Source organism: Paenibacillus xylanilyticus (genome assembly GCF_009664365.1).
GTDB lineage: Bacteria > Bacillota > Bacilli > Paenibacillales > Paenibacillaceae > Paenibacillus > Paenibacillus xylanilyticus_A.
In genome coordinates this window covers 1216371-1331713 of the sequence record NZ_CP044310.1, presented here as the reverse complement: position 1 = coordinate 1331713, position 115343 = coordinate 1216371, and the positions used below count along the sequence as shown (strand labels likewise).

At 48.9% G+C, this 115343-nt stretch carries 108 protein-coding genes (2 of these 108 cut by a window edge); 42 read left to right on the top strand and 66 right to left on the bottom strand.

Features of this window, described 5'->3' with window-relative positions:
• The 18 genes from F4V51_RS05940 to F4V51_RS05855 form a co-directional block, all read right to left on the bottom strand.
• Positions 1-1469: the 5' portion of an ABC transporter substrate-binding protein gene (locus F4V51_RS05940; protein ID WP_153980581.1), read on the bottom strand. The gene continues 181 nt to the left of window position 1, outside the view; the window shows 1469 of its 1650 coding nt (coding positions 1-1469); its start codon is at positions 1467-1469; its stop codon lies off the left edge, out of view.
• An 835-nt stretch (positions 1470-2304) separates the two neighbouring features.
• Entirely contained in the window at positions 2305-3234 is a 930-nt protein-coding gene (locus tag F4V51_RS05935; RefSeq protein WP_153977264.1) for a glycoside hydrolase family 25 protein, read from the bottom strand.
• Positions 3235-3383: 149 nt separating this feature from the next.
• Entirely contained in the window at positions 3384-3629 is a 246-nt protein-coding gene (locus tag F4V51_RS05930) for a hypothetical protein (RefSeq protein ID WP_153977263.1), read from the bottom strand.
• Positions 3616-4113: a phage holin family protein gene (locus F4V51_RS05925; protein WP_153977262.1), complete on the bottom strand. Its 498-nt coding sequence runs from the start codon at positions 4111-4113 to the stop codon at positions 3616-3618. The genes F4V51_RS05930 and F4V51_RS05925 overlap by 14 nt, the downstream gene beginning before the upstream one ends.
• Before the next feature lie 269 nt (positions 4114-4382).
• Complete coding sequence (locus tag F4V51_RS05920) at positions 4383-5585, bottom strand: tail fiber protein (RefSeq protein WP_153977261.1); 1203 nt, start codon at positions 5583-5585, stop codon at positions 4383-4385.
• Positions 5585-6178 (bottom strand): YmfQ family protein, encoded by a 594-nt coding sequence (locus F4V51_RS05915; RefSeq protein WP_193723095.1) that lies wholly within the window; start codon positions 6176-6178, stop codon positions 5585-5587. Before F4V51_RS05915 ends, F4V51_RS05920 begins: the two co-directional genes overlap by 1 nt.
• Positions 6171-7310, bottom strand: a complete 1140-nt coding sequence (locus F4V51_RS05910; RefSeq protein WP_153977259.1) for a baseplate J/gp47 family protein — start codon at positions 7308-7310, stop codon at positions 6171-6173. Before F4V51_RS05910 ends, F4V51_RS05915 begins: the two co-directional genes overlap by 8 nt.
• 4 nt (positions 7311-7314) lie before the next feature.
• Positions 7315-7770, bottom strand: a complete 456-nt coding sequence (locus tag F4V51_RS05905) for a DUF2634 domain-containing protein (protein WP_153977258.1) — start codon at positions 7768-7770, stop codon at positions 7315-7317.
• Positions 7763-8173, bottom strand: a complete 411-nt coding sequence (locus tag F4V51_RS05900; protein WP_153977257.1) for a hypothetical protein — start codon at positions 8171-8173, stop codon at positions 7763-7765. Before F4V51_RS05900 ends, F4V51_RS05905 begins: the two co-directional genes overlap by 8 nt.
• On the bottom strand, positions 8166-9152 hold the full coding sequence (locus tag F4V51_RS05895) for an XkdQ/YqbQ family protein (protein ID WP_153977256.1): 987 nt from the start codon (positions 9150-9152) through the stop codon (positions 8166-8168). The genes F4V51_RS05900 and F4V51_RS05895 overlap by 8 nt, the downstream gene beginning before the upstream one ends.
• On the bottom strand, positions 9149-9778 hold the full coding sequence (locus tag F4V51_RS05890) for a LysM peptidoglycan-binding domain-containing protein (RefSeq protein WP_153980580.1): 630 nt from the start codon (positions 9776-9778) through the stop codon (positions 9149-9151). The genes F4V51_RS05895 and F4V51_RS05890 overlap by 4 nt, the downstream gene beginning before the upstream one ends.
• A 54-nt stretch (positions 9779-9832) precedes the next feature.
• On the bottom strand, positions 9833-11620 hold the full coding sequence (locus F4V51_RS05885; RefSeq protein WP_153977255.1) for a hypothetical protein: 1788 nt from the start codon (positions 11618-11620) through the stop codon (positions 9833-9835).
• Positions 11621-11803: 183 nt separating this feature from the next.
• Positions 11804-12238 (bottom strand): phage tail assembly chaperone, encoded by a 435-nt coding sequence (locus F4V51_RS05880; RefSeq protein WP_095288941.1) that lies wholly within the window; start codon positions 12236-12238, stop codon positions 11804-11806.
• Positions 12239-12402: 164 nt separating this feature from the next.
• On the bottom strand, positions 12403-12810 hold the full coding sequence (locus F4V51_RS05875) for a phage tail tube protein (RefSeq protein WP_095288940.1): 408 nt from the start codon (positions 12808-12810) through the stop codon (positions 12403-12405).
• A gap of 99 nt (positions 12811-12909) precedes the next feature.
• Positions 12910-14373, bottom strand: a complete 1464-nt coding sequence (locus F4V51_RS05870; protein ID WP_153977254.1) for a phage tail sheath family protein — start codon at positions 14371-14373, stop codon at positions 12910-12912.
• Complete coding sequence (locus F4V51_RS05865) at positions 14373-14573, bottom strand: YqzN/YkzM domain-containing protein (RefSeq protein WP_153977253.1); 201 nt, start codon at positions 14571-14573, stop codon at positions 14373-14375. Before F4V51_RS05865 ends, F4V51_RS05870 begins: the two co-directional genes overlap by 1 nt.
• A gap of 69 nt (positions 14574-14642) precedes the next feature.
• A complete protein-coding gene (locus F4V51_RS05860; RefSeq protein ID WP_153977252.1) occupies positions 14643-15554 on the bottom strand; it encodes a hypothetical protein in 912 nt (303 codons plus the stop codon).
• Between the two features lie 518 nt (positions 15555-16072).
• Positions 16073-17866 (bottom strand): DUF4127 family protein, encoded by a 1794-nt coding sequence (locus F4V51_RS05855; protein ID WP_153977251.1) that lies wholly within the window; start codon positions 17864-17866, stop codon positions 16073-16075.
• A gap of 331 nt (positions 17867-18197) precedes the next feature.
• Between F4V51_RS05855 and F4V51_RS05850 the strand changes: the two genes are divergently transcribed.
• Positions 18198-18680, top strand: a complete 483-nt coding sequence (locus tag F4V51_RS05850; protein ID WP_153977250.1) for a hypothetical protein — start codon at positions 18198-18200, stop codon at positions 18678-18680.
• Positions 18681-18791: 111 nt separating this feature from the next.
• On the opposite strand, the gene F4V51_RS05845 is transcribed toward F4V51_RS05850, so the two are convergent.
• From F4V51_RS05845 to F4V51_RS05810, 8 genes are all read right to left on the bottom strand, one after another.
• A complete protein-coding gene (locus F4V51_RS05845; protein WP_153977249.1) occupies positions 18792-19742 on the bottom strand; it encodes a hypothetical protein in 951 nt (316 codons plus the stop codon).
• A gap of 118 nt (positions 19743-19860) precedes the next feature.
• Positions 19861-20310 (bottom strand): hypothetical protein, encoded by a 450-nt coding sequence (locus F4V51_RS05840; RefSeq protein ID WP_153977248.1) that lies wholly within the window; start codon positions 20308-20310, stop codon positions 19861-19863.
• Positions 20307-20495, bottom strand: coding sequence for a VOC family protein (locus tag F4V51_RS05835; RefSeq protein WP_153977247.1), 189 nt, complete (start codon positions 20493-20495; stop codon positions 20307-20309). Before F4V51_RS05835 ends, F4V51_RS05840 begins: the two co-directional genes overlap by 4 nt.
• Before the next feature lie 18 nt (positions 20496-20513).
• On the bottom strand, positions 20514-20969 hold the full coding sequence (locus tag F4V51_RS05830) for a VOC family protein (protein WP_153977246.1): 456 nt from the start codon (positions 20967-20969) through the stop codon (positions 20514-20516).
• A 16-nt stretch (positions 20970-20985) separates the two neighbouring features.
• Positions 20986-21561, bottom strand: coding sequence for an NADPH-dependent FMN reductase (locus F4V51_RS05825; protein ID WP_127538081.1), 576 nt, complete (start codon positions 21559-21561; stop codon positions 20986-20988).
• A 182-nt stretch (positions 21562-21743) separates the two neighbouring features.
• A complete protein-coding gene (locus F4V51_RS05820; RefSeq protein WP_153977245.1) occupies positions 21744-22475 on the bottom strand; it encodes a response regulator in 732 nt (243 codons plus the stop codon).
• A gap of 19 nt (positions 22476-22494) precedes the next feature.
• Complete coding sequence (locus F4V51_RS05815) at positions 22495-24165, bottom strand: GAF domain-containing sensor histidine kinase (RefSeq protein ID WP_153977244.1); 1671 nt, start codon at positions 24163-24165, stop codon at positions 22495-22497.
• A gap of 92 nt (positions 24166-24257) precedes the next feature.
• On the bottom strand, positions 24258-24740 hold the full coding sequence (locus tag F4V51_RS05810) for an ArpU family phage packaging/lysis transcriptional regulator (RefSeq protein WP_153977243.1): 483 nt from the start codon (positions 24738-24740) through the stop codon (positions 24258-24260).
• Positions 24741-25424: 684 nt separating this feature from the next.
• On the opposite strand from F4V51_RS05810, the gene F4V51_RS05805 reads away from it, so the two are divergent.
• From F4V51_RS05805 to F4V51_RS05795, 3 genes are all read left to right on the top strand, one after another.
• A complete protein-coding gene (locus tag F4V51_RS05805) occupies positions 25425-25859 on the top strand; it encodes a helix-turn-helix domain-containing protein (RefSeq protein ID WP_153977242.1) in 435 nt (144 codons plus the stop codon).
• A 42-nt stretch (positions 25860-25901) separates the two neighbouring features.
• The gene (locus tag F4V51_RS05800; protein ID WP_153977241.1) at positions 25902-26318 is read left to right on the top strand and encodes an ImmA/IrrE family metallo-endopeptidase; all 417 of its coding nucleotides are present in this window, start codon (positions 25902-25904) and stop codon (positions 26316-26318) included.
• Positions 26319-26499: 181 nt separating this feature from the next.
• Positions 26500-28314, top strand: a complete 1815-nt coding sequence (locus F4V51_RS05795) for a 5'-nucleotidase C-terminal domain-containing protein (protein WP_153977240.1) — start codon at positions 26500-26502, stop codon at positions 28312-28314.
• A gap of 618 nt (positions 28315-28932) precedes the next feature.
• Here F4V51_RS05795 and F4V51_RS05790 read toward each other — a convergent pair.
• Positions 28933-30666 (bottom strand): proline--tRNA ligase, encoded by a 1734-nt coding sequence (locus F4V51_RS05790; protein ID WP_153977239.1) that lies wholly within the window; start codon positions 30664-30666, stop codon positions 28933-28935.
• A 535-nt stretch (positions 30667-31201) separates the two neighbouring features.
• Between F4V51_RS05790 and F4V51_RS05785 the strand changes: the two genes are divergently transcribed.
• On the top strand, positions 31202-31873 hold the full coding sequence (locus F4V51_RS05785; RefSeq protein ID WP_127538074.1) for a 3'-5' exonuclease: 672 nt from the start codon (positions 31202-31204) through the stop codon (positions 31871-31873).
• Positions 31874-31931: 58 nt separating this feature from the next.
• Here the strand turns inward: F4V51_RS05785 and F4V51_RS05780 are convergent, their stop codons facing one another.
• The 3 genes from F4V51_RS05780 to F4V51_RS28810 form a co-directional block, all read right to left on the bottom strand.
• On the bottom strand, positions 31932-32894 hold the full coding sequence (locus F4V51_RS05780) for a helix-turn-helix transcriptional regulator (protein WP_153977238.1): 963 nt from the start codon (positions 32892-32894) through the stop codon (positions 31932-31934).
• Between the two features lie 108 nt (positions 32895-33002).
• Positions 33003-33755, bottom strand: a complete 753-nt coding sequence (locus tag F4V51_RS05775; protein ID WP_153977237.1) for a hypothetical protein — start codon at positions 33753-33755, stop codon at positions 33003-33005.
• A gap of 207 nt (positions 33756-33962) precedes the next feature.
• Positions 33963-34130: a hypothetical protein gene (locus F4V51_RS28810; protein WP_167301686.1), complete on the bottom strand. Its 168-nt coding sequence runs from the start codon at positions 34128-34130 to the stop codon at positions 33963-33965.
• Positions 34131-34432: 302 nt separating this feature from the next.
• Between F4V51_RS28810 and F4V51_RS05770 the strand changes: the two genes are divergently transcribed.
• The 7 genes from F4V51_RS05770 to F4V51_RS05740 all read left to right on the top strand — a co-directional run bounded on the left by F4V51_RS05770 (position 34433) and on the right by F4V51_RS05740 (position 40104).
• Positions 34433-34891 (top strand): hypothetical protein, encoded by a 459-nt coding sequence (locus F4V51_RS05770; RefSeq protein WP_153977236.1) that lies wholly within the window; start codon positions 34433-34435, stop codon positions 34889-34891.
• Between the two features lie 18 nt (positions 34892-34909).
• Positions 34910-35614, top strand: coding sequence for an AIM24 family protein (locus F4V51_RS05765; RefSeq protein WP_153977235.1), 705 nt, complete (start codon positions 34910-34912; stop codon positions 35612-35614).
• A 348-nt stretch (positions 35615-35962) separates the two neighbouring features.
• A complete protein-coding gene (queC, locus tag F4V51_RS05760) occupies positions 35963-36643 on the top strand; it encodes a 7-cyano-7-deazaguanine synthase QueC (protein ID WP_153980579.1) in 681 nt (226 codons plus the stop codon).
• Entirely contained in the window at positions 36640-37131 is a 492-nt protein-coding gene (gene queD / locus F4V51_RS05755; protein WP_153977234.1) for a 6-carboxytetrahydropterin synthase QueD, read from the top strand. The genes queC and queD overlap by 4 nt, the downstream gene beginning before the upstream one ends.
• A complete protein-coding gene (gene queE / locus F4V51_RS05750) occupies positions 37124-37903 on the top strand; it encodes a 7-carboxy-7-deazaguanine synthase QueE (RefSeq protein ID WP_153977233.1) in 780 nt (259 codons plus the stop codon). Before queD ends, queE begins: the two co-directional genes overlap by 8 nt.
• 165 nt (positions 37904-38068) lie before the next feature.
• Positions 38069-38542, top strand: a complete 474-nt coding sequence (queF, locus tag F4V51_RS05745; protein ID WP_095289120.1) for a preQ(1) synthase — start codon at positions 38069-38071, stop codon at positions 38540-38542.
• Positions 38543-38829: 287 nt separating this feature from the next.
• Positions 38830-40104 (top strand): MFS transporter, encoded by a 1275-nt coding sequence (locus F4V51_RS05740; RefSeq protein WP_397332502.1) that lies wholly within the window; start codon positions 38830-38832, stop codon positions 40102-40104.
• A 117-nt stretch (positions 40105-40221) separates the two neighbouring features.
• Here the strand turns inward: F4V51_RS05740 and F4V51_RS05735 are convergent, their stop codons facing one another.
• Positions 40222-41067, bottom strand: coding sequence for an EcsC family protein (locus F4V51_RS05735; RefSeq protein ID WP_153977232.1), 846 nt, complete (start codon positions 41065-41067; stop codon positions 40222-40224).
• Positions 41068-41140: 73 nt separating this feature from the next.
• A complete protein-coding gene (locus F4V51_RS05730) occupies positions 41141-42010 on the bottom strand; it encodes an AraC family transcriptional regulator (RefSeq protein ID WP_153977231.1) in 870 nt (289 codons plus the stop codon).
• Positions 42011-42256: 246 nt separating this feature from the next.
• On the opposite strand from F4V51_RS05730, the gene F4V51_RS05725 reads away from it, so the two are divergent.
• Together F4V51_RS05725 and F4V51_RS05720 are read left to right on the top strand one after the other, a co-directional pair.
• Positions 42257-43939 (top strand): ABC transporter substrate-binding protein, encoded by a 1683-nt coding sequence (locus F4V51_RS05725; protein ID WP_153977230.1) that lies wholly within the window; start codon positions 42257-42259, stop codon positions 43937-43939.
• Between the two features lie 12 nt (positions 43940-43951).
• Positions 43952-45475, top strand: coding sequence for a glycoside hydrolase family 43 protein (locus F4V51_RS05720; protein ID WP_153980577.1), 1524 nt, complete (start codon positions 43952-43954; stop codon positions 45473-45475).
• Positions 45476-45618: 143 nt separating this feature from the next.
• Here F4V51_RS05720 and F4V51_RS05715 read toward each other — a convergent pair whose 3' ends face one another.
• Positions 45619-46542: an S-layer homology domain-containing protein gene (locus tag F4V51_RS05715; protein ID WP_153977229.1), complete on the bottom strand. Its 924-nt coding sequence runs from the start codon at positions 46540-46542 to the stop codon at positions 45619-45621.
• 356 nt (positions 46543-46898) lie between these two features.
• Between F4V51_RS05715 and F4V51_RS05710 the strand changes: the two genes are divergently transcribed.
• The 4 genes from F4V51_RS05710 to F4V51_RS05695 all read left to right on the top strand — a co-directional run bounded on the left by F4V51_RS05710 (position 46899) and on the right by F4V51_RS05695 (position 51961).
• The gene (locus F4V51_RS05710; RefSeq protein ID WP_153977228.1) at positions 46899-48647 is read left to right on the top strand and encodes an ABC transporter ATP-binding protein; all 1749 of its coding nucleotides are present in this window, start codon (positions 46899-46901) and stop codon (positions 48645-48647) included.
• Positions 48634-50499: an ABC transporter ATP-binding protein gene (locus F4V51_RS05705; protein WP_153977227.1), complete on the top strand. Its 1866-nt coding sequence runs from the start codon at positions 48634-48636 to the stop codon at positions 50497-50499. The genes F4V51_RS05710 and F4V51_RS05705 overlap by 14 nt, the downstream gene beginning before the upstream one ends.
• A gap of 233 nt (positions 50500-50732) precedes the next feature.
• A complete protein-coding gene (locus tag F4V51_RS05700) occupies positions 50733-51068 on the top strand; it encodes a hypothetical protein (RefSeq protein WP_153977226.1) in 336 nt (111 codons plus the stop codon).
• A gap of 119 nt (positions 51069-51187) precedes the next feature.
• A complete protein-coding gene (locus F4V51_RS05695; protein ID WP_153977225.1) occupies positions 51188-51961 on the top strand; it encodes an MBL fold metallo-hydrolase in 774 nt (257 codons plus the stop codon).
• An 81-nt stretch (positions 51962-52042) separates the two neighbouring features.
• On the opposite strand, the gene F4V51_RS05690 is transcribed toward F4V51_RS05695, so the two are convergent.
• Positions 52043-53548: an arabinosylfuranosidase ArfA gene (locus F4V51_RS05690; protein WP_153977224.1), complete on the bottom strand. Its 1506-nt coding sequence runs from the start codon at positions 53546-53548 to the stop codon at positions 52043-52045.
• A 177-nt stretch (positions 53549-53725) separates the two neighbouring features.
• Between F4V51_RS05690 and F4V51_RS05685 the strand changes: the two genes are divergently transcribed.
• Positions 53726-54634, top strand: a complete 909-nt coding sequence (locus F4V51_RS05685; protein ID WP_153977223.1) for an ArsR/SmtB family transcription factor — start codon at positions 53726-53728, stop codon at positions 54632-54634.
• A 134-nt stretch (positions 54635-54768) separates the two neighbouring features.
• Here F4V51_RS05685 and F4V51_RS05680 read toward each other — a convergent pair whose 3' ends face one another.
• From F4V51_RS05680 to F4V51_RS05670, 3 genes are all read right to left on the bottom strand, one after another.
• Entirely contained in the window at positions 54769-55560 is a 792-nt protein-coding gene (locus tag F4V51_RS05680) for a C40 family peptidase (protein WP_153977222.1), read from the bottom strand.
• A 499-nt stretch (positions 55561-56059) separates the two neighbouring features.
• On the bottom strand, positions 56060-57763 hold the full coding sequence (locus tag F4V51_RS05675) for a methyl-accepting chemotaxis protein (protein ID WP_153980576.1): 1704 nt from the start codon (positions 57761-57763) through the stop codon (positions 56060-56062).
• Between the two features lie 246 nt (positions 57764-58009).
• Positions 58010-58561: an undecaprenyl-diphosphatase gene (locus F4V51_RS05670; RefSeq protein ID WP_162009901.1), complete on the bottom strand. Its 552-nt coding sequence runs from the start codon at positions 58559-58561 to the stop codon at positions 58010-58012.
• 181 nt (positions 58562-58742) lie between these two features.
• On the opposite strand from F4V51_RS05670, the gene F4V51_RS05665 reads away from it, so the two are divergent.
• Positions 58743-59720 carry an LCP family protein gene (locus F4V51_RS05665; protein ID WP_153977221.1) on the top strand — a complete coding sequence of 326 codons (978 nt, stop codon included), beginning with the start codon at positions 58743-58745 and terminating at the stop codon, positions 59718-59720.
• Positions 59721-59841: 121 nt separating this feature from the next.
• Positions 59842-61098 (top strand): acyltransferase, encoded by a 1257-nt coding sequence (locus F4V51_RS05660; RefSeq protein ID WP_153977220.1) that lies wholly within the window; start codon positions 59842-59844, stop codon positions 61096-61098.
• A gap of 123 nt (positions 61099-61221) precedes the next feature.
• Here the strand turns inward: F4V51_RS05660 and F4V51_RS05655 are convergent, their stop codons facing one another.
• Positions 61222-61953 carry a hypothetical protein gene (locus tag F4V51_RS05655; protein ID WP_153977219.1) on the bottom strand — a complete coding sequence of 244 codons (732 nt, stop codon included), beginning with the start codon at positions 61951-61953 and terminating at the stop codon, positions 61222-61224.
• Positions 61954-62222: 269 nt separating this feature from the next.
• Between F4V51_RS05655 and F4V51_RS05650 the strand changes: the two genes are divergently transcribed.
• Positions 62223-63137, top strand: a complete 915-nt coding sequence (locus F4V51_RS05650) for a hypothetical protein (protein WP_153977218.1) — start codon at positions 62223-62225, stop codon at positions 63135-63137.
• Positions 63138-63182: 45 nt separating this feature from the next.
• Positions 63183-63425, top strand: a complete 243-nt coding sequence (locus tag F4V51_RS05645; RefSeq protein WP_095288899.1) for an NHLP leader peptide family RiPP precursor — start codon at positions 63183-63185, stop codon at positions 63423-63425.
• A gap of 81 nt (positions 63426-63506) precedes the next feature.
• Here the strand turns inward: F4V51_RS05645 and F4V51_RS05640 are convergent, their stop codons facing one another.
• Together F4V51_RS05640 and F4V51_RS05635 are read right to left on the bottom strand one after the other, a co-directional pair.
• The gene (locus F4V51_RS05640; protein WP_153977217.1) at positions 63507-65408 is read right to left on the bottom strand and encodes a sensor histidine kinase; all 1902 of its coding nucleotides are present in this window, start codon (positions 65406-65408) and stop codon (positions 63507-63509) included.
• A 202-nt stretch (positions 65409-65610) separates the two neighbouring features.
• The gene (locus F4V51_RS05635; RefSeq protein ID WP_095288897.1) at positions 65611-65892 is read right to left on the bottom strand and encodes a hypothetical protein; all 282 of its coding nucleotides are present in this window, start codon (positions 65890-65892) and stop codon (positions 65611-65613) included.
• Positions 65893-66037: 145 nt separating this feature from the next.
• Here F4V51_RS05635 and F4V51_RS28805 point away from each other — a divergent pair, with 145 nt between their 5' ends.
• From F4V51_RS28805 to F4V51_RS05625, 3 genes are all read left to right on the top strand, one after another.
• The gene (locus F4V51_RS28805) at positions 66038-66199 is read left to right on the top strand and encodes a hypothetical protein (protein ID WP_164764231.1); all 162 of its coding nucleotides are present in this window, start codon (positions 66038-66040) and stop codon (positions 66197-66199) included.
• 152 nt (positions 66200-66351) lie between these two features.
• Positions 66352-66723, top strand: coding sequence for a hypothetical protein (locus F4V51_RS28800; protein ID WP_153977216.1), 372 nt, complete (start codon positions 66352-66354; stop codon positions 66721-66723).
• Between the two features lie 44 nt (positions 66724-66767).
• Positions 66768-66947 (top strand): hypothetical protein, encoded by a 180-nt coding sequence (locus F4V51_RS05625; RefSeq protein ID WP_153977215.1) that lies wholly within the window; start codon positions 66768-66770, stop codon positions 66945-66947.
• Between the two features lie 157 nt (positions 66948-67104).
• Here F4V51_RS05625 and F4V51_RS05620 read toward each other — a convergent pair whose 3' ends face one another.
• Entirely contained in the window at positions 67105-68337 is a 1233-nt protein-coding gene (locus tag F4V51_RS05620; protein WP_153977214.1) for an MFS transporter, read from the bottom strand.
• Positions 68338-68592: 255 nt separating this feature from the next.
• Here F4V51_RS05620 and F4V51_RS05615 point away from each other — a divergent pair, with 255 nt between their 5' ends.
• The 3 genes from F4V51_RS05615 to F4V51_RS05605 all read left to right on the top strand — a co-directional run bounded on the left by F4V51_RS05615 (position 68593) and on the right by F4V51_RS05605 (position 70928).
• Positions 68593-69243, top strand: coding sequence for a peptidylprolyl isomerase (locus F4V51_RS05615; RefSeq protein WP_153977213.1), 651 nt, complete (start codon positions 68593-68595; stop codon positions 69241-69243).
• Between the two features lie 458 nt (positions 69244-69701).
• Positions 69702-69959 (top strand): YqkE family protein, encoded by a 258-nt coding sequence (locus F4V51_RS05610; protein WP_110821486.1) that lies wholly within the window; start codon positions 69702-69704, stop codon positions 69957-69959.
• Positions 69960-70133: 174 nt separating this feature from the next.
• Entirely contained in the window at positions 70134-70928 is a 795-nt protein-coding gene (locus F4V51_RS05605) for an SDR family oxidoreductase (RefSeq protein ID WP_153977212.1), read from the top strand.
• A 99-nt stretch (positions 70929-71027) separates the two neighbouring features.
• Here the strand turns inward: F4V51_RS05605 and F4V51_RS05600 are convergent, their stop codons facing one another.
• On the bottom strand, positions 71028-71789 hold the full coding sequence (locus tag F4V51_RS05600) for a YwaF family protein (protein WP_153977211.1): 762 nt from the start codon (positions 71787-71789) through the stop codon (positions 71028-71030).
• A gap of 241 nt (positions 71790-72030) precedes the next feature.
• Between F4V51_RS05600 and F4V51_RS05595 the strand changes: the two genes are divergently transcribed.
• Complete coding sequence (locus F4V51_RS05595) at positions 72031-73005, top strand: ring-cleaving dioxygenase (protein ID WP_153977210.1); 975 nt, start codon at positions 72031-72033, stop codon at positions 73003-73005.
• A gap of 113 nt (positions 73006-73118) precedes the next feature.
• On the opposite strand, the gene F4V51_RS05590 is transcribed toward F4V51_RS05595, so the two are convergent.
• The 3 genes from F4V51_RS05590 to F4V51_RS05580 form a co-directional block, all read right to left on the bottom strand.
• Positions 73119-73826: a stalk domain-containing protein gene (locus F4V51_RS05590; protein WP_153977209.1), complete on the bottom strand. Its 708-nt coding sequence runs from the start codon at positions 73824-73826 to the stop codon at positions 73119-73121.
• A gap of 237 nt (positions 73827-74063) precedes the next feature.
• A complete protein-coding gene (locus F4V51_RS05585; RefSeq protein ID WP_153977208.1) occupies positions 74064-74903 on the bottom strand; it encodes a hypothetical protein in 840 nt (279 codons plus the stop codon).
• Positions 74904-75075: 172 nt separating this feature from the next.
• On the bottom strand, positions 75076-76353 hold the full coding sequence (locus tag F4V51_RS05580) for a methyl-accepting chemotaxis protein (protein ID WP_153977207.1): 1278 nt from the start codon (positions 76351-76353) through the stop codon (positions 75076-75078).
• Positions 76354-76679: 326 nt separating this feature from the next.
• Between F4V51_RS05580 and F4V51_RS05575 the strand changes: the two genes are divergently transcribed.
• Complete coding sequence (locus F4V51_RS05575; RefSeq protein ID WP_153977206.1) at positions 76680-78104, top strand: aspartate ammonia-lyase; 1425 nt, start codon at positions 76680-76682, stop codon at positions 78102-78104.
• A 143-nt stretch (positions 78105-78247) separates the two neighbouring features.
• On the opposite strand, the gene rpoN is transcribed toward F4V51_RS05575, so the two are convergent.
• Together rpoN and pruA are read right to left on the bottom strand one after the other, a co-directional pair.
• Positions 78248-79552: an RNA polymerase factor sigma-54 gene (rpoN, locus tag F4V51_RS05570; RefSeq protein WP_153977205.1), complete on the bottom strand. Its 1305-nt coding sequence runs from the start codon at positions 79550-79552 to the stop codon at positions 78248-78250.
• A 100-nt stretch (positions 79553-79652) separates the two neighbouring features.
• Positions 79653-81200 carry an L-glutamate gamma-semialdehyde dehydrogenase gene (pruA, locus tag F4V51_RS05565; RefSeq protein WP_153977204.1) on the bottom strand — a complete coding sequence of 516 codons (1548 nt, stop codon included), beginning with the start codon at positions 81198-81200 and terminating at the stop codon, positions 79653-79655.
• Positions 81201-81410: 210 nt separating this feature from the next.
• Between pruA and F4V51_RS05560 the strand changes: the two genes are divergently transcribed.
• Positions 81411-82334 carry a proline dehydrogenase family protein gene (locus F4V51_RS05560; RefSeq protein WP_236146699.1) on the top strand — a complete coding sequence of 308 codons (924 nt, stop codon included), beginning with the start codon at positions 81411-81413 and terminating at the stop codon, positions 82332-82334.
• A gap of 517 nt (positions 82335-82851) precedes the next feature.
• Positions 82852-84534, top strand: coding sequence for a sigma-54 interaction domain-containing protein (locus tag F4V51_RS05555; RefSeq protein ID WP_153977203.1), 1683 nt, complete (start codon positions 82852-82854; stop codon positions 84532-84534).
• Between the two features lie 33 nt (positions 84535-84567).
• Here F4V51_RS05555 and F4V51_RS05550 read toward each other — a convergent pair whose 3' ends face one another.
• A complete protein-coding gene (locus F4V51_RS05550) occupies positions 84568-86643 on the bottom strand; it encodes an nSTAND1 domain-containing NTPase (RefSeq protein ID WP_153977202.1) in 2076 nt (691 codons plus the stop codon).
• A gap of 369 nt (positions 86644-87012) precedes the next feature.
• On the opposite strand from F4V51_RS05550, the gene F4V51_RS05545 reads away from it, so the two are divergent.
• Positions 87013-87294 carry a hypothetical protein gene (locus F4V51_RS05545; protein WP_153977201.1) on the top strand — a complete coding sequence of 94 codons (282 nt, stop codon included), beginning with the start codon at positions 87013-87015 and terminating at the stop codon, positions 87292-87294.
• Positions 87295-87319: 25 nt separating this feature from the next.
• Here F4V51_RS05545 and F4V51_RS05540 read toward each other — a convergent pair whose 3' ends face one another.
• Positions 87320-88990 carry a PucR family transcriptional regulator gene (locus F4V51_RS05540; RefSeq protein ID WP_153977200.1) on the bottom strand — a complete coding sequence of 557 codons (1671 nt, stop codon included), beginning with the start codon at positions 88988-88990 and terminating at the stop codon, positions 87320-87322.
• Positions 88991-89179: 189 nt separating this feature from the next.
• On the opposite strand from F4V51_RS05540, the gene ald reads away from it, so the two are divergent.
• Positions 89180-90313, top strand: a complete 1134-nt coding sequence (ald, locus tag F4V51_RS05535; protein WP_153977199.1) for an alanine dehydrogenase — start codon at positions 89180-89182, stop codon at positions 90311-90313.
• Positions 90314-90477: 164 nt separating this feature from the next.
• Here ald and F4V51_RS05530 read toward each other — a convergent pair whose 3' ends face one another.
• Positions 90478-91395: a PD-(D/E)XK nuclease family protein gene (locus F4V51_RS05530; protein ID WP_153977198.1), complete on the bottom strand. Its 918-nt coding sequence runs from the start codon at positions 91393-91395 to the stop codon at positions 90478-90480.
• A gap of 370 nt (positions 91396-91765) precedes the next feature.
• On the opposite strand from F4V51_RS05530, the gene F4V51_RS05525 reads away from it, so the two are divergent.
• A complete protein-coding gene (locus F4V51_RS05525) occupies positions 91766-92449 on the top strand; it encodes a serine/threonine-protein kinase (protein ID WP_153977197.1) in 684 nt (227 codons plus the stop codon).
• A 130-nt stretch (positions 92450-92579) separates the two neighbouring features.
• On the opposite strand, the gene F4V51_RS05520 is transcribed toward F4V51_RS05525, so the two are convergent.
• The 3 genes from F4V51_RS05520 to F4V51_RS05510 form a co-directional block, all read right to left on the bottom strand.
• On the bottom strand, positions 92580-93491 hold the full coding sequence (locus F4V51_RS05520) for an RNA polymerase sigma-70 factor (RefSeq protein WP_153977196.1): 912 nt from the start codon (positions 93489-93491) through the stop codon (positions 92580-92582).
• Between the two features lie 16 nt (positions 93492-93507).
• Complete coding sequence (locus tag F4V51_RS05515; protein WP_153977195.1) at positions 93508-94800, bottom strand: phytoene desaturase family protein; 1293 nt, start codon at positions 94798-94800, stop codon at positions 93508-93510.
• A 73-nt stretch (positions 94801-94873) separates the two neighbouring features.
• Positions 94874-95770 (bottom strand): helix-turn-helix transcriptional regulator, encoded by an 897-nt coding sequence (locus F4V51_RS05510; RefSeq protein ID WP_153977194.1) that lies wholly within the window; start codon positions 95768-95770, stop codon positions 94874-94876.
• Positions 95771-95899: 129 nt separating this feature from the next.
• On the opposite strand from F4V51_RS05510, the gene F4V51_RS05505 reads away from it, so the two are divergent.
• Complete coding sequence (locus F4V51_RS05505; RefSeq protein ID WP_153977193.1) at positions 95900-96787, top strand: sugar phosphate isomerase/epimerase family protein; 888 nt, start codon at positions 95900-95902, stop codon at positions 96785-96787.
• A gap of 12 nt (positions 96788-96799) precedes the next feature.
• Positions 96800-97852, top strand: a complete 1053-nt coding sequence (locus F4V51_RS05500; RefSeq protein ID WP_153977192.1) for a Gfo/Idh/MocA family protein — start codon at positions 96800-96802, stop codon at positions 97850-97852.
• Between the two features lie 194 nt (positions 97853-98046).
• On the opposite strand, the gene F4V51_RS05495 is transcribed toward F4V51_RS05500, so the two are convergent.
• Positions 98047-99366 carry a glycoside hydrolase family 125 protein gene (locus F4V51_RS05495; RefSeq protein ID WP_153977191.1) on the bottom strand — a complete coding sequence of 440 codons (1320 nt, stop codon included), beginning with the start codon at positions 99364-99366 and terminating at the stop codon, positions 98047-98049.
• A gap of 247 nt (positions 99367-99613) precedes the next feature.
• Between F4V51_RS05495 and F4V51_RS05490 the strand changes: the two genes are divergently transcribed.
• A complete protein-coding gene (locus F4V51_RS05490; protein ID WP_162009900.1) occupies positions 99614-100666 on the top strand; it encodes a LacI family DNA-binding transcriptional regulator in 1053 nt (350 codons plus the stop codon).
• A gap of 125 nt (positions 100667-100791) precedes the next feature.
• Here F4V51_RS05490 and F4V51_RS05485 read toward each other — a convergent pair whose 3' ends face one another.
• From F4V51_RS05485 to F4V51_RS05475, 3 genes are all read right to left on the bottom strand, one after another.
• Positions 100792-102417: a DUF4179 domain-containing protein gene (locus F4V51_RS05485; RefSeq protein WP_153977189.1), complete on the bottom strand. Its 1626-nt coding sequence runs from the start codon at positions 102415-102417 to the stop codon at positions 100792-100794.
• The gene (locus F4V51_RS05480; RefSeq protein WP_153977188.1) at positions 102398-102970 is read right to left on the bottom strand and encodes an RNA polymerase sigma factor; all 573 of its coding nucleotides are present in this window, start codon (positions 102968-102970) and stop codon (positions 102398-102400) included. Before F4V51_RS05480 ends, F4V51_RS05485 begins: the two co-directional genes overlap by 20 nt.
• A 145-nt stretch (positions 102971-103115) precedes the next feature.
• Positions 103116-103622 (bottom strand): mismatch-specific DNA-glycosylase, encoded by a 507-nt coding sequence (locus F4V51_RS05475; RefSeq protein ID WP_153977187.1) that lies wholly within the window; start codon positions 103620-103622, stop codon positions 103116-103118.
• A gap of 93 nt (positions 103623-103715) precedes the next feature.
• Between F4V51_RS05475 and F4V51_RS05470 the strand changes: the two genes are divergently transcribed.
• Entirely contained in the window at positions 103716-104636 is a 921-nt protein-coding gene (locus tag F4V51_RS05470) for an AEC family transporter (protein ID WP_095288865.1), read from the top strand.
• Positions 104637-104749: 113 nt separating this feature from the next.
• Here F4V51_RS05470 and F4V51_RS05465 read toward each other — a convergent pair whose 3' ends face one another.
• From F4V51_RS05465 to F4V51_RS05450, 4 genes are all read right to left on the bottom strand, one after another.
• Positions 104750-105001 (bottom strand): RNA-binding protein, encoded by a 252-nt coding sequence (locus F4V51_RS05465; protein ID WP_153977186.1) that lies wholly within the window; start codon positions 104999-105001, stop codon positions 104750-104752.
• A gap of 242 nt (positions 105002-105243) precedes the next feature.
• Positions 105244-107925, bottom strand: coding sequence for a polynucleotide kinase-phosphatase (locus F4V51_RS05460; protein WP_153977185.1), 2682 nt, complete (start codon positions 107923-107925; stop codon positions 105244-105246).
• A complete protein-coding gene (locus F4V51_RS05455) occupies positions 107915-109360 on the bottom strand; it encodes a 3' terminal RNA ribose 2'-O-methyltransferase Hen1 (protein ID WP_153977184.1) in 1446 nt (481 codons plus the stop codon). Before F4V51_RS05455 ends, F4V51_RS05460 begins: the two co-directional genes overlap by 11 nt.
• A gap of 3 nt (positions 109361-109363) precedes the next feature.
• Positions 109364-110191 (bottom strand): nucleotidyltransferase domain-containing protein, encoded by an 828-nt coding sequence (locus F4V51_RS05450; protein WP_153977183.1) that lies wholly within the window; start codon positions 110189-110191, stop codon positions 109364-109366.
• A 235-nt stretch (positions 110192-110426) separates the two neighbouring features.
• Here F4V51_RS05450 and F4V51_RS05445 point away from each other — a divergent pair, with 235 nt between their 5' ends.
• Together F4V51_RS05445 and F4V51_RS05440 are read left to right on the top strand one after the other, a co-directional pair.
• Entirely contained in the window at positions 110427-111782 is a 1356-nt protein-coding gene (locus F4V51_RS05445; RefSeq protein WP_153977182.1) for a helix-turn-helix transcriptional regulator, read from the top strand.
• Positions 111730-112578, top strand: coding sequence for a WYL domain-containing protein (locus F4V51_RS05440; RefSeq protein WP_153977181.1), 849 nt, complete (start codon positions 111730-111732; stop codon positions 112576-112578). The genes F4V51_RS05445 and F4V51_RS05440 overlap by 53 nt, the downstream gene beginning before the upstream one ends.
• Before the next feature lie 45 nt (positions 112579-112623).
• Here F4V51_RS05440 and F4V51_RS05435 read toward each other — a convergent pair whose 3' ends face one another.
• From F4V51_RS05435 to F4V51_RS05415, 5 genes are all read right to left on the bottom strand, one after another.
• The gene (locus F4V51_RS05435) at positions 112624-113112 is read right to left on the bottom strand and encodes an LURP-one-related/scramblase family protein (protein ID WP_153977180.1); all 489 of its coding nucleotides are present in this window, start codon (positions 113110-113112) and stop codon (positions 112624-112626) included.
• 176 nt (positions 113113-113288) lie between these two features.
• Positions 113289-114029: a hypothetical protein gene (locus F4V51_RS05430; RefSeq protein ID WP_153977179.1), complete on the bottom strand. Its 741-nt coding sequence runs from the start codon at positions 114027-114029 to the stop codon at positions 113289-113291.
• On the bottom strand, positions 114026-114724 hold the full coding sequence (locus tag F4V51_RS05425) for an ABC transporter ATP-binding protein (protein ID WP_153977178.1): 699 nt from the start codon (positions 114722-114724) through the stop codon (positions 114026-114028). Before F4V51_RS05425 ends, F4V51_RS05430 begins: the two co-directional genes overlap by 4 nt.
• On the bottom strand, positions 114717-115133 hold the full coding sequence (locus F4V51_RS05420) for a GntR family transcriptional regulator (protein ID WP_095288855.1): 417 nt from the start codon (positions 115131-115133) through the stop codon (positions 114717-114719). The genes F4V51_RS05425 and F4V51_RS05420 overlap by 8 nt, the downstream gene beginning before the upstream one ends.
• A gap of 202 nt (positions 115134-115335) precedes the next feature.
• Positions 115336-115343 carry the end of an aldo/keto reductase gene (locus F4V51_RS05415; RefSeq protein ID WP_153977177.1) on the bottom strand. It continues 862 nt past the right edge of the window, so 8 of the gene's 870 nt are visible here — the last part of the coding sequence; the start codon falls outside the window, past its right edge; its stop codon occupies positions 115336-115338.

Sequence of the window (115343 nt, the reverse complement as noted above, 5' to 3'; positions counted from 1 at the left end):
TTCTGCGCTTCGGTCAGCAGCACATGCAGCTCTTCGTTTACATAGAAGCTGCGGTTGTTGCCCGGGATGGCGTCTTTATCCAGCAGCGTGTACAGGAAGTTATCCGGGTCGCCGTTGTCTCCGGTCCAGCCGAGCATGTAGATGTCGTCCTTCTCTCCGGCTTTTGCATCATCGAGATATGTCGCCCACTCCGGCGATTCGATGTTGACGGTCACTCCGATTTTCTCAAAATCAGCTTGGATCGCTTCGGCCACCTTCTTGCCGTCAGGCATGTAAGGACGGGACACCGGCATGGCATAGAACGTCACTGGGTCTGGCAATCCGTCCGGGAAGCCGGCTTCGGCCAGCAATGCTTTTGCTTTTTCTAAATCATATGGGTAGTCCTCAATGGCATCGTTGTAACCCCACAGGGTTGGCGGCATCGGGTTCACGGCAGGCTGAGCCTGTCCGGCAAAAAACGCATCAATAATGCCCTGCTTGTTCACCGCGTGGTTGAGGGCTTGTCTTACTTTTACATCGTCAAAGGGTTTCTTCTTGAAGTTAAAGCCGATATACGCCACATTGAACGGTGGACGCTCGATCTTTTGCAGCTCACTGTTACCTTCGAGAATGGACAGATCGTCCGGGTTCAAGTCCTCCATGACATCAATCTCGCCATTTTGCAGGGCATTGAAGCGTGCCGTGTTGTCCGGAATCGAACGAACAATGACTTTGTTCAGCTTCGGTAAGCCCTCTTTCCAGTAATTCGGATTTTTCTCCAGGGTAATGGAGTCGTTCCTCTTCCACTCTACGAATACAAATGGACCTGTGCCCACGGGCTCGCTTTTGAAATTCTCTTTTTTCTCCTGAATGGCTGTTGGACTGGCAATACCGAATGGGGTCATCGCGATATTTTGCAGGAAAGGCGCCTGCGGCTGGTTCAGCGTGAACTCAACAGTCGTCTCATCAATCGCCTTCACTTCCTTGATGACACGACCATCCTCTGGCCCAAACATGGAATCGTAATAGTCGAAGGAATCCCCTTCAAATTTATATTCACTCGCCGGATCACTCCAACGGTTGAAGTTAAACACAACAGCATCGGCATTGAAATCTGTTCCATCATGGAACTTCACACCAGACTTCAGCTTAAACGTGTACTTCAGGCCATCCGCCGAAATCTCCCAGCTCTCTGCCAGACCAGGAACGACCTCCGTCTCGCCTTCCTTGTAATCCAGCAATGAGTCGAAGACCTGGTGCCCAATCTTCAGCGACTCCCCGTCTGTCACAATTGCAGGGTCCAATGCCACCGAATCCCCGCCGCGGCCCATGATCATCGTATCTTGCGCTTCCGTCACTTCGGCTGGCGGCTCACTGCCTTCCGCCGGAGCAGGCGAATTTCCAGCCCCCTCATTGCTGGAGCAGCCTGACAACACCAAGACGGTGCTCAAAGCCAGAGTCACAAAACCGGACATCCATTTCTTTCTCATTCGCATACGTACAACACCCTTCCCTGTCTCATAATGTGTGTAATGCTGGCGTGAAAAAACTTCAATGATAGCCATTGGTTCGGTGCTTGCTTGTATCAATGAAAGGCTTTAAGTGCCTGTGATACCTGTAATTACGATCGTATTAGGATAAGATGGATTACTATTCGTTTTTACGGTTTTATGGACCCAGATAGAATTTATGTGAATTTAAAATAATACCTTATAGAAAAGAAGTTAGTTCGGCTCAGTTGCGCAATATTTGAACTTAGGTCAATTAGCAACAGCATTCTACTTTTTGGATGGAAATGAAAATTGTTAGAAGACAAAAAAGACAAGAGAATTGCATCACGACAAGGTAGTAAAATATCGCTCGTTTTAGATACATATTTTTTTGTTTGCTCATGAAGTTTGGCATTGACCATTGGAAGGGTTAGGCAGCATCTAACAATTGTTAAAAGCTAAATGGATGTAGAACATCGTGTTCTCTTATGAAGGTAGTGGTATGAAGCTGCGAGTATGAGTGTGTATGTTTGATAATGTAGGGATTGGACAACAGGGAGATATTACAATAACTTATCATGTTAAGGCTCTGTCATGGTGAGGAGATTTATGTAAATAAACAGTGGTTGAAAACAATTTCGTGTAACTTACTTTACATCACATTCATCAATTAGACAAGAGTTTTGCGGACATAAGTCTTCAACTTTATTAACGCGTTAATTTTAATTACATAAAATACAAAAAAGGAACACCATTCGACATGATAATGCCGATGTGTCCCCTCTTAATCCCGCTCTGGCAACTTCCATTATAGCTTTATTATGTCGGTGTTAACTCACTTCTTAAACAAACCTCTGCGATACATGACCGTAATAAAACGGTAAAAATCATAACTCGCCCCATTGTCGATGCTGAACAGCGGATTTTTGGTGTCATACGCCAGGGCCGCATCCACGGCTGCTTTGGCCCACACCGGAACTTCCATCTGCTGACGTGCCTGCAGTTTATCTACCTGAGCCTTCAGCGCATCAAATGCTGCTTTCTCTTCGGCTGTCATCGGTTCGCCCCCTTTCGGTGGTTCGGTCGGCTTCACAGGCTCGGATGGTTCAGGCGGCTTCGGCGTGGCTGCTGCATATCTGGTCCGCAGCTCCGCTGCCGATCCTTCGAACTCATTCATGTCCACGTTGCCGCTAATTCCATTCACTTTGCCCGAATCTGTATACTGCCAGAACGTCCAACGTTTCCAGGCTGGCTGATCATCCGGTACACGTGTGCTGCTGTACCTCGCAACCCACAGATCATACGTGCCAAGTGAAGGTTCAAAATTGCCCGCAAATGAATTGCCCGTATATATGATTGGTTTTACACCCGTTAGACGCTGCAGTTCAGTTAAAAAGGCTTTGGCTACCGTGTTGATCTGTGCTTTGCTCAGATTGCCCGGGTTGTTCTCGTAGTCCATGACCGGCGGCAACTGCAGTGCCTTCGCGCCTCCGACTTTATTTAGCGTACTCGCATAATGCGCCGCTTCGGCCTTGGCCCCATCCGTGGACGTTGCCCGGAAGAAGTGGTACGTTCCGACCAGCATGCCTGCCGTCAGTGCGCCGCTTACATTTTTCTGAAAGTTCGGATCGGTATACGTCTGCCCCTCGGTTGCCTTGATGAACACAAACGTCATGCCGCTTGCCTTCACTTTGGCCCAGTCGATATTGCCCTGGTAGCGAGAGACGTCAATGCCCTGCGTGTTGCCTGAGCTTCTGGTTTGCATGTTTCTCACACCCTTTATGCGGCAATTGCCGTTTGTATATAGTTAATGCCAAGGATCCTGGGATTGCTTGTGTGCGTGTCCCTTGTTGATGGTAAAAGCCAAGTAGCCAAGTTCAGTTGATTATATATTAACCCACCAAGGAAAACATACTAAGTCGGCACGTGACCGTTCCAGATCCGGATCGTCCTTCCGATCGCTGTTGTCTCCAAATTTTCTTGATTTATTTTCTCAAAGGTTTGAAATTCGGAGACAAAGGCGACCGCTATCGCTTCTTCAGAATCGATTCCGTCTCTTCCACTACCTGTTGCCATTAGCACATACTTTTGACTCAGAAGCGCTCTGTCTGTTGTCACAGAGTACATTGGAATGAATGTTGAATCCTTACTTCGTGTCATCCCTAATCTGTTCATCCACGTCCTTATGATCTGATGGTGCAATAGATTCTCTGGAATTGGGAGTATAGTTACCGGGAATCCCCCCGTCCCCTCCCTTGCCCTTGAGCACTTCAATGGCCTGCCGGATCGCAGGTGGAATCGGTGCTCCCAGTTTGCCCCCATTTTCAATAATGGATAACAGCTCATTCGCGATATAAAAAAAGGCGACCGCATCCCTGAACAAATGTCCGTCTCCCAGAACACCGTCCACCAGATGAGCCACCGATACCATTGCAAATATAAATACCTTTCGCGCGATGCCAAACATCCCGACATTGCTTTCGAGCTTGCCACTCGCCCCCGCTGCCGCGATACCGGTTAGGTAGTCGAGGATGACGAAAACGAGCAATACCCCAAGCACGCCTGACCAGCCGCCGAAGAAGTAGGTTGCTGAGCTGCTTAACAGGGCGATAAAAGACTTCCATATAGTGTCCCATTTTTCCATGCTTTCACCTCCTTAAACAAGGATTACGAGCTTTCGTTCACTCCATTACAAAAATTCACTTCCGAACATATTAAGTCCCTCAAATTCTATTGTGCAGTACCATACCATATGTCTTTTTTTCACATACATCAGAGATATACAGGGGGTTACAGTGACATCCTGTAACCCACGTGTTGTAAATCAAAAGGGGATTTATAGAGAGAGGTGTGATGTTGTGGGCAGATACTGTATATACGCACACTCATTGTTGTCATCCTTATCTCATTCACCTAAACGGATACAATATTCCCATAAAAACTATAGTTGCAGTTGGATGTCCCCGTTCCCGCTACCATTAACCCTATCCGAATTTGCATTGTAGTATTAGCATTGAAATTTGCAGGCTTTTCATTAGTGTAGTGCTGGTAAGTAAGGCTGCCCGTCAATTTTTGAGAACGAGAAACCCCTGCAACCAAATCTAACTGAGCAGAGTGTAACTTGGTTGAGTTTAATTCACCGTTGCCGCTATAAGCAGCCACGGTAAAAGCCCACATAACCCCGTTTCCATCCATCAAAACCAAGGCTACTCGCTTATTGTTGTCTGTATTGGTAGCGTAAAAAAAATCCGAACTGGCTTGTATTGATATAAGTTTTGTCCCTGCCGGGATTGTCGCCACCACTGGACCGTATGCACCCACAGGTCCGCCAGGCAATGATAAACCTCCCGCTGGTAATGATATCGGTAAATATTGATAATAACCTTGTTCGATCCCGTTTATTTTTGATACCAGTGTTGCCCATGGATCGGATGTGGATGCACTGCCACCCTTGGCGTTAATGGCACCCACTATGCCATTCTTAGCATCAACGCCAGATTGAAAAACATCAAGGCTCCAAGGTTGCCAAATATTATTTTCCCGCGTCCTCTGGTAAAGAGTCTGAGTGCCACCGTTAAGCCGACTTGCCCTTTGAATTACATAACCCGATCCATTTGAATGACACTGTACATCAATGTACCACCATTCATCTACATTCGCTGGGATTGGAGCATTAGTTAAACTATTTCCGTTATATTGACCATTGGCCACCAATGAGTTAAGGTCTGTACCGGAAACCAACTGACTTTTACCATCATCAGCCGTAAGTTTATGTTTCTGCCATGTCTTTGTATCAATATAAGATTTAGCATTTGCTGTCGCATCTGTAGTAGCTACATTAATAGCCGCCACCCTCGCATCCCTTACCGCCCTCTCCGTCGCTGCCACCGTCTCCGACGTCCCATCCGTCTTGCTCGATAACTGCACCTTCCCCTTCTGCGTCAAAGACGCATCGGGAATATCCATCTTGCTCACCGCTTCACGAAGCGTATCCAAATCGCCCAGTGTCGCGACACCTGCATCTATCTTTTCAAAAATCCCATTAATACTCTCCCGGTTTACGTTCTCGTTGCCCAAGGGGAGAGGCAATTTCAGTCGATCCGTTTCTTGTGGCATTACGCCCACACCTCCAGTTCATTCCACGTCAGGGACGCGGCATCAAGTTCATCCCAAGTTACCTGTTTTCCATCCATGTCGTCCCACACCAGATAGCGATACTCATACTCCACGGCCATGTGGGCCGGTTTTAGTTCATCAATCGCACGTTTAAGATCATCAATATTTGGCGGGATACCCATCGTATCCACAAAGCTCACCGTAAAACTCCACGCCTCCGGTTGAAACGTGACATCCACCTTGCCTCCGGCATACGCCTCAGCTACATTCGCCACCAGTCTTCCGGAAAATGTCCCGGCACCGCGCAGCTTTGACTCCACCACGGCACGTCGTTGCTCCACGGGTTTGAGTCGATCCGTCTCAAGGCCAAGTTCCTGCTCCCAGAAATCCAATCCCCACGTCGCCGTACGGACGAAAAATTGATCCAATGTCTCATCCAGCGCCTGATACAGCAGATCCATCTCGGTACCTTTGGACTGCATATCCGCCTGCATAACGCGCGAAGTCTCATAATAACTCGGCAAATACGAGAACAGTTCTTTCCCCTTCGGGCTTGAGATTGTAGAATCCACAACCCCCGGCGGACTACTCATGGACATCCACCGTCCCCAGCACCGCCACCTGACTCGCAGTCATCTCAATATTTTGGTCGCTCACACCGTTTACGGTCAGCTCCGAATAGTCGATGATGGGCGGAATGTCCAGCAAAATCGCAGCAATGCGGGTGTATCGCACGAGCGGATCATCAAATGCCAACTGTTTCAGATATGCAGTTACCCCGCGTTCGATTAATGCTCGGACATCCGCCAAGGTTGCATCACTGGCCAGCGTCAGCTTCACCTCAATGTTCATGGGCACTTCCTCGGCTGGCATGACCGACACCACCGGACCTGCCGGTGCAACGCCTTCACCTTGACCATCCTGCGTCGGGTCCACATACTTCTGCACGGCCGCCACCAGATCGCTGCCTGCCGCACGTTTGTCCGTATCCAGCAGATACAATCCTACCGTGCCCGGACCCTTCCATAACGGAATTACACGTGTTGCGCCAACACCAGGCACTTCACTGGCCCATTGCACATACTGTGCCTTGTTGCCGCTTGTCCCCTGGTTGCGGACTTTGGCATAAAAGCGTTCCAGCAGCGCCGTGTCCGCCTCAATATCCGCACCGCCTTTGATAACGTCCGTGTTCACCACAGACGTCACGCCACTTACCGGTGTAGACAGCACGGTCACAGTGCCAGTCGGCACATTGCTTTCTTTTCCGGCAACGAGCGCTCGCACACCAACTACTCCGAATCCATCTTCTCCAAGCTCTACGCTCCCAACAGTCTCGTATTCCAGCGAAGCTTCACCAGATACTTCATCCGCGAGCGTCGCTACAACTGTACCAGCCGGCACCGCTTTCCCCGGTGTACCCGTGAACCTCACCGTGCCTTGTGCCGCCACCGCGGCCCGCCGCGTAATACCATGCTCTCCCGCACGCAGATCCAGCTCTTCCGAACGAAAATTCGGGTCACTGCTCGCAGCTGTACTGGCAAAACCACGCCGAAGCAGCTCCTGCGCCCACAGCGCCGCCTCAGACAGCATAAACGCAACCGGAGCTTCCGCGTCCCACAGAAACGATCCCTCCGACTTATCCAGATCCGCGGGTAGACGATCCAGCATGCGCTGCATAATCTGTTCCTCCGTCTGGTCCTCCAAATAACGCGGAATCTCAGCCATCCCGTCAGATCACCTCACTTTCTAGAATAAACATCTCTTCCTGTACACTCGCCACCCGGCACGAGAACATGCACTGCTCTAGGTTCCAATCAAACGTGAACTGGTCTACCGAATCCGTGCGTGGATCAGCCAGCAGCGTCTCCGTCACCATCCGGGTAATCTCACTTTCCATCACACCCCGGCTGTCACCCTGACCCACCAGCTCTTCCAGCTCCGAGCCATAGTTCCGGGAGTAAATTACATTTCTGTACCGCGGCGTCTTCACCGCCTTGATGCACCACTGCACCCAGGCTTCCTGCGGACCTGCCGCAGCCACTTTGCCACTTGGGGTCAGTACAAAATCCCCTGCATCATAATCGAATCGCCAGCTCCGCCCAAAGCGAACCTCTTCCGAAGCCGCACCCGACAGGTCCTCTTCATCTCCCCAGACCACACCCGTTTCCGGGAACAAACTAGGCATTCGCACTCACCACCTTACACAGCACCACAATGTCGTTACCACCATTTACCCGCATCGCCAGCACACGGTCCCCAGCCTTCAACCCTTTCCCCAGAGACCATACCGCTTCTTCCACTTCCTCTTCTTGCAAAAGAAACCTTCCCGTGCTCGTCGTTCCGCCATTCGCCACGTCAGGTATCCCGGAGATCGCGCCAACAGCCTCGCGCTCCGGCAACCCAAGCGTGCCCGGCAGCTCGGCCACGAGATAGTCCTGCACTTCGTGCTTGAAATCATCCAGCTTCACGCCGGACGAGGTCATCGTACCCAGCACCGCGCCCATGCCGCTCACGGCCTGACGGGTATGCGTACTCATCGCGCCCCGCATGACTTCGGCAAAATGCCCATACGGATCTTCCTTATTCAAGGTAATACCTCCTTTTCACCAGCTCCGCCGTGCCCAGCTCCAGCGTCATCGTACCTGGCCCAGCCGATAGATCTCGACTGACGGACATGACGATCAGCTTTAAGCCTTTGAGCAGCACCGCATCTCCGGCGCGAATCGTGTTGACATCTGGCGCGGAAACGGTAAAGGTCTCCTGGATGCCTGTCAGACGACTCTTCGCAAGCTTCTTGGCAGCCGCCACCGTTTTGACCTGATCGTCCTCGATCAGCTTTTGCAAGGTGCCCAGTTCCTCCACACCATCCTGCTCAATCGCCAGCACTTTCGATGGAACTTCCTTGCCGCTGCTGGATTCCGATGCAGCCATGACTTTAACTTTGGTGACTGCACCCTCAAGCGTACGCATCTGGGACAGATCGATTAGCCGATCCAGCTCGTACACCTTCGCATTGCTGCCTACCTTGAACAGCTGCAGCCCGCCAGGCGTCATTCGAGGATGATACATGTCTCCCCCAGACTTGGTGGTTTCCTTCAGATCCGCAAACATCATCGAAAAGATCGTCTGCGACCGATACACCGCTTTGCCCAGCTTTGTTTTGGTGTCTGGCAGTGTTCCATATGGAATCTTCCACTCCTTGGCGTACGTTTTGAGCCGCTGCGTGGCCGTCTGGTCTTTGGGCAGGAGGAACTCATCTTCCGATTTCTCCAGATAGATCATCCGGTCGTACACCGTGAGAGACAGCCGCTTGGTGCCGCTGTTCGAGCTTTCCACCTCCCAGATGACCGCAGGATGCAGCAGATGAACCATGGATTTTTCGCCAAAAGGAACCCCACTGATTCGCACCGCCATCCCCGGTGATATCGCAGGCAACCCGGAAGATGCCGACACCGCCAGCCGGATGCTCGCCTGATAGGCAATCTGATCGAGCGAATCCTTCAGCGTAATCGTCTCCACCAGCTTGGTAAGGTCATATTTGTCGTCCACGATAACCTTGTAGGTCATGGCATCACCAGCTTTTGTCCGGGCTTGATCCGGTTCGGATCACTGCCGATGGTTTTCACATTGAGCTTGTATATCTCGTTCCATTTGGAACTGCTGCCCAGCTCAAGCTTTGCAATTTTGGAGAGAGAATCGCCAGATTTGACGGTGTAGGTCTTGCTGCTCTTTTTCAGATCGGTACGAGAACCTGACTTGCTGCCTGATGTTGCCGCGCCGACCTTCTCCACTTTGGAATCCCGCCAGGTGCGCAGTGTAATGTCAAAATAAATGTCCCCACTCTCACCGCCCCGGAAGGTCGTATTGTGCGAGATCAGATACACCGGCACGTTCACCCCTGTGTTGGAAATGATGAAACGAAGTGGTTTTTTGGATACGAGAAACGTATTCAGTATATTCATCGTCACCCGCGGATCAGGTACAGGCTCGTACATGCAGTAGGACGCGTCATATTCTTTTGGAAAAAAAGAAGAGAAAGTGATCTCCTTCACCTTCTCTCCCTGTGCAAAATCAAATTCGCCATACTCAAGCATATTGATCGTTTCGTACCCTTTGGACCTTGATATCGTGAGCTCTTCCGGCTTCACCGGGAATCGAAACGATGTTGTTCCATCCTTCAGGGTAAATTCCATTCGGATTCCTTCCACATTGTCTTTAATTACACTCATAACAGGCCTCCTTTCTGCTTAGGCCATAATGGTTTTACGGTTTTCCATCGCGCGGCGGAATTCTCCCGAAATTCGCTGTCCAACTTGATGTGTGATCGCATCGTAGTCGATGGCATTTTCACGGACAGTCACCTGCACAGCCCCTTGAGGTATGTTGACGGCGATCTGGTTCGTCGTTTCGGTTTTAAAATCCTTGAGGTAACCGGCCAGACTGCTCATCTGTTCTTCTGATATTTGTACAGACATCGTAGACGATTTGCCATTCGTCTGAGCGCCGTTACCCAGCGCCATTGCTTGGGACTGCATCACACTTGTTCCCATAAGAGCGGCAGTCGTGGATTGACCACCCATGCTGTTCGCATAAGCCATAGGCCCAGTTATGGTGAGCGCAGATGGAATATATGCCGGGGGAATCGAGGGACCAGTAGGTACTGGAGTTGGGTTAGCAACGGTTGTAGCTGAGACAGTTTTTTCTTCTTTTTTGGAACCAAAACCGAAGAAATCGGATATGCCACTCACCATGCTCTTCGTTTTTTCAGAAACAAAATCGGCTGCAGTCGACAACGCTTTGCCTGCACCTTCCGTAGCGTTAGACATGAAGTTTCCAATATCTTTGGCCTTATCCCCGATCCAGCCTCCCGCCGAACTGCCGGCCCATCCACCTAATGCACCGCCAATATACGTGCCGATCCCAGGCAAAATAAAACTGCCAATGGCGCTACCAATCGCGGTACCAGCAGTTCCACCGATCATGGATCCGACTGCTCTGCCCCGCTCCTCAGGAGGTGCAGTGGCAACATTCGCTACATCGGCAAGCATGCTAATGGGTCCAAGAAGTTTACCCGCTCCCTTTGCGAGTCCCCCGCTCAGTTTGCTGAACAAACTATTGCCCGAAGACATATTGGACATTGGCGAACCTGAGGGAGCACTTGCGCTAAATCCGAAACGATTCGGATTCAGTTTTTGATCAAAGTCCACTTTCAGCTTCTTCTGTTCAGCATCAGAGATGTTGGTAATGATTTTTTTCGCAGGATCAGAAGCAGGCGTTTTTACAGTTCCAGTCGCACGTTCTTGATAGGACTTGGAACCGCTCTTGTAAGGACCTTTTTTTCCTCCCTCTGTTGCGGTCACAGTTTTAGCACTGCCACCACTTGCACTTTTGGTTTTGCCACCTTTAGCTCCGCCTTTTGAAAGTCTTCCTACCAAACTTCCGCCGGAGCAGCAGCAACATTGGGAGGCAGAGCCTTTATCTTTCTTGGATCCTCCAAACATATCTTTAACCTTGCCGAATATATCTGTTACATTATTTATTGGATCAGCGAAATCATTTAAATTTTGAAAAAATCGTCTTATTCCACTGATGTCCTCTTCTTCTTTCGCCACATTCTTTACCGTATTATTATTGCTCCCAATGTTCAGAGACAGCGAATGCCCGCTCGATGCTGGACTCAGCTTCCCCATCGCCACTTCAACCTTCTGCTTCACCTCCACCGATACCGTTCCCGAAGCCTTCACCATCTGGTTACGGAAACTGTTCAGTTTCGCTAATGCACGGTCCAATGCCGGACTTAATTGATCTTCCAGCCCAATCTTCGGTGTGATTCGCAGCCTGCTTAACCGAACAGCGGTACTATAGATGCTTTCCAGCCTGCGTCCGGTTGTTCTCAGTTCATTATTTACCTTGATTAGACTCTGATATCGCACCCTACCCAGACGTTCGGTCGAACGCTGAATCTGATCCAGATAACGCATGGTTGTACGCATTTCAGCGTTGGATTTGGATAACCCCACAATCATTTCTGCCATTCCTTTCACCTCCTGTCCAAGCTAATTATCGATTCATTTGCGAAGTCAGTGCTGCCATCTCCTCTTCCGAAAAAGCAAGCAGCAGCGAGCGTTCCCCTCGCGGTAAAGACCAAAACTCTCCGGGACGAAGATGGTGACGAACCCACATATGATACAGGAACGTGGTCATCCCGCCGGAGTGTATCAGTTTTTTAGGTCTTCAATCTCCACACCGAAGCCGGATAGCTCCAGTACCTTGTCGCCTACAGCATCCAGTTCACCCGCAAGCAGCATGCGGCGAACCGCCTGTTCTCCACCAGACAGCTTCATGCGGCCAGTGATACGGTTATCTCCCCATCCGGACAGTTCCAGACCGCGGACATTCATTTTCACCGTAGCTTCGGAGATCAGCAGTGCGTTAAAAGTTTCGGTATCTACCTTCTCTTCCGTACGTCCTTTTGTCGTTTTACGGATAGTACAGCGTTCGCGAATCTGATCCACTTTGGAGGAGGTCAGTCCACGCAGGGTCAACAGCAGATCCAGGCGCTGAATGCGCACATTCTCTTCCGGCAACCGTTCTGCTGCTTCAAACAGCTGATCCAGAATCTGTTCTTCTGACATGTTTTCATTCATACTCATAGGGCACAATCTCCTTCTCATCTCACAATTGGATAACTCATCTCAACAATTAGGGACAACAAATAGACCGAGATTCCTCAGCCCGCATGTGTGCCCCTATTTTGTTAAGTCAACTTGCTCATCTGCACGATCAGACAAATTTCATTATGGATTCTGACCTGATCTTAGTTGGCAACAATCGGATTCAACAGTTCAAATCCTTCAAACGTAAAGCCTGTTTCCTCCGGCACTTCCTCACCCGCTGTCCAGTTTGCGAGCTGAATTTTGTCCACCATGCAGCCTTTCAGCAGAACACTCTCATGTCCATACGACTCTGGATCGTCCAGCTTCGAGATGATTTGGAACTTGGTGAACCCGCGCTGGATCATGTCGGAAGTAACCTTGTAACCTGTCATTGTGCCTGTTCCTTTTTTCGCGCCATTTTTGTGAACTTTCCAGTCATTGCCGACCAGATTCAGCTCACGTTTTTCAATCTCCACACTGGCTTCCAGCTTGTTAATATTCGTCTGCCACACCCCATCCATATGCAGCTGACCATGGGTACCGAGAATAACTCTTGATGCATCCAACATGTACAATTCCTCCTTGGGATCTTTTCTAATGAAAAAAACGAATTCAACTCATAACTAAACTAAACTAAACTAAGCTCTCGCCCTGCTCTTCTACACGACTTATTGCACGTAAAATGTACCAAACAACTGCTCCATCACATCGGTCAGCTTCACATTCCACTGCAGGAATACCTGATCTGCCTCCGGTTTCAGGATCGGGGCTGCGCCATAATAGACTGGGTCAAGAATGACATCATACCCCTCAGCCTCAATCACATTGCTCTGTGCGAGCAGCGCAAGATAAGCCTTCATTGCACCGATCAGTGCCCGGCGACCCTCTTCGGTATTGTTGACTTTCCCGATATACGTATCTTCCGCAGAACGCTGCAAGTCTGTGTTAATCGCATCCATCACACGAATGGAACGGATTTTTTTCCATGCGTTATTTTGTCCGGCAGCAGGAGTCACGAGTGTATTTACACCGCGAAGCGCCTTCACCTGGCGGCCATCATGGAAGAATATAAATACGCCATTCTGTACTGCCTGCTCCTGTTCCGCACGAGTCCAGCGGCGTGTGACATCATCGAACGGTGAAGGAGCGTACGTTGTCGATTCATTCAGACGTTGTCCAGCGATGAGACCGGCGACATAAGCGGATGTTTCCGCTGAACTGTAGTACGCATCCCCCAGACGCACACCGGTACCGACATTGATCACACCTTCGTGATTCAAAGTCAGTGAACGGGCGGCCGCTTTCTGTGCAGCCGTTGCTGACGTATCCTCTGCGATGGAACCGCCAAATACAGCCATCACCGGTTTCCCCTCGCTGCGTACACGTTTCACCCACGCCGCAAAGCTTGCCAGCAAAGGCGCATCTGCCGCATGATCCAGTGCCAATACGTCGAATTGCTCGCCTTCCAGTGCACCCTGAACCGCAATATATTCCGCGTTGGTCAGGTCATCGTTACCGCTCGCACCACCTTTGAAAGCCGCACCCGACACGGTCGCAACCACACCCGTACCATCGCCAATCGCCTGAGCCGTTACCCACTCATTGCGCTCGTCCTCATTCATCTGTTTGCCTAGAGATGCTGCCGAGATATCCGCGGTCATGAGTGCATACAGCATCCGATTTCCTTCAAACAGGCGCACTTCATGCTTCGTATTATCAATTACACCCGGCTGAATGGTGACATAGAATCCGTTCGCACGATCTCCCGGATACTTGGCATCCAGCTGTAGTACGTCCGCATCGCTGCTGTCCTTCAACGTTAGACTGGCTGCTTTTGCCGTGGCACCTGCTACCCGATAGGCGAGCAGTTTCTTCGGACCACCCAGCAGAGCAAGCTTCAAAGACGTGTAGGCTGTCCCATTATCCAGCGCATGTGCGGAGAAAATACGTTCAATCGCCGCTTCGCTTCCGACTTCTACGAAGGTTCCCACTGGACCCCAGTTTGCCTTGACCGGAACGACAACCGTTCCCCGACTGCCAGCCTGAATGGCTGAAGATGCTGCCGCCTGAAAATTCATATATAAGCCCGGAAGGACCGGACGATTCGTTTGCTCCCATGTTCCGCCTGCCATTATCCCTTCACCTTCGCTTTCATAAATTGGTTGATTCTTACTTGCGTTTCCTCAATGGAAAACGTCTGCTGCGCTGCTTCGTACAGCGCACCATGCAGCACCTCTGCCTTAACGGCAAAGAGGGCTTCCGCATGATTCATCAGTTCCGCCCGCGTATATTGCGAGTCAGCCTGTTTACTTTTTTTTACGGTGCTTGCCATTGCCACTTCACCTCATCTTCGAATTACGGATACTTTTCCACCCTAGAGACGGTTCCTTGCCATTCAAGACTAATCGATTCCCTTACTGTGATGAATCTCGCGGATCAACGGTACATCCGTCGCCGGACGACGGGATCGCTGCTGCAGGGTCAGACGAATCTGCCCGTTCAGGTAAGCATCTGCCTGCAAATCAGCTGAAACCTCCTCCACCGTCAGGTACCGGGTATCCTCTGCATTTGCCAGAGCAATACGGGTCTGTACAGCCAGTTGCTCGACCAGACTTGTAACGGTATGACGGGTGACCCCTTCACCTGCAGCAACAACATGTCCCGTCCACTGCTTTCGCATCTCCAGCGCCGAAGTGCCTGCAGCAGCTGAGCTGTAACCCGTCAATCGCCACAGCACGGAAGGTGTCTCATATCCTCCGGGCCAGACGTCGCCATACACGGACCATTCGGAACCAAGCGCTGACTGTGTCCAGTCCTGAAGGGCAGCCATCCATGAATCCGATGTACCTGAAGCAGTATGGTTATTGGTGGATTCAGGAATATACATCCCGAACCGCAAACTTCGCGTCAGCATGCCTGATCCGGCGTCCACCCGGTCATAGTCGGATGATCCGAAATAGATGCAGGTAAACGCTGCACCCTTCTCGTCCTCCAGCCGTACCTGATGAAGTCCCTTTACCAGCTCCGCGGACCACATTTCCAGCCGTTCTGCTCCACCATCTTCCGGGCGAACGTACGGAGAGATTTTAATAATTCGTCGGTACCCTGCCCAAGCAGACTTGGGTATTTCTTCGGCAAAAGCAACGACCGCACAAGGCCCTGTCAGAACCTCACCCTGTGCAGGGACATCCAGCACCCGGCCTTCCCATGCCGGAACGAGTGCTGCAAGCTTTTGCTTCAGCGTCTGTCTCACAGCCACACTCATTTGGTTTGCCCCTATAAATGTAACGTTTGTTTCACTTTGAATAGACACATTCATTTCGCCCCCTTCAGCTGCACGTTTGTCATCTGTTCGCATGATGCAGCGGCCATGCGGCAGCCCAAGACTCCTCCTTGTTCTCAGTGACTGAGTAAATGATAACTACCGAGATCAATGCCGGACACGAATCACCGCATCAAAAAGACCGGCCTTCTTGGCCGGTCTGTACATAAGCGTATGAGCTTTCGGTATGTGTCCGTTTGCGATTGATCCGATAATACAATCTTACACCCTTTTCTCCCTAGCGCGGAAGGCGAATCGGATGACTTCAGTGTGGTTTAGGGAGTGTCTGCGGCGGAAAAAAGACGAGTCCACGTTTCTCACAATATAAGATGAACTGAAACATTTACACGAGAACGAAGAGTGCAGAATCAGTCTGGAGAGGCAGAGCGGTCGCGTTTATCACCGGATTTTTCCCTTTAGAGAAGGGAATCACAAAAAGCCGGGGATAAAAGTGATCGTAAGATGGTTCTGCAATCGTAGTGGTCTAGTGTAAAGTTTATAGGTTCACATTATTTCAACGTAACCTGCGGACTCAATGTAATTTCAAATGCACGTCCCCAGATGAAATCCGGATTGGCATAGTCGAGTACAGCATGGCAATATTTCGCATACAACACATCGCAGTTGCGGATTTGGTTGATTGCCACGTTACCTTGAGCAAAGGCCGTTTTGCTTGCGAGACCCGCGGTGTACGTCTGCATCAGATCCCGAAGCAGCGTCTGCAGGTGAGCATAATCTTCCTCGGAATTGAACAGCACCATATTCTGATCCGCAAGGGTAGCCACATTGGTATAGAGCGCGTTAGCCCTGGAGTATGTGCGGATATCCGCGATCGCTACAGCTTTATAGTAGTAATCTTTCAGGAACCGTTTGAACAGTAATGATCCATGCGCATCTACAGCTTCGTGAAGAGCAGAAGCGCGTTTTTCGGTGGTGACAAAAGCATATCGGGATTGTCCCATGCCTACCGCAAGGCCAATCTTGTTCCCCGGTGTATTCCAGGCGCTGTAACCAAGTACCCGGCCGGTATATGGACTGTTCAGCAGTGCTTCCGCTACATCCACATTCGCTGGTCCTTTTCCGACAAAATCAATCAGCACCGCCGGCAATCCTTGCTCACTAATGCTCGTCAGCCGTTCAACCGCGGCTTGGACCTGATCCAGCGCCGTAATCGCAATAATCTCGATATCCACACCTGGTTTTGGTCCCGGCTTTCCTGAGGGCCCGTTGGTCATGCGATCCAGTTCCGAGGACATGTCAAGCGAAGTGGCTCCCTCAGCATCTCCTGGGTAAGCCGCATCCGCTACCAGCACCCCGCCTACAATATCAATATGGCGAGCTACATTCTCGTGAACGTCCATATACTCATAGGTATTAATAATTGTGGAGCCGTGAGGGCCATAATAATTTACAGCGTAACGTGTTTTCGCGCCGCCTCGCAGCAGCTGATTCGCCATCCGCGCCACAAGGGCATGACCGAGACCGTCCGCATCCGGAAGGATGATGGCCCGTTCGGGATTTTGTCCGTCAGTTCCCCCCAGCCATTCGTTAATTCGTGCTTCAACATAGTTAATCTCGTTAATCTGAACCCCCTGTGTATTCGCATCGTCGACACCTACAGCGAGGAAATCAATGTATCCTTTGCGGGCCAACTGATCCAGAATGTACAGGTTTGTTTTGAACTTGTGCTGTCTGGTGTTGTAGTACTGCTCTTTGTTGAAGAAAGTCGTTTCACCATACTCCACACCATCTGGCGACAGGTTGTAGCCTTTAATAATGTCCTCAAAGTCGGTATAGGCCTGGCGCGGCTGCTGCATGAGTGCACGGGACTCGTTGTAGGCGTCGAGCGCAAGGCCGTCTGCAAATGAAGTGGTCGCCAGCCGCATTACCGTATCCATGACATACACCGGTTTACGCGGATATTTCTCCTTGATCACTTGAATCACATTGAGCAGACGCGTCGTTTCTTCATCATAGTTCGGGTAGGCGTCTCCTCCGTCCTCCCGAAGCTGACGACTGCCAATCAGACCGCCGTAGGCCAGCATATCAGACGAGATAATGAATCCATCGACTTGAGCAGCATGCTGCAGAATAAACGTATAAATGTTGGTCGGGATACCATACGTAGGTGCAGATGTGCCGAGCAGTGTTGTGCCTTCTGTCGTTTTTTCCGAATCGAGACGGTTTTGAATATCACCCAGGTTCGGCGTAACGATATGGATGCCTGCTGCCTTCCCTTGAACAATGACGTCATCCAAGTTAGCCGGGCGGTCATCCAGTGGAACATACAATACGGTTTTCATATCATGTAACCTCCTGTTTATTAAATTCTGTCTTACATAAGTACCCGATTAGAGCAAGCTCACCATCACCGCATCAAAAAACCGGCCCCCAGGCCGGCTGTACATTAGCGTATGTGCTATCGGCTGTGTCCCTTGCTGCTAATCCGATAATACAATCTTACACCCTTTTTCCGGCTCTGCTGACGGTGAAAGGTACGGTTTCCGTCTGATTGTGGTCGCCCTCCGGGAGGTAAAAAGTCGGTTCCAGGTAATCTCTGTTACGATCATCAAACATTATGCTTATATTGTACGTTTAGTACATATAAACAAGACCGTATAAAGGATGGATATCATGAAAACTTCGGATTGGTTCTATTTGTGGATAGCCATACCCTGTTATATGGCAGGACCCGTTATGTACACCATGACGATGTATATTCTCTACCAGGAAACGAACGTATTAACTGTCCCCCTTCTTGGATGGACTGCTGCAGCATTTTCGTCCGTTGTTATACTGTTTTATCTGCTTACAGTTATCTTTTTACGTGTACTAAAGATCTATTTCTTTTGGCTGCAAACCCTGCTCTATATGCTCTTATCCCTTATCCCCGTGTATATGACTACGGTTCTTATGGGTTCAGGAACTTCCCGGCTGCCAGAACTTTCTTTTCCGTTTACCCCTGAAGGCATCCCATTATTAGTGTTCTGGGAAAGTATCGCAGTTATGAGTTCCTGGGGTGTCTGGGCTGCTCACAAACCTTCCATTAAACGTCCCTTCCTACTCTTCTCCGGTGTCTTTCTTATCCTGTTTATCCTTGAATTCCAGCCTCGTTAAAACCAAAAAAGAGCACCGCCATTTCAGGCAGTGCTCTTCATCATTTATATGTTTGCCATCGCATAACATGTACTCTTAAATGCCCTGAGCGATTGCCTTAACATTTAATTCTTAAGCAATAATATACCGGAAATTCTCCCAGCTCTCCGGGAACGAATGACCGTTTCTAGTATGATGATAAAAGCTGAACGGAAATTTGAACACATGGCCTGCGTTCCAATCGCGGGATCGACGGTCGGTTAGCCAGTATTCCAGCTCGTGCGGCAGAGCCGTCGAACGTTCGGCAGGAACCAGCGGTAGCACGTCGACTGGAGATTGCAATGTCCACTGTCCATCTTCACGTACCGCTTCCCGGCTCAATCGAAGGGCCTTTATCATCGTCAGGAACGGTGGAATTCCTTTGTGGAACAGTGCCGGGTAACCCAGCTCATGCAAGATATTGAGTGCATGGCCGTAGGTCAGCATATGACCGATCAGATCATGATGGGACTCGGCCTGATAGATCGCTGGGAACGCTCCCAGCTCATCCAGAATCAACCGGGACAGCTGCTCCGGTCCGTCAATTCGAGGAAAATTATCCGTATCATCTATCTGCAGACTGCGGATTTCCTTAACCGTTGTGTTCAGCCACGATCTTCCCGGTATGGTTTTCTCAAACGAATCGATCAGCTCCACCATCCGTTCGATATCCTGCTCAGTGCCCCAGCCATCCAGCTCGCGGATGGCTTTCAGCGTAAGCGCACCATAGATTGCCTGGTGTCCAACCCAGTGAAGTTCTCCAATCGTACGATCCAGCGCTTCTGTGATCCGCGCCTCGGCTTCTTCCCGTTCGAGTATTTCACTACGGGCCGATTGTGGCTCCTGATCCACTCCATGCTTGCGAAGCATAGCTTTCGCCTCAGCAGTAACACTGCCCGCCGCAAGGGAAGACAGACGATTTTCCCGAACCCAGAAATAAGCGGCAATCGCGCCTGCTCCATAGTGGGCATGCCACAGGTCACCTGTACGCTCCCGACTCGAAACGATGACCCTCAGACCCTCTTCCAACAAACGTCGATCCATAACGTCATCACTCCTTCACCGAATTTAAATTCATTACACCATGTTTACATTGTGTTTACTTCTATAAAATGAATCAAATCGTGCATATATGCCCGTTTCGCTTCCCAGTTTCAATCATTTACCCAAACTGTAGTCTGCCGACACCTTGTACGACAACTTCGAGCGGGAATCGTTGGGCTTTTTGCTCCGAGAAGAACCAGATCCGTTCCCTTTTCACCACAATAAACAGACCACTCACGTCTCCTACCGGGGCAAAGGTTTCACTTATCGCTCCCCATCGGTTTAAGCCCATTTGCTCCAATTCTCCTACCGTAGTCAGTACATCTTCTGATACAAGCCCCACCTCGCATACCTGCAGCAGATCTGCCGCCGAGAAAGGACGGTCACTCTTATGATGAGTATTGTGATGAGCAATCAGCTCCAGAATGTTACCAGCAGGGTCCTCGAAATAAAGTGAATGGGAATTCCAATTCTCTGAAAAGGTTTCATCCTCTCCGTCCTGCGTACTGAGCTCTACACGTGCCGCTGCCCAGGCTTTGGCCGCCTGAAAACGGTTCTTCGGAATCATCCAGGCAAAGTGATAGAAGGGCCGTGTTCCGTCTCGCTATGGACAAATATCATTCTTGTGCAGCCGATCTGCAGTGTGAATGAGGTATCGGAGTCAGCAGCCACCTTCAGTCCGAGCGTATCCCTATAGAAATGTTTAATCTCAGCCAATCGAGCTGTGTGCAGCTTCACTTCTTCAAATAGCATCTGACTGCCTCCTCTCGATCACGCCCGTCCGTGCATCTTCTCCCATGTACTCCATGGCACCATACCCAGCTCCGGCTTCGCTTCATCCGGAAGCATGGATATGAATTCAAGAGAGTGACCATCCGGGTCCTTGAAATATACCGATACAGCCGGCATCCAGCCGAATACATACAGCTCACCGATATCATCATCAAGGAAGTTGTGCGTCTTAATCCCTTTCCCCTCCAGATAGGTGACAGCATGCTTCATGTCCTCCAGCGATACGTGAAAGGCAAAATGCTGCCGCTGCACCTGCTCCGGTTCCTTTTCCCACAGCCCAAGCATTGCATTCCCCGCTCCACCAATCCAGTAAAACGAGTTACCGCGATCCTTCTGCCCGTAAGCATGTGGCAAACCGACAATCTGTTCATAAAAGTGATGTGATCTCTCCAGATTCGTTACATTCAAATGGGTTTCAAATATGCCTTTAATCATGTTCATAACCTCTTTCTCAGCTTTCGGATGATTTCCGTGCAGATGTTAATGTCTGGGCCAGGCTCAGGAACGAACCAATCACTCGCTGAATCCGGTCCTCAATGTCCTGGCTGCCTTCATATTCCTCATATCCGTCAAAGGTTGCTTCAAACCGCCTGCGCTGCGCACCCCCAATGGAGATCCACTCTTGTGCATTAATCCCATGCAGATTGCGAACGATGGCCTGCAGCTGCAAAAGAGAACTAACGCCCACAGCTCCTCCCGCAGAGCTGATCGACAAGACCGGTTTGCCGCTAAAGTGTGCCTGGCTCAGATGATCCAGCGCATTTTTGAGCACCCCGCTGATGCTGCCGTGATACTCTGGCGTGGATAAAATAATGGCGTCCGCCGCGAGCATGCGCGAGTTGAGTTCTGCCAGGTTGTGATCCTCTGCCTGCTTCTCATCCGGTGCGTAGAATGGAACGGGTGTCTGATACAGATCAAACAGGCTCGCCTCATGACCCTGGTTGCGCATGACTTCGACCGCATATTCCCCCAAACGTGTACTGGTTGCATTCTTTCGGTTGCTTCCTGCCAATACGATGATCTTCATCTATGTCACACTCCTGCCTCTTTTTGGTTTGTATTCCATCTTCAACCTTCATCTCTTCTGCCTCTATCTTACCTTGCTTCTTCTTCCAAATCGTCAGCAGATAGACTTAACTTGCAGCACAAAAAAACTCAACCTTTCGGTTGAGTTTCTACGACTTTAGGCTGAGAAGGGGATTGAATCCATCAGACCCAGCCGTTCTTCACGGCATGGATGGCTGCTTGCGTACGATCGGCCAATCCCAATTTATCCAGCAGATGACTGACATGTGTTTTTACCGTTTTCTCTGTTATTACGAGCTGAACCGCAATCTCCTTGTTGCTGAGTCCCTGAGCAATAAGGGCCAATACCTCTTGCTCGCGGCGGGTCAGCGCATCCAGACTCGGTGAAGTTTCTTCCACTCGCAAAGGCTGCTTAAGCTTCTCATAATCCTGAACTTTCCCGTATGCTGCTGAATCTGTGTGTACCGTATCCTGCGCTTCTAACGGTATGTCAGATGAAGCCATCACATGCATTAACTGGCCAGCCGCCGCAGGATGAAGCTGGGCCTGTCCTGCATGTACATTCCTTATCGCCACGGCAAGATCCTCGGGTTCAATATCCTTCATCAGATACCCTTTGACCCCAGCCCGCACGGCAGGAATAACGTGATCCTGATCCGAAAACGACGTGAGCACAATAACGCGAATTCCAGGCAAAATCGTGCGCAGGCGTCTGGCGGTCTCGATCCCGTCCAGCACAGGCATATGCAGATCCATGAGCACCACATCGGGCTGCAGCTTCTCTGCCTGTTCAATCGCCTCCTGACCATTGGAGGCTTCACCCACCACTTTCATATCTGTCTGCGTGGACAAAAACACGTGCAGTCCCCGTCTAACCATGGCATGATCATCTGCGAGCAAAATTGTAATCGGCATGTTGTGTCTCCCCCTGACATTAACCCAATTCGGACGGGAGTGGAATAACTACCGTTACCGATGTTCCCGTACGGGATGAACTTATAAGCTCCAGCTTGCCTCCGAGCGACTGCGCCCGCTCTTTCATAATGGACAGACCCAGTGAACGGGCAGGCAGGGGCTGCTTTCTTTTGGCTCCACCTTTTCCCCGATCCTTAATAATGAACACGGCTTCGGTATCCCCTAGCTGGAGAGTAATATCTGCCGCTGTAACTTCCGCATGTTTGCGTACATTATTCAGGGCTTCCTGTCCAATTCGCCATAACCCCTCTTCTATATTGCGAGGCAGGCTGCGCATGCCGGTTCGGTTGACGACGACCTGCAGCCCCTGACTCGTACCATACTCCTGCAGTGCACTTAGCAGACCGGATTCGAGTCCGGCGGGACGAAGCTGCATGATCAGCGCTCGCATTTCCTTCAGAGCTTCTTGGGATAACGAACGGATATCTCTCATCGCTTCAGCTGCCGGATGCAGCTCTGCTGTACCGGACAACATGCTCTCTGCTCCCTTGGCGGTCAACGAAAGCGAGAACAAGATTTGATTTACTGAATCATGCAGATCCCGAGCCAGTCGGTTTCGCTCCTCCAGGCGGGTTAATTCACGGCGCTTCTCGACGAGTCTCAGACTTTCCCAAGAGGCTGTAATATGTTCTGCCAGCGCATCTATCACCTCACGGTCTGATAGAAGAGAATCCACTTCCGAACCGAGCTGGGCGACCAGCACGGCTGTTTCCCCGGGAGGGCTGAGTGGTATGGCCGCAGCCAAACCTGAAGACATAACAGAATCAGGAGGCATTGTGCCGCAAACCTGAGACAATTCTACCATCTCGGCTGCTGATAATATGTCGGCGCGATGCGATTGAATCACACGTTGTAGTAGGCGATCCGTCTCCGGAGGTATCTCGTTCACTAGCAATGAGTCTTCCAAGGTACTGGCATGCGCCTTTTGTATACTTAGAGCTCCATTTTTTTGAGCTATCAGAGCGACAAAAGGCCATTCGTAATGCTGTCCAAGCAGCTTGACCACCGTTCTGGCCATATCGTCAGCATTGCTGCACTCGTTCAGTTCCAGCCCCAGCGCTCTGCTGAACTCCCCCAGCCTGGCATACTGATCCGCTCTTCTCTGCTCGCCGCGATATAATCTCATGCGCTCCATGGCACTTCCGATTTGATAGGCTACGGCCTGCAGAAGCGCCAGCTCCCCTTCACTAAAATGCTCTTTGCCTGGTGCGGCAACGTTGAGCAATCCTATCATTTTCTCACCCGATCGCAGCGGAACCGTTGCATGATGGGTGATGTCACGCGTGTCTCCCCACTGATGCTCCGTGGCATCCTCAAGCCGTTTGCAGTTAATAATGTTGACGGCATTATCGAGTCTGCCATCCCGGAAACGGTTTACACACCAGCATGTTCCACAGCGCATGGGCTCCTTGTCTTGATGAAGCAGAGCTGGCGGCAGGTTGTAGTCCGATACACATGAATATTCTCCGCCCTCACGAATGAGAAACACCCAGCCTGTCGTAAGTCCCGTCAGCTCCAGCAGCTTGCCTACTACCGTATCCAGCATCGGGCTCAGATCATTGGATGTGTTCAGCGTCTCCGCAATGGTTTTCAGCGTGTACATTTCCTGCATTCCGGAATCTTGCGGCATGCGGATTTCTCTCCTTTATTCCATCGAAGTGTTGTTGTTTCATTATTGTATACAATCATTTCAGGAGTTTAAAGGACGAACTTCCAATCCTTTCAACCAAGCTTTTGGCGGCTCTTGCGGGATATGGAGAGCGGCTCCACATTGATCAGTCCCCGATCGGATAAGGCAAGGGCCATTTTATAGAAGGCACGAGTTCTGATTTTGGTATACGTATCCTTGCTCACAGGCGGATCGAATACATGGTTGTACACCTTGTAATCAAACACGTCATCATCCTTCAGGTACCGTTCACATACCAGTACCCGCTCCTTCTCACTCAGACGGGACACGATGTAATCAATTGTATCGCAATACGCCTGACGTGCACGCTGTACATCCACATTGTAGATGGCCGTTCTGGCAGTTGAATCCCCTGTGACATTGGTAGGCCCGTGGAAACGCTCCGTGTAACTCGCCGTGACCATGACCTCACGTTCTTCAAAGGCAATCGTTTTATAAATCCGGTATTTCTCCAGCGCGGCTTCCACAGCCGTTTGCGTTTTGCGTCGATCCAGTTCAGGCAGAAATAATTCCATATTCATTCTCCTCCTTAAGGGTTAATTTAAAATGAAACACGCTAAGCTTCACTTCTTTTATGAGTGTGTTACAGTCTGATTAGAGAATAACGGCCATTGTCCAGCTCTTTTGCGTTGCCTTTTGGAATCACTTCCGCAGGGCTCCATACCTTGAGTGTTCCAGTTTCCAGTACATATAAATCGTTCGAATTTAATGTTGTGTTCGTATTTTGTTCGTATTTCTATTTGAGGATACCACTTATTGGAGATTAGAGTAAACCTTCATTTTGGGTCATTTTGACGATAAAATAAAACCCTCACGCCTATTTTCTATACCTTTTGGCATAATTGTTTCATTTCCCTTTACCTAATGGTATATATACGTTATAGTACAGATAATTACAGATCCCTCGTATGAGCGGCATTCATCATATTAAGAAGGTACTTGAATGTTAATGTGAACATGATTTGCCCCCTAGAAGTGCGATAGTAGTGGAGGAGACGGAATCGATTCTGAAAAAGCGATAGCGTTCGCATTTATCACCGGATTTCTCCCTTTCATAAGGGATCAAGGAAATCTGGGGATAACGGCGATTGGAAGAACGATCCGTAGCCGGAACGGGGCACCAGCAGATCATAGGGCATGGAGTGTTTCTTAGTATCTATTTAATACGCTTATACGAATTGAAGGAGTTGGCATGAATTGTGGAGCAACCTTTTGGTCCTTATCTGAAACAACTGCGGGAACAGCAGAGCTATAGCATCAATCAGCTCGCCGAAGCAGCAGGAATCAGCAACTCGCAAATTTCACGCATTGAAAATGGAGTACGCGGTGTTCCAAAACCAGCCACGATTCGCAAATTGGCAGATGCCCTCTCCGTTCCCTATGCCGACATGATGAAACAGGCAGGGTATATTGAGGCAGCAAACGGAGCTCAGGATATCCCCGAATGGGCGACGTACAAAGACCGGCGTGATTTCAAGAAAATGCTTGAGGACGAAGACGATCTGATGTTTGACGGAATTCCACTGGATGACGAAGACAAAAAACGTATCAAGGATGTGCTGACCGGACTGTTCTGGGAAGCCAAACAGATGAATAAACGCAAGAAAAACGATGAACCGAACAGCCGCCAATGAGGCATGGAAAGCTGATTACAATGAAGCAGCAGGTGAGATGATATGGACGAGATGGTAACAAAGCTGATTCGAAAACACCGGACCAACTGCCCCTTCAGCATTGCCAGAGCCATTGGAATACAGATCCGTTTCACCAATCTGGGCAAGTCTACCAAAGGGCTGTATTTCCGCAAGCTCCGCCGCAGATTTATTGTCATTCACAGTGAACTTCCGCCGGAATGGCAGCGGTTTGTATGTGCTCATGAACTTGGACATGACCGATTGCACAAAGGCATTAATCGTTTCTTTTTGGAGGAACACTCCTATTTTGCTCCCGGCAAGCTCGAAAGGCAGGCCAATCGTTTTGCCATTCAATTATTGACCTCAGGAGTCATGCCGGAACCTGATGAATCCCTGGAGAAATACTGTTTACGTACAGGACTGCCGCGCGAAGCGCAGCATTTTTTTTACTCGATATAAGAACATATGTTTCATTCAAATGAGAATTAACTTTATTCCCCAGCCGCTTGATTTACATGTCACTTTCAGGTTACCTATTTTTACGTAAATCACGAGATTTCCTAATCATAGTCTGCTAAAATACAATTTGAGCTGCGCGAGAGCTCAGGCAGATCATATTTTTGGGAGGGTACAGATTCATATGAAAATCTGGAAGACTTACGTTTCACTTCTGCTAACGGCTTGCTTACTGTTTGGCAGTGTAGGAATTGCGGCCGCTGCAACGGATACAACTCCGGGCACGGGTAAACACATTACGATTCTACATACGAATGACACACACGCACGTGCAGTTGAAGCATCACCTGCAATGGGCTATGCCAAAGTGGCAGGGATTGCTGACAAATACCGCAGCGAGAATCCCAATACCCTTTTGCTTGATGCAGGAGATGCTGTGCACGGTACAACCTTTGCAACACTCGTGAACGGCGAGAGTATCGTCAAAGTCATGAATGAGATGGGCTACCAGGCGATCGTTCCGGGTAACCACGAATTCAACTACGGCTCCAAGCACCTTGTTGAGCTTGCGGACATGATGAATTTCCCAATGATTAGTGCGAACGTGAAGAAAAAAGACGGAACTCGTCTCTTTGATCCCTATCTTATTAAAGAAGTTGACGGTGTCAAAATCGGAATCATCGCTTTGACTACACCTGAAACCATGTACAAAACGAATCCAAAAAATGTTGAAGGTCTTGATATTACTGACCCAGCTGCAGAAGCCAAAATTCTGGTGAACGAAATTCGCAGCAAAGTGGATGTGGTAGTTGTTCTGGGACACCTTGGACAAGATGCTTCCAGTACAGACACTAGCTTCAAAGTGGTAAAAGAAGTTCCGGGGATTGATGTATTCATCGACGGACACAGCCACACCATTCTCCAGGATGGTCTCGTATCCGACAACGGAACATTGATTGCGAGTGCCGGAGAGTACACCAACTTCGTAGGTGTCATCGATCTGTGGGTAGACGGTGGCAAGGTAACGAAGAAACAAGCGACATTGATTGATGAAACAGAAGCCAAAGATATTAAACCGAATGAGAAAGTAGCAGCACTCGTGAACTCCATTCAAAAAGAACAAGAACCTATTCTTAAGGAAGAAGTCGCCAATACAGCAATCCTGCTTGATGGAAAACGCGAACAAGTTCGTGCTGGTGAGACTAACCTAGGTGACCTGCTCGCAGATGCCATTCGTGACGTCAGCAATGCAGATATCGCACTTACGAACGGCGGCGGTATCCGTGCTTCCATTGAAAAAGGTATCGTAACCAAAGGCGACATTATCACTGTACTTCCTTTTGGTAATCAGGTTGTAACGCTGGATGTAAAAGGCTCTGATGTTCTGGCAGCCCTTGAAAACGGCGTAGCCTCCTACCCGGAACCAAGCGGCGGTTTCCCGCAAGTATCTGGCATGACGTTCAGTATCGATACTTCAGCTGCTGAAGGCAGTCGTGTACATTCCGTGACGATTGGCGGCAAAGCTCTTGATCCGGAAGCCACGTATACACTGGCTACAAATGATTTCACAGCTGTTGGCGGTGACGAGTATACCATGTTCAACAAATACACCATCTCCGGCATGTACGGTGCAATGGACGAAGCATTGATTGAATACATGCAGAAGCTTGGCGCTGTGGACATCAAAACTGATGGCCGTATCAAGGAAGCAAAAACACCTGTAGTTGAACCGGAAGCTCCAGAGACAGAGACACCGGCTCCAGCTACACCGAAGCCAGAAACACCAAAACCGGTAACACCAAAACCAGAAACACCATCAAAACCGGCACCAAACAAACCAGCTCCTGCTAAAGTATATGTTGTAAAATCCGGAGACTCCCTGTACTCCATCTCCAAAAAATACAACACAACCTGGCAAGCGCTGCAAAAGTTGAACAGCATCAAAAATCCTCACTGGATTTATCCTGGTCAACAACTTAAACTGCCTGCTGCTTCTTAAGCAAACCAATATTCGAATAGTGTGACCTGCTCCACAGATCGATTGAATCAGAAGTAATAATAGCAGTATCGAAAAAAGGGTGTTCCTCAAGCCATTCTGGCTGAAGGAGCACCCTTTCTGCTTCTCATTTGAAAAGCAATAATTCACCTTTCGCCTGAGGGCCTTTTAGGCAAAAACGATTGAAATACCTTTGCGGCAAAAATAAATCTTCAAACCTGCTCTATCGCACACATACTCTCTGAGTCCCTAATGGTGAACTATAGAAAATATGCGCATAATTGCCACTACTGCGCGATTCGTTCGCTTTCCAGACGAACAAAATAACCAAAAATGCTTTGCATATTTGCACGTCTTTCCATACTTCAACCCCATCAGCGGGACGAGTACTTTTCAAAAAGTTAAAATGCATGATACACATTAGTAAAGAGTAGTCATTTTGTACGGCATCATGCATATGTTCCTGTTAATTCATATGTCTATAGGCCTTGTTTTCATGCTTTATTTCAAAATATCCCACAAAAATGGAATATTCCATAATATGCGGACCTATAAAATATGTCTCATTATGACACGAATTTACAGTGGACTGACATTCGGACAAATAAGATTATCTAATGACTAGAGCACTTCCTTGGCATGAGTCAATGCCTCTTCCACACTCATGCTAATCCGCTTGGTTTCCCCTTTACTGGCAAGAGTGTGGGACCCTAATTCGACATTCCGTTCTGCAGCGCCCCGGCCAACTACGATCTGCACAGGCAGACCAATGAGTTCCGCATCCTTGAACTTCACCCCGGGACGTTCATCCCGATCATCCGTCAGCACCGTGTAACCCGCATCCCCTAGCTGCTGTTCAAGTTCCAGGACAAGCTGACGCTGCTGCTCATCTTTCCAGTTTACGGGGATCAGGTGAATCTGATATGGCGCAACAGCTGCCGGCCACTTTATTCCGTCCTCTCCAGCATATTGCTCGGCAATGGCAGCCATCAGACGGGACACTCCAATACCGTAACATCCCATCACCGGAGCACACTGGCGACCATTCCGGTCCAAGAATGAAGCGTTCATGGCATCACTATATTTGGTACCCAGTTTGAAAATGTGGCCTACTTCAATGCCTTTGGTGAATACAAGCTTTGCCCCACATGAAGGGCAGTTATCCCCGTCAGCCGCAAAGCGAATTCGTTCAACTTTGTTCAAGGCAAAATCCATCCCCGGGCGAACACCCGACAAATGCGTATCAACTTCGTTGGCCCCGGTAATAGCACTTCCCATCGCAGCCACATCCGCGTCCACGATGAGTGGCAGATCCAGACCGACAGGTCCCAGGAAACCAACCTTCAAATCCGAACGTCCTGCCAGCGCTTCTTCGTCAGCCAGAATGAGTTCCTCGGCACCCAATACGTGTTTGAGCGCAATATCATTCACTTCGTGGTCCCCGCGAACAAGTACAGCAATCAGTTGACCATCCGCCTGATAGAGCAGTGTTTTGATGATATGCTCCGGTCCCTCACCGACGTAGGAACTGAGCTCGGAAATGGTACGAATGGCGGGTGTATGGATTCGGATTAGTGATGTGTCATCGGGATTGGACCGGGATTCGGCTATATTCTGCGTTGCAGTTCCCTCTGTCTGGTATCCGGCCTTCTCGAGATTCGCTGCATACCCACACTGCTTACAGGATACAATCGTATCCTCTCCCACATCAGCCAGTGCCATGAATTCGTGTGTTTCTCCCTGACCGCCGATTGTACCTGCATCTGCTTCCACACGAATATATTCCAGACCGCAGCGCTCCAAAATGTGTGAATATGCCTTATTCATCGCCTGATACGTATGATCCAGCTCTTCCCAGTCGGAAGCAAAAGAGTACGCATCCTTCATAATAAACTCGCGGCCACGCAGCAAGCCGAATCTTGGACGCCGTTCATCCCGGAACTTGGTTCCAATCTGATACAACGTGAAGGGCAATTTCCTATAGGAATTGACCTCATCACGCACAAGAGCAGTCACCACTTCCTCATGGGTTGGTCCGAGGGCGAACTCCCGATCATGGCGATCCTGCAAACGCATTAACTCAGGGCCGTACTGGCTGTATCTTCCCGATTCTTCCCACAGCTCTGCCGGCTGCATAATAGGCAGCAGTACTTCCTGACAACCGGCACGGTCCATCTCTTCACGAACGATCCGCTCGACATTGAGCAGTATACGCCGCCCCAGCGGCAAATAACTGTATATCCCTGCCGCCAGCTGGCGAATCATGCCTGAACGAAGCAGCCAGCGATGTCCCGCTGCATCCGCTTCTGCCGGCGCTTCACGTAATGTTGGAACAAGCATTTCACTTTGACGCATCCATTCCACACTCCTTATCTTCCTGATCATTTTTGCAAAATGAGTGGATAAACAGCAAAAAGACACATCCGTCAAGGGACGAATGTGTCGTGGTACCACCCTTATTTAACTGCATGGTTATGTTCATTCACACGTCTCGGGTTCCCCCGGGCATGCTGAACAAACGTCCCGTTCCCCCAATAGGCAATACGGAAAATCATACAGTCCTCTGAGGCGTAACGGGCCCAGTCCGGCGGAGGTTGCAGCCTACTGGCATTCTCTTCCGCAGCTCGCGAGGTGGGAATTACGAAGCAGCAGCAGAAACCTCTCACCAATCGGTTCCCTCTCTGATTGAAGCTGGCTGGCGCAATTATATCCTCGCTAATCGCTGTTATCATTTTTGATCACATTAGTGCATTTGCAAGCAATTGTCAACTACTGCGTTACAGGTAGATAACGGGCAGGAAGAATTCCGCAGGTGATGCTGACATCCCGCTGGCTTCCCTGTAATATAGAGAGATAGAGAACATGTATTATTGATAAAGGAGCTTGTCCTATGCCATATATTATCTATGATCTTGAATTTACGGTTAGCCGTAACGCTCGTTACTCTTCTGAAATCATCGATATCGGTGCGGTAAAAGTGACGGAAGGACCTGACGGATTATATGTATCCGACACATTTCATACTTATGTTCGTCCCTCGAATAAGTCTGTGCTGTCCACCGACACCATTCAATTTACCGGAATTACGCAAAAAGATATTGATGCTGCTCCTCTTTTTCCTGAAGCACTCCAAAACTTTATTGCCTGGATGGGAAGCGAAGTTTATTACATGTGTTCCTGGGGACCCGATGACCGCAGCAAGCTGATCTCCCATTGTCGTACACACCAGCTTGATGTTGCCTGGATCACGAATCACAATGATCTGCAGCAGCAGTGGTCGCGAACCGTTCGCAAGGAAGGCAAATTCCGTCAGCTTGGACTAGCTCAAGCACTCGAACTATGCGGTATCGAGTTCGATGGCACCCAGCACCGTGCACTCGATGACGCCATCAATACCGCCAAAGTATTTATGCATCAATTCGACCGCTTTAATCTGGAAACCAACTGTGCCGCCGATGATGAAGGCGTTGCTTCCAAGGTGGTGTATTCCAGCAGCACAGAAGACGATGTGAAAGATTCACCCTTCGGTAATCTCGCTCATCTGTTCAAAACCAATGAATAAGCTGTGTTAACTTTCCTCTTAATCATGGATGCAAAAGAACGCCTGTCCACGCTGGGCATTAGCTATACAACTGCTGCCAGCGTTGCAGGCGTTCTTTCATTACACTTCGGTATCCCTCGGGTTCAAGAATCTCTGCCTCCGGCCCATATTGACTAAGCCATCTCAAAAATTCCTGATCATCATCCAAAATGGTCTCCAGCAGTAATGTTCCTTCTGGTTCCATCGTGAGAATGGGACGTACCAGAAATTTTTGCTGCATCACATGCTCAACAGCATCGCGGGAGAAACGGATCTTGAACGCAATCCATTCTTGTTCTTGACAGGCTCCCGACTTGCGGAAATGGGATTGCAAAAGAAAGTCGTCTTTGCGGAATGTACGAGGCAGAATTCGTACTTTTTGCAGATTCTCTACTTCAAAAATCCGTAGCGCCTCCGAAAGATGACAGTATGCCAACAAATCAAAACGGTACTCACGTGGAATCAAGCAATACGGATCGAGCCGCACCACTTTCTTCATGTTTTGAGTGAGATATTCTGCCTCAATTGTGTTTTGTGACATGCCAGCTTGAAGTAAAGTTACCAGTGAACTGCTTTTCCATTCATCGCCGTCATTCTGCCAGGCAGGCAGCCCTGTTTTAAATAAACCGCCAATCTGCTCTGACCACTCTACCCGCTCCGTTTTGTTCTTCTGATTCGATGCAACCACTTTCTCATAGGCGCTCTCGAAGGCAGGCTTCAGATAAGGACGAATATCATCCATAACCTCCGCCAAATGAGCAAAAGCGTGAGCCTCCTCATCAGACCAGTTGAGCGGATACATGGCAAAATTGCTGATAAACATGTAACCTCTCCCGTGTCCCATATTGGCGATCGGAATATGCATTGCGCTGAGGGCCTCCATGTCGCGATATATCGTCCTTTCCGTTGTCTCGCATCGCTCGGCCAGCTCCCGGGCCAGTATTCCCGGTTTTGCCTGCACGAGAGTTATAATGCGCATTAATCGGATCAGTCGGTCTGTCATTTTGCCGGACCCTCCACTAAGTTGTCAAAAAAATCGATACAACTCCATCCAATTGTTAATCATGATATATAGTACATTCGACTCACTCTTTATTTTCACCTTTAAATTCTATGTAGAAACATTCATTATCATATCATTCTCAATAGTCCTTTGTTCCTGCTCACATAACATGGTTTTTTCGTGGCTATTGTACGCTCCGCCATACGTGATTCCGTAGTGGTAACGCAGCTTCTCCACAATTTCCGCTTCTTGGTAATAATCCAGATCCTGCTTTCGTGCTGCCTCAATCAGCAAGGCATCTGCATGCCTGCGAAGCAGATTGCTTCCCTCTTGCGCACGACCTCTTTCATAGGCCCGCAGGGCTTGTTTGATCAACGGCACGGTCTCGCTTAATTTAATCGTCTTCTCCACCTTCGGGTCCTCCGGCTGCCTTAACATCCCCAGGTGGCTTGTATATTGTATATACAATTGCTCACGGCGCAGCAGTACTCTCTGACTCTGCTTCACTTTGCGTGTGCTCCAGTAGGCAGAGCATATGGCTGCTTTTCCAGACACACGAGGGCCCATGGCAAATTCGAGGAGAATCTGTTTACTCTCCCCTTTGTATACATCGCCGAGCCGCAGAATATAGCCGATGTCAGTCTCCTTTGATCGGCAACCATAAATCCCTTTGAGTTCAATTCCAAATTCCGGTTTGAGCAAAAGTTCCATGTCTCTCGACACAATTTTAGGTGCTACTTTCCTAAGTCTTTTGGCAGGGGCCCCGTAACGCCATTCCACCATCATATATACGGGGTCGGCCCCCCCTGTCGGTATGGCCTCTCTGTTCCACGAATAACATACTTCAAAGACTGAGTTCACTGGTAGTCTCTCCCCCGATTTATGTGTATTATCTTATAAGTTATCAGGGTGAATGGACACTATATTGTCACGGAACATATGTTCGCATAATATTTTTACATTAAAATGTTTTTACATCCCTAAATCCGTCTAAATCCGACATAAAACGACGAAAAAGCTTGGCATTATGCCAAGCTTCCCCGCTCCATATTTATGACAAGTCCCAACTTACATGGTAGGCTGATTCATTCCCATTTCGGTCATGGATGCTGCCCATTCCGGTTCTCTCACTGGCGCGTAAGTCACGCTATCAATGATTAGTTTACGCCCGATTGGCTCTCCGTTTACGGTAATCATAATCGTCTTGGTTGGTGTCGTTTGCTCTGTTGTGTACATATATTTCTTCTCCTTTATTCACGATCTTATTCTAAAATCGGATATATTATTATTTTTTATTATTTTCGTCATTGTGAATGGAAGCACCCGGAACCGGGGTAATGATATTATGTTTAAACTGTCCGCGCGCTGCCTTGAACGTATATTACCCTGGTGCACGCTGAATTAAACAAATGATTTCTCCTGAAAATTTGCAATGCACTGAACCCAACACGTCCCTTTTGGCGTATAATGTAAGAGCCGTATTTCAACAAATGACGACGAATTCGGCAGACGAAAAACCTCACCGAAAGAAGGTGCCAATGATGCCACAATCCATGAAGGGTCATTTCATTCGGGTGTTATTCACCACATGCATTTTATTTACCGTTACGCTGACCTCTACAGTAAATGCAGCTAGTGCCAATATATTTTCTGACATATACAGCGGCTGGGAACGCGTTTCCGAGCTCCCTGGTGAAGTGAACGCCCTGCAGGAAAGCTACCAGCAGACGCTGAACCAACTCAATGAAACCTCTGCTCAATTGGGACAAGCCCAGGCCAATGTTGAAGCATTCAAGGCCCAGAATGAGCAGTTAATAGAACAGAACCAGAAGCTGACTGATATGGTGACCAAACTGCAGGAAGATCAAGATGCCAAAAATGCCACGACCAAACGAATTCAAACGATGATCATCACCGTCATTGTCCTCATATTAGGCTATTTTGTTCTGATTCGCGTGATGCGCTGGGGAATGCGTCGTCGTTCGGGCCGAGCCTAAAAGAACAGGAGCAAGCACATGCACATACACCTGAACACTGCCGAGGCTGGCGGAGCTGGACAAGTGGTAACCTTCTCGCTGGTCCAGAATGACCGGCTTCATATTTTGCATCCACAGCAAATCGTTGCCTTTCGCGGATCGTGCAGCAGCCGCAATGACAAGTTTATGAACATCTCAGGCATGGTTCGCAAAAAAAAGCTGATCAAATCCGAAATTACCGGCCCCTGCCAATTTGTGGCTGCCCTCCCTCCCGGCTTTACCATGAAGGAAGTGGAGCTCACCGAGGAAAGTGATTTGCTGTACGATTTTCGGCATCTCTTCTTTTACTCAGACGGAGTGAACATGCATACCAAGATCCAGAAGATTAAGAACATGCTGATCACTCAGGATGCTGTCAAAATGAAATTCTCAGGCAAAGGCAAAATTGGACTGTTAACCCAAGGCCAGGTCTGCCAGCAGGAATTACACCCAACCGCCCCGCTATACGTAGATGCAGGCAGCATCATAGCCTATCCCGAGAATGCCAAGCTGGAACTCACGGTGTATGGAAATAATCTCGCCAGTCAGCATATGAACTACCACTGGAAAATGACGGGACAGGGCTCGGTGCTCTTCCAGGCAGGACGGGAGAATAGCAGACTCGAACGGGACCTGAATGATGAAGGACTGTTCAAACGCATCCTTAAGGAAGTCATTCCTTTCGGCAATGTAATCATTAAATGAGCCGCCCGGTGCTCTCCGCATTTATTACACATGCGGGGTAGTCACCGGGCGATTTCGTGTTATAATGGTTCAGACAATTGAAGAAGAAAATCCATGCCTCCTGGCATGGGAGAGGTTCGCGAACTCCCTCTATAAGACTTGACCTTTTGCAGGTCATTACAAGTCTTGCGTACACCGTGTATGACGTACGTAAAAAACTAAGGACACTTTTACCGTGCTGTTTTTTTTAGCAGCGTAAGGAAAGGTGTGTTTTTTGATGGATGCCAGTTCATGAACTTCTCTGTTCTTCCGACACTCTATGCCTAGGTGCATGGATTGATCTTAAGAAGATGGAGAGGTTTTTTTATGTTGAACGAAGAAAAAGCGGTCGTCGTATTTAGCGGCGGTCAGGATAGTACCACATGTTTGTTTTGGGCCAAACAGCAATTTGCTGAAGTTGAGGTGGTGACCTTCGATTATGGACAGCGTCATAAGCTGGAGATCGAATGTGCTGCTGCAATTGCACGCGATCTGAATGTACAGCAAACCGTGCTGGACATGAGTCTGCTTAACCAGCTTGCACCTAATGCATTGACCCGTACAGATGTAGAAATTAAGCATGAAAAAGGCGAGCTGCCCAGCACATTTGTAGATGGCCGCAACCTGCTTTTCCTCAGTTTTGCCGCCATTCTGGCGAAGCAAAAAGGAGCGCGTCATCTGGTCACTGGCGTATGTGAGACAGATTTCAGCGGATATCCGGATTGCCGGGATTCATTTGTTAAATCCATGAATGTGACGCTTAATCTGTCGATGGACTACCCATTTGTCATTCATACTCCGCTGATGTGGCTGGATAAGGCCCAAACGTGGAAAATGGCTGATGACCTTGGTGCCTTCGATTATGTACGCGAGCGGACACTGACCTGCTATAACGGGGTTATTGGAGATGGATGCGGTGAATGCCCTGCATGCAAACTGCGCAAAGCAGGATTGGATCGCTACGTGGAGCAGCGCTCTGCTGGGGCATCTGTAGGAGCAGATGTACGATGAGAGAGCCAGGAACATTCCGCATAGTTGAGCATTTGCAGCGGATTGGGGAGGATATTCTTCCTTCACAGCTGCGTTATCACCGCAAACGTGTGCTGGTCAGCAAAGAGTTCACTTTCGATGCTGCGCACCACCTGCATTGTTATGAAAGCAAGTGCAAGAACTTGCACGGCCATACGTATAGAGTCGTTTTTGGCATTAGCGGTTATCCGGGCGAGACCGGATTGACGGTTGATTTTGGACACATCAAGGATATATGGAAGACAAAAATTGAAGGATACCTGGATCATCAGTATCTGAATGAGACGCTTCCCCTCATGAATACCACGGCTGAAAATATGGTCGTCTGGCTGTTCGAACAAATGGAACACGCGCTTCAGACTGAACCATATGCTGGGCTTACCGAAGGCGGCCGAACCGAATTTGTGCGCCTCTACGAGACACCAACCAGCTACGCCGAGGCTAGACGGGAGTGGATGATTGATGAGTAGTGTGCATGAAAACATGAATGCTTCTTCCTCCGTACAAAACAAAGAAGCCCGCATCCCCGTCATGGAGATTTTCGGTCCAACAGTTCAAGGCGAAGGCATGGTGATCGGACAGAAAACCATGTTTGTTCGCACCGCTGGCTGCGATTATCGCTGCTCCTGGTGCGATTCTGCATTTACCTGGGACGGCACTGGCAAGGACCAGATTCAGATGATTACACCAGAGGACGTATGGGCTGAATTGCGCCGCATTGGCGGTTCGCGATTCTCCCATGTTACCATCTCCGGGGGGAACCCTGCCCTGCTGGCTTCGCTGGGCGGGTTGGTTTCTTTGCTCCGGGAGAACGGCATCCGCACTGCGGTGGAGACGCAGGGCTCCCGCTGGCAGCCTTGGCTGGCTGACATTGACGAAGTCACCGTGTCTCCCAAGCCGCCTAGCTCGGGCATGGACACCAACTGGGACGTGCTGGATGATCTCATTAAGCGATTGTCCACAGGCCCTGCAGGACGCAGCCACAGCCTGAAAATTGTTATCTTCGATGAAGCAGATTTGGATTATGCCCGCCGCGTGCATGAACGGTATCCGGCTACCAATTTGTATTTGCAGACCGGAAACCCGGACGTCACTTCTACGGAGACGCCAGATCTGGCTTCGTCGCTGCTCGCCCGTTATGAGTGGTTGATTGATCAGGTCAGTGTATCAGATGACCTGAATGATGTCCGCGTGCTTCCACAGCTGCACACTTTGGTGTGGGGAAACAAACGCGGCGTTTGATTCGCTCCATGGATAGTTTGGGTGGAATGGGCGGCATGATGTATTTTTTTGTAAACAACTAGAGGCTTCATATTTAAAACTTGGAATCCCTATCATATATACCGGAGAGCTTCGCGCTTGAACGGAACAAGGAGAGTTAATACATTGACAAGACAACCTGATGAAATGAAAGATGTAACGCTTCTGGGTAACCAGGGCGTGAAATATACGTTCGAGTATGATCCCGGCATTTTGGAAAGCTTTGATAACAAGCATCCATACCGCGATTATTTTGTTAAATTCAACTGCCCGGAATTCACGAGCCTGTGCCCAATCACGGGTCAACCTGATTTTGCCACCATTTATATCAGCTATATTCCCGATGTGAAAATGGTAGAGAGCAAATCGCTTAAACTGTACCTGTTCAGTTTCCGCAACCATGGGGATTTCCACGAGGATTGTGTGAATATTATCATGAACGACCTGATCAAGCTGATGGATCCTCGTTATATAGAGGTTTGGGGCAAATTTACGCCGCGCGGCGGCATTTCCATCGATCCGTATACGAACTACGGCAAGCCTGGAACCAAGTATGAACAGATGGCTGAACACCGCATGATGAATCATGACATGTATCCGGAAACGATTGATAACCGTTAATTTTCCGGCACTTCTGTTCCGCTGTGCAGTATATCGAAAATAATTGAACACTTGAAAGCCGAACTCTTCACTCCGAAGAACTTCGGCTTTTATTTATGTAATCCCACAATCGCCCAAATGATCGATAGAACTTATCAAGAGCGGTTAATATATTCTATGGAATGTCATTATTTCACCTGTTCCCCTTGTCGCTTCCAACAATCTATCCTATTATGTAACAATATGCTTAGGCACACTACATTATCAGGCGCTGATCCCTCGTGACCGCGACCAAAGGAGAAAAGTACATGTCCATGCAAACTTCATTAACCAAGGACGCTGCCATGCGTTCGAAAAACCAACCCGGATTGGATGCCCAGAGCACCGTTTACCGGATCTTGATTGCCATCAGTCTGGTTCACTTGTTTAACGATTCGATCCAGTCTGTCATTCCGGCTATTTTTCCAATCCTGAAAGACTCCATGCATCTTACATACACACAGATCGGATGGATATCCTTCGCCATCAATTTTACCGCATCCATTATGCAGCCTGTTGTAGGCTGGTTTGCAGATAAGAAGCCCACGCCTTCGATATTGCCGATCGGCATGGGATTTACGTTCACCGGCATGCTTCTACTGGCGTTTGCCGACAGTTATATGGCTGTCCTGATTTCCGTTATCTTTGTCGGGCTTGGTTCGGCCGCTTTTCACCCAGAAGGTTCCCGGGTATCCCATATGGCCGCAGGGCCTCGTCGGGGTCTCGCTCAATCCATCTTCCAGGTGGGTGGCAACGCCGGACAGTCTCTTGCTCCGCTCTTGACGAGATGGATCTTCATTCCGTTTGGTTTGTTCGGTGCCATCGGATTCACCGGCATTGCAGCCATGGGGATTGCCGTACAGATCTATATTGCCCGCTGGTACGGCCGCATGCTGCAATCCGGAGGTTATCTTCGCAAACAGGCGGCTGCGCGTCGTGCTCCAAATCCCGCACTTCGCAAAAGGATAGCGGCTGCCATCACGATTCTGATTATGCTCGTCTTTGTTCGTTCATGGTATGTCGCTTCCATCGGCAGCTTCTATGCGTTTAATCTGAAGGAATTGTTCAGCCTCTCCACAGAGGATGCACAGATCTATATCTTCCTGTTCCTGGCCGCTGGCGCACTCGGCACATTCTTCGGAGGTCCACTGGCAGATCGCTTCGGCAAACGCAACATGATTTTCCTGTCGATGGCCGGAGCGGCTCCACTGGCGCTGCTGCTGCCTTATGCCAATTTGTTCTGGACCGGAGTGCTGCTGACCATTATCGGATTCATCATGCTATCCAGCTTCTCTGTGACTGTGGTTTATGCCCAAATGCTCATTCCGGGCAAAATCGGAACCGTCTCCGGGTTAATCACCGGGCTCGCATTCGGTATGGGAGGACTCGGTGCGCTTGTCCTGGGTAACTGGATCGACGTGTTCGGTGTATCTCCAGTCATGCAGATGTGCAGCTTCCTGCCGCTGATCGGCATATTCACCTTCCTGCTGCCTTCGGATAAGGTACTGAAACGCTGGGCGGATGAAAACGGCAGTGAGGAATAAACAAGGATACTGATACTGTTACTACACTTCTATAAACCTAAATAAACAGCCAAAAAGGGTTCCCGCTTCAATCTGGTATACAGATTGGCGGGAACCCTTTTATTCATTAATCGTTTATTACTTCAAGCGCTGAAGAATCAGCCTTTTTTTATATAACATTTTGCCTGCTTCGGCAACATCACTAATCGTATTTTTGTTGCTTACCGAACCAAACACCATGCCGGCAATCGGGATAAGCTGGAACAGCTTTTTCCAGCCGAATGATTCACTATAGGAATTGAACACCTCACGCCAGCCCTGCATTTGTGAAACGACCTGTACTTGCTTGTCCGGATTGTCATACTCGGCCAGTTCATCAATAATTGCCTTCTTGCCTACGATGTCGGCGGAGGAGAACTGCAGGCACTTCACAATGAATATCCGTTCCTGGGGATCGTCGGGATCATATCCGTAACATAAGGCCATCTCTTGCAGTACCTTCAGGGAAAGCCCCATCACCATCGGGATATCTGCTGCGATCGTTACAATACCGCCAATTCCTGTTGCGGCACCCTGTGCTGCGGCAAATTTGGTTCTGCTCTCCGTAATGTTGTCAGCAACGCGGTCCAACACTTCAAGCGGCAGATGTTCTACACTATGAATTTTGGCAGTCCCTTCTGCTTCGGCATCCTCTTCGAGGCGATAGGTATGATCCTTCATGGAGTGACCCGATCTCTCCGCTTCTTCCTGAAGCAGCTTGGCTACTTTCTTTTTCTGAACGAGGAATTTGCCGCCATTCTGTACATACTGCCCAACTTCGTTCAGGGCATCGCCAATTTTCTGTTTGATTGCTTTTGGCATGACTTTATCCAGCATCGCAAATGGCAAACGCCCGATTTTATCCCAGATGAATAAATCCTTCTGTTCCTTTTCCCACTTTATAATCTGCTCAAGCTCCTGATCCAATGTTTCACGTGAATCCATATATGATCCTCCTGTATGTCCGATTAATTTCTTTCAGCTATGGATTGTATACGTTGAAAAAGGATTCTGGTTACTAATCGATGTGATTTTGCCTGTATACCTTAGGGGAGACTCCATAGGCCTTTCGGAACTGACGTGTGAAGTAGTTGCTATCGTTAAACCCGCATTCATAGGAGATCTGGGTTATGGTCAGGCTGCTGTGTTTCAACAAGCCGCATGCTCTCTCCAGGCGAAGCGTCAACATATAAGCAATTGGTGTCATCTGATAATAGGAGCGAAAGATCCGATTCAGGTGCCTTACCGAGATATTGGATTTACCTGCAATCTCCTCCAGTGTCAGCGGCTCCAGGTAATGATCTTCCATATAGGATATGGCATTCGCCAAGTGCATCAGATGGTTGCCCTCCATCCCCTTTTCCTGCGTATCATAGTGCCTCGACAGGTAGACGACCAGCTCCGTGAACCGTGAGAGCAGCATCGTCTGATACCCCTGCAGCTGGCCATGATACTCTTCAATCATGACCGCAATCAGCGATTCCACATACTCCAGACTGGGAATGGGAAGCGCCAGCTTGCCAGGATAAGATTGAATATTGCGATAGTATGGTTCCAGCACGAACAGCGCCTGATACCCGTTCGATTTCTTCAGATCCGGTCCAATGGATGCAAGCATCTCCGGTCTGAACATAATATTGCAGATTTTAAAGTCATGAGGGTCCCTGTAAGCATGAGGTGTGGAGCCGTTAATGACAAAGGCATTGCCCTTTTTGATAAAATACTCCTCCGTATGTACAACATGCGTGGCATTACCGTTCAGCACGATGACGAGCTCCGAAAAATCGACGTGCTGATGCAGCTCGGTATCCTCCTCATGCCCACCGTACTGAATATAAAATGGAAACTGCAAGTCAGATGTAAACCAGTTCAAATACGTGCTGCTCAATCGTTTCTCCTCCACGATTCCGGTTGGATTGATGTCTATATCATGCTACTCCAAGACCGAAAAATCAAGGTTTCCACCGTACGCCCCCGATATAATTCATCATGTAGAGACGGCAGTGGATGACGAATTAAGGAGGTGTATACGATCAGAAACACATGATCATGATTCTGCTCTACGGGCAGTCTGATTTTTTTAAGATCAGATTTGTAAACGCATTCAAAATTACAAATATCTCAGGGGGTTAGCATGGTTAAATCGATAAGAAACATTCCCAAATGGTCCGTCGCACTCACACTCTCATTCAGCTTGCTTGCAGGATGCAGCAGTGAAGGTGCAACAAATGGCAGCTCCAGCGGTGATGAAACGGCTCCAGTAACCTTCACTTTCTTCGGTGCAGATGCCAATCCGAATTGGAGCAACATGCAGGATGAGGTCGGAAAGGAAATTACCAAACAAACCGGTGTAACCCTCAATGCGGAGTTCGCCATGTCGGATCCATCCCAGCGTTTGGCACTAATCGCAGCAAGCGGGGATTACCCGGATCTGATCAGTCCCAAAGGGGATCTCGACAAATTAATCGATGCCGGGGCCATGCTTGATCTAACCGATCTGATTGAAGAGCATGCGCCCAACCTCAAAAAACTGTTCGGGGATGAAATGAAGCGGCTTCGCTACAGCAATGATGATCCCTCCATCTACGTCATTCCAACATACTCTGCGATTGATGGGGTCAACTTCGTCGCAGGCGGCGGCTTCCAGCTGCAGCATCGAGCCGTGAAGGAAGCTGGATATCCTAAGATCAAAACGTTACAGGATTACGAGAATGTCATCCGCAATTATCTGGAGAAACATCCTACCGATGAAAATGGCAATCCAAACATCGGCATGACGCTGAATGCGGACGACTGGCACATTCAGATTACTGTAACGAACCAGGCAGCCGAAACGACCGGCAAATCAGGTGACGGTGAATACTACATCGATCCGGAAACCTATGAGGCTTCTTATCATTTCCGCATCGAAGGTGAAAAGGAATATTTCCAGTGGCTGAACCACATGTACAATACCGGTTTGCTCGATAAGGAGTCCTTTGTGCAAAAGAATGACCAGTATCTGTCCAAAGTCGCTTCTGGCCGGGTTATCGGCCTGACCGATGTGGACTGGGGCTATGCTGACGGCGAAAAGGCACTGAAAGCTGCCGGGAAAAATGACCAGACCTACGGACACTATTCTGTCATGTTATCGGATCAATACAAGGATAACCGTTATCAATCAACGGGCTTTATGGCTGGCTGGGGTCTTGGCATCACTGTAGACTGCGAAGATCCGGTCCGGGCGATCAAGTTCCTGGACTACCTTGCTTCAGAAGAAGCCCAGGTATTGAACAACTGGGGAATTGAAGGCAAGCATTATGAAGTCAAGGATGGCACCCGTGTTGTCCCCGCTGAAGTACAGGAACGTATCGTGAATGATAACATTGCGTTCAGCAGGGAATCCGGTATCGGATTTTACACGAACCTCGGTGCTCACTATGGAGATGGTGTCAAAGACTCCACCGGCAATTATTACACCAAGAACTTCCCGGAACAGATTGTGGAAAATTATACGGATGCCGATAAGGAAACTCTCAAGGCCTATGGTGCCACAACATGGATGGATTTGTTCCCGAATGAAAAGGAATTTCCATCCAAACCTTGGGGTGCCGTATGGAACATCTCTGTGCCGAGCGAGGACGAGATCAACATTATCTCAAGTAAGGTCAAGGACATCACATGGAAGCAGATCCCACAGGCCATAATGGCCAAACCGGAGGAATTTGAAGCCATCTGGAATGACTATCAGCAGATGCTGATTGACGCCGGCGTTGAGAAAATGGAACAAGGATTTACCAAGTACGTCCAGGACCGCGTTAAACTTTGGAATGAATAGGAGTAATACATGATGAAATACAGCAATCCCGTCATACCTGGCTTTTATCCTGATCCGAGTATCTGCCGGGTAGATGAAGATTATTACCTGGTAACCAGCACCTTCGAATACGCTCCAGGAGTGCCCATATTCCACAGCCGAGATCTGGTCCACTGGCGGCAGATTGGCCATGTGCTAACCTCTGACCAACAGATTGTACTGGCAAATGCATGGGTTTCCGGGGGAATCTATGCGCCAACCCTTCGGCATCATGACGGCTGGTTCTATATGATCACGACCAATGTAAGTGCAGGTGGCAACTTTTATGTACGCAGCCGTCAGCCTGAAGGCCCTTGGTCGGAACCCGTTTATGTTGATCAGAAAGGCATTGATCCCTCCCTTTTATTCGATGAAGATGGCCGGGTATACTTCCAATCTGCCTGTAACGGTGCAGAAGGTGAAGGCATCTATCAGTGCGAGATTGATATCGAAACAGGGGAACGATTAACCGACAGCCGATTAATCTGGAAAGGAACAGGAGGAGCCGCGCCTGAGGCACCCCATCTGTACAAAGTAAATGGCATGTATTATCTGATGATTGCTGAAGGAGGCACGGAATATGGACATATGGTTACCATTGCCCGCAGCAACGATCCCTATGGACCATATGAAGCTTGTCCGGCCAATCCGATCCTGTCCAATCGAAGCATGAAGACCAGCATCCATGCTACAGGGCATGCAGACCTTATCCAGATTCAGGATGGAAGCTGGTGGGCCGTCTGCCTCGGCATTCGTCCTGCTGGCTATCCGCTGCGGCATCATCTGGGACGTGAGACGTTCCTTGCTCCAGTCACTTGGACCGAAGATGGATGGCCTGTCATCGGTGATAACGGACATATGGAGCCTATCATGACTGGACCGCAGCTGCCGGAAACGCCGTGGCCATCGCCAGCAGTTCGAGAGCATTTTGACCTGCCCACACTGGGGCTGGGCTGGGTGTTCCTGCGAAATCCGGCTCCAGGCAGCTGGTCCCTAACTTCGAATCCAGGTCACTTGACCTTATGCGGGAACTCCTTCTCCCTTCATGATCAGGGGAATCCCGCATTTGTTGGGCGGCGCTTGAGTCATTTCCACTGCAGCATTGCTGCCAGTCTGGATTATGAGCCGCTGCAGGAAGAAGAAGAGGCCGGGTTAACGGTCTTCATGAATGGAAACTATCATTACGATCTGGCGATTAAGCAGATTCATGGTGAGAAGAAAGTTATTTTCCGCCGAACCGTAGGTTCATTACAAACTGAACAGGTTCACGACTGTGGAACAGGCCCCGTCAGATTAAAAATTCAGACAGATCGTAATCAATTCACGTTTTTCCTGCAGCACGACTTGGGAAAGGACATCCGGATAGGATCTGGTGAAACCCATCTGCTCTCTACCGAAGTGGCAGGCGGCTTCACGGGCATCATCATCGCCATGTACGCTCATGCTCCATGCGGAGTCGGTACACCAGCACATTTCGATTGGTTTGACTATGAACCGCAAGAGGAAACACAGGACTAATCATTAATAGCAGCCATGCAAACAAACCCAAAAACCCACCGTCCATGTTGATCTGGCCGCGGTGGGTTTTAAGTCTCTTCTAGCGATGAATTTATTCCTTACATTATCAATCTAACAAGGGTTCATTCCGTAAACAAATGCTCTTACTTGCCGGAAGGCTGTGCTTCAGCGGTATACCCGGCTGGAATATCCGTCTCTGCCGTAACTTCCGTGATCACCATCGGATACATCATGTCCGGATCTGGCTGAACGATGGAATACAGCACGATCGCACGTCCATCCTTCTCCAGTTTGACGTCATCAATCTTCAAACCGTAGCCAGGATGAGGCATTTCAGCCGTGAGCTTCACCTTGGTTGTTTTGTCATCAACCTTCGTTGTAGTTACTTCAGGTACGATGGCTTGCTGGCCTTCCCCTGGAGTCTCTGGAGCTGGCTCAGCCGATCCACCATTGCCGTGCTTATCCACAAATTCAAGTGCATTGAAGATCATGCTTGCAGCCTCCATACGGGTAAGCGACTGATCTGGACGGAAGTTGCCGTCCTTATCCAGTTCAATGATGTTCATGTTCAGCAGGTTCTGGACTGCAGATATGGCGTCCTTACCGATTTTATTTTCGTCCTTAACCAAATTATACTTCATAATAACCGGATAATTCCCGGTTGTGTTAATGCCTTCATGAAGCAAAATAACAAATTGCTCACGTGTCATCTTGCCTTGCGGATTCAACTCTACCGGGATGGACAGACCATTTTGGGTTGCAGCCTGTACAGCATCTGCATACCAGGTATCCGGACTGATTTTATTTTGCGCGGAAGCGGCAGCATATTCATTTTTCAATCCAAATGCCTTCACGATCAATTGAACCCCCTGCGGCTCGGACAACGCCTGATCCGGACGGAACAGATCCGCCGTTACACCACTGACAACCCCTTTGGATTTCAGGGAATCCACGATAGTTTTTTGCCCTTCATCGGTTACGTCCGAAAAAGCGAATACAGAAGCACCTCCTGCCGTCAGAGAAACGCAAAGCGCAAGTGTTGCAGCCAATCCTTTTTTATGTTTCATTTCCTGGCACCTCCTAAGTTTAGTAAACCCTATTTTTGACTTCTTCAATCCTACAGACGGGACACCTTCAGAAAATGTTTCAGAGAATTCGACATTAGGGTAATCTTGTGCAAAAAACTACATATCCATGTCTGCATGGCCTGGAAATTTTCACTTTCATGCCCTTCTTCCCGGCTTCGTTGACAATGATACGAATTAGCGCAAAAATAAGAAAAGAAGAAATCATTCGTTAACGGATAAATAGCAAACTGGATCGCATAAAGTAAGAGGGCACGACGCGCTAATTATAGGTGTCGGCCCTTTTCTTGCCTCCGTACCTTGCCTAACTTTCACCCTAACAAAGGAGAACCCGAGATATGTCCAAGACAGGATTACTTCGAAGCTATGTCGTCTCCAACTGGCCCGTGTATCTGACTGCTGTTGTGCTGATCATTGCCTCCAATGTCGGTCAGGCCTCTTTGCCCCGTATTCTGGGCAGTTTCACGGACCAGCTCATGCAGAATACACTTCAAATGAATACAGTCATCCGTTACAGCCTATGGCTTCTGGCCATCGCTATCGCCTACAACCTTCTCTTCGGAACAGGACAGTTCATGATTATGCGACTTGGACGCCGCTTCGAATTCATGACACGCGAACGCATTTTCGGCAAGTTTTCCGAATTGAGCGAGCACTACTTTTCCAAGCAGGGAAACGGGAAACTGCTCAGCTATGTCATGAATGACGTTACCTCCGTGCGCGAAGCCATTTCCAACGGGGTGACGATGATGACAAATGCCACATTTCTGCTGATCTCCTGTATCGTCATGATGCTGCTTAGTGGCATTCCCATGAGCCTTATTCTAATCAGTATCATTCCCTTGCTGGCCATCCCCTTTCTGGTTGTGTTCTTTGGCCCCCGCATCCGCAAGCGTTCTCGTGATGTGCAGGATGCCCTTGCAAGCATGACCGAATCTGCAGAAGAGCAGCTCGGCGGAATTCGCGTGACAAAGACGTTTGCCATTGAAGACGGTGCCCGTGCACGATTCGGCGCAACTGTAGATGCCATTAAGGAAAAACAATTGCGACTCGTGCGACTCTCTTCCCTGTTTCAAGCGCTGCTGCCACTGCTTGGGGCCATCTCGCTTGTTGTTTCCCTGCTTGTCGGAGGTATTCTGACGATGCAAAATTCCATTACACTCGGAAGCTTTGTTGCGCTGACGCTATATTTGCGGATCATTATGGGACCGCTTCAGCAGATTGGCAATGTCATTAATACCATGCAGCGATCGGGAGCGTCCCTTGAACGGGTTAACGATCTGCTGACAGAAAAACCGGATGTCCGGGAAGTCCCCGGGGCCAAAACCCTGAGTGCCGTGAATGACATCACCATTGACGAATTATCCTTCTCCTACCCCGGGAGCTCCGCTTCTGCTCTTAAGCACATCAGTCTGAAGATTGCCGCAGGACAGACCGTAGGCATTGTGGGCAAGACCGGCTCCGGCAAAAGCACCCTGGTCAAACTGCTGCTTCGTACATATGAACCGCCTGAAGGCACGATTCGTATGAATGGCACAGACATTCGGCAGCTGTCGCTGGAAAGTCTTCGTTCCCGCATTGCCTATGTCCCGCAGGATGGTTTCCTGTTCAGCACCACCATTCGAGACAATATCGCTTTCAGTGACCGAGAGGTCCCGCTGGACAACGTGGAACGTAGTGCAAGGCAGGCCATGATCTACGACAACATTATTCGCTTCCCGGATCAGTTCGACACCCTGCTCGGTGAACGTGGACTAACGTTGTCCGGCGGTCAGCGTCAGCGAACCAGCTTGGCTCGGGGATTGATCAAAAAGGCTCAGATCCTTATTCTCGACGACAGCATGAGCGCCGTTGATGCGGTAACGGAAAGTGGCATCCTGCGCAGCCTGAAGAAAATTGGCAAAGGCAAAACAACCCTGATTATCTCCCATCGCATTAGCGCCGTCCGTCATGCGGATGAAATTATTGTGCTGGATGAGGGACACATCGCTGAACAAGGCACGCACTCGCAATTAATGGCCGCTGAGGGCCTGTACGCTGCGACCTATCGTTTGCAGGAGGAGGGATTGCATCATGAAGGACCATAAGACCGGTGCCCATACCCTAGTAAGTCCCGAACCTCAGGCCTCATCCGGGAACCATGCAGGTTCGGGCACAGAGAGAGAACTCAGCAAGCGTTCATCGTTCAAAGCGATGATGAGCTACGCTAGACCTCATCGATTTGCTTTTTTGGGCATCTTTTTATGCTCCTTGCTCGGGATCTCCGCCGACCTGCTCCAGCCATATCTGGTCAAAATCGCTATTGATGACCATCTGGCAATCGGCCAGACCAGCATAGGATTTCTTGTAAAACTGGCTGCCGTCTATCTGGCACTGGCTGTAATCAGCTTTATTTTTACCTATATACAAAACAACCTGCTGCAGCATGTCGGTCAGAACATCGTCTCTCGTATTCGTAAAGATCTCTTCCGGCACATCTCCAAAATGTCGATGTCCTTCTTCGACCGCTTCCATATCGGAAGTCTGGTCACGAATGTGTCCAGCGACACGGAGACGATCAGCAGTTTCTTCACCCAGGTTCTGCTCAGTCTGATTCGGGATGGCATGATGCTGGTGCTCATTATCTTCTTCATGTTCCAGCTTGACCCGGTGCTCGCTGGTTACTCGCTGATTGTACTGCCCGTTATCGCCATTGTGGCGATCCTGTTTCGCAGCAAGCTGCGCCAGGCCTATCAAAATGCCCGTACCCATCTCTCCCGCCTGATTGCTTTTACGGCGGAGAACCTGTCCGGCATGTTTCTGATTCAGGCTTTTCACCAGGAGGAGGAACAGAAGAAACGCTTCACAGAGCAAAATAAGTTACATTTGAAGGCCAACATTACCCAGGCCCGTTCCAATGTCATCTTCAACCGGACGTTTGACATTCTGGGTAACGCCGCCCTGGTGATGATGGTATGGCTTGGCGGACGCGCCGTGCTGGGTGAATCGCTGCAGGTCGGTGTGCTTTATGCATTTATCAGCTACATCCGCCAGTTCTTCCAGCCGATCAACCAGATTACGATGCAATGGAATACGTTCCAGTCCACTACCGTATCCATGGATCGGATCTGGAACATTCTGAATACCAGACCCGAGGTCGCAGATCCAAAAGCAGAGACTGCTTCTTCACTGGACCCCCGGGACGTGATGGGACAAATTGATTTTAACGATGTGTCCTTCGGCTACCGGGCTGACCGTCCACTCATTCAGCATCTGAATCTGCACCTCTATCCAGGGGAAATGGTCGGCATTGTGGGTACAACGGGAGCTGGCAAAAGCACACTGATCTCCCTGCTCAATCGGTTCTACGATGTCAATCAGGGCAGCATTGAAATCGACGGCACGGATATCAGGCAGCTACCTCAGGCCAAGCTGCATCGTATTGTGGGGCTTATTCAGCAGGAGCCTTTTCTATTCTCAGGCTCCATTATTGACAATGTCCGCATGTTTCGGGAGGATATTACGAGAGAACAGGCAATCGAAGCCTGCCGTTTTGTCGGGGCACATGCCATGATCTCAAGACTGCCGCAGGGATACGATACTCGCCTCTCGGAACGCGGTAGCGGTCTGTCTGCCGGGGAACGTCAGTTAATCTCTTTTGCCCGCATTGTCGTATTCCAGCCCCGTATACTTATTCTCGATGAGGCAACCGCCAATCTGGATTCCCATACCGAGCAGCTGGTGCAGCAGGCCCTGGAAACGGTATCTCAGGGTCGAACCACGATTGTCATTGCACATCGCCTGTCTACTGTTATGCACGCAGACCGGATTCTGGTCATGGAACATGGCGAAATTGTTGAGGAAGGCTCGCACCAGCATCTGATCGAAGCCGAAGGCATCTACGCCGACCTGTACGCCCATGCACGGGAGACCGGTGGTGACACCGCAATTCCGGGGTAATGAATGCCCATCTGTGCCGCCTGCACCGCAGTGCGGCATGATTTATGTTTGGGGCAGATGATGATAAGGAGGATTACCTTTTGGAACATGAAACAGCTGAGTTTGATGATCAGCATTTAGGCTATCGCCGGAGTACTATGCTCTGAAAAAGCACATTATGTCTTATATTTTTACTGTTATGTGCAGCTCTACTCTGGATCAATTATGTTGAATACGCGGGGAGATTGCAGACATTGCCCTACACGATTGCTGCCATTATTGGCATGTGGCTCGTGGGTCCACTGTTTTTCATGTTTTTGTCGGGCTTAACCAGACGATCCACCGTGTTATTCTCTTGGAATGATGAAGCACTCGTAACCCAGGGAAGGACCGTTCCTTGGCATAAGATTCGTCATATCGAACTTACAGCATCCGGGGCCAGCAGTTGGATGTTATCCTCAGCTCCCCTGATCGCCCTGCATCTGAAGGACGGTAAACGGCTTTACATCCGGACTGGCCATTTACTTACCTCAAAGGAACTGCTCCGAGCCGAGATTCTGCTGCAGTTGAACCTGCGCGAGAAGAGGTAACGAGATACTTGAAGCTTACTTCTCCCATCCATTTCTTGGTTATGCGCGTTATTTACTGCAAAAACGGGTTGTATACCATATAGGAGAATATATACCTATCTTGAAGGAGTGCAGATGCAATGAAAATTCAATTGATTCGTCATGCCACCCTATGGCTTGAATATGCCGATCTGAATATCCTGGTTGATCCAATGTTGATGGATCCTGAAGAGATGCCTGCTTTTCCCAACACACCTAATGATCTACGCAATCCGAGAGCGGCCTTGCCGGAAACAGAGACCGATTACACCAATCCGGATGTGGTGATTGTTACCCATACCCACATCGATCACTGGGATGCAGCCGCGGCGGAACGGCTCCGCAAGGATGTGCCTTTATTGTGTCAGCCTGGTGATGAGAACATATTTATCGAAGCCGGTTTCACGAGTGTTCATGCGGTGGATGAGAAATATGAGTTTCATTCTGTACGTTTTGCACGAACTTCAGGCCAGCATGGCACGGGGGAAATCGCCGAGCGGATGGGCAAGGTATCCGGTTTTGTGCTTGAGGCTGATGCCGAACCCGTATCGTATATTGCCGGAGACACGATCTGGTGCGAAGAACCGGCCGAAGCCATAGAGCGATACCAACCGGAAGTAATCGTTGTCAACGCGGGGGGTGCCCGTTTTACCCAGGGTGACCCAATCACCATGGACGGACCGGATGTAGCTGCAGTGAAACGACATGCACCGGATGCACATGTCATCGCCGTTCATATGGATGCCATCAACCATTGCATGATGACCCGGTTGGATCTCGCCAGTTACCTGGCTTCCGAACAGCTGAACGGGCAGGTTCTCATTCCCCGGGATGGTGAAAGTTTCGTATTTGATTCAAAAACGGAGCTGGAGTAATACCCGTTAATCTGAATAGTAAAAAAGGATGTTCCCGTCACCTCAAGACGGAAACATCCTTTTCTTCCATTACACTTATTTTTATTGAATTTTCAAACGAATCACGTTCCAGGAAGCCTTCGCAAGACTTGCAGTAACCTGCGTGCCTGACACTTCAGCCCCGCCGCGGTTATGTGGAGCTACCCGATTCGGCTGTGCAGCCGTATTCACGGCTTTGAGGTCATCACTTTCCAGTACGATATGCTCCAGAAGGCTGCATTGTCCGAAGCTGCGCAGATCGACTTCAAGCTGAAGAGAATCTTCCAGGTGACGGTTCACGGCAAATACAGTTACTTCACCCTGCTCTTCATTATGCACCGCAATTCCTTCCAGGTACGGCACGTCCGTAATTTGCTTCGTATCGTACTTCGCTGATTGAATCAATGGCACAAGTGCTGTTCCACGTCCAAAGACGGAAGCGTGCATAAACGGATAGAAAATGGTCTGTCTCCAGGCAGCACCACCTGTGTCCGTCATGATCGGCGCGATAACGTTAACCAATTGTGCGAGGCAGGCCATCTTCACGCGATCCGCATGCTTAAGCATGCTAATCAGCATACATCCCACAAGCAGCGCATCTTCATGGTTGTATACATCCTCCAGCTGTGGAGGTGCAATCTGCCACGGATCCAGCTTCCTGTCACTTTCATTGGAATGGTACCATACGTTCCACTCATCGAAAGACAGATACATCGTTTTCTTGCTGCGCTTCTTCGCCTTGATGTAATCACAGGTTGCCATGACGGTCTCAATAAACCGATCCATTTCCAGCGAACGCGCCAGGAACGTAGGCGTATCATCATCCGCGTTGCCATAATACTGATGGAGTGACAAGTATTCCACATGATCATAGGTTTGATCCAGCACGGTTGCTTCCCATTCCGGGAACGTTGGCATGCCCAGTGACGAACTTCCGCAGGCAACCAGCTCAATGGTTGGATCAGTCCATTTCATAACTTTCGCTGCTTCAAGCGCAACCCGTCCATATTCTTCTGCCGTTTTGTGACCGATCTGCCATGGGCCGTCCATCTCGTTACCCAAGCACCAGGTTTTAACCGCATGTGGCTCCTTGTAACCATGCTTGATCCGCAGATCACTATAATATGAACCTTCCGGATGGTTGCTGTACTCCACGATGTTCCGGGCTGCATCTACGCCCCGTGTCCCCAAATTGACGGCCATCATGACTTCGGAATTCGCAAGTTTGGACCAATCCACGAATTCGTTGAAACCGAATTCATTTGTCTCAATGGTTCTCCAGGCCAGCTCAAGTCTGCGTTTACGTTCTGCAACGGGTCCTACGGAATCTTCCCAATTGTAACCGGATACAAAGTTCCCCCCAGGATAGCGTACAATCGGCACCTGCAGCTCCTTGACCATCTCCAGCACATCCGTACGGAATCCCGCTTCGTTCGCAGAGGAATGCCCCGGCTCATAAATACCGCCATATACGGCACGTCCGAGATGCTCAATGAATGAACCGTATAAACGTTTATCGACTGCACCAATCGTGAAATCCTTGTCTACCGTCATTTTTGCTTTTACCATCGTGAAGTTCAGCTCCTTAAGATTAATAAAAAAATTAATTGATAATCTATGGATCAACGTTCATATTTATATTAAAATCGATTATAACCCTAATTTCAACCTGAATTTTTAAAAATGTTATTCTTTTTGATGGATTTATGTTTAACTTAATTCTATATTCAATAATGGAGGAACCCCATGATTAGAGCAAATACGGATGCCGAATGGCTGCCCTTATACGAAGCACTTGCCAGTGAAGTGCGCTTGCAGATTATACGGCTTGTTGCCGAGAACCCGATGAATGTAAAAGATATCGCCGCCTCACTTGGTCTAAGCAGTGCCATCGTAACGATGCACGTTCGCAAGCTGCAGGATGTCGGCATCATTCAATCCAAGATGGTCCGCAAGGACGGCGGTACCCACAAAATGAACAGCCTTGCGATCGACTGGATCGGCATCTCCATGCCACAGGATACCGGTATGTCGAACAAGGTGCACGAGGTTGCTATACCCGTCGGGCACTATACCCATTTTGACGTTTATCCCACCTGCGGCCTAGCTACAGTCAATCATGTGATTGGGCAATATGATGACCCGAGGTATTTCCTGGATCCCGAGCGGATGCACGCGAATATTCTCTGGTTCGGACGCGGATTTGTGGAATACAAAATTCCAAACTATCTCTTATCGGGACAGCAGATTAACTCGATTGAATTATCACTGGAGATCGGTTCAGAGGCTCCTTCGGTCAATCCCAATTGGCCCTCCGATATTACCTTTATGCTCAACGGGATACAGGTCGGTGAATGGACTAGCCCAGGTGATTCGGGGAATGGCCGCGGCGTATTCACGCCAGACTGGTGGAGTGAAAGTGTCAATCAGTACGGCATGCTGAAAGTGCTGCGGATCACGCAGGAAGGCACGTTTATTGATGGGCAGCGCGTGTCCGAAGTAACACTCTCGGATATTCCGGTCGAGCGCAATCAATGGACATTGCGATTGTCGGTAGAAGAAGATGCCCAGCATGTAGGAGGTCTTACCTTATACGGTGAGGGATTCGGCAACTATAATCAGGATATACTGTTCCGTCTTTACTACCAGGATTAGAGGTCTCAAAAAATACAAAAAACCTTCCATCTGCCTATTCGGCGATGATGGAAGGTCTTTTTGCTGTATCCACATTTTCTGTTCTCACGATACACATTTATTCTACGAGAGCTCAAAACTTGCCTTTACTGATCTTACAGTGCACTCCCGCCATACAGAAAGCGATATTCCCAGTGCTTGCCCGAGATGTCGCTGGTCGTTACTCCGCCACCAGCATTGGAATAGGTGTGCAGTATTTTTCCGTCGCCGAGATAGATTCCGACATGCGTAATTCTTGCCGTAGACTTGTTCACCCCAGCATATGAGGAAGCTTTCGTGCCTTTATAAGACATAAAGAACATCAAATCTCCACGCTTGAGTTTTTTCCAATCCGTCTTAACAGAACCTTTGCCTTTTACATAAGTTCCCTGCTGACGTGAATCTGCAGGAAGCTTGACTCCAAGTGCATCGATAAATGCCTGGCGGACAAAGCTGGAGCAATCGAACGTAGCCGTACTGTTTCTGCTCGCTCCGAACTCATAAGGCGTGCCCCAATATTTCATGCCAGCAGCAATAACTTTCTCCACAGCGGCGCTGCCTGTTACAGAAGCGCTGCTGGAACCCGATGTTGTTGTGCTGCCGCTAACGGCTTTGGTGTATTTAGATGAAGAGGATATGTATCCTGTCCGGTTGCTGGAATCTTTTACTTTATACCATGCGGATCCGGATTGTTGAAGTACGGTAATGGTTTCCCCTTTACCCACCATACGAACAACACTCGCAGAAGATGATGGTGAAGTACGCATGTTAACTCCCCAGATCACTTTCAGCTTGGCATTTTCGGCCGTTGCTGCGGATACCGGTGCCGTTAGTGCTCCTGTCGTCAGACTTCCCATCAGCATCGTTGCTGTTAGACTCGCGGTAATGATTTTACTTTTCCAGTTCATGATGTCGTGTTCCCCCTGATGTTACAGAAATTTAACCTGGCTTCGTTCTCTCCGGGCTTGCCCCATTGTAAACGGGCTGTCCATCGTGATCATCAGACCAAAGTCCTGTATTCGCCTCAAGCTTATTGAGTACTAAGGATCAGGAGTTGAACCGGCATCAACAAGAATAACTGTATGAATATTAAGTAATTTGCAAAGGTTAAAATATTGTAACTATTTGATACCACTTCGTTTCCAGCTATTACAGTCCGTTCAATTAACCTAATCAGACAATAGGTCAATAGACCCACATTCAAAATCACATATTCCATAAGTGGTAAACATTACTACTCGCGAAAAACATTAAAAGCAGCGTCAATTCGCCTATTTTGTACCAAGTGGTTTTCAATAATCGATCTTTTCTGCCTTACTTTTAACAAGACATGTCCAGCCCAGAGTACAAAAAAAGACTGTTACTTATGACGCTGCTCGCGCCTGAAGTAACAGTCTCTCGAATATTCTATACTTTGAATTTATTGATCTGTTCTTGCAACTCTTCTGCCATTTTGGAGAGAGAACCAGCTGAGGATGCAATCTCTTCCATGGAAGCCAGCTGTTCTTCGGTTGCCGCAGATACATTGTGTACCCCGCCTGATGCTTCCTCCGCAATATTGGAGATTTGATCCACATATCGAACCACTTCATCCGTACTTGCTGACATTTCTTCCGATCCTGCAGATACTTCCTGAATTTCACCAGCGACCTTGTTCACTGCTTCTGAGATTTGCTCAAAGGCTTGTCCTGCCGCAGTTACCATCTCTATTCCGGCTTCTGTTTCACTGCTGTTCACTTTTACGGCCTGTACCGCATGGTTCGTGTCATTCTGAATGAGCTGTACCAGGTCCGTAATTTTCTGTGCGGATTCCGATGATTCTTCGGCCAATTTACGAACTTCTCCGGCAACAACGGCGAAACCACGTCCGTGTTCACCTGCACGTGCGGCCTCGATCGCAGCATTCAATGCGAGAAGGTTGGTTTGACGAGCAATATTGTTGATGACTTCCGTAATGCTGCCAATCTCTGCAGAACGTTCTCCAAGCCCGGTTACGAGCTCTGTTAGTGAAGCAATGGACGTACGTACCGATCCCATTTGATCCACAGCCTGCTGGATAATCATATTCCCTTCAGCCGATTGATTCGCTGCATCCACAGCCGATACGGATACACTCTGAGCAAGCTCTGCAATCTGTTCTGAACCAATGGCCATTTCGCTCATCGCCTGGGAAGAACGTTTCACTATATTCACCTGGTCAGATGTGCCCACAGCCAGCTGTTCCACAGTTGCGGAAATTTGCTCTGATGCTTGCGTATTTTGCTCGGCACTCGCCAGCAGTTCTTCCGAAGAAGCAGCTACCTGCTCGGAAGTCACGGAAACGGACTGAATCATCGCACGCAAGTTACCCGTCATGGTATTGAAGGAAGCAGCCAGCGTGCCAAGCTCATCCTTGTTTTTCAGCGTGATCGTTTCGCCCGTTAGATCACCGTTTGCAATCAGCATTGCCGATTCGTTCATCTTCTTAATTGGTCTCGAGATGATGCTTGCAATGAAGAATGCGATAAAGACTGCGATCAGGAAGGAAATGACCGTCACTACCAAAATGATAATAAATGCTCTGTTTGCCTCATCCAGTGAATCCGCTGTAGCTTGGCCCGATAAGCCATTGCCCATCGTAATCAGCTGAGCAATAGAATCATTAGCTGTAAACCATAACGGATATGCTTCGGCATGCAGCCTGCTGGCTTCTTCAAAATTATTAGCCATGCCAAATTCAATAAATGTTGGCATTTTTTCTAAATAGGCATCATAATTCGTGCTAAACGTATCATAAAGCGCGATTGCGTCAGCACTACCCTTTATAAGTGGAATCAGCTGTTTGCGCTCGTCCTCAATCTTGGTTTGGAGCTGCTGTAATGCTTCATTCATCTTTACAACTTCACTTTCATTCGTCTCCACAATGACCGCCAGAGCCAGGCGCTCTACATCAGAGATATCGCCATTCATCGTACCAAGTAAACTAACGCTTGGCATCCACATCTGATCAATTTCTTCAGAAGTATTAGACATTTCCTGAATCTGCGTCAATGCATAAGTGGTTACAAAGGCTAGCAGTGCCACTACTACCAAAAACCCAGCCAACAATTTCATGCGAATCGTTAACCTCATTTTCCCTATCAAGCTTCCCTGCGTGTTTTTCATGTTCCCACTCCTTAACTTGGCCATAAACCAATACATATGAATAGTATATCGACACCTATCGACATGAATTGTAGATATGCAAATTTAATTTTCAATAAGTTTCATGTAACTTCGAAATAAAAACAAAAAAGCCTCCGTCTTTGGCAAAGCCAAAAACGCAAGACTTTAATGGATATATCGCCCTATCCTCTTCTTCATACGATAAACGCCGCTCTAGCGAAACACCCGCCGATGGATATGGATAAAGAAATCAGGAACCGACTTCGTATAGTTACGCGTTGTGATCAGAATGACACTGACCAGACTGCCCAGTATGAAACCGCCAAGAATATCTCCCGGATAATGCACACCTACATATACACGCGATACCCCAGTCAGTACAGCAAGCAGCAGCATCCACCATCCAAATCGACGTCCGATGAAAAACGAAGCGGCAGCAAGAGCAAAGACAAATGAAGCATGCTTGCTTGGAAAAGATGGATCCGGTACATGCGGCACCAGCTGATGTACATTCCCTTCCACAAATGGTCTTGGATGACCAACGGCTGGAGATATGCCCCACTTGGCAAGAACAAGAGCTACAATAGATGCTACACATGCATAAAAGACAATACGCTGCTTGGCCGGATTACCCAGGAACCAGACAATAACCAGAAGAGCAATCATAATCCACACGGCATATTCTGCTGCAGTGATCATAAACCAGTCCAGAAGCGGAACCCGGTCCGCAAACTGGTTGATCCAGTTAAAAACAGATTGATTCATAATTGCGTTCATACCTCCATGACATAAAACGTGATTCGTTTTTACACTATAATACCCACCAACGATTTGTCAAACAATGCACCAACTGACCGAATATCCGAAATCAAAGGGGACATTTCTCTTACTTTTTGTTAAAATAGTTTGGGTTACATACCAGTTCAACAATAGAAAGGTGAAGATTATGCTTAAAAAATGGTTATGGGGGACAACCCTAACCCTGGCACTTGCCGTAACAGGTGTCCTCGTATATTACGGATATTCCATTGTACATTTTGCCAATAGCATCTCAACCGCTTCAGGTACTTCCTCATCGTCTACAACCAATCCTCAGGCAGACCTTGGTACAGACACTACAACTACACCAATCCCCAAGTGGGAAGGCAAGGAACGCGTAAACATCCTGCTTCTCGGGGGTGACTCCAGAGGTGATGATGCAGGGCGCTCAGATTCGGTCATGGTGGCTTCCATTGATCCGGTGTCTAAACGGGCGCATTTATTCTCTGTCCTGCGAGATACATATGTGGAAATACCCGGACATGGCAAAAGCCGGCTTAACGCAGCTTTTTCGTACGGGGGCGCTGAATTGACCAAACAAACGGTAAGCAATCTGCTCGGTATTCCGATTCAGCATTACGTATACACGGATTTCATCGGCTTTATGGCTCTTGTCGATGCCGTAGGCGGCATTGATATTGATGTGGAAAAAGACATGTACTACACCAGCAAAGCTGACAAACATATGTATGACATTGATCTCAAAAAAGGACTTCAGCATATGGACGGCAAAACGGCCCTCCAATATGTTCGTTTTCGGCATGATGCCACATCGGACTTCACGCGCACCGAACGGCAGCGAATCTTCATGACCGAGCTTGCCAAGAAGCTGCAAAGCACTACCTCCCTCTTCAAAATTCCAGAGATCCTGGAGGCGGTTGCCCCTTATATCGAAACAGACCTCAGCCCTACGCAGATGCTGAAGCTGGCCTCGCTCGGGTTTGACATTAATGTCAATGAAGTGGACAAACAGCAGATTCCACCTAATAAATTGTTAACCAACGAACTTGCAGGTTCCGCTCAGGTTCTGGGCGTGGATAAAAACAAACTCCAGGCATTCATTCAAAATTTGTTCGAGGAAGATGCTCAGGCAGAACAACAATAAATAGAAAAGCGGTGGCCTTATGGGCCGCCGTTTTTCTATCCTTTTTTCACCATTTAATCTCCTCTTAATGTTGAGATAGTACCCTTTAATGATGTTGTGTATTGGAAGGAGGCGGGCCATCTTGGGTAAACCGCGTATAGAAGAGTGGACGCAGCTGCGCGGGATCGCGTTTCTCGCCATCGTCATGCAGCATAATATTGCGGAATATATCTATCGTTCAGATATCGAACAGCCGGATTCCGTCATGCTGACCATGATCTATCATCTCACCAGGTTCGGAACGCCGACCTTTGTCTTTTTGTCCGGTGTGATGCTTTTTTATCATCATCATCAGGTCAAGCCGGAATACCGTCCATTCATCCGAAAACGATTTGGGGATATTTATGTGCCCTTTGTTCTCTGGACACTGATCTACTGGCTGTCTGTTCGCATTTTCACACCTGCATTTTGGCTCTCGGGCACGCCGGATGTCCGCAGCTTGATCCGCGAGCTTTTCATCCCTCAGACAGGATATCATCTCTGGTTTGTCATTATGATTTTTCAGTTTTATGTGTTATTTCCTTTGTTCCGGCTCGGGGTTCAATTCGTGAACAGTCAGCTTACCAAAACCACCAGAATAACGCGCATGCATTCCGTTATATTGCTTGTTCTGCTTGCAGCAGGGATGTATAGCTTGCTAATGAAGTGGTCCTATTACGACATGGCCAGCTGGACAGCAACCCTTGCGAAGCCATGGTCTACATTGCTGGAGTATCGTTCCTACTCCTGGGTGATGTACTGGTTCTATTTTTTACTTGGGGCAGTTTGCGCCTGGGCTGTAGACACTTGGAGAAACTGGACCATTCGTGCACTACCATGGATGATCAGTCTTTTTATTGGCATGTACTTCTGGCTGGGTTACGATGTGCTCAGAGGGTCTGGGGATGTAGTTAATCTTAATATATCGACATATCTGAAGCCGACAACGTTCATTATTATTATGGCGCAGATGTTCATGTTATATGGATTCCTTGTTCTGTTACGAGGCAAAACAACGAAGTTCCTGGGCGCTCTCACCTGGATCGGCCGCTATTCGTTCGGCGGATATCTAGTGCATGCTCTGGTGATATATGCGATCGCCTACTTCACCAGACCACTCCAGCTTGGCGGCTGGCATCTGCCGGTAACCTTGCTGTCATTTCTGGTGACAGCTGCCACAGCGCTGGCCATTAGCTATGGACTATCCCGATTACCGGGTTCCCGTTATACGGTCGGGTTACAGCGTAAGCGGAGCAGGAACTTGCCTGGTCAAGGTTCGGATACTGCAGAGCCTCGGCTTAAAGCCGGATCAGTTACACCTCTGAGTGCAAGTGCAGGCCCTTCTTCTGAAACAAGCTAGAAGGCTGGTCACGTTGCATAATCTAGTAAAAGTGAACCTCAGTCAACCTCGTTATATACCTACGTTGGCGAGAAACAGGGCGCCTGTCTTCCAAGGAAGACAGGCGCCCTGCATATACATCGATTAATCTGACTCGGTCGAAGCCGGATGCCCAGGTGCATGCTCCCGTGGAATAGAATGTGCCCCACCCTTATGGTTCACGAGCCGCTGCAGATCCCCCGTCAATTGCTCCTTCAGCTTGTCAATGAGCTGTGTTTCACTAATCCCATGTGCTTTGGCAACCTCAGCAAGAGACTTGCCACTTTTTAACTGCTCATGAAGCTGTTCCGGCGTAATGCCAATAAACTGAGCAATCGCCTTATGGTTCAAGGAAGGATGTTTTCTACCATGACCTGCAAACTCCCTACGCAGCTCTCTGAGCGGGGTATTGATGACCTTTTTCAACTTTTCATCCATGTCAGCCTTGGCTGCCGAGACCTGTTCCTTGGTTAAGCAGCCTTCTGCAGCAGCTTGATCCAGACGTTTCACAAGGGATGGTTTAAGCTTCTGTAACAGCTGCTCTTCGCTTAGACCTTTGCGCTCCTTGGCAATCTGGCTCAATGTCTTGCCTAGCTCCATCTGCTCCTTCAGATCCCGGAGTCCAATGCCGAGCAGATCGGCAGTTTCACCAATCATAAATAATCCATGACTTGCCTGCATACAAGGTTGTTTGTCATGCTGGGAAGCTGCCGGAGATGTCATTTCGGTGCTGTCAGGCTTTTCTGCCGCACTGGCTGAGGCAGCATTTCCCGTTGCTGCTAATATGAGCATGGCTGCCAAACTGCTTACAAGCCATGTTTTCCATGGGTGCTTCATATTTGTTTTCCGCCTTTCGTATGTCGAAATACTGTGGTCTACACCTAGTTTGAGCCTAATCCACCCGTTTTTATCCCATAAAAATACAAAAAGTCATCAAATATTTCACAATTCATCACAAAAGATCCTATTTTTTTCAATTCATATCCGCTATACTGGGTATAACTCCATGATCTAGTCGAATAGTCCTTAATTATTTTATTGCGGAAGGGCGTAAGCAAACGATGCGGAGAGAATGGCTTGATCCGTTTAGATCCGATTTGGAGGTGGTGTTCGCTGCTGCCAAGCAGCTGGTTCAGAACTATCCTGAATCCCTGTCAGAACATGCACTGAAACAACTTCACTCAATTAATCCCCTGTTACGCGATTCAGGTCACAGCTATATTGGCTACATTATTCCGCTCTGGATGCAGAATTCAGACGAACTCCCTCCACAGACTGCACACAAGTTAAGCACGGCCTGTATGATTCATATGTTGTATTTTCTCAATCAGGATGAAGTGATGGATGAACGTCCTGATGACAGCACATTGAAGTTATCCTTGGGTAATTTATACTACATGGATGCTTTGCGTATCTACTCGGATTTATTTAGCCCGTCTTCCCTGTTTTGGACGTATTTCAGACAATATGTAACAGAATGGGCTGTTAGTGTTAACGGCGAGAAGTCGCTGGATTACTTCAAAAAAAAACCGCTTCTGATCGCCCAAAAGGCTGCTCCCCTTCAACTTGGAGCTGCTGGTGCTCTTCTTTTACTTGAACAAAAAGACCGAATTGATGCGGTGTGTTCTGCTGTTAACATCACACTCATGACCCTCCAGATGACAGACGATTTTAATGACATGGATCAAGATGCTGCGCTGGGAAATTATAATAGTTTCCTTTCTCATATTTCTTCTGCTCTACAACTAACTTATCCTGAACAGCCGCTAAGCGAGCGTATCCGGGATAATATGTACAGCACACCAATTATGTACTCTTATGTGGACATAGCTTACCGATATCATGACATCTTAGCATCGTCTAACTCAGGTATTCCGCACCTCTTGACCTTTAATAAGCACTTATGCCAAACACTTGTACAAGCTGTCGACGCAATCAAGCAGCATAAAAAAATGCTTCATCAAGGCGGGTTTCATTACTGGATCAGTGAACATGCCTTAAACCCACAAGGGAAGTCATGAAACTGTGACAGTTCATATTCTATATTAAGAAGGGATTGTTGAACGATGATGGTATCTGAGAGAACAATGCATGAGGATATTATTGAAAAGGCCTGGACCGATGAACATTTCAGACAGCAGCTGCATTCCAATCCAAAACAGGCACTTCGCGATGCATTCGGTATTGATATTCCGGACAACGTTAAGATCCGTACAGTAGAAGAACAGCAGAATGATTATGTTCTTGTTATTCCGCCCAATCCCTCCAAAGTGAATTATGACGTGAATTGTGGACCTTGGAGAACCTAAACACCCAAATTAACGGCTCTGAGCCAACATTACGGGTAAAGGGGTAGAGGACAAAAAAGCTGTCTATCTTCTGCCAGTCCGTCAATCGACGAACTCGGCAAAAGATACAACAGCTTCCGTTCCTACCCCTTTTGTACTTGTAAATGAGATCTCGCCATGCATCGCTTCCACAATTCGGAAGGTTACCATCATCCCAAGCCCTGTTCCCTTGATCTTGTTGGAGAAGTAGGGCTCTCCCAGGCGGACCAAAGCTTCCTCATCCATGCCTTCCCCGTTATCCCTCACGTGAACTTTAATCATTCCATCCTGGGCATAGGCCCATATATCAATCTGGCCTTGACCCTGTAATGCTTCGATACTGTTTTTAATAATATTAATAAAGGCCTGTTTGAACTTGGAGGAGTTGCCACGAATCCAGAGATCTGGCGGAATATCCGTTGTTATTTTACCGCCTTCCAGATTGGCCATTGGCACCAGAATCCCTTCAATATGCGCAAACTCTTCGGCAATATTAAGAGATGCGATATGATCAAACTCCGGTTTGGCAAACGTCAGAAAGTCCGTAATGATCCCTGAGGCCCGGTCAAGCTCCTCAAGGGCAATTCGCACATACCCCTTGTTTTTGTTGTCTTCCTGTTCGGTCATCAGCTGTAAAAATCCTCTGGTCACCTGTAAAGGATTCCGAACTTCATGGGCAACTGAAGCGGCCAGCTCACTAATAATCTCCATCTTCTCGGATCGCTGCAATTCATTGTTGAACAGCTCCAGTTCCTTGGAGTATTCAATGACCTGTCTATGCTTTTCCGCAAAACGACTGCCCAGAATGGCTATAAGTGCTATGATAAAAGCAACCATCGACCACTTCCACCATATGAGATGATACGTGCCGTTCCGCTGATAGTACCATAACAATTCGGCTACACTGATGAGCGCAAACGTACTGTATCCTGCAGCCAGCAGTATCGCTTCCTTGTTTCTCCTTAGCGCCTGAGATATGGTACCAATCATCAGTAATGTCAGCAGGATCACCAAAATGACCCCGATTGCCTTTTGAACCAGATATACATACAGTACGTCCCATTGACCGCTCGAGATGAAATACAGGAGCAGTGCGAAGATTGCAATACCCGAATACACGAGCTGGAATTTTCTTAACTTCGTGAAAATCCCATAAGGTCCTGTCCCAATAATCTGTTCGAAAAAATAACATAATGCAGGCATTCCCGCCAGCATCGCCATATCGAACAATATGGAGTACAGATCCCCGTAAATCTGGTAGAACGTATACAGAAATTGTGAATACGTAATGATCATCGTTCCGATGGAACCCATGACAACACATAGCGAGATCCATAATCCCTTATGGAATTTACCAAAGAAGAATGTGCAGCTGAGCATGGTCATGGCTGTAAACAGAAAGGTTGCCCCTAAGATGACATCCAACAAACCATTATGAATATATCTCTCCTGCAGATTGGTGTATCTGCCTACCTCCACCATCCCGAAGATTCCAAGGCGGCCGTTGGTATTTTCAGTCCATATATACAGCTGCTCACCTGAATTTTTGATGGATAGAGGCAGCAGTACCGCATTGTTGTCGTAGTTATAATGATAGTTCTCATACACCTTGCGATCCTTAAGATAGATCACGATATGTTGACCTTTAATATTTTCAAAACGAATGGCAGAGGTATCCTCACTCAGCTGCGGAATGGTCAAGCGAGTCCATAGTGACTCCGTGGAAGGATTCACCGTGGTATAATCCGGCTTCTCCAACCCTTGCCGCTCCCAGACCTCATCGGGTCTTCCCACTTCGCTGATAAACCCCTGATCGTGTTCATTTCCCCATTTTACTTCCCATGTCGTAATGGGGACAGGACTGTTATCTTCCTGTACACCTGCAGCGCCTACTCCCTGCGGCCAATACATGATGAATAACAGGCTGATCCATAGGACGATGATCGCTTTGGGCACATTTTTCATTCACAGCACCTCAAAGTTCATATTTTGAGCATTTAGCAGCATCCAAAGATGCAAAATGCTGAATCTATCCCCTAACTCTATCATTTATGATTCGCCATGATTTAACGTGTCACCTTCTAATGGCAAACGAAAAAAATCACATTTTAGTTCAACTATATATTTATTTCCATTTTATAACGAGGGAATCCAGTTATCCTTTGTCTTACCCGCGCAAATCTTCGAACTGGTTCTCAATCATTTCCCGCTCCGTTCGTTCATAGGCATTCCGAAACTTCAGCCACTGCTCCGTTTCCTCATCCTCATAGATCGTCCATATATCCGAAAAAAGAAAATCACGCAACTGGACAACTTGTCCGGCCCATATGCCACCGACCCAGAACAAACCATCCGGTCTGCGAATGACTGTACGCGAAAAGCCCGGTGTTGATGCCTTTTGTCCAATTCGGATTCGAGTGATCATATTGCCAAGTGTAAACCATTCCAACTGGAATCCCTCCCTATTTTATCATGCTCCATCATAACATAGGCCTTGCTCGAAAGCTGTACCAGCTGTTCTGCGATTCAATTCGCTTCTATGGGTGTAATGGTTCCTCAAAGCAACCATTCACCTATTTAAGGAGATGATTTAAATGAACGAGCCACACAAAACGGTAGAAGTAGAACGGAAAGATATCCAGCAAAAATCGGATTCCAGCATGGTCGCCTCCACTTTTATTAAATATGCGGCTTATGTACTCATTTTTTTCGGCTTCCTGTACTTTCTCGTCAAATATGTATTCCCTAAATTTTAATCATTCATATTCGGGTCAACCCAGGGAATGCTAACACGTGCAGGATTACAACGTTTAGGGTTTGGGTAACTACGGGGTAAGAACCTTAGAAAATATCAGCACCATAATACATGCAGTCAATCACATTTAATGCCTGAAAGGAGCTGCTACTTATGACAGACAGACCGATTAGTAATGACGAAAGTGACCGTTTTTATGACCGATATCAGAGGTTCCGCGATATTCCGCCCGAAACGGAAGTACCCGCGGGCGATATGGATACATTTGACGAAGTGTCCGGAAGACGGATTGAAACCGATGAGACGGACCTGCCTCCTGTAGCTGCAACGACAGTAGAGGATGAGGAGCTCGAATCACGTTTGGCAGAGCCTGCACTGGAATCTGTGCCTGATGCCGATCTGCTGCAGCCGAATAGCCCGGTTGACCCGGCTGCACCTGATCCGGACGCCCTTCATGGTACTGATCTTCTCAATGGTGCAGGAGCCGATGCCAAACCGCAGGACGACATTCTTCCACGAGGTTAAGATTGGCAAACTCCCTTGCGTCGTGAAAAAGGAGGTGCAGCATAATGAAGGAAGACCACCATAAACATGTCGAGACGCCGGATAGTCTGGTGACCGAACGGGACATCGATCCTGATTTCGGGCTATTTACGGAAGATTCATTTCCGGATGCTCTGGAAAAAGAGGATCAGCGTGATGCTGTTGAGCATGCCATTCCGAAGGAGAAATCCGATTCTGAAGAATGATACACCTTTTCTATGAAATGAATCAGACTGAACAATAGGGAAATCTCTCATGAAGAGGTTTCCCTTTTTAAATGTATATTACTTCCTCACATATATAGTCATATCAAAAAGATGGCTGCTGTATTGCTACAGCGCCATCCCTCTCCTAAATATCCATCTATCGATCTGCTGTTACCGCTTTCTTCGATGCTGATTTTCCTGAACCCGGGAGCTTGTGCTCCAAGCCAGACCATTTGGCTACAATCGCTGTGATTAAGAGCGCCAGTCCATTGATGATAAAAATCCAGCGAATAGGCAGCCATCCACCGAGAATACCACCGATAATGGGTCCTGCCATCGTACCGATCTGGGACGCTGACTGATTCAAGCTAAAGGCCCTTCCTCGGAAACCCGGGTCCGTCGCCTGCACAATCATGGCATTGATGGCCGGGAACACAGCCGCGAAGAACAACCCATATACAAACCGCAAAACACCAAAACCGATATAACCTGTCGTGAAAAATTGCAGCAGATTCCCCACCGCCCCGCCGATGAGTCCAATAATCAGCACTTTGCCGTAACCGATGCGTTGACCAATCTTCCCCCATCTCGGTGCCATAATGACGGTAGCTATACCTACCGCTGAGAAAATAATACCTGAGCTGAGTGATGCCCTGTCCGGCTGAATCCCCATCTCCATGACATAGACCGTGAGCAGCGGCTCAAGAATCATGACGGAAAAGGTACAGATGCCCATCATGCCTAGCACAGTAATAAACAGACGATTCGCTCTGGCTTCACGGATATCATCCATGACATGGGAACGCGGCTTATTGCGATTGAAATTCTCCTCTTTTACCCAGAAGGTCGCGATTACCGCAGAGACGAGCACCACAATGGCCGAAAATAAAAAAGCATTTCGATTGCCATAGTAGTGGCTTACCACACCGCCAATCAGCGGACCAATGATCCCGCCCGTAGCTCCGGCGGTAGACATGATACCCAGCGCGTATCCGGTCTTATCTTCTGGTGTATTCGTACCCACAAGGGCAATTGCAGCCGGAACGAAACCAGCCAGCAATCCCTGAAATAGCCGGACTACAATGAGTGAATATGGGTCCTGTACAAAGTAATTGATTAAATACAAAACCGCAAGGCTGTATCCCGACCGGATCAGCATCGGCTTGCGTCCGTATTTGTCTGCCAGGGAACCCCAGAATGGAGACACCAGTGCACTGGCCAGAAACGTGATGCCAAAGGCCAGCCCTGACCAAAACTCCAGGTGATCACGAACACCGAGATCGCCGCTCAGAAACAAGGGCAAAAACGGGATGGAAATTGAATACGCGGTGCTGCAAAAAAATACACCAATCCACAAAATCACCAGATTACGCTTCCACGAGAAGTTCATATACCCACACGCCCTTTCCGTTACTGACGCCCGGGACTGCCGTGGTTTGGAGCGGACGGAACAGACCCGTACGTCCTGCTGCGGAAGCATTTTCCTTATTTTACACCTATGCCTCCATGAAGACCATCCCTGGCAGTTTCAAAAACAAAGCTTGGATTGCCTTCCTGTCCCAAAAAACGGTATGATAGTTGATGGATTATCCCAAAATAATTCCGTTGAAACACATTAAGCAGAGATGCAAGGGGGAACATTCTCATGTCTTTACGATGGAAAAAAACAACTGCTGCATCGCTGATCATGGCGCTGCTGCTTATTGTTATTAGCGGCTGCGGACGCCCTTCGAGCAGCGCGACGGAACCCGTTCCTGCGCCGCCTGAAGGTCAAAACCCGGTAGCCACGATTGAAATGCAGGACGGGCAAAAAATCGTGATCGAACTCTATCCGGATATTGCGCCCAACACGGTATACAATTTCATCTCGCTGGCCAATCAGGGTTTCTATGATGGCCTCATCTTTCACCGGGTTGTTCCGGGCTTCATGATTCAAGGTGGAGATCCGAATGGTAATGGGACAGGCGGCCCCGGATATGCTATTAAGGGTGAATTCACATCCAACGGGCACAAAAATAATCTGAAGCACACACGCGGGGTTATCTCTATGGCAAGGGAATCTGGAAAACTCGATTCAGCTGGTTCCCAATTTTTCATCATGGCAGCAGACGATGAGAATTTAGATGCTCAATATGCTTCTTTTGGCAAAGTCACAGAAGGTATGGATGTGGTGGATAGCATCGTTAATCAGCCTACTGAAGGAGTAAAACCGGTTACGGATCAAGTCATGAAAAAAGTGACTGTGGACACGCATGGATTGGAATATCCTGAACCTGTTAAAATGCCTGAGGAATAAACCTCTAGGTACATTACTTACAAACAAAAGCTCTGTCTTGCGATAAATACGCAAGGCAGAGCTTTATTTAATGATAGCGTTTACATATGAGGTTTTAAAAAAAGCCTCTACGCACGTATATATGCAGCAGCTCTGCAACCCGCTGTTCTCACAACATCCACCCCAACAAACGGAACCAGCCAATAATCGCAATCCATAGCGGGCAGCTGAAGGCAATCCCCCATGCAAGCCCTTTCAACATGCTGCGGTCAACTTCCACGAACAACGACTCCTTTCTCCAGGGAATAGTCGCAGTATCGGTAATACTATATGATTTTATACCCGTTTTCATTCGTCACGGACCAGCTGATTTCCTTCTTTTCTTGACTCGATTCATGGAATGGATACCGGGAACCTGATATACTATGACTACGCATCAAAACAGGGAACCTGATTTACGTTGGAGAGGAGAATTTTCCATGGCAAAATCCAAAAAACAACCTGCTGCTCCCAAAGCAGCTCAGGATAAACCAACGACGCTGAAGGATCTGCTCAGCAGCGACGTGCTGGAGAAGCTGAAGGCACAAGCTGATGAAGCCAAGGCTGCCGAAGCCCAGCGCAAGGAAGAGGAACGCCAGCAGGCCGAAGAGGCTCGCAAAGCGGAACAGAAGCGTCGGGATAATGACTTCGAGTATTTATTGAATAACAGCTCGCTGGACTGGAAGAAGCATAAATAACATTTCAGCAAGCGATTCGCATATTAGACGTCATTTCAGATGTAGATGCAGGACCGATTATCGGTCCTGTTTTTTTGGGTTGGGCAAGTATGAAGGATTCTGATTCACCTCCCTTGTGCCGGGTATGTAGAGATAGAGAGTAACGTGAAATCTTATGGACGTGGAGGGATCAGGATGAGTGAACAGCGTTTGAATGGAAAAGTGGCGATTGTGACCGGTGGTGGCTCCGGTATTGGGCAGGCTACCGCGATTCGTTTTGCAGAGCATGGAGCCAAAGTCTACATGCTGGACCGTACACCAGAGAAAGCGGAAGAAACGAAGCAGACCATTGAGCAGGCTGGCGGTGAAGCGTATGTGATTGAATGCGATATTTCCAAGCCGGACCATGTGCAAAAAGCCATTAATCAAGCTGCGGCTGAAGCCGGCAAGCTGGATATTGTATTCGCCAATGCAGGGATCAACGGCACCATGGCGCCGATTGAAACGATGGAACCGGAAGACTGGGACCAAACGATGGAGATTAATATGCGCGGCACGTTTGCAACCGTCAAATACGCCATCCCCCATCTGAAGGACCGTGGAGGCAGCATCATCATCACCAGTTCGATTAACGGTAACCGGGTATTCTCAGGTATCGGGTTCTCTGCATACGCTTCCAGCAAAGCCGGGCAAACTGCTTTTACGAAGATGGCTGCGCTCGAACTGGCCCGTTACAAGATTCGCGTCAATGCCGTATGTCCTGGTGCCATCGACACCAATATCGATGACAACACCTATCCATCCGATGATCTGAAGGATGTACAGATCCCCGTGGAGTTCCCGGAAGGCCATGAACATCCGCTCAAGGGTGAACCTGGTACTTCGGAACAGGTAGCCAACCTGGTGCTTTTCCTGGCTTCCGACGAGTCTTCCCATGTCACAGGTACACGAATCTATGTGGATGGTGCAGAATCCCTCCTTCGGGGATAAGTTATCCACTTCATCATATCGAGTCCTATAAATTAAACATCCCGCATGTCTCCTGAGCTTCAGGATACTGCGGGATTTTCATTGTTCTCCTTTTGCCAATCATACCGCGGAGCTTCTCTCGTTCTTCACCCGGTTCCTCACTCGCTCCGGAATGGCGAAGAACAGTACGTACATGAGCGAAAACAATACGGCTGCCAGTACTTCTTCTCCCACGATATATAACGGGTACGGTCCCAGAAGATCCAGCACGGATGCCGTCTCCGGTTTGTGACGAAGAAACATATAATTGGCTTCCAGAAGCACATCCATTCCATATACAATGAGCGCCGCCACATTAACAAAAACCATCGAACCCACGACCGATCGCCAGCTTGGACGAAGCTGTTCTACCCAGGTCATATAGAGCAAGGCAAGTATAATACAGGCATGAGCCGTAAAAAATTGAATAAAACGAAAATGTGGAACGGTATAACCCAGGTTGGGAGTTACGATCGCCATCAATGCACCTGCAGTCCCTGCAAATAATAACGCCGAATGAAGCATACGACTGCGTGTTAACAGCAGTACGGCCGACAACAACAGGGACAGACTGCACAGCTCCAGCGGAAGCGATGTCCTCACACTCCATACCCCGCCGTAGACATACCAGATCTGAAGCAGCACTTCACAACCTATCATAAAGATGGCTAAGGTGAATCGCAGCACCCTACGTGTGCGTTCCGGCCATGCTCTCAAGTGATTTCTAAACAGGTACAGCAAGATAATCACTATTGCCGTGCAGGCTATTGCCCATATGTGTGAATTCGAAAACATGATAAAAGGCCGTTCATCATAAGGGTCAAGCCACTGGGGATATCCCATGTCCTTCTCCTTCCCATCACAAACAGTGATCCCTTGAAATGTAATATTTTTCATTTTGGCATTAATTGAAGCGAAAGTCTATCCGTTGAATGTTTCAGATATGTGTTGCTTTATAATTATCTTTATGTTAAGATAAATCCAGAACAAAACAAACAAAAAGTTAGCCACTTAATAAAAGTTAAATATATAACTTACACATAATCAAGAATACCCAATCCCAATTATTCAGGAGGAATTAACAATGCAAATCAAAGGACTTCACCACGTATCCGCACTGACCGCACATGCCGCTGAAAACTATCGCTTTTATACCGATGTCATGGGCCTTCGCCTGATCAAAAAAACAGTAAACCAGGATGACGTTTCCGTGTACCACCTCTTCTATGGAGATGAAAAAGGCAATCCCGGCACCGAGCTGACCTTCTTCGAAATTCCGATGGCCGGACAGACACGTGAAGGCGTGAACAGCATCTCTGCTACTTCGCTGCGCGTTCCGAGTGATGTTGCTCTCCAGTACTGGATCAAACGTTTTGACGAATACGAAGTACCTCACGGTGAAATTATGAATCGCGGTGGCCGTGCAACACTCTCCTTTACTGATTTTGAGAACCAGCGTCTGATCTTGGTGTCTGACGAAAACAACACAGGTGTTCCTGGGGGCAAACCATGGGATCAGAGCCCGGTACCGGCTGAATACGGTATTGTCGGCCTTGGTCCTGTACACCTCACCGTTCAGGATGCCTCGTTGACGGCTGCTGTTCTGACGGAGCTGCTTGGATTCCGTCAAAAAGGAACCTACCCTGCTTTTGTTGCAGGTCAACCGGATGTTCTTGTATTTGAATCCGGTGAAGGAGGCAGTGGTTCCGAGGTCCATGTCGAGGAGCGTAATGACTTGCCGATCGAAAGACCAGGGCGTGGCAGCGTACACCATGTGGCCTTCCGGGTGGATAACGAGGAAGAATTGAAACAATGGGTAGAACGCGTTCGCAACTACAGCTTCCCTAATTCCGGCTTCGTCGATCGCTTTTACTTCCGGTCCCTGTACTTCCGTGAAGCAAATGGCATCCTGTTTGAACTCGCAACGGATGGTCCGGGTTTTGATACGGACGAGGAACTTGCTCATCTGGGAGAATCGCTCGCTTTGCCTCCATTCCTGGAAGGCCGCCGGGCAGAGATTGAAGCCAATCTCAAACCTCTGGATACTGTAATTCGTTAATGTCGATTGATCAACATGATTCGCACGGAATAAACGTAAAAACGATTATCACAATGTGTGCTATGGATTTGATCCAGCAACATCATCGTTGATAATCGTTTTTTACGTCTATTTTATTTAACCAAATACGATGTTGTAAGAGGTACAAACAGCGATGAACCTGGATCTTCTGAAACAATCTCAACAAAAACAGCTTCTGTGCCTGATACATCCACGTCCAAGCTTACCAAACCGCTTCCCGGCGATATACTCAGCTTTTTGAGCACCGTATTGTCCTGGTTGATTACCTGTATCTCCTGATTACCAACAAGAGCGGCCAATTCCAGATGCAGGGAAGAATACTTTTTGCCCGTCATGATCTGGAAGTCGTCCCCTTGCTTCACGGAATCGGTATGCAGATATACATCTTTGTAATCCTTGCCTTTGTAAGTAGTCTCCGCAGGATCTTTGGTATGCCATGCTGTAGATCCTAATACAGTTGTTCCAAGTGTACTTAGTGTTACTTTATCCTTTGTTACTGGCCCGGTTCCATTTTCTCCACCAATCAGGACGGATGAAGTTGCACTGTCATAAGTGATTTCCGTTCCGAGCAATGTGCCCACTGCACGCACGGGTAAATACGTTGTTCCATTGTAGGTAATTGGCAGTACCGTCTTGCCATTGGCATCCTTGGCTGTCACGGTTGCTCCATTCATTTTCAGAGAAATCTTGCTGTTCAGATAGGCCTTAATTGGTTCAAGCCCTGTTGCTGCCAGTGCCCCTGTACCAATACCGAGTGTCAGAGTGCCCACCATTAGTCCGATTACGGCTTTTTTCTTCACGATAAATCCCTCCCATACAAAATTGTTATCCTTTATACATTTAAACGACTAAAGTGGTAATGTCAACCACTTTAATTCAATATTTTGGAAATATTTCTGTATAAGAACAGCACAAAGCGAGGCTGAGTATCCCCGTTTTTTTCAGCCCCACCATTCCTGCGCCTGCCTAATAAGGCAGAAGCATAAGTTATTTTTTTATGACAAGCATCGATCCCTTAAATCTTCTATTCCGTGAATTCAATCAAACGATTCATAATACTCATCTTCATACGCTTCTGTACGGTATTCCACGTTCTCGGCCTTCCACTCACCGTCCTGATATACATAGGCAAATGTTAGATCTCCGTCGTACCCGACCGGCCCATAAGCACCGGATGCTGTAACTTCCAACTTGCCGTTCTCCACACTGTAATACACGACATCTCCGAATTGAAGTTCATCATGATAAGCTATGCCATCCGTTTCTTCCTCTATCTCAGAAGGTGCTAACTTCACCCCATCCAACGCTACGTCAATGGTCACTTTTCCAGACGTCACGTTCACTTTGGACTGCACGTGCTGCTTCACCACCTCATCCAGAGGCTGCATGTTCATCTCTTCCAGCGTATCCGGATCTATGATGTGTGCCTGACCCAAATAAATACCCGTCCCGTGTCCGGCAGTGAAAAGCACGATAATTTCCTTTTTGCCGTCCCCATTCAGATCCAGTTCGTGCACTTCGGGTTTGTAAGACCCTCCTTCTCCCTGCCATTTGCTGAATTCACGTGTCTGTCCATTCACTTCAAGAATCATGCCGTTATATATATAACCCGAACCCTCCACTTGCATCGGGTATAATTTCACCTTTTCATTTTCCGGAGCAACGGAAACGTTCTCTTTTTTTACAGGAGTTCTCTCTATTGAGGCAAAGGATGTTTCATTGGTTTCTATATTGGATGCCACGACCCCATCGGTCTGGCTGGATGGATCATCTATGTTAAGCTGTTTTGGTTCATTGGATGTTCTGGCAGCTGAAGTTGTACTAATCGTAACAACCGCCAAAACGATCATCAGCAGGATACCTGTCCAAGTTTTCAATATTCTGGGCTCCTTCTTTTAAAAATGGAATACTACAACTATTATATCGTCATTTATCGCCCAGTCGTTGCGATTTTGTTAATGTTTCATAAAAAAAACTTTACAAACCTCAAATTTTACGAAAGAATGTTCGGGTTTATCCATATAAAGAAAAAAACACCCCGGACACAGCTTATGGCTGCATCCGAAATGCTTTTGTTTTATCCATCAAACGATTCGTTAATTCTCTCAACTCTTCAGCCGAAGAAGAGATTTCCTCCATGATTGCCGTCTCCTCATGAGCGGCATCCATAATCCGTCTGGCCTCGTCTGAGAACGAACCGGCTTTTCCTTGAATTTGTTTCACGTGACCATGCGTCCGTTCAACCCGAACCGTCTGCTCTGCAATTTTGGAGCCGATCTCATGAGCGCCCTTCATGAACACCTCAACCGTCCCCGTCAGTTCCTGCAGTGTCTGATCAACGTTAATGGTGCGCTGGGACTCATTCACGACAAGCCCGTGCTGCTCATGTATCAGCTGTGCTGTATCCCGGATACGCTGCTGAACACGACTGATCAATTCGTTAATCCGATGAACCGATTGTGTACTCTCGTCCGACAGCTTGCGAATCTGCTGGGCAACGACAGCGAAGCCTGCTCCCTCTTCCCCGGCACGCGCTGCCTCAATGGATGCATTAAGGGCAAGAAGCGCTGTCTCCTCGGCGATATTTTTGACCGATTGCGTAATGGCTTCAATATCCGAAGCTTCCTTCTCCAGAAGCACCATGATGTCGCGGGAGCGATTATGTGATACGGTCAGCTCGTCCATGCCTTTCATCAGATACGAGAAGGTCTGCTTCGTTTGATCAACCGACCGTTCCATCTGCCCTGACATCTCTGTCATTCCGATCGATTGGGTATGCATGCGCTGAAAATCATTCAGCATCTCATCTGCGGTAATCAGTGAATGCTGTGAGGTTACTTTTTGTTCCTCTACCCCTACGGCAATATGATCCACCGCTTCCGACATCATTTCGATCTGTTCAGCTGCCTGGGTAATGGCTTCACTTAGCGATTGCGCATTCTGTGAGGTCGTACGTGTACTATCCGAGATATCGTTTACAATACTTCTTAGATTAACAACCATCGCGCGAAACGCATCATATAAAACAGCAAGCTCGTCCTGTGTACGGCGCTCCGGAATTTCAGCTGTCAAATCCCCTGACGAAACTTGCTGAGCTGCCTTGGATAGGTGAACAATTGGACGTGTCAGCCAGCGTGAGGCAAACCATCCCAGAATTCCGTTCCAGCACACTCCTAGTATGAGTACTAAGGTGATGTACAGCCAGCTTGGCATGGAGAAAGAGAGCCAGTCCTGGAGGAAAAATATAAAAAAGCCGCTAGTCCCGTATGTAATAATCGAAATAAGTACCAGACCCGCGACTGTCTTTGCGCCTAAAGTCCATTTCATGCTCGCACCTCGTAGTCCTTTTTTCCTATTTTACCAATCGTCGACCAAAAAACATGTGATCTACATCACTGAAAACGCTAAATCAGGAACCCATCTTGTCCCGCACGAATACCTTTTCATCCTTGTGGTGCATAATTTATAAGATAAGTTTGTTACACTTCGATTCACCCAGTTACAAGCCAGGTTAATCCCCCTAATTTTAATTATTATCGGCAACTTGGGTAAAATCATTAAGCCTGGCATCCATTTTGCTTAAGTGATATACTGAGTGCGCTTCGGCATCGCCGGAGCTGACCTATTTTTGGATGCCACTGGAGGCGAAAGAAATGTCTACAATGTCCACACGGACGGAGAAAGATTTTATTGGTGAAAAAGAAATTCCTGCTTATGCCTATTACGGTATTCAGACAGTTCGGGCCGTGGAAAACTTCCCGATTACCGGCGTACCTGTGCACCGGGAGCTAGTTACAGCCCTCGCTGCCGTGAAGAAGGCTGCCGCAATCACGAATATGGAGCTGAAAATGCTGCCGCCGAAAATTGGCGATGTCATCGTGATGGCCGCTGAAGAAATGATGAAAGGTCATCATCTGGATCATTTTATAGTTGACTCCATTCAGGGCGGTGCAGGCACCTCCATGAATATGAATATGAATGAAATATTGGCCAATCGCGGACTGGAACTGCTGCTGCAAAACAAAGGCGACTACTTCCATTGCAATCCCAACAACCATGTGAATATGTCCCAATCGACCAATGATGTCATTCCAACGGCACTGCGGGTCGCGGCGTATCGGTTGTCTGAAACACTGCTTGATACCATGCAGCGTCTGAAAGATGCTTTTCTAAAAAAAGAACTGGAGTTCAATGATGTCGTCAAAGTAGGACGCACCCATCTCCAGGATGCCGTGCCAATCCGTTTGGGACAAGAATTCGGTGCCTATGCGCGTGTGCTGGGACGCGATATGGAGCGTCTTGAATTTGCGAATCGCCGACTGCTGACGATTAACCTCGGAGCTACGGCAGTAGGAACAGGACTCAATGCCAAACCGGAATACATTGTTAAGGTCACGGAACATTTGTCCGATGTTACCGGACTGAAGCTGCAGACAGCTGATGATCTCGTCGATGCCACTCAAAATACGGATGCTTATATGGAGCTGTCGGCTGCCCTCAAGGTATGCGCGGTCAACCTGTCCAAGATCTGTAACGATATTCGAATGATGGCTTCCGGACCGCGTGCAGGATTCAATGAGCTTCGTCTTCCGGCCCGTCAGCCCGGTTCTTCCATCATGCCAGGGAAGGTCAATCCGGTTATGGCCGAAGTGATCAACCAGGTCTCCTTCCAGGTCATGGGGAACGATCATACCATCTGCATGGCGTGTGAAGCTGGACAATTCGAATTGAATGTCATGGGTCCTGTCATCGCGTTCAACCTGCTGCAATCCCTGAAAATCATGAATAACGGCATTGACGTGTTCACCCGCTATGCCGTGGAGGAAATGGAAGCAAACCGTGAACGCTGTGCACTGATCATGAAGCAAAGCTTCAGCGTTATTACCGCCCTCAACCCGCATCTGGGCTATGATGTAGCAGCATCCATTGTGAAGGAAGCACTGAAAACCGGTGCTTCGCTCCAAGAAATCATTCTGGAACGCGGATTGCTCACCATAGAGGAGCTCGAAGAAATCATGCATCCGGAACAGATGACTACACCAGGCATTGCTGGTGAGCGTTTCCTGCACAATATGTAATGTGGTTTAACTGACTCGAATTCATCCTGATTATGGATCAAAACAGAAGGCCCCTGCACACCGTTAATTCGGGTGAGCAGGGGCTTTATGGTGTTATAGCGCTGATGCTATAAGAATGAAGACTTTAAGACATGAAGGATCATTTAACTCCAGCGCTTGCGCTCAAGCGAAGGAAGGATCTGCAGCTCCTCCCTGTACTTTGCCACCGTTCTGCGTGAGATCCTAATTCCCTCCCCGGCGAGCAGCGCTGCCAATTGACTGTCTGAATACGGCCGGCTAACCTGCTCTGTACGGATGAGTTCTTTCAATCGAAGTTTAACCACTGATGCAGAAGTGGGATCTCCGCATGCCGTCTCAATGCCTGTCGTAAAAAAGGACTTTAATTCAAACACCCCATGAGGGGTCTGAATATATTTCCCGCTAACGGCACGGCTCACCGTGGACTCATGCATGTCAATCCTCTCGGCAACGTTTGCCAGACTGAGCGGTTTCAGACCAGCGGGCCCTTCATGCAAAAAAAGTACCTGCTCACTCATCACGGCCGTGAGAACACGCATCAAGGTTCTGCGCCGCAGCTGCACACTGCGCACAATGGCTCTCGCCTCCGCTGCCCGCGCCGACCAGACTTCGTCTTGGGCTCCATGCCTGATCCAGTGGGAACATGCTTCATTCATGGATACACGAAGGTTCCCTGCCGAATGGAGCCCCATATAGATCTCGCCCTGCCGCAGTTCCACCATGGCATCCGGAATAATATAATGAGGACGCTCTTGGCATCCAATGGAACGACAGGGCTTGGGATCGAGCTGCGTAATGTAATTATATGCAGCCTGTGCCTCGCGTGAGGATATACCTAGCCTGGTTCCCGCTTTCCCCGGATGGAAGGGTACGAGTTCCCCCAGTCCTGCCTGAACCATTTGCTCGGCATGGGCAGCGGCTGACGAATCCCGGCGGATCTGAAGCAGCAAGCACTCATGCAAGCTGCGTGCCCCAACGCCTGCGGGATCCAGTGATTGGAGGATATCCAACCCTGCTTGCAGCCCATCCACTGAGATGCCGAGTACGGATGACAATTCAGCCAAATCTGTCTTCAGATAACCGTCGTCATTGACACACCCTGCCAAATATTCAGCTGTTACCTTCACCATAGGCGGGAGATCCAGCAAGCGAATCTGAGCAGACAGCAGCTGCTCAAGCGTTGGCTCAGCACTTTTCACCTGCAGCAGGGGATCGTAGGAATCGAATGTTCTCTGATTTCCCTTCCGAGGGAGGCGAACCAGCGGTGCAGCGTGCTCCTCCACTTCAAGTACCGGATTCTCTTCGGCTGCTTCCTGCAGATAACGGTTCAAGTCCTGACCGGACAACGTCAGCAAATGAATGGACTGTTTCATCTCTGGCGTCATGGACAGCCGTACACGCTGTTCCTGAACCAGCTGCATCTCCAGCATGATTCTCCCTCCTTCTGTGCGGAATGGAATATAATTTATATTTTCCGGAAAAAGAATACAAAAGTAAATGCTTGACTACAAGCATCTGCTGCTGTACGCCTCAATACTTTTCGGAGACCAGCTTTGCTTGTGTAAAGAGCAGCAGATAGTCTCTTCCGCCCGCTTTGGAGTCCGTGCCGGACATGTTGAATCCGCCAAACGGATGCGTGCCAACCAAAGCACCAGTGCATTTCCGGTTAAAATACAAATTGCCAGCAAAAAACTCCCGTCTCGCCAGTTCCAGATGTGCACGATTCCGTGAAATGACTGCACCTGTTAAGCCATAATCGGTGTTGTTTGCAATATGAAGAGCTTCCTCAAACGTATCCGCCTTGATGAACACGAGTACTGGTCCAAAAATCTCTTCCTGTGCAATTCGCGCCAGCGGGTCAACATCCGCGATAATCGTCGGTTCGATAAAATAGCCTTGGGCATCCCCTGTACCACCGCCCAATACAAGCCTGCCTTCGCCCTTGCCCACTTCGATATATTCATTAATCTTGGCATACGCCTTGTCATCAATAACTGGTCCTACATGACTGCCTACCTCGAGCGGACTGCCCATCGTGAGCTTCTTCGTACGCTCAATGACCTTTTGCAATACCTCATCATATACATCCTTATGGATAATGGCGCGGGAACACGCGGAACATTTCTGTCCGGAAAATCCGAATGCCGAAGCGGTAATGGAGTCTGCAGCCAGTTCCAGATCACTTTCGCTGTCCACAACGATGGAATCCTTACCGCCCATTTCTGCAATCACCCGTTTGATCCACTTTTGCCCTGGAGCTGTGCGGGCCGCCCGTTCGTTAATCCGCAGACCCACATCTCTTGAACCGGTGAAGCTGATAAAGCGAGTCAGCGCATGATCCACCAGATAATCGCCCACTTCGCTGCCCGGGCCTGGCAAATAGTTCACTACGCCATCCGGCAATCCTGCTTCAGTGAGCAGTTCCATGAACTTGGCTGCGATCACCGGTGTCGTGCTGGCCGGCTTCAAGACAACTGTATTACCCGATACAAGCGCTGCTGAAGTCATGCCAGCCATAATGGCCAGCGGGAAGTTCCAAGGTGGAATGACAACCCCCACGCCAAGCGGGATATAGGTCAGTTCATTATCCTCGCCTGCAATGCGGGTCAGGGGCTGAGGTTCACTGAGACGCTGCATTTCTCTTGCATAGAACTCCATGAAATCGATAGCTTCCGCTGTATCTGCATCTGCCTCCGGCCATGTTTTGCCTGCTTCATACACCATCCATGCAGAGAATTCATGCTTGCGCTGGCGCATAAGCGCAGCTGCTTTGTACAGATATCGCGCGCGTTCGTTCGGATCTGTATGTTTCCAGGTACGGAACGTTTCTGCTGCTGTCTGAATTGCCTGCTCTGCCAGCTCCTGATCTGCCTGAAAAATCGTTCCGATCACCTGGTCCTTAGCCGCCGGGTTAACGGAGGTTAACGTGCGATTGCTCGTTATTTTCCGCCCGCCGATAATCATGGAATATTCCTGTCCGAGCTCAGATTCCACCTTGCGAAGTGCGCTCTCAAAGGCTTCCTTGTTCGCTGGTACAGCAAAGGGCGTAAATGGTTCGTTAACAAAAGGGATATTCATGAATAATTCCTCCTTCAGGATGTTGGAATCACTGGCTGCTCGCCTGATTTACCATGCTATTTCACTCTCACCCAATATATGTAGCAAGATCCGTGCCAACTCCGATTAAGAATGAATATTTTAATAAAATTAATGGAAATAAATGATCTGGCATGATTCTTGCTTCATTAAACGGCTATAAGAAGCATGATCCCTAAGGAGGAAACTGGCGTGAGTATTGGAACGGAAATGTACCGTAAAACACTGCTGACCGTTGCAGGCAATAAGGCTGTGGAGAATCTGTCCATCAAATACGGCAAGAAGCTGGCAGGCAAGTTTATCGCTGGCAGCACACTGGAGGAGGCACTGGAGGAGATTCGGGTCCTTAACAACAAAGGCATTATGGCCACACTGGATCATCTCGGGGAAGGCATCACAAGGTTGAGCGAGGCTGCCCAGTATCGTGATGAATATATAAGACTCGTGGAAGGCATAGCTCGCCAAGGGGCAGACTCCAACGTATCCCTGAAGCCAACCCAGATGGGCCTTGCGCTCGATCCGGAGGAGGGTTACCGGAATATCCGATCCGTGGCAGCACAGGCGAAGCTGCATGAGCTGTTTGTCCGAATTGATATGGAGGACAGCCCATTCACCCAGGCTACGCTGGATATTGTCCGCCGCCTGCATGCAGAAGGACTTGATAACACGGGAACGGTACTGCAAGCCTATCTTCATCGTACCGAACAGGATACACGGGACATGATTCGTGAAGGCATACGGCTTCGCCTCGTCAAAGGCGCTTACAAAGAGCCCGCGGCCGTAGCATATCAGAATGCTTCCGAAGTCATTGATCAATTCAAATCCATGATCCGCCAGCATCTGGATCAGGGTGTCTACACAGCGGTCGCTTCGCATGATGACCATATTATCTCGTGGACCAAACAGTATGCCAGAGACCGTGGCATCTCCCCTGATGCGTTTGAATTCCAGATGCTGTACGGGCTGCGCATGAGCGAACAGGAACGACTTGCACGGGAAGGTTATCGCATTCGCTGTTATGTACCTTACGGAACCATGTGGTATCCGTATTACACTCGCCGCCTTGCCGAGAAGCCGGCCAATCTGTGGATGGTCGTCAAAAACATGTTTAGATAATCAGACTTCTCCTATCCTGGTTCGATCGACCGCAGTGAAGCAAATCGTTGGAGCCATGTGAGCCCTTTTTTCTCAGGCCGCATGGTTTTTTTATCCCCTCTCTCAAGTCTCCCTCCTACAATGCAATGTCTAAAAAATATGAAACCCCAAATTGAAATGTCCAAAATTTGAGACACTAAGGAATGTTCAAAAAATAGTAATCACCAGCTTGGTGTCATATAACTTCACCTCCCTATGACTTGAAATGCTCAAACTATTTAGGAACAGTTGCGTAGAGAAGCAACATATTCGTATGTAAGCGTATACCAAACTAATTACTTTTTATTTTATTTAATCCTCCCTATAACACCTACACCTCATGTCAAAAAATATATACACAACTTATTTGTGCCGCTATAATAGGGCTAACCATTCTTTATCGTTAAAATCACTTTGTAGCTGCGCAACAATTCGTATTGCAAGTAATGGCACACAAGTGTCGTTTCTGATTATCATGCTCGAACCCGAGGTGAAACGGATGAAGCATTTACTCCCAGACGTAATGTCCCTTCTGCGAACAGACCTGAGTAGGCTGAAGGAAAGTAGTCATTTGCCTGTTATTTCTTCGTCTACTGCACTGCCCGAAGCCATTCCCTATTTTAGCGAAAGCCCGCACCTGTTGATCCAGGATGAAGGATCCCCTATTGGATATATTGAAGTAACTGATGTTTTGCAGCATATGCTGCAAGCCCATCGCCTCATGGAGGCATATTTTGAAACCACCATTGAAACGGCAGGTACAGCACTTACCCTGATTAATGAAGAAGCCAAGGTGGCGTACTGGACAACGGATGCAGAGCGTGTTTTCTCGATTAACAAAGAGGACATCATCGGACAGCCAGCAGCAGACTTCTTCCCACCTGACCGCCTTCAATCGCTCAAGACGCTGTACACGGGCGACACGGTCTACCGTAAACAGCACCAGCCCCGCCCGGATCTGTTCGCTCTCATCAATGCACGTCCAGTGGTTCTTGATGGACGTATCGTGGGTGCGGTAGCTGCCGAAGTGGACATAACAACTGAAATCCGCCTGCATCAGGAACTATTACATATGACATCCAAAGTCCAGCACCTGGAGAAGGCCGTGGCGCGGCTGCGTCCGGATTCCGACCCGTTCGCGGGAATCAAAGGCAGCAGTCCGGTCATTAAGCAGTGTCTTGAGACCATACGCAAGATTAGTACTACTTCAGCCACCGTGCTCATACTGGGTGAGAGCGGAACAGGCAAGGAGTTGTTTGCCAAAGCCATTCATGACCTGCGCGAGTCACCATCCGCGCCTTTTATCGCCATCAACTGTGGTGCCATTCCCGCTTCATTGTTCGAAAGTGAGTTGTTCGGTTATGAAAAAGGGGCATTTTCCGGTGCTGATCCCAAAGGGAAAAAGGGGAAAATTGAACTGGCCGAAGGCGGTACGCTCTTCCTGGATGAGATCGGCGAAATGCCGCTGGAATTGCAGGTGAAGCTGCTGCGGGTCCTTCAGGAAAAGAGCTACTTCCCCGTTGGCGGAACACGCATGAAACAGGCGAATTGCCGAATTATCGCAGCCACCAACCAGAATCTGCTTGGCATGATTGCCCAAAACCAGTTTCGGGAAGATCTATACTATCGCCTGAATGTCATCAATCTCATCATCCCTCCTTTGCGCATGCGCAAGGAAGATATATATGAACTGACCCAGACGTTCCTTCAAGAGTTTTCCCTGCTCTATAACCGTCACATTGAACTCGTTCCTCCCGAAGTATTCAAGCTGCTGTTCAGCTACGAATGGCCAGGCAATGTACGGGAGCTTCGCAATGTGATCGAGCGGATTACCATTCTTACAACGGATGGTGAGGTCAAGGCGGAATATTTGCCGGAATCCCTTACCTCACTCATACAGCCTCAATCGTCCACAACAGATGAGACTGCATTGCTGCATGTCATACCGGTACAACCGACACTCTCATCAACCAGCGAATCTCCGGATACCATTGCAAAAGGAAACGAGAGCGAATCCTTCGAAGTCTGCCCCCTGTCTTATCAGGAAAGGCTGGATTCATATGAAGCGAATCTCCTGCGTCAGTGTCTGATCTCGGCAGGTGGCAATAAGCGTACACTCGCCAGGCAGCTAGGCATCTCCAGAGCCACGCTCTATAACCGAATGAAGAGGCTTGGTCTATGACCAGCCTCTTCTGTATTTCATGATCCATATCGTTTATAACACTCGTGCAAGACGAATCAACGCGGTTCGCAGATGGCGGTAAAACGTGGCCCGGCTCATGGAGCAGGCCTGGGCTGCGGCCGTTGGATTACCCGCATGAGTCCAGTAAGCTGCATAGAGGAGCATCTGATCCTGCTGGGAAATTCCGTGTGCACGCCCCTCCAGAAGATCCAGAACATGCATCTGCAGCTGTATCCCGTCTCTCACACTACTCACCCGCGCAGCATACGTTTGCAGTTCACCCGGGGAGTGTAAATGCGCCAGCATTTTTCGCAAATCCGACTCAGACCACGTAATCCGTTCCGTTCCCTCACTCGTCGCTTCATACGGCAACCGGCTCCCTTGTTTCTCGGGATTCAGCAACGACATTACCCATTCTCCAAATAATCCATTACGCAAATCCAGGTCCATGACATCAGCCTGATCCTCATATCGGTCACAGATACGTGTACGCGTTCTTCTCATCCGAAAACCGATGCTCTGTAAAAACAGCTTCAGATTCGGATTGGTTGCCACCAGCATGACTCTTGCTCCATCACCCAGGAGGGACAGCCTGTCCAGGGCCATGTAGCCCACGAGCTCTTCACGTCTATATCCGGGTACGTTATCACGGGCAGCAGCCAGTACGGCAAAATGAGTATCCGTCTGATCCGGATCGCATGCGAGTTCCTGCGGGCTAAAGCATTCTTCCATTTCCGCCGGGAAATATCTTAACAGCATCTCACTGCTCTCCCGGTGGACAAGTACCGTAATAAACATGGCAATTGGCTCCCCGTTCTGATTACGCATCAGCACAATTCCTTCAGGGTAACGCTGTGCCAGCTCATCCAGAAATGGGCGATAAGGCTCAGCCTGCCACGGCTCCACACTGTATTCGCACCATTCCTTCAATAAGCTGTGCAGCAAGGGAAGGTCTCCTTCTCGCATGACCTCCAGCGGTGAAAAGAGGGCCTCGGTGGATACATCCGCATATTGGCGATGCTGAAGCATGGATTCCTGACAGAGCAGGAGCATTCTCCGGGCAATCTGCCGCTGTTCATGTGGTCCGGCCTGCGCATGCAGGGGCAGCAACAAGCTCGCGATACGTACCCGCATGGCTTGCAGCCGCTGCGGTTCACGCTGACGAAAATCCCGAAGCAGATGTACTCTGGCCAGGTCATGCAGTGCCAGGCCATCCGGAACGGAGCGAATGAACGACATCCGCTTCAGCGCCAGGTATTCGCCGAGCGTCACCTCCGTTTGCAGAACTGAGGATAACAATTCCTGATTGGCGGTTTCGAGCAGCGTGAGCACCTCAATCATGGGATGCAGACTTGGAAGCGTCAATTCGAGCAATAAGCGTGCACTGATCATATAGGACAGTTCGGCCCACTCCGCAAGAGGTACGTTTCGCCGATGATCGGCAGCTTCCACCGCGAGGGCAAGTCCAAACGGATGCCCGTCCGTCATTCGTGCAATCGTGCCTGCCATGCTGATATTCACAAGTCCTGCACCAGCAATGTACTCCGATACTTCTTCATTCGTGAAATGCTGAAGCGGCATCTGCACCAAGTGCTGCCTCAATCGGGGATGCATTCGCCATGCCGTAGCCGGTTCGGATCGTGAGGCCAGTATGATCAGCACCCCGCTGGAGGAGAGTTTATTAACGAAAACCTCCATAAACCAACTTTCCAGCAAAGCAAGTTCTTCATAGTTATCCACCGCAATGACCAGTCTTTTGTGAACCGACGTCTCACTCAATCGGCTAAGTGGGCGGAGATGCCCCTCACTCCCCAACGTTTCCAGTCCCAATGTCGAGGACAGATACTCCAGAAAGACCGAGGGGGTTGAACCACAGGATCTGCCATCCATCCATATGGACGTAGCTCCCCGACTACGGGATACCGATAACATCTCCGAGAGCAGGGAGGATTTCCCGATCCCTCCCATACCCGTTACCGAAAAAATGGTCAAAGGTGCTTCCGGATGGTCAAACCAGCGATCCAGAATCATTAATTCCTTGACTCGTCCTACAAAACGTTTGCCACGGTCATAGTGTCTATCGCTCTGTACCTCACTACTGTTTCCCATTTGTGCCCTCCGTACTAGATACTGGTACTTTACGCTAAGCCTTATACAAATGCTCAATATACGCCATTCACTTGCAAAATTGAGACTATTTTGAGACGCGCACTAACCTATAAAATGATAAAATCTCGAAGTAAGCCAAATTATGGATAGGTCCCGAACAGCATCATGCAAACGTTTAACACGGGATACATGCGCTTTATTTTCTATAATCTTTCCATTGCATAAACTTAATTAACTGTTCCGCCCATCGAGCACACCAATCTAGTCGCATTTGCGAAAACCTGTTGCTGAAGTACATAAGCACTTACCGATCTCAAACTCCTTGCTTCCCTTCCAAAACCATACTGATTGCAGGAAAGGCGGATTTGTGTGAGAAAAGAACTCGATATCTGTAATCTGAGCGGACAACTCGGAATCCAACATGAAAAGCTGGCTGATTGGTTGAAGGAACACGGAATTCTGTCCCATGAGGCTGAGGCAAAGGGCCGTTCTGTTCAAACGTCGCCTCCGTACAGATTGGCAACCCCCACATCTTTATCACTCGCTCCCTCAACAGGTCAACCCAAACTCTTTCGCGGCAGGCGTTCCATGTCCGGTCGTTCGATACTGCCAGAGCTGCGTCCATCCCGTCGTATCGGCAAAAACTACTAAACTACACTTCGGGTGCACCCCATTATCAGGAATGATGAGTCTGTTCATCCTCCATCATCGCGTTAGCAAGCAGCGCCATCTCCAGGCATATTCTTCTCCCCTGGTCCATATAATCCGGTCCCATCAGCTCTTCCAACTTCTCCAATCTGTTGTACAACGTCTGTCGATGTATAAACAATTGGGCAGCAGCGTCACGTTTGGAACCAAAATTCCGCAAGTAGGCTTCAAGCGTCTCCACAAGCTGAAGATGATGTGCACGGTCGTATTCAATCAACACCCCAAGATGGTCTTGCACGAAGGGCTGAAGGAAGGATTGGGGCAGCGCCTTCAGCATTTGATATATACCCATACGTTCGTAAAAGTAGATATGTTCCATCCGACTCACTGAACGTGAAACTTCGATAACCTGATATGCTTCTTGAAGACTGTCCGGCATGTCGGTCAAGCGGTTGCGAATTTTGCCAAACCCGGCATATATCGCAACCTGCTTCAGGTTACGGCTCGCAAAGCGTTTTACATCTCCAATAATGCTTTCGAGGGATCTAACCAGCTTATGGGAGGTGGAGGCAGCACTCTCTTCCTTGGCACAGCACAGGTAGACCTGGTTATTCTTCAGCATGATCAGGCTCGGCAGATTGTTCTTCTTCAATAAGGATCTTAGCAAAACCAGAATATCCTGATGATTCGCCTCCATCCGTTCACGTCCGGTCCCTCTCAGCTGATGTTCAATCTCAATCACTCCTCCAGCAAACCAGTACTGTCCCTTCACCAGCAATCGGAGCCCCATCCTTGTCTGTGCCTGTTCTTCCTGATGGATATGACCATTCATCAAGTCCTGAATTAATTCATTCTGATTGCGTACCATCTTCTCTTCGAGAAACTGGGAACGAAGCGTCAGTGCGGCTGCCGCCTTCGCCGTGTAATCAAGCAGCAATTTAAGATATTCCACTGGCGCAGAGGGATGCACCACCATGCCAACAGCTGAGAATACCTGACCAAAGCAGACCACCGGATGACACAGCAGCGTATGCTGTTCATCGATGCGAAACCATAGCTCGGTATCCGAATCGTTCAGATCCAAATGCTCTACTTCCTGTTCATACCATGTATAGATGGCCTGCTCCATCTCCGGGGGAAGACCGGGGACAAAGCTGCCTGGCTCCATGGACGAAATAAAGACAACCGGTTTGGCCGCATATTCATGAAGCAGATGGAGTACGGCAGACATATCGGTGCTCTGCAATGTCCGCTGCTGCAGCTGACGGGAGTATGCCTCCAGACTCTTCAGCAGCTGATGCTGATGATTAATGAGCAGCGCATGAATATCCTGCGTAATCTCCACGAACCTTACTGGCTGTTCGAATACAATCAGCGGAAACTGATGTCTATCCGCCAGTTCAATTAATTGTTCGGGAATGCCATGAATGCTGGTGCCAAACTCCACACACAATCCTGCCGCATCACTATGAATCAGCTGGAGCAGATATTCTTCACGCCCCTCTTCCGATTGAAGCCACAGCCCTGTGGATAAAATAAGATCATGGGGGCTGACATACGGAGAGACGTTGGTAATCTCCAATACATGAACCCATCCAACCTGACGGGATGTTCCCCCGCTTCCTGCAACCAGACGCGCTCTGGCAAAGACAGGGCGTGCCAACAGATCCTTTATCGTAAACACACGATCATTTCTCAATATCGATCCCTCGTAATGTTATTTTTTCTTACATTATAATTCATGGACAAATGTCCTGAACAGCCCTTTTCGACATAATGTTGATTGAATCTCTTGAAACATAGACATTAAGTAAGGTGCAAAACCGTTACTCAGGTCATAAACTTGTAGTATAAGTTGACAACCATTAAATGGACGAGGTGCATGGGCATGAAAATCGGTATCCCAAAAGAAATCAAAAATAATGAAAACCGTGTAGCCGTAACCCCTGCCGGAACGGCTGACTTTGTCAGAGCAGGGCATCAAGTCATGATTGAGCAGGGTGCAGGATTGGGCAGCGGATTCACAGACAGCGAGTATGAGGCGGCCGGAGCAGTCATTCAGACTCAGGCCCAATCCGTTTGGTCGGAAGCTGACATGATTATCAAGGTCAAAGAACCTCTGGCGAGTGAATATAGCTATTTTCGTCCCGGACTGATTCTCTTCACCTATCTGCATTTGGCGGCAGAACCGGAACTGGCGAAGGCTCTTGTTCAGAGCAGGGTAACTGCCATTGCATATGAGACTCTGGAAGTTAACGGCACCCTTCCCTTGCTGACCCCAATGAGTGAAGTGGCAGGACGGATGTCGGCTCAGATCGGGGCACAGCTATTGGAGAAAACGGAAGGTGGCAAAGGCATTCTGTTATCCGGCGTGCCTGGCGTCAGCCGCGGCAAGGTTGCCATTATTGGCGGAGGTACGGTCGGTACCAATGCGGCCAAAATTGCGATTGGTCTCGGAGCGGACGTGACCATCCTCGACCTGAATCTGAATCGCCTGCGCCAGCTGGATGACATATTCGGCAACCAGATCCATACGCTGGTATCCAGCGCATCCAACATCGCAGCTGCGGTCGCTGAAGCGGATCTGCTGATCTGTGCGGTGCTGATTCCCGGCGCCAAGGCGCCCAAACTTGTCAGCGAGCAGATGGTCAAAACGATGGCACCCGGCTCGGTTATTGTGGATGTCGCTATTGATCAGGGCGGAATCGTAGAGACCATTGATCATATTACGACCCACGATGAACCGACTTACGTGAAGCATGGTGTTGTACATTACGCGGTAGCGAACATGCCTGGCGCGGTGCCGCGCACATCCACATTGGCGCTGACCAACGCCACCATGCCTTATGCGCTGCAGTTGGCCAACCATGGTGCAGCCTCCGCGATTCGCGGCAGTGCATCCATTCGCAGCGCGGTTAACGTGCTGAATGGACATATCACGTATGAGGCAGTGGCCCGGGATCTCGGGCATGCCTATGTCCCTGCGGGACAGGCGCTGGAGCATCCTGCCGCTGTCCAGTAATCTGTATATGATCGTTCCACCCGGCGCCTTGTCTTTCTCGCCTGTGGAACGAACAGAAGCGCCAGTCCGGGCATATGCTGTCCGGGCTGGCGCTTCTTGGTTTATTTTGCATGAAATAAGTCCTGTTAAGTTATACGTTCTGGCTTCTAAGATATTCGAACGGTTTAAACGGCCCGCTCGCTGCACACCTCGCGAAAGTTACAATCCCTGCACGCACGACGTGAAGGCATCGGAGTAAAGTACGACATGTCCTTTGGACGATTATGATACTCATCTGCCACGCAGGAACGCATCTCCTCAATGTATCTTCCCACATTGTCTTCGACCTTCTGCAGCTCTTCTTCGGTCGGCGTAAACTCGCGATGTGTCCCGGTCAACAGGTATTCCACTCGCAGCTCAATCTGCTCCAGCGGCACCCGGTAATGGTCCCTGACATATGCTGCGTACAGCATGAGCTGGTCCGTAAAATCATCCTCCCTGCCCGTCTTCCAGTCCACAATTACAATGTTGCCGTTGCTGCGGCGATACAACAAGTCCATCTTCACGTATACTCGCGTATCATGCAGAATCATGGTGTCCCATTTCTCGATCTCCAAAATATCCGTACTCGCCCGGGACAGGTCTTCCCAGGTAAGTGTCTGATACATATGGCTTACACACGCCGAAGCTCGCTCCTTAATCGTTGCAATTCGGTCATTCAGCGTGTCATCTCCGTAATAAATCTCGGATAGCATCACCCGGTTCTTCGGGTCCAGACGCCACTGATCCTGATCCATCGATTCCACATAGGCCTGATTAAGCAGCTTCCTCATCGTTTGTTCCAGAAAAGATTCACGCGGCTTGTCCTTGCCTTCCTCCCTGCTTCGGACTGCTGACTCACACATCCGATGTGCGAGGTCACCAAAGACGAGGTATAGATTGCTGAGCTGTTTCAATCGGTACAGACGGACCTGCATCTCATCAGCCGATTCTGTCTTCCAGCCGTTATGGGCTCCGTAATAATGATAATAATATTTGCGCAGGCACTCATCGAACATGCTTGCCCGCGACTGCGAATACGACCACTGCGGGTATTGTGCCATAAGCTGTTCTGCCTTTCTGTATCCCGGATCTGTATGAGATCCCTTGATGCTCACAGTATATAGGATGGGGTGAAAATGCTGCAAGCTGTCCTGTGATTTTGTACTGAACGCAACCGTTTGCGATTCGAACCGTAACGTTTATATAGTATCATCACCAAAAAATGAAATGGCGAAGCAAAACGCATAATATATTAAATAGAGGACAGGATGTTGCAGTTATATAAGATGCATCAAAAATGTACACGATTACGAAGAGGGCAGAATAAATCTGGAAAAGCGGAGCTAAAAGCTTTCTGAAAGAAAGCTGCATCGAAAGCATAAACTTCGCATTTATCACGAGATTTCCCCATTTTAAAAGGAGGCACCACCCATGAATCGACCGGATTGGTTCCAGGCGGAAATGGCTTTGCAGCAGATCCAGGTCATTGGCAGCGACCGGAATGAGCTGGTGAATATCATCGGTCATGCAGAAGGAATCCATTGCATCGGAACAGGTACGGATGCGGCTGTTTTTACGTACGACGGCTTGCCCCAATATGCCTTCAAAGTGTATTCGGATCACGCCCTGGAGAAACTCGAGAACGAGAAGCGGGTCTATGAACAGCTGCGCGGACTACCCTATTTCCCCACCTATTACGGGTGTGGCCGAAATATTCTGGTCATCAGTTATGAACCGGGAGATACACTGCTGGAGTGTCTGGAAAAAGGAATTCCGGTTCCCGAACAGGTGATGACCGATGTGGACGAAGCGCGGTCAGCTGTACGCAGCCGCGGCCTCAACCCACGGGATATTCACCTCAAAAATGTACTTCTACAGAACGGACGTGCCAAGGTTCTGGATGTATCGGAGTACATTAAGGAAGGCAATGACAACCGGTGGGAGCATCTCGTCTGGGCCTATCACAACATTTATCCAAGAATCAAAGGCACGCCCATTTCCCCGCGTATGCTGCAAACGATCAAATGGGGCTACAATCAGCTGGATCAGGCCAATCTCAAGATGGACGACCTTTCCAAGAAAGCAAATCGCCTGTTTGCCAGGTTTATGAAATAAAAAAGGTTACTCTCACAACAATGTACTTTCACGGAATATATCCTTCGGTATCCATTTTAAAAACCCGGTCATTCCCATAAAGGTGAGAACCGGGTTTTATTTGTAATATACAACATTGTAATGGGAATGATCATCTGAGTCTTATATGCCGCAGCTTATCCGGATTTCGGATCATATAAATTTCTTGAACGAGGCCGTTTTTTATAGCCAGGCTGACTACCGTTGGGGAAGCCTCATGGGGGACCTGTATCAGAAGACCATGTTGTCCGTTGATTCTAACCACCCGTACCGATACCAGGCTGTCTCCCTTGGCTACCAGACCTCCAATGAATGCAATGACGCGTTGGCTGGATACAATCGGCTTCACAGCTGCCGTGATTTTGCCACCACCATCACTATACAGCGTAACATCATCCGAGAGAAGCTGGAAAAGTTCAGCCATATCGCCCGTCGACGCAGCCTGAAGAAAACGCAGTGTCAACTGCTCGGACTTCGCATTAGGAACCCACTCAATCTCCGATTCGTTCTCCATTTTTTGTTTGAGACGACTGAAAATTTTACGACATCCCGTCTCGGTTTTACCGAGGAAGTCTGCAATAACATCGTATTCAAATACGAATGCTTCCCGCAAAATAAATACTGCTCGCTCGACAGGGGACAACCGTTCAAGCATAACAAGAAAGGCGTAAGAGATCGTATCTGCCAGCTCAATCGTCTGAAATGGATCCATTTCTTCTGCCCGGATTGATGCTGGGATGATCGTATATTCTTGCAACAAGGGCTCCGGCAACCAAGGACCGATGTACACTTCTCTTTGTGCCTTGGCTGACTTCAAATAATCAAGACAGCGGTTTGTAACGATTTTGCATAAGTAAGCCTTCAGATCTCGGATGTGTCCCTCTTCCTGATGTATGGCCTTCAGCTGCAAGGTCACAAAAGTATCCTGCACCAAATCCTCGGCATGGGTGACCGATCCCAGCATACGATAAGCGATAGAAAACAGAAGCGGTCTGTACCTGCTGTATACTTCATCAAGTTCCATCCTGTGCCCCCTCTATTTAGATGTCTGTATCTGCCAATATCATCCGAGCAGCTTCACGTGCACTGGCCAGCGAAGCATGAACCAGCATCCCCTCACTTCCAACCCAATCACCAGCAACATAGATTCCCGGGCGACCCTTGATCTGCGGACCCGGCCTCCCCTGGAGACCGCCCGTTGCGGCGGTCGGAACGGCATGGGTAACCAGCATTCGTGGCAGAAGCCGCTTCCGGACAACATGCTTGCGCCAGCCTGATTGAATGCAATCCAAAAATCCAGTCAATTCGTTTTCATCCATTTTGGGATCGGAATGCCCTGTTGCCGGTAAATACTTCATGACGTGTACAACGTTTCGCTCGGAGTGAATGGATAATGAAGCCGTGGCAGAATGATTAGCATAATACCACGGGGCGTCGGCACCCAGAACAAAGGTCGTTCGGGGATTCGGCATCCCTGTCACAACCAGATCCAGACACGCTGCATAAACTGGAACTAGCCGCCTGTAAAGTGCTTCTTCGGCGGTAGTAAGTGCGGGATTCAAAAAAGCCAATGTACTCCTTGGCCCAGCAGTGGAGATGATATTCCGGGAAATTATACAAGATTCGTCCTTAAGCTTAATCTCAATCCGAGGCATAGTGCCACGGACTTCTTGTACGGAAACACCATTATGGATGGATACGCCAGCTTGCTGAGCCCGCGTAGTCAATTGATTGATAAGAGACTTCCATCCTCCGTTTACATACAACACCCGACTCTGTTTAAGCTGATTAATCACAGCTCCAGCACTTATCAGATCAGGGGCATCACAATACGTGCTTAACCGAACTAGCGCAAGCACAATACGCTGCGCACACAGGCTAGGCACCCTTGTATCCAAATACTCCTGCAGACTGACCCTGTTCAGGGAAGATGCATCCGCTCTGTTCAGAGACCAATAGAAGCCAAGCAGCTGATATTTCTCTCTACTATTCAGGCGCGAACCGAACAACAAACGCAACAATGAAATGTTCATACCCCGACTATTTTCTCCGTTAAAAACCAAGCTACCCGGCGGTTTGGGTGCCATTCCATCAGGAATTACACCTATGTCTCGCAAAATGGGGAGTGCGCTTCTATTCAGCGCATGAGCACCCAAGTTAACTTGGGCATCTGCCAGTTCAGTAGAAACAGCGCGGCCTCCCGGATGCGCCCCTTTTTCCAGCAAAAGCACTTTTTGTCCGGCCCGGGCCAGATATATAGAAGCAGTTAATCCAGCGATACCTGCTCCAATAATCACAGTGTCCCACACGAAATCATTGTCATTGTGTCTCACGTCATATCAATCCCTTCTATTGGATACACATATGACGATTAGAGCCGTTATTCTGTGACCAAAATCATTCCCCTCATCCTTTCCGGTTCAACCGACCTTCGGAAGGGGTCATTCCCTTATACTGTTTATACAGTTTCGTAAAATAATTGGCATTGTCGCACCCCACCCTGGCGGCAATCTCGGTAATGGTCAGATTGCTGCTTCGCAGCAGATGCTCGGCTTCGGTCATCCGGCATCCGTTCACGTATTCAACGAAGGTGCGGCCCGTCAATTTCTTGAACATTTTGCAAAAATGATATGTATTCAGCCCCACCTGACTGGCCGCTTCGGTGACGGATATCTTCTCCGCCGCATTGGCTTCAATCTGCTCGATCAGTTGTTTGAACCGTTCACGGTTTGGGAAATAAGAACCCGTTGCTTTTCCCGGCAGCTGCTGAGGCATAAAGGTACGAGCCAGCATGGTAAACAGGGCGTGCAGCTTGGACTTGGCCACGAGCTGGTAGGCAGGTGGCTGCTTAACCATCTCCTCAATCGCCTCATGGATTAGTGAGAAGTAGTTCAGGCAGATTTTGTCCTGCTCCGCCGGCTTCACCGGAAACCGAATCCGTCCCTCCAGATAGGGAGCCACGTACTGCAGATGCAGCGGATCATGTGTGAAGTCATGGAATAACGCCGCATTGACAACAACCGAATCATATTCCACATCCCCCTCTTCCAGGGCATAACCCACATGAAGCGTTCCTCCCGGAATAACAAGCACCTCGCCCGGCCCGGCCGTGTATGGTCTGCTATCGATATGAAATACAGCGTGACCCTTGCGCATGGCAATCAGTTCAAAGTGTTCATGCCAGTGCAAATACATGATACACTCCTCTATTTTCATATCGGAGCATCGATTCTGAAACAGCTGAAATGGATGTGATTTATGGTCAATTCGGGTATTTTCGTGAAGCGCTTTCAGATCCAGCACGGCCTCTTCCCCCTCCTCACAAAATCGGACTAATATTGCACAAGATTGTATAGAGCCATGCAGCAGATGCGCGGCTATAATGAGTGTGTCACGAAGTACTATAAGCCAATATTGGAGTGAAATACAACCATGAAAAATCAATTGCGCATCGGTACCCTCGTGGGTGGAGCGGATGCTGTCCGCGTGATCCCTCAAATCATGAAACACGGTTTCGAGTCATTTAATCTGACCTTTTGGCAAACCACGGGTGAACTGGATCTTGCCGAAACAGCGAAGCGCGTGCGCGAGCTGGTCGACGAAAATGATATTAAGATTTCTGCACTCAGTGTTTTCGGCAACCCGCTCACCGGGGCCGGAGACAATGCAGACACACTGGCCAGCTGGGAACGGGTTATCGATCATGCCCATCTGTTCGGCGCAGACATTGTCTCGGGTTTCACGGGACGACTAACGAATCAGCCCATTGACGAGTCCATCCCGCGGTTCAAGGAGGTCTTTGGGGAACTGGCACGCCGGGCGGCGGACCGGGGAGTACGGATTGCTTTTGAAAACTGTGATATGGGTGGAACCTGGCAAACGGGCGACTGGAATATCGCTCATAATCCGACAGCTTGGGAAATGATGTTCAATGCGGTTCCGGAAGAAAACATCGGTCTGGAATGGGAGCCTTGCCATCAGATGTCCAGTCTCATCGATCCGATTCCTCAGCTTCGCAAATGGGCGCATAAAGTGTTCCACGTGCATGGCAAAGACGCAACCATTGCCTGGGATATCGTCAAAGAATATGGGGTTCACGGTCCTCATGAATATGTCTGGCATCGTACGCCCGGCTTCGGAGATACCAATTGGTCCGACATCATCACCATTCTGCGGCAAAACGGTTACCAGGGAACGATCGACATCGAAGGCTGGCATGATCCGGTATACAAAGATGAATTGGAAATGACAGGACAGGTGCATGCTCTGCGCTATCTGAAACAAAGCCGCGGCGGGGATTTTGTGCCTAATCCGGAATAAGGAGATGATTGAGTGAGTCAGCAACATCGAGTGCTTGTCGCCGGCTGCGGTGCCATGGCCAACACCTGGGTCGATTACGCCATGCAAAGACCGGACACGGAGATCGTAGGGCTTGTTGATCTACAAGAACACCAAGCTGCAGCACTGGCTGCACGCCATGGTCTCTCCTGTCCTACATATACGGATATCGCTGAGGCCATCCAAGCTACAGAAGCCAACATCGTATTCGATGTCACGATTCCCGCAAGTCATTATGGCATTGCCATGACAGCCTTGCAGCAAGGCTGCCATGTGTTTGGCGAAAAGCCGCTGGCAGAAACCTTCGCGGAGTGCGGAGATATCGTCCAGACTGCCCGTAAAACCGGCCGCATCCAAGCCGTGATGCAGAATCGCCGCTTCGATCCTCGAATCCGCGCCTTTCGGGAGCTCATTGCCGGAGGCACTATTGGTAAGGTCGGTTATGCTGGGGCAGACTTCTTTCTCGGACCCCATTTTGGCGGATTTCGGGATATGATGGACAGTCCGCTGCTGCTGGACATGGCGATTCATACGTTTGATCAGGCCAGACTTATTCTTGGAACCAATCCGGTATCGGTCTATTGTCACGAATTCAACCCTCCAGGCTCCTGGTACACAGGCAATGCGATGGCGCTATGTATCTTCGAAATGTCGGACGGCTCCGTATTTAATTACCGCGGGTCCTGGTGCGCAGAAGGCGCCCCAACCTCGTGGGAAGCATCATGGCGTGTAACCGGGGAAAAAGGTACAGCCATCTGGGATGGACATGATGACATTTATGCAGATGTCGTTGCTGCAGAGCACCTGGATGCAAGCGGTAAGCCTTCCTTCTTCCAGCCTTCAGAGCGAATCGAAGGACAGCTGCCTGTCATGGAGAAAAGTGGACATCACGGCTGCCTCGAAGACATGTTCGCCGCGCTGGAATCCGGGCGATTGCCCGAAACGGATTGCAGCGACAATCAATTTAGTATGGCGATGGTGCTCGCTTCCCTCGAGAGTGCCCGCACTGGACAGAAAGTGCTCATCGCTGATCTGATGCAAGCATAGCTTGGAGAAGGCTTCTTCTAAACTAACCCAGCCCGACCCGCAAATCTACGCGAGTTGAGCTGGGTTAGTTTAGTATTTTGCTGCATCTTTACAGAATGAAAAAGTAGATGGGAAAATCCGGGAATAACAGCGATTGAAAGTTGGTAATGCATTCGGAGTTTTTGAGTTTAACTGTATAATCATTTTATATCCCTCTATAGAATTCCTTTTTGCATGGCCTTGTACACGAGCTGCGAGAACAGGCTGTTGGACCAGGCAAACCAAGGTCTTGTAAATGTATCAGGATCATCTGCATGAAAGCCTTCATGCATGAACCCGGTCCCTGCATCCGTATTTTCCAACCGTTCAATCATCTCCAGCATTTCCTCGTCATTGTCCGCGGTCAGTCCCTGCATGGACAGTGCCATATGCCAGATGTATCCAGGCGGGGTATGCGGGCTTCCGATCCCTTTGGCTGCTTGGCCTTCATAATAGAACGGATTCTCCTTACTCAGAATAAACCTGCGCGTATTCTGGTACACGGTATCCTCCACGGGTGCATATTCCAAATACGGAATGGACATTAGTCCAGGTGTTCCTGCATCATCCATCAGGCAATGATTACCGTATCCGTCTGTTTCGTAGGCATAGATTCGTCCATAAACCGGATGATTGTATATGCCGTAGAGAGAGATTCCATGGCGAATGTCTTCTTCAAGCCGCTCCATTTCGCTAACCAGTTGTTCGTCCCGGAATACCCATTTGGCGATCTCCCCCATCTGGCGCAAGGTCACCGCAGCGAACATATTCGCGGGGATGTTATAGTGAAAATCACAGGCATCATCACTCGGACGGAAACCCGACCAGATCATTCCGGTGTAGTTCACAGGCATTCCCATTCCCGCATTACGCATCGTATCATGGGCTGGACAATTGCGGCGCATAAACCGATATGGCGATTGCTCGGTATGGTGCTGCTCCGTTTGCCAGAGATGGACTACACTCTCCATCACTCTTTTGAAGCGTTCATCAAAAATATCTGTCAATTCCGTCTCACGCCAGTACGCATAGGCCAGCTTCATCGAGAAGCAGAGGGAATCCAGTTCGAATTTACGTTCCCATACCCATGGCGACATCTCTGTCTCATCATTGGCATCCCAGTGCCAGCCGTTGGCTGTTTCGTTGAATGCATTGGCATACACATCAATGTCAGCATAGAACATATGGCGCTTGATCAGTCCGCCGATAATCCGTTGTAATGCTGCATCGTCCTTCGCGAGCGGCACATAATGCATAACTTGCTCTACGGAATCACGCAGCCACATGGCTGGGATATCACCTGTAATGACAAACGTTGTACCGTCATCAAGCAGTTTGGTCGTCGTCTCGAGCGTACTCGGAAAGCAGTTGCGGAACTGTGCGAGCAATCTCGGTCTGTGCTGCAGCTTCTTGTCCGCCTCCGCCAGAATATCTTGCACAGCCTGCGGCAACTCCAGATGAGGCATGGGAATCTTCGGTAATCTGAACTGTTCCATAGATGTAGTCTCCTCTGACATGAATTGTGGTTGTGGTGTTTGGATATGGCTGATCTGTTCCTCTCCAAATCCGGCATATCCTTTTAGGCATATTTGATTATTGTTATTTTTGTTATCATAATATATAATAACATTATTAACTGTAGTGTACTGTGAGTTGGTAAATGTCGTCAATTCGCAATTGCTATAATGGTTACGAATTCAATTCAAAATTTATATTTTGTTTACATATGAAGGAGTCATGAACATGTCCCGCAAAGTATCCATTCAGACACTGGCTGACCAGCTTGGATTATCGAAATATGCCGTTTCCCGTGCACTCAGTGGCAAGACAGGAGTCAGCGAGTCTACCCGCGCCCGTGTGCTTGAACTTGCGAGAGCTCTGGGTTATCGCCAAAATACACCAGGAAGCACCGGTGTCGCCGCTGCTGCAGACCAAACCGAACCGCCATTCGCGCTCATCTGCATGAATCAGCTAAACCGCAGGGAGCCTCACTACTGGCAGCGGGTGCTGTCCGGCATGATCTCAGGCTGTAATGAACGAGGCTGGCATCACGCGATTGTATCTCCTTCACTTGGTACGGGGGACGAACATACGCCACCGGAACGGGCCATTGCTCCCCATCTGGACTGGGAACGATGTGCGGGTGTCATTGTTATGGGCGCCTTTCCTCATGCCGTTCTGCAGCGGCTGGCTCAGACCGGTCGTCCCATCGTGCTGGTGGATCATCAGGAACCGCTCCTGAACTGTGATACGATCAGCCATGATAATCTGGAGGCAGGCATCACCGTTGTGCGGTATCTACTGTCCCTGCAATCCCGCAGAATCGGGTTAATCACGGACGATGGCCGTGCGGCCAGCTTCGCACAGCGCAAGATCGGCATGGAACTGGCATTGAATCATTTTCATATCGGCCACGGTCAAGCTGCCACATTCCGGGAATGGAATGTTCCTTATGAGCAAGGTGAGTGGGTAGACCAGCTCGCAGCCGAAATCAAAAACATGCCGGAGCATGAACGACCAGATGCCTGGATTGGCGTGAATGATGATATTGCCCTGCAATGGATGAACAAATTGCAGGAGATCGGAATCTCCACACCTCAAGACTGCCTCGTGATTGGCATTGATAACGTGCACTCTGCCGCAACGTCTTCCCCACCTTTGACAACAGTCAACCTGTGCAAGGAAGAGCTAGGACAGCGGGCCATTGAAGCTTTGCAAAGACGGATTGAACGCCCAGGGACACCGAAAGAAACCGTCATGCTCGCCACTTCCCTTATTCCGCGGGAATCGGCTTAACTTGATATACATTCCACCTTAACAACAGTACAATCTAATGCACAGCAAAAAAGGCCCCGCATGTTAGTGCGGGGCCTTTCATCATTTTAATTGAATTTTACCTGCTGACTAATAGTTTGTGTTTGTTATTTCTGCCAAGGTAGGCTTGTAAACGATGGGAGATCTACTTTCCAATTCAGATCGCGATACTCTCCGTTAACTAGCGCTGTTCTTTTTAAGGTGAATTTCGTTCCGCTTCCTTTGTAATAGCCGCGGACGATCAATTTCAGATTATCCGCAACATATTCTCCGTCAGTATTGGGCTGATCTGGAAAACCCATTACTTCAACAGGATACTCTTTCCCTTCCTGATCGACTGCCACCCAATGATCTCCATTATAAGCATTCTGGAAAGACCCATATCCCTCCAATACAAGGGAGTATTCTTCCCTATCTCCGTTCGAAGCGTTATAAGAATCCAACAAAGATTTATAATTAAAATCAGAAAATAAAATCTCATCTCCAAATTGTTCAAATTGTAGTACGTAAGTGTAAAATTCAGCATCCTCACGCATCTTCTCCAGGTCCACTTCCAAGGACTTCTCATCCCTTACCGGGATGGTGTACCCATCCAGGACAAAGCGAATCTTCTTCGCATTCACTGTCACAATAGCAGGGTCCCACGTCTCAGACAATCTCATCTGTCCCCCATCCAGACTTAACTGACTCGTATCTCTTAACCTAAATTTGGCTTGACGGGCATTCGACCTGATTCCGTTAAATACACGGTACTCATTAGTTTCAGGTATCTCCAGATGGTACAGCAATTCCAGTTGATTCTTCCAATCCTCTCCGACTTTGGCACGCAACTGCTCACTCAGACTCACATTCATGTCAAGCCGGGTTCCGTTTGGTGTTCGCACCAACTGTGTCATATCCAACCTCAAACCTTCTGGTGTCGTATATGTGTTATTCATAGGAGCTTCGACAGCCAGTGATTTGGCTTTGGTCATATCGATATTGAACTGGAAGCTCCAATCCACCGTGACATCTTTGTCTTCGTACGATTGTGTCTCGAAATTATAATAGCTTCCTATATTCAAATACCCCAGCTCCCCGCGTACAACCACCTCATCGGGGATTTCATCCTGCAGCTGGTATACAAATCTCTGATATTTTGAACCATTCTGAATTGGATCCCCAAATGAAGCTAAGGATGCAATCGAGTTTCCTTGCCCATCTGTGATATGAATTCTTCCCATTTCGGGATAAACCGAATATATCGTACTCCCATCTGGTGCATTTTGCTGTACAGTAATCACGATCTGCGAACGGTCCACTAGTACATCTTCAATTTTAAGGGTGTAACCCTGGTCCTCGATATGAATATTAGGATTAACCACAAGACCGAGCGGCTTTAGGCGTTTGTAATCATCAGCCAGATAGGAATACTTCAGTTCCTCTGGTACAGGAATATTGGGGAGCGGAGGATTATTCACTGCGTTGACCGCAGGCTGCTCAGATCCTATTTTATAATCCCAAGCAAACCAGGTTCCCCCTGCAAGAATTACAACAGCCGCTGCTGTAACCCCCATACGGCGCATCCAATGGGTTTTGGAAGACTTTTTCACGAAAAAATTCACTTCTGCTTCACGTTCCATGGAGACACCATCCAGTTTCTTCATCACCTGAAGCGTAAAATCGGGTTCTGGCTCCTCGCGAAATACATGCTGTTCCCATAACCGGTCCTCATCATTTGGAATAGGCTTCATATGTGGCTAACCCTCCTTTGCGCTCCATCTGTTTCTTGAGCATCTTTTTCCCGCGGTACATCGCGTTTCGGACCTGCGCTGCACTCATGCCGGTGATATCTGAAATTTCTTCATAGCTTAGCTCATTGGTATATTTCAACAGCAGCACAAGCCGGTATGATTCCGGCAGCAGTTCCATCTGGCGGTATATTTCCCGCTGCATCTCCTTGTGCAGTACATGCCTTTCCGGCGATTCTTCACTGGCTGGCTCCATGACCGGTTCATTTGCCGTCATCACCGGTTTCTTTTGCCTTATAAAATCCCGCATCCGATTCACGGCGATGGTATATACCCATGAAGAAAAACTGCTTCCTACCCTTCGGGACGGGAGATAGCGATAGATCCGAATAAACGTGTCCTGTGCAAGATCCTGCGCATCCGGATGACTCGCGCCCATTCCGCGCAGAATGCCGTAGACTTTATTTTTATATCGATCCACGAGCAAGGCGAACAGCTGTTTATCCCCCGCGATAATACGCGCGATGAGCTCCTCCTCCTGTATATGTTGAGTCATGTAATCCCCCTTCTCTACAGCTTCCATGCATGGTTCTGTACTATATAGACGGAAGTACTTTCCAAAACTTCTCACTTTCTGCAAAAAAAAAGAATTCGCTCAAGGCCGGTTCAAAGCCGGTTGGGCGAATCCACTATAGTCAGTCTCAACGTTTCTGCGCAATAAAATTGCTAAGCTGTGCGTAAATAGCAACAATCTCATCCATCGACATGCGCACCAGTCCGCTCGAAGAAGGTGCAACGAATTCCTGAATTTCCGGGACAACCGGATCGTCCTGAAATCCCCATTCCACTTTGGTACGTTTGCTGTACTGGGTGTATACCCCTTTCCCGACAAAACAGGCAATGTCCGGTCGGTACTGTTCCAGCTTTTGCCGAAGAATCTGACGTCCCTCCGCATATTCTTCACGTGTTATATCTTCCACGCCTCTCGTAGGCCGGGCTACTATGTTGGTAAATCCATACCCCAATTTGAGCAGATCCTGATCTTCTTCCGGATGATATAAACGAGGAGTTAAGCCGGAACGTTCAAGAATACGCCAGAACCGATTGCCTTTGTAGGCATAATGATGGCCGGTTTCGCCTGATGTAATGCTGGGATTGAATCCGATAAACAGAATCGATAACCCAACATCCAGATGATCTGGAATCATATTCACATGACCTCCCTAGTGTATAAAATGATATAATGGTTGAAGTGTTTACGAAATCGGACTGAAATTTTCATGAAAAAGGAAGCTGAACAGATGATAGCAGACATCATGCTTGAAGTCGTCCTGCCCGTCTTTCTCCTGATCGGAGTCGGGTCCTGGATGCAAAAGGTGTTCAAGCTGGACTTGTACACCCTCGCCAAAATCAATTTCTATTGTATTACCCCCGCAGCCGTCTTTATGAGCATGTACCATTCCGATATGTCGGGTGAACTGCTCGGTACGGTCACTCTCTTCTACGCCATATATGTCATTATTCTGTATATCGTAGGATCTGTGTTCGCACGAACACTTCGATTGAACAAAGGCATGAAAGCCGCCTTTAACAACAGTGTCATGCTGGACAACGCAGGCAACTATGGCCTGCCGATCAATGCGCTCGTATTTCGCGGAGACCCGCTGGCGTCTTCCATTCAGGCTCTGGTCATGTCCCTGCAGTCATTGCTGACCTTCACGTATGGCGTATTATCTATCCAGGGCGCGAAGCTGAAAGGGAACTACCGTGCAGTCATTATCGGATTTCTCAAAATGCCGGTTCCCTATGCGCTCTTACTGGGGATACTGTTCCATATGTGGAAGGTGCCTCTGCCAACGTTTTTGTCCATGCCGCTGACGTATGCGCAGCAAAGTATGGTTGCTGTGGCACTGCTGACCCTCGGAGCACAGATTGTTAAATATCCGATCCGGCTGTACCGTCTTGATGTGTATATTAGCACATTTTTGCGTCTCCTGATTGGCCCGGCCATTGGGATTTCCATCGTACTACTTCTGGGTCTGGAAGGGATTGCCGCACAGGCTCTGATCATCGCTTCGGGGATGCCTACAGGAGTGAATGCGTCCATTCTGGCCGAAGAATACGATAACGAACCCGACTTTGCCGCCCAAACGGTGCTCATCTCCACACTCTTGAACATTATTACGATTACTGCACTCATTTCATTTGCCAAAACGTTTTGAAGCAACTAAAAAAGTCCATGCGCTCCGCAAGTCGGATGAGCTTGGACTTTTTTTTGGTTAAGACATATGCGATCTGTGCGAGTAACCCCTGCTTACACAGCCAAAAAGAAAAACTAGGATTCAGACGTCGTCCGTTCCGGAAACTTGCCGCCTTCCCTGAACAAACATCGGACCAGCCGCTGCGCTGCCCGATTGAAGTAAAAGCTGGGATTAACCCCTTCGACCTGAACAGGCTCCAGTTCCTTCACACTTTCCTTGATCTTGTTCATTTCAATCAGTCCCATTTTCCGCTCATTGGGTCCGAATCGATAAATAACCTTTTCATCGTCCTCCGTCTGTTTTACCAGCAGAATCATGGATGCCATACAGGTTACCCCCTATCGTTACGTTATGAGATTCCAATGACTACTTGCTATATACATTATTACCCAGATAATCATGGAAGCATATAGGGCTTTGGTTCGTTTATATTGAAGTTAAGACTCCTAATTCAAATGTTCTTAAATGTAAAGTTTTTACAATAAAACAAAAAAACAGGCCTGGATCTCGTCCAAGCCTGCCTTCATCTCAGTCTAATACAAGGTGTTTTCCTTTATTTCACGGACCATCACAATCGTGGATCCACCTTCTCAGACTCCAGGGCTAACGTCGCCAGCACACATTCATGAACCCGCTCCACAGGCTCCCTGCGTACAAAACGTTCCACTCCCTCCATACCCAGAGCGCTTTCCATCAGAGCACGGCGTTCCTTCTTGGATGTTTTGCGTTTGCTAAGCCGGGACAAATTCTCGGGTGCCAGGTAATCCATCCCATAGATGATGTGCAAATATGCACGCCCTCGTACTTTAATCGCAGGTTGGATCATTTTGTTCCCATTCCATGTGCGGAAGGTTTCTGGCTTGATCACAATGCCCTCATGTCCTGCTGCCGTCATTTCCTCCCACCAGCGAATAACTTCTGCTTCATCCGCCTCACTCGTAATCACCCGATATTCCGTCTCCATCATGAAGCTGGACATCCGGGCGAACTCGCGGTTCTGCTCCATGTGCCATTCATGTGTCTGATCCCAGAACGTTCCCGTGCTGTGAGCCAGGGTGTGGAACGGAGCTATACGGATATCCCCAAGTTCCTTCACATCCCAGCAGTAATTCTGAAATACGTCACGAAATGTAGTCGCATTCCCCAGTTTGACTTCGGTCTCCTGCAACCACTCCCCCACATCTCGTCCGGCCGCTTCCGCTTTCCGCAGTTTGTCCAGTACTGTTCCGCGATCCATGAGCGAAGCCTCAGCCACATGCGCATATTGCGATGCGATCAGCTCCCGGGCCTTCAGGTTCCAGGGGACAATCTCGGCATCCAGCAATACAAACTCCGTCTGATGACGTTCAAAATATCCATCTGCAGTCAGGTCCGCCTGCAACCTGGTCAGTACATTCTGTTCTGTTGTAGGGTCAAAAAAAGATCGTCCTGTCCGTGTCACAATGTTCCCCAGCATCGGTCTTCCCACTCGCTGCTTCGCAGCTTCTTGATCGCGGAAGAGGAGGAGAATGGCACGGCTGCCCATATGCTTCTTCTCTGCCACCATGCGCGTAACACCCTGCGACCGGTAATATTGGAATGCATCTCGCGGATGCTCCAGATACCCTTCTACCGAAGAGGCCACTGGCGGTGGGCTCATCGTAGGCGGAATATAAACCAATTCCTCGAGCGGCACCGTAAAGTGGGAGAACGTATCGATGGCCGTCCGGGCTACCTCCCCCTGGATGGATACGTCCAGTCTGGATCCGGTCTGCACCGTAAATCCTTCCTTGAATTTCCGCAGGTTAGGCGGTGCAAACCGGCGCTGTTCCCAGCGCTTGAGCGGACTATCCGGATCTCCTGCATAATCCTGCAATGCCGCGACACTAATGGACTCACGTTCCGGCATGCGCCAGGCCGTCAGCATTCCCCCAAATACAACGCCCTGATCGATATTGACCGTATCATTGACGATCGTAGGATATGGACGGGGGTCATGTCCCCAGACGATACATTCGCCTGAAGTGTGATCCACGTACCAGTCCTTCCGAATTGGCCGTCCATGCTCATCTGTTCCATCCACATCACCATAGCGGCAGTAATCCTGAATGCGTTTGGATTGTTTTCCGATAAAATGATCCCGAATACCCGCGTGTGCCACCACCACCTGGCGTATCCCGTTCCGGGAGAATACCAGATGGGAAGGGGCATTCAGCAGAAACTCCCTTAAATCTGTGCGTATTCGCTGCGCTGTCTCTATGCCATGTTCCCGTTCCAGTTCGCTCAGCTCCTGCTCAACAAACTCATCTCCATGACTAAGGGTAACGTCGCGACCGTCCAGATAACGGGCAATTTTCCACCCATGGTTGCTGTCAACTATGTAGGCTAACCCTGCAGCACAATGCTGCTGCCAGAACAGCAGACATGGAAGCGATGCAGGTCCACGGCTGGATACGTCCCCAACCGAGACCAGCTTTCTTCCCTCAGGGTGACGGTACAACCCGTTTTCTCCCTCTTTCACATATCCCAACCGAATAATTAACTCGATCATTTCATCATAACAGCCGTGAATATCGCCAATGATATCAATCCCTACGCCCATGTCGACCATCAGTGGATTGGCCGTGCGGACAAATTCAAGTTCATCCGGCTGCTTCAGCACATAATTGGCATCGAAGCCATCTTCACGGATGGAGCGCAGCGTGCGTTTGAACTGCTGCACTTGCTGCTTCACCCGCTGACGGCCACGTGGATAATCGCGACGAGCATCCCGCTCCAGCAGTTCCTTCTCCGGAACATCAAGTACGATCGCAATGACAGGTACATGGGCTTTTCTCGCGAGATGAATAAGACGCTGGCGATCTTCCGTATACAGATGGGTCGCATCGACCCAAGTCAGCTTGTTCAATCTGCAGCGTGTGGCCAGCATCGCTTCCATGGCTTCGAAAGCCTTCGCCGATACCTGCTGGTACTCGGCATAGATCACATCCGCTTCGCTCCGCGGGCGATTTTTCCAGTCGACATATTCGTCATCTCCGACCAGCATGCGGAACTGATCCGATGAGACGGCTTCCGTACGTTTGATGACTCCTTCCTCCACGAGCCGTTCCAGCAATGTGCTTTTGCCGCTATTGGATGGACCAACAAGCACGACGATGCCTGCATGAGGCAGGTGTATTTTGCGGCGTCTTTTGTAACCCCTTCCTGCCACCGGATCATGAGGCGTTCTGCCTGTGTCATTTTCTTCTCCTGCTCCCGGGTTATCCCTCATGTTGATCTCTCCTTTCCTTCCTGAAAATCACGAGCTGCGTCGGCTGCCCAAAGCCTTCTGCATACTCCCCTATTCCCCTGATTTCAAAGGTGTACTCTGCCTGCTTCGTCCACATCTCACACTGAGCTGCCAGTTCTGCCCTGGTCCATTCAAAGCGATGGTCGTGATGGCGGAGGCTCTCCTGTTCCATTGCATATACTTGGTTGTATTCCTTGTTCGGCGTGGTCACAAGCAGGACTTCCGGCTGGTATTCGTTCATGATCATATCCATGATGCCGTTCAGGCGATAATCTTCAATGTGCTCAATGACCTCACACAGGATCATGACGTCCTGATGCTGCATCTGCTCATCAAAATAAAACAGTGAGCCAATGACTGACTCCGGCATAGCCGCGAGCCCGCTTCGTCCTTCCAGCTTGGCGAAGCGTTCCATGGCTCGCAGCCGGGACTGTCCTGAAGGCTCCACAGCCAAGATGGACTCCACACCTGGGATATAAGCCAGTTTCGCAGATAACTTGCCCTCACCGGCACCCATATCCACAATGCGGCGCTTATGCGGAAGGCCTGCGACCACATCTGTGATTGCACGATAACGAAGTTCATTTAACCGAACGGGTGGTTGCTCCTGCTGAGACGGAACGTCAGGTCCATCGCCTTTTTCATAGGCACTCACGTTATCGTCCCCAGCATCCACCGCCTCCACAGGTGCAGATAGAACACCCTCCTGACGCTCATACTGCCGAATCAATTCGGCGAACCGCAGCGTACGCTTGATAATCATTTCCTTCAGTGGATGGCTGTCCAGCCAACCTTCGCCGTAACGCTTGATTTTATCGATTTCATCCTCGCTGATGAAATAATGTTTATAGTTATCCAGCACGGGAATGAGCAGGAATAACTGGCGCAGTGCATTCTGCACGGTGACCTGACCGCGAAGAATGATGCGGCGGACAGTGCTCTTCTTTTTCAGATCAAACGTATAGTCTAGCTCGTCTCTGTCCAGGGTCACAGCGTAACCAAGCGGCGAGAACAACTCCTCAATGGCTCGATCGGGCAGATCCGATGCCACCGGTCCAAACGTGAGCTCCATATCGAACGGATGCCCTACCCACTCTACATAGGCTTCCTTCGGTTTGCCATTAAGCGCGGTCCCCAGCGCCGAGCGTATGTAAGAACAGAACAAGCTGCTGGTCACAAATTCACGGTCATTAATATACTGCGTAATATCGTAACCATCCGGTGTGCCTCTAACCAGATCAACGGGATCAGGCTCGGCATGCATCAGCACTTCGGTTTCACGTTCTGCAGCTGTCGTGTATACCATTCTTACGCGCACACCCTTATCCGTCCGGTCATACACATTATTCGGATTCTTTGAGAGCAGATGCGATACAATGCCTGCTCCCTCTCCAGTTGCTTTTAATATCAAATGCATGGATTATTCCTCCTTCTTCCTATGCTCCTGCTCTTCATCCGCCCACGCTTCATTCAATGCAGATCGGAAAATTCGATTCAATTCTTCGTACCCTACAACCTGATCATTCTTCATGTCCGCAGCTACGTGTCCGAAATGCTCGATGTTCTCTGCCAAATAGGAATGAATGGCTGGCAGCTTCGGCTCCAGATCCAGTTCTTCTCCAGCTCTCTTCCTTCTCAAAAGATCTTGAATTTCCACATACAGCGGCGTTCCCGCAGGTATAATGTCCTTGACTAACTCATCAAAGTCCAAGGGCGGCATGGCGTCATAACGTTCAATCCAACCGCAGGCGAGCAGCGGACGGAGCACATAGAAATACTTTTTGATCTTCACCTGCTCGCCTTGCAGATAATCCCGGAAGTTCCCTTTGGCCATATTCAAATAATGGTACATGCAGGACTTGGGCGAGAACGTAAGCGGAGACCATGCACGAATGTGCTCTGCCACACTGTACCGCTCGTCGTAGCGAATGGGCGATTGCAGCCACTCCAGCAGCGGTGGATTTGATTTTCGAAATAACTTCAGTGCCTTTTGCAGATCCCAGCCGTTGATATCCAGCTGATCACTGATCGGACGTTCAATCACATCCCGTTTATCCTCAATCGACAAGTACCAATCCAGCGGCCTAACGTACAGAAAACGCACATCATAATCACTATCCTGTGAAGGAAATCCCCAAGCCCGGCTGCCCGACTCGCAGGCATAGATAATGCGGATCTGTTCCTCCTGTTCAATCTGTGCGAGCTGCTGCCGAATCGTTTCTCTCATTTCTTCATCAACGTGAGTCATGTCTACCTGCCTCCTTTATCTCTTCTGCTGCTTGCCACGTATCTCTTCGTACCCTCATTATGCCTAACTCATCCATACTAGAACATGGCGAAAGTATGGCGACCTTTGTAAGTTTCAAATGAAACCCGCCACGCTTCCTGTTACAATGAAGGGATACGAGAAGTGGGAAAGTAGGAAGCTCCACATTGCTTTATCCATATTTGCCTGACTCCAGGCCACCAAGGAGTGATGGTTCATGGCCAAAGAAAGCTTTGACAAAGAAATTCAGTTTCTTCGCATGCTGTCTCTGACAAGCGGTGCATACAATCGCAAACAATATGCCGAACGACTCGGCATCTCCGTACATACCTTTGATAAAACGACGCGCAGGTTAAAAGAAATCATGCAATCTGTGGCGGACCAGCGCCACGGTTCAGAGCCGAGCAAAGAAATGACGGACCTCGTCCGTTTCCAATATGGGGAATCTGCGGAACCCCTGCTGCTTTTCCTTTTTCGGGCCAAATCGATGAGAGAAACAGAGGTTCAGCGGCTTTCCGTCATTTTACATACACTGCAGGGCAGCGCGCTGACCGCAATGGAACTGCTGGATGCCTGCTGTGCCGATCTGCCAGAGGAACTTGCATTGCCTGACGAAAAAACGATCCGCACCGATCTGAAGTATCTGGAAGAAGTCGGTGTTATCCGGAAGGAACCGGGCGGCAGGCCTTATCGCTATATGCTGCAGCAGGACGTCCTCACCAAACTAACGGCCCAGGAACAGCTGGAGTTATATGATTTTGTGGACATTATGGCGAATACCCAAATTCCCTCGGTACAGGGGTATCTGCTGAGAGACAGCCTGAAGAAGGCAATAGCCGCAAGCTATCCCGAGCAGGAAGTAACCGAACCGTTTATATACAAGTACCATTATTATTCCCGCATTCTGGATGAGGCGCATCTGTATACCCTGCTTAGTGCCATTCGCCAGTGCAAGCGAGTCCAGTTTGTCTATTTTTCACCCAAAAAACCATCCAGCTACAGCTCCCAGAACACGAATCCGCGATTCGAACGGGAAGCCGGCGGACACTCCAATCAGATTCTGCCGCTCGAAGTTGTATATGATCACCAATATGGTCGGTGGTATGTCATTGGATATCAGGGACGCCGGGGGTTCGTGAAGTTTCGAATGGAGGGTATCACCCAGATGGAGGAACTGGATGCGGTAAGCCCAGAGTATATGCACGATCTCAAGCAGCAATGGGCAGAAGTCAGCCGATTCAGCTGGCTGGTGGATACGGCGAAGACGGTTACGGTTCAAGCCCGCTTTTTCCATCCCGAGAGCGGTCAGCGCAACTTCATTCTGGATCGGGTACGTCTGCAGGGCCAGTGGGGCACCATTACGCCCGAAACCGAGCATACCTTTCTGTATGAGATCCGGGTTAACGGTACGACGGAGATTAAACCATGGCTTCGAAGCTTTGGCTCCAGCTGCGAGGTCATTGCACCTCACAGGCTTCGCCAGGAGATGATTAAGGAATGGAAGGAGATTGCGCAATATTATGAATCTGTTCGAGAAGATGTTCAACTATCAGATCATGACGAGATTGAATGAGACTGGACTGTTCACCTGGACATCCCAGGAACGGGCTTGGCTCCGGATGATGCTGAATCACACTGCCGCCCAGGAAGCATTAACTCCTTCCACTTACCATAAACTGCGAGATATGCTGGATGACGAGCCGGACATGAACCTGCAGGAGTACTTGACCGAGAAAGCCAAAAGCGAAGAACACAGCGTCTCCCACCCCCTGCTCCATCCACTGCGCAAAATCATAATGAACCAACAAGCTTTTCGACTAACGGGGCATGTCCGCAATGGAAGAATCATTCAGGATCAATTCGGATTCCCGTACAAGCTCGAATATTCCATGGTCAAAAAAGAGTGGTATGTGCTCTGGTACGCCCCCCGTTTCGGGAAATTAATGTCAACCAAGCTGCGCAGTATTATCACTGCGGAGGCCGAGGTCCTTGAACCGGAAAACGTCTCGCGTTATACGGAGCAAATCCGCCATTTGAGTGAGAAACGTAAGACAACCATCACGATTGAAGTACTGCCGGAGTTTAATACGGAATTGTCACGAATTCTATATGCCTTCTCCTGCTTCGAGAAACAGGTAACGTATGTGGAAGCTCAGCATACCTACCGGATTGAGCTGACGATCCCCCGGAGTGAGATGGATTATGTGTTGTCCAAAATGCGTTTTCTCGGCAAACGGGTGCGGATTGTAGACAACGTTATGCTGCTCAATCGCATGTCCGAGACAGCAGCCAAGGTGCTTGCACGCTACGCAGATCCGGAACCTCAAGGTGAGCCGGGTCTGACTTCCGAGGCCAAGGTGTCCACATAACAAACAACAACCCGAACCATATGGTTCGGGTTGTTCATCTGTGCGCTATGTGGCAGCGGAATTCCGTCTTTTGTTGATGGCATGCACACCCATAACGACAGCAATCAATTCATAGGTATCCAGCTGCTCGGACTCGTTACTCAATACAAAAGCTCCTGAACTGAACCAGCCGCTCGTACGCCTGAAGCCAGCCACAATTCTGCCGCCCATTCCCGTGACATCATATTCCTGGGAAAATGCCGGTGCAGATACTTCATAGATTCCTCGCGGTCCAGCATCGTATTCGTATCGTTTACTAAAAAAGCTCATTCTGGCTCGGAGGACCCCAAGGTGTCTTCCATCCACTGAAGTGACATCCCAGCGATTGCTTAACATCCCGAATCGACCACTGCAGATCAGCCCTTCTGGACCGAATACATCTAGTGAAGAACCAAATAGACTTTTCAGATCCAAATGTCCGGCCTGCTCCTGATTCCCGTCCATAATTTCGGTGTATCCTGCGTTGAAAAAGTTATCTCTGAAGTATAGTTCCATAACATCCTCCCCTTTTGCTGAAATTAAACCTGCCCGGTAAAGTCCATACTATATATGTATTTACGTATGAGAATTGGAAATGGCTTCATAACTTGTCGAATTCTTTATGTTCAAATCATAAAAAAAACGGACGATCGTGATCGCCCGTGTGGTTCATATCGCCAAGAAGTATGCTGCTAAACCTCTACTTTTTTATTATTCAGATATACAGCCACTCCAACCATAATTACTGCCACAATAATCTCAAATAGGATACTCCCCAGCCTTCCATCTGACCACAAAACTCCATTCGCTGTAAGTGTGATCCCTGTACTCTCTTCAGTAAACTGAAACAACTCATTCGGGCTGAAGCGACCAGCAAGAATGACATTCTCCAGCCAACTGATTAGATTGGTCAGCACGAAGAATGAGACGATACTAATCCACGGGCCTGCTTTCCACCTGAAGCTGCCTCCAATGGATATGGAGAGAAAAATGATGATGGTCATAAAGATGGCAACCCACCAAAGAAACAACAGCAGAGTAAGCCAGTCTGAAAGATGGATACCCGAAAGATGGATGTAGCTGAGAAAGTGCATTCTTGCATTCGTGGCAACGTAGAGGAGGTAATGAATGAAGGCAACTGCTGTTAGCCCCAGCCCACACAGTGTACCAAATAGTAGCGGAGACAATAGGTGAGACAGCCCTGTTACGGGTACGAGACGACGATTGTACGCACGGATGTTGGACCAGTATGTCTTAATCATTCTCACATAGATGGCTACCCCTGCCCCCGCATAAGCAATAATACCAATAACTAGCCCTGCCACCTCGGACATGAACAATGCCAGACCGGTCTGAACGATGATCAATACCACCAGCCCTGCCAATAAGAGATTCCAGTTTCTTCTAAAATCATATTTCAACAATGTCATCATTCCGCATACACCTCCTTGAACATCTCATCCACACTCTTACCGTATTTCACACGAAGCGTCTCAACCTCTTCCTGCATCACTTTCTCTCCCTCACGGATGAAAATGACTTCATCAAAGATCCGTTCTATATCGGTCACCAGATGTGTCGAAATTATCAGACTGCTGTGTTCGTCATAGAATTTTACGATGGCATCGAGAATTTTGCCGCGGGCAACGGGGTCAACACCGCCGATCGGTTCATCCAGCAAATACAGACGAGCCTTGCGGGAAAGTGCCAGTGTTAGTTGAAGTCTTTCATTCATGCCCTTGGATAAATGCCTTACCTTGTCACCCTCGGCGAGCTTCATGAAATCAAGCATTTCCCTGGCCTTCGCCTCATCAAAATCAGCATAGAAATCCCGGTAGTATGCAATGGCATCACGAACCTTCATCCATTTCTCGGTCAAGGGGCGATCCGGCATGAAGGAAACGAGCGACTTGGTCTCAAGCCCAACCGGTTTACCCGTGATCTGAATGGTACCACTTGAAGGATGCAGCAATCCGGCAGCAAGCTTCATCAGGGTACTCTTGCCGCTGCCGTTACTGCCAAGCAGCCCAACAATCCTGCCTGGCGCAACCGTAAGCGTGACATCGCTTAGTGCCCGCTTGCCGCCGTACATTTTACTAATGTGATTCAATTCAAGGACGTTACTCATGCCCTGCCCCTCCCTTCCCCTGTTCATGACTGTGCTGTGATAACTGACCTCCAGCGACCGCGTCCGCAACAATGGTAACAATATCCTGCTCTTCAATCCCGAGTTCCTGCATGCCTGTCAAAAAACGCTCCAGCAGTTCTCCCGCCATTTCTTTTTTGATCGTCATTATTTTCGACTCCTCACTTGTGACATATCTGCCCAGCCCCCGTTTCGTTTCGACCACTTCTTCCCGCTCCAATTCCTGAAATGTCCGCTGTACTGTATTGGGATTAATCTGCAGCTCAGCCGCCAATTCCCGGACCGAAGGAATCTTATCGCCTGCCTTCAGTGTGCCTGTCACAATCTGCTTCTTGATGTACTGCATAATCTGCAGGTATATAGGTAAGTTGTTATCGAATTCCATAGCCACAAAGCACTCGCTCCTCTCTGTACTGGTGTGTTAGTTACATAGTACACTAGTGCTATGTTGTTGTAAAGCCTATTTATTTCTAACCTTATGCAGAAATCCCACAAGGATGTCCTATGACTATGGGCTAAAATAAAAAAAGAGCAGATCATATACGATCTGCTCTCTACTCAACCAAGCTAATCAGCTGGTGCACTGCGCCCATTTATACAA

Excerpts from the sequence above, each read along its gene's own strand:
- F4V51_RS05505 (WP_153977193.1), top strand. The coding sequence starts at position 95,900 with ATGAAAAATCAATTGCGCATCGGTACCCTCGTGGGTGGAGCGGATGCT.
- F4V51_RS05555 (WP_153977203.1), top strand. The coding sequence starts at position 82,852 with ATGAAGCATTTACTCCCAGACGTAATGTCCCTTCTGCGAACAGACCTG.
- F4V51_RS05435 (WP_153977180.1), bottom strand. The coding sequence starts at position 113,112 with ATGGAACTATACTTCAGAGATAACTTTTTCAACGCAGGATACACCGAA.
- F4V51_RS05525 (WP_153977197.1), top strand. The coding sequence starts at position 91,766 with ATGAATCGACCGGATTGGTTCCAGGCGGAAATGGCTTTGCAGCAGATC.
- F4V51_RS05720 (WP_153980577.1), top strand. The coding sequence starts at position 43,952 with ATGAAATACAGCAATCCCGTCATACCTGGCTTTTATCCTGATCCGAGT.
- F4V51_RS05600 (WP_153977211.1), bottom strand. The coding sequence starts at position 71,789 with ATGGGATATCCCCAGTGGCTTGACCCTTATGATGAACGGCCTTTTATC.
- F4V51_RS05575 (WP_153977206.1), top strand. The coding sequence starts at position 76,680 with ATGTCTACAATGTCCACACGGACGGAGAAAGATTTTATTGGTGAAAAA.
- F4V51_RS05685 (WP_153977223.1), top strand. The coding sequence starts at position 53,726 with ATGATTAGAGCAAATACGGATGCCGAATGGCTGCCCTTATACGAAGCA.
- F4V51_RS05795 (WP_153977240.1), top strand. The coding sequence starts at position 26,500 with ATGAAAATCTGGAAGACTTACGTTTCACTTCTGCTAACGGCTTGCTTA.
- F4V51_RS05485 (WP_153977189.1), bottom strand. The coding sequence starts at position 102,417 with ATGAAGCCTATTCCAAATGATGAGGACCGGTTATGGGAACAGCATGTA.
- F4V51_RS05715 (WP_153977229.1), bottom strand. The coding sequence starts at position 46,542 with ATGAAACATAAAAAAGGATTGGCTGCAACACTTGCGCTTTGCGTTTCT.
- F4V51_RS05885 (WP_153977255.1), bottom strand. The coding sequence starts at position 11,620 with ATGGCAGAAATGATTGTGGGGTTATCCAAATCCAACGCTGAAATGCGT.
- pruA (WP_153977204.1), bottom strand. The coding sequence starts at position 81,200 with ATGAATATCCCTTTTGTTAACGAACCATTTACGCCCTTTGCTGTACCA.
- F4V51_RS05605 (WP_153977212.1), top strand. The coding sequence starts at position 70,134 with ATGAGTGAACAGCGTTTGAATGGAAAAGTGGCGATTGTGACCGGTGGT.
- F4V51_RS05740 (WP_397332502.1), top strand. The coding sequence starts at position 38,830 with ATGTCCATGCAAACTTCATTAACCAAGGACGCTGCCATGCGTTCGAAA.
- queE (WP_153977233.1), top strand. The coding sequence starts at position 37,124 with ATGAGTAGTGTGCATGAAAACATGAATGCTTCTTCCTCCGTACAAAAC.
- F4V51_RS05675 (WP_153980576.1), bottom strand. The coding sequence starts at position 57,763 with ATGAGGTTAACGATTCGCATGAAATTGTTGGCTGGGTTTTTGGTAGTA.
- F4V51_RS05445 (WP_153977182.1), top strand. The coding sequence starts at position 110,427 with ATGGCCAAAGAAAGCTTTGACAAAGAAATTCAGTTTCTTCGCATGCTG.
- F4V51_RS05595 (WP_153977210.1), top strand. The coding sequence starts at position 72,031 with ATGCAAATCAAAGGACTTCACCACGTATCCGCACTGACCGCACATGCC.
- F4V51_RS05880 (WP_095288941.1), bottom strand. The coding sequence starts at position 12,238 with ATGAGTATGAATGAAAACATGTCAGAAGAACAGATTCTGGATCAGCTG.
- F4V51_RS05850 (WP_153977250.1), top strand. The coding sequence starts at position 18,198 with ATGAAAACTTCGGATTGGTTCTATTTGTGGATAGCCATACCCTGTTAT.
- F4V51_RS05655 (WP_153977219.1), bottom strand. The coding sequence starts at position 61,953 with ATGAAGCACCCATGGAAAACATGGCTTGTAAGCAGTTTGGCAGCCATG.
- F4V51_RS05820 (WP_153977245.1), bottom strand. The coding sequence starts at position 22,475 with ATGCCGATTACAATTTTGCTCGCAGATGATCATGCCATGGTTAGACGG.
- F4V51_RS05905 (WP_153977258.1), bottom strand. The coding sequence starts at position 7,770 with ATGCCTAGTTTGTTCCCGGAAACGGGTGTGGTCTGGGGAGATGAAGAG.
- F4V51_RS05870 (WP_153977254.1), bottom strand. The coding sequence starts at position 14,373 with ATGGCAGGCGGAACATGGGAGCAAACGAATCGTCCGGTCCTTCCGGGC.
- F4V51_RS05625 (WP_153977215.1), top strand. The coding sequence starts at position 66,768 with ATGAAGGAAGACCACCATAAACATGTCGAGACGCCGGATAGTCTGGTG.
- F4V51_RS05910 (WP_153977259.1), bottom strand. The coding sequence starts at position 7,310 with ATGGCTGAGATTCCGCGTTATTTGGAGGACCAGACGGAGGAACAGATT.
- F4V51_RS05855 (WP_153977251.1), bottom strand. The coding sequence starts at position 17,866 with ATGAAAACCGTATTGTATGTTCCACTGGATGACCGCCCGGCTAACTTG.
- F4V51_RS05915 (WP_193723095.1), bottom strand. The coding sequence starts at position 6,178 with ATGAGTAGTCCGCCGGGGGTTGTGGATTCTACAATCTCAAGCCCGAAG.
- F4V51_RS05615 (WP_153977213.1), top strand. The coding sequence starts at position 68,593 with ATGTCTTTACGATGGAAAAAAACAACTGCTGCATCGCTGATCATGGCG.
- F4V51_RS05800 (WP_153977241.1), top strand. The coding sequence starts at position 25,902 with ATGGACGAGATGGTAACAAAGCTGATTCGAAAACACCGGACCAACTGC.
- F4V51_RS05890 (WP_153980580.1), bottom strand. The coding sequence starts at position 9,778 with ATGGAATTTACCCTGAAGGATGGAACAACATCGTTTCGATTCCCGGTG.
- F4V51_RS05480 (WP_153977188.1), bottom strand. The coding sequence starts at position 102,970 with ATGACTCAACATATACAGGAGGAGGAGCTCATCGCGCGTATTATCGCG.
- F4V51_RS05830 (WP_153977246.1), bottom strand. The coding sequence starts at position 20,969 with ATGATTAAAGGCATATTTGAAACCCATTTGAATGTAACGAATCTGGAG.
- F4V51_RS05640 (WP_153977217.1), bottom strand. The coding sequence starts at position 65,408 with ATGAAAAATGTGCCCAAAGCGATCATCGTCCTATGGATCAGCCTGTTA.
- F4V51_RS05815 (WP_153977244.1), bottom strand. The coding sequence starts at position 24,165 with ATGCCGCAAGATTCCGGAATGCAGGAAATGTACACGCTGAAAACCATT.
- queF (WP_095289120.1), top strand. The coding sequence starts at position 38,069 with ATGAAAGATGTAACGCTTCTGGGTAACCAGGGCGTGAAATATACGTTC.
- F4V51_RS05670 (WP_162009901.1), bottom strand. The coding sequence starts at position 58,561 with ATGAATCAATCTGTTTTTAACTGGATCAACCAGTTTGCGGACCGGGTT.
- F4V51_RS05770 (WP_153977236.1), top strand. The coding sequence starts at position 34,433 with ATGATGCCACAATCCATGAAGGGTCATTTCATTCGGGTGTTATTCACC.
- F4V51_RS05895 (WP_153977256.1), bottom strand. The coding sequence starts at position 9,152 with ATGACCTACAAGGTTATCGTGGACGACAAATATGACCTTACCAAGCTG.
- F4V51_RS05520 (WP_153977196.1), bottom strand. The coding sequence starts at position 93,491 with ATGGAACTTGATGAAGTATACAGCAGGTACAGACCGCTTCTGTTTTCT.
- F4V51_RS05550 (WP_153977202.1), bottom strand. The coding sequence starts at position 86,643 with ATGGGAAACAGTAGTGAGGTACAGAGCGATAGACACTATGACCGTGGC.
- F4V51_RS05455 (WP_153977184.1), bottom strand. The coding sequence starts at position 109,360 with ATGCATTTGATATTAAAAGCAACTGGAGAGGGAGCAGGCATTGTATCG.
- F4V51_RS05610 (WP_110821486.1), top strand. The coding sequence starts at position 69,702 with ATGGCAAAATCCAAAAAACAACCTGCTGCTCCCAAAGCAGCTCAGGAT.
- F4V51_RS05810 (WP_153977243.1), bottom strand. The coding sequence starts at position 24,740 with ATGGAATTATTTCTGCCTGAACTGGATCGACGCAAAACGCAAACGGCT.
- F4V51_RS05930 (WP_153977263.1), bottom strand. The coding sequence starts at position 3,629 with ATGACACGAAGTAAGGATTCAACATTCATTCCAATGTACTCTGTGACA.
- F4V51_RS05780 (WP_153977238.1), bottom strand. The coding sequence starts at position 32,894 with ATGACAGACCGACTGATCCGATTAATGCGCATTATAACTCTCGTGCAG.
- F4V51_RS05425 (WP_153977178.1), bottom strand. The coding sequence starts at position 114,724 with ATGAGTAACGTCCTTGAATTGAATCACATTAGTAAAATGTACGGCGGC.
- F4V51_RS05825 (WP_127538081.1), bottom strand. The coding sequence starts at position 21,561 with ATGAAGATCATCGTATTGGCAGGAAGCAACCGAAAGAATGCAACCAGT.
- F4V51_RS05875 (WP_095288940.1), bottom strand. The coding sequence starts at position 12,810 with ATGTTGGATGCATCAAGAGTTATTCTCGGTACCCATGGTCAGCTGCAT.
- F4V51_RS05865 (WP_153977253.1), bottom strand. The coding sequence starts at position 14,573 with ATGGCAAGCACCGTAAAAAAAAGTAAACAGGCTGACTCGCAATATACG.
- queD (WP_153977234.1), top strand. The coding sequence starts at position 36,640 with ATGAGAGAGCCAGGAACATTCCGCATAGTTGAGCATTTGCAGCGGATT.
- F4V51_RS05680 (WP_153977222.1), bottom strand. The coding sequence starts at position 55,560 with ATGAACTGGAAAAGTAAAATCATTACCGCGAGTCTAACAGCAACGATG.
- rpoN (WP_153977205.1), bottom strand. The coding sequence starts at position 79,552 with ATGCTGGAGATGCAGCTGGTTCAGGAACAGCGTGTACGGCTGTCCATG.
- F4V51_RS05935 (WP_153977264.1), bottom strand. The coding sequence starts at position 3,234 with ATGCAAACCAGAAGCTCAGGCAACACGCAGGGCATTGACGTCTCTCGC.
- F4V51_RS05620 (WP_153977214.1), bottom strand. The coding sequence starts at position 68,337 with ATGAACTTCTCGTGGAAGCGTAATCTGGTGATTTTGTGGATTGGTGTA.
- F4V51_RS05430 (WP_153977179.1), bottom strand. The coding sequence starts at position 114,029 with ATGATGACATTGTTGAAATATGATTTTAGAAGAAACTGGAATCTCTTA.
- F4V51_RS05710 (WP_153977228.1), top strand. The coding sequence starts at position 46,899 with ATGTCCAAGACAGGATTACTTCGAAGCTATGTCGTCTCCAACTGGCCC.
- F4V51_RS28805 (WP_164764231.1), top strand. The coding sequence starts at position 66,038 with ATGAACGAGCCACACAAAACGGTAGAAGTAGAACGGAAAGATATCCAG.
- F4V51_RS05465 (WP_153977186.1), bottom strand. The coding sequence starts at position 105,001 with ATGGCATCCATGATTCTGCTGGTAAAACAGACGGAGGACGATGAAAAG.
- F4V51_RS05925 (WP_153977262.1), bottom strand. The coding sequence starts at position 4,113 with ATGGAAAAATGGGACACTATATGGAAGTCTTTTATCGCCCTGTTAAGC.
- F4V51_RS05840 (WP_153977248.1), bottom strand. The coding sequence starts at position 20,310 with ATGATTCCGAAGAACCGTTTTCAGGCGGCCAAAGCCTGGGCAGCGGCA.
- ald (WP_153977199.1), top strand. The coding sequence starts at position 89,180 with ATGAAAATCGGTATCCCAAAAGAAATCAAAAATAATGAAAACCGTGTA.
- F4V51_RS05705 (WP_153977227.1), top strand. The coding sequence starts at position 48,634 with ATGAAGGACCATAAGACCGGTGCCCATACCCTAGTAAGTCCCGAACCT.
- F4V51_RS05645 (WP_095288899.1), top strand. The coding sequence starts at position 63,183 with ATGATGGTATCTGAGAGAACAATGCATGAGGATATTATTGAAAAGGCC.
- F4V51_RS05845 (WP_153977249.1), bottom strand. The coding sequence starts at position 19,742 with ATGGATCGACGTTTGTTGGAAGAGGGTCTGAGGGTCATCGTTTCGAGT.
- F4V51_RS05690 (WP_153977224.1), bottom strand. The coding sequence starts at position 53,548 with ATGGTAAAAGCAAAAATGACGGTAGACAAGGATTTCACGATTGGTGCA.
- F4V51_RS05460 (WP_153977185.1), bottom strand. The coding sequence starts at position 107,925 with ATGAGGGATAACCCGGGAGCAGGAGAAGAAAATGACACAGGCAGAACG.
- F4V51_RS05695 (WP_153977225.1), top strand. The coding sequence starts at position 51,188 with ATGAAAATTCAATTGATTCGTCATGCCACCCTATGGCTTGAATATGCC.
- F4V51_RS05785 (WP_127538074.1), top strand. The coding sequence starts at position 31,202 with ATGCCATATATTATCTATGATCTTGAATTTACGGTTAGCCGTAACGCT.
- F4V51_RS28800 (WP_153977216.1), top strand. The coding sequence starts at position 66,352 with ATGACAGACAGACCGATTAGTAATGACGAAAGTGACCGTTTTTATGAC.
- F4V51_RS05450 (WP_153977183.1), bottom strand. The coding sequence starts at position 110,191 with ATGACTCACGTTGATGAAGAAATGAGAGAAACGATTCGGCAGCAGCTC.
- F4V51_RS05735 (WP_153977232.1), bottom strand. The coding sequence starts at position 41,067 with ATGGATTCACGTGAAACATTGGATCAGGAGCTTGAGCAGATTATAAAG.
- F4V51_RS05580 (WP_153977207.1), bottom strand. The coding sequence starts at position 76,353 with ATGAAATGGACTTTAGGCGCAAAGACAGTCGCGGGTCTGGTACTTATT.
- F4V51_RS05470 (WP_095288865.1), top strand. The coding sequence starts at position 103,716 with ATGATAGCAGACATCATGCTTGAAGTCGTCCTGCCCGTCTTTCTCCTG.
- F4V51_RS05665 (WP_153977221.1), top strand. The coding sequence starts at position 58,743 with ATGCTTAAAAAATGGTTATGGGGGACAACCCTAACCCTGGCACTTGCC.
- F4V51_RS05920 (WP_153977261.1), bottom strand. The coding sequence starts at position 5,585 with ATGCCACAAGAAACGGATCGACTGAAATTGCCTCTCCCCTTGGGCAAC.
- F4V51_RS05490 (WP_162009900.1), top strand. The coding sequence starts at position 99,614 with ATGTCCCGCAAAGTATCCATTCAGACACTGGCTGACCAGCTTGGATTA.
- F4V51_RS05440 (WP_153977181.1), top strand. The coding sequence starts at position 111,730 with ATGAATCTGTTCGAGAAGATGTTCAACTATCAGATCATGACGAGATTG.
- F4V51_RS05765 (WP_153977235.1), top strand. The coding sequence starts at position 34,910 with ATGCACATACACCTGAACACTGCCGAGGCTGGCGGAGCTGGACAAGTG.
- F4V51_RS05495 (WP_153977191.1), bottom strand. The coding sequence starts at position 99,366 with ATGGAACAGTTCAGATTACCGAAGATTCCCATGCCTCATCTGGAGTTG.
- F4V51_RS05475 (WP_153977187.1), bottom strand. The coding sequence starts at position 103,622 with ATGATTCCAGATCATCTGGATGTTGGGTTATCGATTCTGTTTATCGGA.
- F4V51_RS28810 (WP_167301686.1), bottom strand. The coding sequence starts at position 34,130 with ATGTACACAACAGAGCAAACGACACCAACCAAGACGATTATGATTACC.
- F4V51_RS05725 (WP_153977230.1), top strand. The coding sequence starts at position 42,257 with ATGGTTAAATCGATAAGAAACATTCCCAAATGGTCCGTCGCACTCACA.
- F4V51_RS05790 (WP_153977239.1), bottom strand. The coding sequence starts at position 30,666 with ATGCGTCAAAGTGAAATGCTTGTTCCAACATTACGTGAAGCGCCGGCA.
- F4V51_RS05530 (WP_153977198.1), bottom strand. The coding sequence starts at position 91,395 with ATGGCACAATACCCGCAGTGGTCGTATTCGCAGTCGCGGGCAAGCATG.
- F4V51_RS05835 (WP_153977247.1), bottom strand. The coding sequence starts at position 20,495 with ATGCTATTTGAAGAAGTGAAGCTGCACACAGCTCGATTGGCTGAGATT.